Source organism: Kitasatospora sp. NPDC048715 (genome assembly GCF_043198905.1).
GTDB classification, from domain to species: Bacteria; Actinomycetota; Actinomycetes; order Streptomycetales; family Streptomycetaceae; genus Kitasatospora; species Kitasatospora lactacystinica.
The window spans coordinates 1-114,081 of record NZ_JBICVH010000014.1; the positions used below are offsets into that span (position 1 = coordinate 1).

Consider the following 114,081-nt stretch of genomic DNA (forward strand, 5'->3'; position numbering starts at 1 on the left):
CCGTCGTCGCCTTGGTAGGCCATTACCCCACCAACAAGCTGATAGGCCGCGGGCTCATCCTGCACCGCCGGAGCTTTCCACCAACCCCCATGCAGAGGAAGGTCGTATCCGGTATTAGACCCCGTTTCCAGGGCTTGTCCCAGAGTGCAGGGCAGATTGCCCACGTGTTACTCACCCGTTCGCCACTGATCCACCCCGAAGGGCTTCACCGTTCGACTTGCATGTGTTAAGCACGCCGCCAGCGTTCGTCCTGAGCCAGGATCAAACTCTCCGTGAATGTTTACCCGTAATCGGGTCGACACCCGCGTTGAGCGGCACGGCAACCACCGGAATAGGGCGGCCCCGCGCACTGCGTCCTCGCTAGTGTTTGTTTCAAAAGGAATCTCCAACCCCAGGAAACCTGAGGCCGGGGATGTCAACATATCTGGCGTTGACTTTTGGCACGCTGTTGAGTTCTCAAGGAACGGACGCTTCCTTCGGACCGCCTTCCAGCGGACCCTCCGGGCTTCGTTCTTTCGTGTTTCCAGCTTATCAGATGTTTTCCGCTCCGTTTTCCGGAGTTTCATTCATCCAATTTCCCGAACTGGCCGGTTCCGCTTTTCGCGACGTCCCCCACATTAGCTCATTCCGAGTGCTACCCGAAATTCACGCTCACTCGGTCGGCGGGAATGCCAAGAAGCCCATTTTCATGGGGATCAGAGTGAGAGTGGGTCTCGCTGAGTGGGATGGCCGCTCCAGCGACTCGTTCAACACTAGGCCACCTGGAGGACATCGTCAAACGTCGAGGGCCGGATCTGTCCAGATCCGGCCCTCGGGGCTCAAAGACGCAGCTCAGAGCAGGTGTGTTTTCAGCCAAGCTTCAACCGGCCGGTCTGTCGACCAGTCCGTCGGCCGGTCAGCCGGCAGCGACCAGCTCCGCCGCCGCCAGGTTGCGCTTTCCGCGCCGCAGCACGAGCCAGCGGCCGTGCAGCAGGTCGGCCTCGGTCGGCACGGCCTCCTCATCCGTCACCTTGACGTTGTTGAGGTAGGCACCGCCTTCCTTGATCGTCCGGCGGGCGGCCGAGCGGCTCGGCGACAGACCGACGGCGACCAGCAGGTCGACCACCGTCTGCAGCTCGGACACCTCGGCCTTCGGGACCTCGGCCAGGGCGGCGGCCAGGGTCGGGGCCTCCAGATCAGCGAGGTCGCCCTGGCCGAACAGCGCCTTGGACGCGGCGACCGCGCGCTCGTACTGCTCTGCGCCGTGCACCAGCGTGGTGAGCTCCTCGGCGAGGGCGCGCTGGGCGAGACGGGCGGCGGGGCGCTCGGTGGTCTCGCGCTCCAGTTCCTCGATCTCCTCCTTCGAGCGGAAGCTGAAGATCCGCAGGAAGTTGGGGACGTCCCGATCGTCCGCGTTCAGCCAGAACTGGTAGAAGGCGTACGGGGTGGTCAGCTCGGGGTCGAGCCAGACCGTACCGGACTCGGTCTTGCCGAACTTGGTGCCGTCGGCCTTGACGATCAGCGGCGTGGCCAGCGCGTGGACGGACTTGCCGTCGGCCTTGCGGATCAGATCCGTGCCGGCGGTCAGGTTGCCCCACTGGTCGCTGCCGCCGGTCTGCAGGGCGCAGCCGTAGCGGCGGTTCAGCTCCAGGTAGTCCATGCCCTGGAGGATCTGGTAGCTGAACTCGGTGTAGCTGATGCCCGCGTCGGAGTTGAGCCGCCGGGCGACGGCCTCCTTGGCGATCATGTTGTTGACCCGGAAGTACTTGCCCACGTCGCGCAGCAGGCTGATCGCCGACATCCCGGACGTCCAGTCCAGGTTGTTGACCATGCGCGCCGCGTAGGGGCCCTCGAAGTCGAGGAAGCGCGAGATCTGGCCGCGCAGGCGCTCGACCCAGCCGGCCACCGTCTCGGGGTCGTTGAGCACGCGCTCGGCGGTGGGCTTCGGGTCGCCGATCAGGCCCGTGGCACCGCCGACCAGGCCGAGCGGGAGGTTCCCCGCCTGCTGGATGCGGCGCATGGTGAGGATCTGCACCAGGTTGCCGAGGTGCAGGCTGGGGGCCGTCGGATCGAAGCCGCAATAGAACGTGACCGGGCCGTCCGCGAACGCCTTGCGCAGTGCGTCCTCGTCAGTGGACAGGGCGATCAGCCCACGCCACTGCAGCTCGTCGACGATGTCCGTCACGGTCACGCTTCTCCTTCGATCGGGCGTCCGCCCAGTGCTGGCCCGGTTCGGTCGGGCTCCGGGTCGGTACGACTCCAGCCTGATAGAGCCTACGCGGTTCCGGCCAGCGAGTTTCCCCGAGGCACCCCATCGAGCTGGGCGGCCCGCTCTCCCGGTCCCTCCCCCGATACCGGAAATTCCGTTGTTCGACGGCTGTGGGCCCATTCAGAGTGGTTCCACCGCCGTGCGGCGGCAGTGACGTGTGTGGAGACGGTCGTGCCGCCGTGGCACGCCCGCGGGAAGGGTGTGCCGAGTGCGCAACACGCTGGTTCTGAACGCGAGCTACGAGCCCCTGACGACGGTGTCGCTCCAGCGCGCCGTCGTCCTGGTGCTCCAGGACAAGGCGGTGGTGGAGCAGGCGCATCCGCTGCGCTCGATCCGGGGGACGGGCGTGGCCGTCCCGGTGCCACGGGTGATCAGACTGCAACGGTACGTACGGGTGCCGTTCCGACAACAGGCTCCGTGGTCACGGCGGGGTGTCCTGGCCCGGGACCAGCACCTCTGCGCGTACTGCGGCCGGCGGGCCACCACGGTGGACCACCTCCAGCCCAGGTCGCGCGGTGGTGCCGACAGCTGGATGAACACCGTCGCCGCGTGCGCGGAGGACAACCAGCACAAGGCGGACCGCACACCGGAGCAGGCCGGGATGAAGCTGCTGCGGCGGCCGTTCGAGCCGACGCCGCAGGCCAGTCTGATGCTGGCGCTCGGTCTGCGCAGCTCGGAGGTCCGGGACCTCGCCGACTGGCTGCCGGCCGTACCGGGCCGGCCCGTCTCCGCGGCGTGAGGCGATTGCCGGGAGACGGTTCGCGGGAGACTGCTCGCGAGAGGCGGTTCCGGGGAACGGGAGCACTCTCGACGTTCTCGACCTGAGGACACCCTCAGTGCTCGGACGGCGGCGGGTGGGGCGGCGCGCCGGCGTGGTGCGGGGCGGAAGGCCTCAGTCCTTCGCCTGGTACCCCGCCGCCGTGCCGTAGTTGGTCGAGTGCTCGGGCACCACGACCACCTGTCCGCCGCCGATCAGCACTCGTCCGGAGATCAGCAGTGAACCGGTGCCGGCCGGGAAGTTACCGCCGGTCGCCTCCTGACCGCCCGCCAGCGGGAACCTGCTGAGACGGGCGGGCTGGTCACGGCGTTCGTCGGCGGCGAGCACCAGCGATCCGCCGTCGATGCCGACCGCCCGGACGGCGCCCTTCGCGGCGCTCGGCACCTTCCAGCGCTGCTTGCCGGTGTCCAGGTCGTAGCCGACCGCGGCCACCGGCCCGCCACCGTTCGGCGGTTCCAGGGTGGTGACCATCGTCCGGCCCTCGAAGTAGACGCCAGGAGTGGCCGAAAACGTACCGTGGGCGACGTCCAGCCGACCGCCGTCGACGGCCACCGGGATCTCGGCGGCCGGGTCGCCGCCCGCGCCCCAGGCGAACACCCGGTCGTCCTCGGGCTTCCCGCCGGTCGTGAGGACCACGGACGGCTCGGCGGACAGCACCGTCACCGTCTTCGGCTGGTTGTTCAGGCCCCGCCACCAGCCGACCTTGCCGTCCGCGATGTTCAGCGCGACGGCCTGGTCGGCGGGGGTCGAATCGGCGCAGGAGGAGGCGACGAGCACGGTCCTTCCGCTGACGCCGCCGGACAGGGTGCAGAACTTGCCCTGGCCGGTGTACTGCCAGACGTCCTTCCCGTCGGCCGACTCCCAGGCCAGCGCCCGGTCGTCGCCGACGGCCACCACCTTGTCCTCGGTGACACCGACCCGCGCCGAGTAGGCGCCCTTCGTGTCCGAGAGGGTCTTGGTCCACGCGGTCCTGCCGGTCTTGGTGTCCACGGCGGACACCAGCGTGCAGGGACTCTTCGGATCGGCCTGCGGACGGAACAGCGCCGCGCCCAGGCCTGCCTGGTTCACTCCCGCCGACAGCCCGCACGGGACGGCCCCGGCGGCCGGCGGCTCCACCGACCAGGTCGGCTTGCCGCCCGCCCGGTCGTACGCGCGGACACCGGAGCCGTCGGCCCGGACCACCGCGTCGGCCAGCAGCCAGCTGCCGATCAGCGTGTCGTCGCCCCCGGCCGGACCGGCCACGGCAGGCTGCGCGGCCCAGGCCCTGGTGTGCGCCACCGCGAAGCCCGGCTCACCGCCGCTGCTCGCCGCCGCGCTGCCACCTCCCTCGGTCCCGACCATCAGCCCCGCCGCCACCAGTACTCCCAGCGCGGCCACCCCGGCACCGGTCCGCACCAGCAGGGCCTTGCGGCTGGGCACGTGATCCCCTGCCAGCACCGCGTCGGCGGCCTTCCGTGCCTTGGCGGAGAGCGAAGAGGCCGCGCCGGTGCCCGCGCCGGCACGGGCACCGGAGCCCCGGCCGGCACCTCGGCGCGCGGAGGCCCGCGACGGCGAGGCGGGCTCGGCCTGCGACTCGGGGGCCTGCGTCGTAGAAGTCTCCGCGGGCTGTTCCGGGACGGTCACGGGCACCTGCCCGGCCTCTTCGAGGTGCACGTAGCCGTCCGCCGAGTACTCCGCCCCGGCCGGGACGTACAAGCCCTCCCCGGCGGGCTGCCGCGGGGCGGCGTACGGTGTGGCGGCCTGATGCGGCTGCGCGTGGTCCGGGTACTGCGGATACGGCTGGTACTGCTCCTGAACGCCGTAGTGGCCCTGATCCTGGCCCTGGACGTAGCCGCCCTCGACATAGCCGGTCCGACCGTATCCACTGTGGTCGTAACCGCTCTGGTCATAGCCGGCCTGGTCATGACCGGCCTGGCCGTAGCCGGTGTCGTAGCTGGTCTCGTAGCCGGTGTGCCCGTAGCCGCCTTGGCCGAGCTGCGGCTGCTGCCCGTACTCGGCCGAGCCGTAACCCGCCTGCTGCTGCGGCTGCCACTGCGATGGCTGCTCCGGCGTCTGCTCCTGCTCGGCATACCCGCCGTGCCCGCTGTGCCCGCCGTTCTGCCAGTCCGAGTGGCCCTCGGACGGCCACGGCTGTTGGGGGTGGGCGTCTCCGAAGGGCTCCTGCGCCATCCGTTCCGTCCCTCCCGAGCCATCTGCCTGCCGATGCGGCAGTCAGCATCTCACGCCTGCCCGGAGAGGCGGCCCGGGCCCTCGGTCGGACGGGCCCGGGCTCCTCGGCCGTGCCGCGTCAGGCCGCCGACTCGACGCGCAGGGCCTCGTCGATCCGGGCGGCGAGGGTGAAGTCCAGCCCGGTGAGGCCGCCGGCGCTGTGGGTGGACAGGAGGAAGCGCAGGGTTCGCCAGCGGATGTCGATGTCGGGGTGGTGGTCGAGCGCCTCTGCCTGCTCGGCGACGGAGACGACCACCCGGATCGCCGCCGGGAAATCCGGCGCGTCGGCGGTACGGGCGATGCTGTCGCCCTCCCGCTTCCATTGGGGCAGCGCCGCCAGGGCTGCCGTGATCTCGTCCTCGTTCAGCCGCGCCCTGCTGCTCATCGCCGCACTCCTGGTGGGTCGTCCGGTGGGTCGTCGCTCCGGGGCCGGGGAGCTCCGGAACCGGGATTCCGGGCCGTTCAGGCGCCCGGGAACCGGTGTCAGGCGGCCTTCCGGCGCGGACGGGCCACCAGCTCGCCGCCGCAGTTGGGGCAGGTGGCGGCCATGGACTCGGTGCAGTCCGGGCAGAAGGTGCACTCGTAGGAACATATCGAGGCGCGGCCGTCCGCGGTCAGCGACACCGCGCAGCGCTCGCAGCTCTCACGCATCTCCAGGGCCATGGCGTACTCCTCCGACCTGCATACGGTCTGACGGTCGTTCAACTCAACAACAGCTTGGTGACGGCCACGAGGCCGACCACCACGATGACAACGCGCAGCGCGGTCGGCGGGAGACGACGGCCGACCTTGGCCCCGAGCAGGCCTCCGACCAGCGAACCCGCCGCGATCAGACCAGCGGCGGCCCAGTTCACGGTCGAGGTGAAGAGGAAGAAGAGCGCGGCGACCGCGTTCACGATCAGCGCCAGGGCGTTCTTCACCGCGTTGATCCGCTGGAGGTCCTCCTGGAGCAGCATGCCCATCAGCGCCATCAGCAGCACGCCCTGCGCGGCACCGAAGTAGCCGCCGTAGATGCCGGTCAGGAACACCCCGACCAGCAGTACCGGGCTGCCGTCCGGATCGCCGCCGGGGCGGCGGCGGGCGGCGACGGCCTTGGCCACCCGGGGCTGGATCACCACCAGGACGAGCGCCAGCAGGATCAGCGCCGGGACGATCGCGTCGAAGGCCCCGCTCGGAAGCTTGATCAGCAGCAGCGCGCCGAGCAGCCCGCCGAGCAGGGAGGCGGTGCCCATGCGCAGCACGCGGCGCCCCTGGTCGGCCAGCTCGCGGCGGTACCCGATCACCCCGCTGAGCGAGCCGGGGACCAGGCCGAAGGAGTTGGAGACATTGGCGGTGACCGGTGGGATGCCCACGGCGAGCAGGACCGGGAAGGTGATCAGCGTGCCGGAGCCGACGATCACGTTGATCATCCCGGCGCCGACGCCGGCCACCAGGACGGCGATCGACTCCCAGAGCGTCATGGGTCACCTCTCCTCTCGGTCCTGTCCGAGGGGATCATGCCGGACGGCCCTGCGGGCCGACCAGACCCGCCCACGATTCGGGACGCACGCCACAGTGCCCGGTACGTACGCTTCGGCACCGTGAAAGGCCGAGGGCCCGCCACCTCTCGGCAGCGGGCCCTCGGCGAAGCACGGTTCGACCGATCACTCCGGGTCGATCTTCGGGTACTCCCGGACCGGGTCCACCCGGGGACGGGCGGCGCCCTTCTCGGTGTCCACCGGCCGCGGGCCGGACGCCGGGTCCAACGGCACCTGGGTGGCGGCCGGGATCGTCTGCGGGACACTGGGCGCCGCGACCGCGCCGCCGTTCACCCCGCCGTTGCCGGTCAGGCCGGTGAAGGCCCCGCCGAGGCCCTTGAGTGCGTCGCCGACCTCGCTGGGGATGATCCAGAGCTTGTTGGAGTCGCCCTTGGCCAGCTCGGGCAGGGTCTGGAGGTACTGGTAGGCCAGCAGCTTCTGGTCGGCGTCGCCGTCGTGGATGGCCTCGAAGACCGTCCGGATCGCGGCCGCCTCACCGTCCGCGCGCAGGACCGCGGCCTGCGCCTCACCCTCCGCCTTGAGCACCTCGGCCTGCTTCTCACCCTCGGCCTTGAGGATCTGGGCCTGGCGCTGGCCCTCGGCGGTGAGGATCGCGGCGCGCTTGTCCCGGTCGGCGCGCATTTGCTTCTCCATCGAGTCCTGGATGGAGGTCGGCGGCTCGATCGCCTTCAGCTCGACACGGTTGACCCGGATGCCCCACTTGCCGGTGGCCTCGTCCAGGACACCGCGCAGGCCAGCGTTGATGACCTCTCGCGAGGTCAGCGTGGACTCCAGGTCCATCGAGCCGATGATGTTGCGCAGCGTGGTGACGGTCAGCTGCTCGATCGCCTGGATGTAGCTGGCGACCTCGTACGTCGCGGCGCGGGGGTCGGTCACCTGGTAGTAGATGACGGTGTCGATGTTGACGACCAGGTTGTCCTGGGTGATCACCGGCTGCGGCGGGAACGGCACGACCTGTTCGCGCAGGTCGATCCGGTTGCGGACGCGGTCGATGAACGGGACGACGATGTTCAGCCCTGCGTTGAGCGTCCGGGTGTAGCGGCCGAAGCGCTCCACGATCGCGGCGCTGGCCTGCGGGATGACCTGGATCGTCTTGATCAGCGCGATGAAGGCCACCACGACCAGGACGACCAAAACGATAAGGACGGGTTCCACGGACTCTCCCCTAGACGACCAGGGCGGTCGCGCCCTGGATTTCGACGACGTCGACCTGCTGTCCAGGCTGGTACACCTGGCCCGGGTGAAGCGCACGGGCCGACCAGATCTCACCGTTCAACTTGATCCGCCCGCCCTCCCCGTCGACGGTTTCCGCGACGACCGCGGTGGCGCCCTGGAGCGCCTCGATGCCCATCTTGACCTGCGGGCCCTTCTGAAGCTGCCGGTAGGCGATCGGGCGGACGAAGACCACCAGTGCGACCGAGACGACGACGAAGGTCAGGGTCTCGGCGACCACTCCCCCGCCCAGCGCGGCCACGACGGCGGCGGCCAGCGCCCCGACCGCGAACATGGCGAACTCCGGCATCGCGGTGAGCACCAACGGTATGCCGAGCCCTGCGGCGGCCAGGAGCCACCAGATCCAGCTGTCCACACGTCCATCCTAGGGAGCGAAGGCCTTCGAAGCGGACAGTTCCCGCAGGTCGAGGGGCGGAAACCGGTCGCGCGTGCGACCGGTTTCCGACGGCCTTCCGGATGAGCGGACGAAGGGGCCTCAGCCCAGCGGCAGACCCTGGGCCGACCAGCGGTCTCCGTGCCGCTCCAGGGTGAGCGGCAGGCCGAAGCACTTGGAGAGATTACGGGCGGTCAGCTCGGTGTCGATCGGGCCGGCCGTGAGCACCTTCCCCTGTCGGATCATCAGGACGTGGGTGAAGCCCGGCGCGATCTCCTCGACGTGGTGGGTGACCATCGCCATGGCCGGGGCGAACTCGTCCTGGGCGAGCGCGCCGAGCCGGCGGACCAGGTCCTCGCGGCCACCGAGGTCGAGGCCCGCGGCAGGCTCGTCGAGCAGCAGCAGCTCGGGGTCGGTCATCAGGGCGCGGGCGATCAGGGTGCGCTTGCGCTCGCCCTCGGAGAGGGTGCCGAACTTGCGGTCGGTGAGATTGGCCATGCCGAGGCGGTCGAGCAGGGCGAGGGCGCGGACCTCGTCCGACTGCTCGTAGGTCTCCTGCCAGCTGACCGTCATGCCGTACGCGGCGGTGAGGACGGTCTGGAGCACGGTCTGCTCGGCCGGCAGCTTGTCGAACATGGCGGCGCCGGCCAGGCCGATCCGGGAACGCAGCTCGAAGACGTCGATCTCGCCGAGCTTCTCACCCAGCACCGTGACCTTGCCCGAGGTCGGGAACAGGTACGAGGAGGCGATCTGCAACAGCGTGGTCTTGCCGGCGCCGTTCGGGCCCAGGATGACCCAACGCTCGCCCTCGGAGATGGACCACGAGACCTGGTCGACCAGCGCGCGCCCCTCCCGGACCACGGATACGTCCACCAGCTCCAGCACGTCGCTCATGCCTACGCCTTCCCCAAAAAACAAGATTCTCGGCCGTCGGTGCGGGCGGCGAGCCTACTCCGGCAGCCGGTGGGCACGGGGTGGGTGCGCCGCACACGCATGGGCAAACCTACGCCACGCGGATGACCGCCGATTCCGTAGGCTGGCCGGATGCTCGTGACTCCTGCCGACAATCCGTACGAAGAGCCCCGTTCGGGGCGGCTCACCGCATGGGGCAACGCCTTGCTGGCGGGCCTGGTGCCGCCGGACGACGCCGCCACGGCCGTCCTGGGCCGGGACGAGATCCACCGGGTCACCGGGCTGCCCGGCGACGAGCCCGGCGAGCAGCACGGGCTGACCTGGGCGCTGGGGCGGCTGCGGGTGCTCGGCGTGAAGGGTCTGCGTCTCGCGCTACCCTCAGCCGGGCATCCGCTCGGGCTGACCGGTCCGAAGGCCTTCAACGAGCAGGCCATGAGTGCGGGCGAGGCCGTCCTGGCCGTCGGTGCACCACTCGGGCTGGTGCCGGAGGTGGAGGTGTACGGCCCGGCCGGCGACCGCTCGGCCACCGTGCTGTGGCGTTGTTCCGAGGTCAACGACACACCTCCGGCGGACGTGCCGTCGCTCCACGAGGCCGAACGTGAACTGGCCGACGGGCTGCGGGAGGCGACCGTCATGCTCGCCCGCCTCGACGTGGCCGGCGCCGGACCTGAGGCCTTGCGCGCCCTGGATGCCTACCGCCGCCGTGGCCACAGCGAGCTGCTCGCTCCCGGGTACCCGCCCCGGGCTGTCCGTGTCCTGGAGTCGGCCCGCCAGGTGTCCGCCCTGCTCTCCATCGCCTCCGGCGGCCACGGCGCTGCCGTCAGCGCCTCCGAGATGGCGGCCCGCCAATCCGCCCTGGCCCCGCTGCGGCGCACCGCCCGGCGCGCCCAGGTCGCCGCCTACAACGCCCTCGTGGACGAGCGAGACGATCGCTGAGAGGTACTGGGCCCCGGAGTCGGCGGTGGCGAGCGCGATCACCTCGGCGCGCTGGTATCTGCCGTCGGGCCCGGCGGCCAGGCCTCCCTGCGCCGTCGTGGCCACCAGCCGGCACCGGGGCCACCCCAGGACTTCGGCTGCCTCCTCCGCCGAGTAGCTCTCCGCGAGTCTCCGTTCCAGCGCCTCGGCCGCGGCCCGTGCCGTGGCCGCAGCCTTGTGCATGCGCTCCGTGACAGCCTGCTGCACCACGGCATACGGGACGGCGGCCAAGGCCTCCCGGCTGTAGGTCGGCCAGCCCCGGTATCCGCCGCAGGGGCGTAGCTCTCCTGCGGCGGCGAGCCGCCTGATGTCCTCGGCGATCACCAGCAGACCTGTGGTGTGGCCCAACACCGTGGCCGCCTTGGCCGCCCCCACGGGCGGCACGGCGCCGAGCGCGAGGATGATGTCCTCGGTGCGGGCCTTCAGCTGTACCTCGACGAGCGCCGACCAGGTGCCGTTGTCGAGGTCCGGCTCGGGGATCAGTTCACGTTCCCGTGCCAGGTTGAACTGCCAACGCCGCATCTGCAGTCGACGTCTCAGCAGCTCCGGCCCGTAGGCCTCCCGGTCTCGGGCTGTCTCCTGGGCCAACCTCGCTCTGCGCTCGACGTCCTCTGCTGCACGATTCCCTGCCCTCGCCACCTGACACCCGGACAAGGGGCGTCCTGGCGCCCGCCCTCGGCCACCGTCCTCGACAGTTGACTGTGACCCAGGCCCGGGCATCGGAGGCTCGTCGAACAGGTGGCATGTCACCTCAAGCTCATGGGCCAGCACGACAGGCCCGCACTGATTGCGCATCGCGTTCATCCGGCCCTCCCTCGGGATCGGTGTCGGCGATCAGCCTGGCACAGCCGAATGGCGATGGATCACCTGAATTCGGGCCAACCCTGCCGAACGGCACATGCTGGACCACCGTTTGACGCCCTGCCTGGCCGAAAACCTGCCAATCGGCACGGCGCCTGCGCCACTACGTCGCGCCCCCGGCGCGCTACCCCTCTCGGGCCTCGCCGTGACGAACGGCCCAGAGTGCCGCCTGGGTGCGGTCGCTCAGGTCCAACTTCATCAGGATGTTGGACACATGGGTCTTCACCGTCTTCTCCGAGAGGTGCAGACTGCGGGCGATCTCCCGGTTGGAGCGGCCATCGGCGATGTGTCCGAGCACTTCGCGCTCGCGCTCGGTGAGCGTGCCACCTCGACCCTGCGGAACGCGCGGGCCGTCGTCGGTGAGCAGGGCCTCGGCCAGTTCGGGCTGGAGCAGAACGTGACCGGCGTGCACCGACCGAATCGCCCCGGCCAGCGCCTCCGGGTCCACGTCCTTGTACACGTAACCGGCCGCACCGGCCCGCAGCGCGGGAACCATCGTGCGGTGCTCGGTGAAGCTGGTGACGATCAGGATCCGGGCGCGGCTGCCCTCGCCCTTGAGCGTGCGCAGCGCCTCGATGCCGTCGACGCCGGGCATCTTGAGGTCCATCAGGACGACATCGGGGTCGAGCTCACGGGCCCGGTCAATACCCTCCGCCCCATCGGCGGCCTCCCCGACCACCTCGATGTCGTCCTGGACCTCCAGGAAAGTGCGCAGCCCGCGCCGAACCACCTGGTGGTCGTCGACCAACAGGACTCGGATCGACGGTGTGCTCTCAGGCACCGGGGACCTCCATCTCTACGAGCGTCCCCCGACCGGGGGCCGATTCCAGGGTGAGTGTTCCGCCGACGGCGGCCGCGCGGTCGCGCATAGAGGCCAGGCCGAGGTGACGGCCTGCTCGCCTGACGGACTCCGGATCGAAGCCGCGCCCGTCGTCGTGCACGCGCAGCACCGCACCGCGCGCAGGCGTCCCTGCCAGGGTGACGGTGACCCTGCGGGCGCCGGAGTGGCGCAGCGCGTTGTGCAGCGCCTCCTGGGCGACTCTCAGCAGTGCGGCCTCCTGGGCAGGCGGCAGCGCCCGGACCCCGTCGGCGGCGAAGGCGACGTCGGCGGTGTGCGCCCGGTCCAGGACCTGCACCTGGGAGGCGAGAGTGGCGCTGAGCCCGTCCTCCTCCAGGGCTGCGGGACGCAGCTCCACGACGACCGCGCGCAGCTCGTCGGCTGCCTCGGCGGCGAGACGGGCGACCTCGGCGAGCTCGGCACGTGCCCGGACGGGGTCGCGGTCGACGAGCTTGGCGGCCGCCTTGGCCGTGAGCCGGAGCGAGAAGAGCTTCTGCGAGACGGCGTCGTGCAGGTCGTGGGCGATCCGGGCACGCTCGCCGGCCAGCGTGAGCTCGCGGCTGCGCTCGTACAGTCGGGCGTTGGACAGTGCGAGGGCCGCGTGCGCGGCGAGGATCCGCAGGAGTTCCTCGTCGTGATCGGTGAAGAGGCCACCGCCACGCTTGTTGGCGAGGAAGATGACGCCCATCACCTGCGGCTCGTCCTCGGCCGCTTCGGTGTCCAGGATCGGCATGCCCAGAAAGGCGTCCATATCGGGGTGGGCTGCGGGCCATCCTTCGAAGGTGGGTGCTTTGCGGACGTCCGCCAGCCGGGTGGGGCCGGTCTCGTGCAGCATCACGGCGAGTACACCGTGCTGTCGGGGCAGCGGGCCGATCGCCCGCCACTGCTCGTCGGTGACACCGTCGACCACGAACTGGGCGAAGCCCCCGTGGTCGTCGGGCACGCCCAGGGCCGCGTACTCGGCGCCGAGCAGTCCCCTGGCGGAGGCGGTGATGCGGCGCAGCACCTCACGGACCTCCAGGTGCCGGCTCATGGCGAGCAGTGCCTGGCTGACGGCCTCGATCCCGGACAGGCAGGGTTCGCAGGCGGGCAGCGGGCCCCGGTGGGTCCGGTGGTCTCCGGTGGTGCTGGACATACCGCCAAACTACCGCCGCCCCGGCGACCGCCGCGTCCGTCCGCGGCCGCCCCGGGCCCGGGTCCGGGGACCTAGGCCGCAGGGCCCGCCCGGAGCCTCATGAAAGCGCCCGGAACGCCGAGAGGCGGCCCTCCCTGCTGGGAGAGCCGCCCCTCGGCCTGCCGCCGGAGAGTCGGAGAAGGGGTCAGCCCTTCTGCATGACCTCGGGCTCGTGCCGACGCTGGAGCCGCGTCACGAGGACGCCGATGGCGACGGAGATGACGATCAGCACACCCGCGTCGATCGCCCACTGGGCGACGCTGTGCTTCCAGAGCGGGTCGTAGTTGGGGTTCTGGAAGTCCTTGTTCCAGGGGCCCATGAGCACGGACAGGTCGAGCGTGGTGGACACGATGCCGGTGCCCCAGCGGGCCGGCATCAGCCAGGCGACCTGCTCCAGTCCGGGCTTGCTGAAGATCTGGAAGAGGCAGCCGGTGAAGACGACCTGGACGATGGCGAACATGACCAGCAGCGGCATGGTCTTCTCGGCGGTCTTCACCAGCGCGGAGATCATCAGGCCGAACATCATCGCGGCGAAGCTCAGCAGGATCATGCCGATGGTCATCTCGATGATCGGCAGGTTCTTGACGATCAGGCCGTGCTCGGGGAGCTTGCGCGGCAGGAAGCCGACGGCGGAGATGATGGCGCCCTGGATCACGCTGAAGAAGCCCAGCACGATGATCTTGGACATCATGTACGCCGAGCGGGAGAGCCCGGTGGCTCGTTCCCGCTCGTAGATCGCCCGCTCCTTGATCAACTCGCGGACCGAGTTGGCCGCCCCGGAGAAGCAGGCGCCGATCGCCAGGATCAGCATGATCGTCGCGGCGCCGCTGTTGAGGTGGAGCTGTGTCTTGGGGTTGGGTGCGAGCCCCGGTTCGTTGGGGATCAGCACGCTGACCGCGCCGATGACGGCGGGCAGCAGCACGGACAGCGCGAGGAAGCCGCGGTCCGAGGCGAGCACCGACATGTAGCGGCGCATCAGCGTCCACAGCTGCGAGCCCCAGCTCTGCGGCTTCGGCGGCTTGACGGCCTCCTGGGCGACCTGGACGTGCTGCACCTCGCCCGCCTCCACGGTGGGCGCGGAGTACTGCTGGTAGTGCACCGAGCCGCGGTAGCGGCCGGCCCAGTCGTGGTCCGGGTAGTTCTCGAAGGCCTGGAAGACGTCCGCCCAGGTCTCGTACCCGAAGAAGTGCAGCGCCTCGTCCGGCGGGCCGAAGTAGGCCACCGAGCCGCCCGGCGCCATCACGAGCAGCCGGTCGCAGAGTGCGAGTTCGGCCACCGAGTGGGTGACGACCAGGATGGTGCGGCCGTCGTCGGCGAGGCCGCGCAGCATCTGCATGACCTCGCGGTCCATGCCCGGGTCGAGGCCCGAGGTGGGCTCGTCCAGGAAGATCAGCGAGGGCTTGGTGAGCAGTTCCAGGGCGACCGAGACACGCTTCTGCTGGCCGCCGGAGAGCGCGGTGATCTTGTTGTCGGCACGCTTGTCCAGGCGCAGCTCGTACAGCACCTCGTCGATCCGGGCGTCGCGCTCGCGCGCCTCGGTGTCGCCGGGGAAGCGCAGCTGGGCGGCGTACTTGAGGCCCTTCCGGACGGTGAGCTCGCGGTGCAGGATCTCGGACTGCGGCACCAGGCCGATGCGCGAGCGGAGCTCGGCGAACTGCTTGTAGAGGTTGCGGCCGTCGTACAGGACCTCGCCGCGGTCGGCCGGGCGGTAGCCGGTGAGGGCGCGCAGCAGCGTGGACTTGCCGGAGCCGGACGGGCCGATGACCGCGACCAGGGACTTCTCCGGGACGCCGAAGCTGACGTCGTCGAGCAGGACCTTCTTGCCGCCCTTGTGGTCGACCTCGACGGTCAGGTGGCGGGCGGAGAAGGAGACCGCGCCGGTGTCGACGAACTCCTGCAGCTGGTCGCCGACCAGGACGAAGCTGGAGTGGCCGACGGTCAGCCGGTCCTGCGGGCCCATCAGCTGACGCTGCACCCGCTGGCCGTTGAGGAAGATGCCGTTGTGGCTGCCGAGGTCGACGATCTCGTAGCGGCCGTCCGGGAGCTGACGCAGCTCGGCGTGGTGGCGGGAGACCTGGAGGTCGGACACCACGATGTCGTTGTCGAGCGCACGACCGATCCGGGCGGTGCGCATCGAGGACGTCAGGTTGCGGATGATGGTCGGCTGCGGCCCGCCGCCACCGTGCTGCGGCGGGGCCGGGAAGTCCTGCTGCTGCGGGAAGCCACCGTGCTGGGGCTGGGGCTGCTGCGGGGCCGACTGGGCCTGCGGCGGCGCGTACTGCTGCTGCGGGAACGGCGGCTGGGCCTGCGGCTGCCCGGGCCAGGCCTGCTGCTGCGGCTGCTGGTACGGGTCCTGCTGCGGCCAGCCCTGCTGCGGGGCGGGCTGCTGGGGCGTGGGCACCGGGCCTCGGCTGGTGGCGGCCTCGTGCATCGGGGCGGCCTGTGGAGCCGCCGCCTGCGGAGCGGCGGCGTGCACGGGTGCGGAGAAGCCGAGCCGGGGGCCGTTCTCCGGGTTGCCCAGGTTGACCACGGCACCGGGGAACAGCTGGGCCTGCAGGGTGCGGGCCCCGGCCACGTACGTTCCGTTGGTGCTGCCGTGGTCGTCCAGCTGCCAACCGCTGCCGTTGAAGCTCATGGTCCCGTGCTGCCAGGAGACCCTGGCGTCCTCGAACGGGAAGTCCGACTGAGGGTTGCGCCCGATGGTGTAGGACCGCCCGGGCTCCAGAGTCCGCTGCTGTCCGTTGATCTCAATGACGAGTTGCGGCACTGCTCGCCTGCCCCGCTCTCTCGGTTCCCCCGAATTGTGGCCCCCGGCCGGGGCTGCGATGTTTCTCTGACTGACGGGGGGAATCATTCCAGCCCGCCGACCGCCGGTGAAAGTCGGCCCGGGCGACTGTGACCAGGCTGCTACCGACCCCGGACCGCGCCGTCCCGCGAGGTGGGACGGGTGCCCCCGGGCCGTCGGGCGCCCGGTAGCGTGGGAGGCACCATGAACGCATCGCCCCTGGCCGCTGAGCCCCTCCCCGCCGCCCAGCACCGGACCGCGGACGAGCGCACCCTGCTCGTCAAGGTGTTCGGCAAGGACCGCCCCGGCATCACTGCCGGCCTCTTCGCGACGCTGGCCGGCTTCGGCGTCGACGTCATCGACATCGAGCAGGTCGTGACCCGTGGCCGCATCACGCTCTGCGCGCTGGTCACCCCGCCCCCCGTACCCGCCGCCGAGGGTGGGCTGCGGGCCACCGTCCACCGCTGGGCCGACGAGCAGAAGCTCCAGGCCGAGATCCTCTCCGGCATCGGTGACAACCGGCCGCGCCGTGAGGGCCGTTCGCACGTCACGGTGCTCGGCAATCCGCTGACCGCCGCCGCCGTCTCCGCGCTCACCTCCCGGATCACCGCCTCGGGGGGCAACATCGACCGTGTCTTCCGGCTCGCCAAGTATCCGGTGACGGCGGTCGAGCTGGCCGTCTCCGGTGTGGCCACCGACGAGCTGCGGGCCGCGCTGGCCCAGGAGGCGGCCACCCAGCGGGTGGACGTCGCGGTGGTCGCCGCCGGGCTGGAGCGCCGGGCGAAGCGCCTGGTGGTCATGGACGTCGACTCCACGCTCATCCAGGACGAGGTGATCGAGCTGTTCGCCGCCCACGCGGGCTGCGAGGAGGAGGTCGCCGAGGTGACGGCGGCGGCGATGCGCGGCGAGCTGGATTTCGCCGAGTCGCTGCGGGCCCGGGTGGCGCTGCTGGCCGGACTGGACGCCTCGGTGACCGAGAAGGTCCGCGCCGAGGTCCGTTTCACACCGGGGGCGCGCACCCTGATCCGTACGCTCCAGCGCCTCGGCTACCAGGTCGCGGTGGTGTCCGGCGGCTTCACCCAGGTCACCGACCACCTGGTGGAGCAGCTGGGCCTGGACTTCGCGGCCGCGAACACCCTGGAGGTGGTGGACGGCAGGTTCACCGGCCGGGTGGTCGGCGAGATCGTGGACCGGGCGGGCAAGGCCCGTTGGCTGGCCCGCTTCGCCGAGCAGGCGAAGGTGCCGCTGGAGCAGACGGTGGCGATCGGCGACGGCGCCAACGACCTGGACATGCTGAACGCGGCCGGCCTCGGGGTGGCGTTCAACGCCAAGCCGGTGGTGCGCGAGGCCGCCGACACCGCGGTGAACGTGCCGTTCCTGGACACCGTGCTGTACCTGCTGGGCATCACCCGTGAGGAGGTCGAGGCGGCCGACGCGCTGCACGGCACCCCGACCGAGACCGAGTAGGAGCCGGCCCGGCAACGGCCGGTGGAGTGAGGCCCGAGGAACAGCCCGAGGAGGGCGCCCGGCCCGCGGACACGGACCGGTACGGCCTGCGGACACAGGTGAGGGGCGCGCGGATCGCATCCGCGCGCCCCTCACCTGTGTTCCCGGGGTCAGTCCTGCGGCGTGTGGTACGAGACCAGCTCGGCCACGCCCGGCTCGACGCCCTTCCAGGAGCCGCTGAAACTGAGCACCGCGATCGCCGCCGTCGGGAAGCCACCGAGCCGCAGCCGCTCCAGCGCGTCCCGGTCGCCCGCGTCCCCGGCCAGCACCTGGGTCAGACCCAGCACACCCGGGTTGTGACCGACCAGCACCACGTCCGAGTACTCCTCCGGGGTCTCCTGGAGCACGGCGATGATCTCGCCGGGGCTCGCCTCGTAGACCCGTTCCTCGTAGACGGTCTTGAGGGGCCGCTGCGGCAGCTCGTGCACCGCCAGCTTCCAGGTCTCTCGGGTGCGCAGCGCGGTGGAGCAGACCACGTAGTCGGGGTTGATGCCGGAGTCGACCAGCCAGCGGCCGGCGTCCGGGGCCTGGTGACGGCCCCGGTCGGCCAGCGGCCGGTCGTGGTCGTCCACGCCGTTCGGCCAGTCGGCCTTGGCATGGCGGAGAACGATGATCCTGCGGGGCGTGTCGGCGCTCATACCCAGCAAGCTTGGCAGAAAAGCGGCCCGGCGGCGCGATGCTCCCGGACGCCGCCACTCCGAGGGACGACGAGTGTCACCGTGTCCCGTTCACCGGAGCGTCGGGTGGAGTACGGACGCAGGGGCGCAGAGGCGTCCGTCAGCCGATCGAGGCCGCGACGGTGGCGATGAGCGCCACCAGCACCACGATGGCGGAGAAGGCGAGGGCGATGCGGCCGAGCTGCTTGCGGCCGTCGGTGGGATTGGGATCGAGAACGGGCATGTCCGGAATTCTCCCATCCCGAACACGCCCGCCGTCAGCTGGCCCCACCCCCTTGGCCGGGCCTTGACCTTCGCCGTCGGGCCCTGGGCCCGGGCCCCACCGCCGCGTCCGGCCGCCGCGTGCGGCCGCTCGGTGTCAGGCTGTCAGGCCTCGGCCCGCTCCGCCGGGCGCACCGCCTCGTCCTCGATGTGCCGGGCCCGCGCGGCGCGCAGGCCGAACAGCATCTGCGGAACCAGCAGCAGCGACAGGAAGCCCAGCGGCCAGTACCACTCACCGGTGGCCCCGTAGAGCCAGCCGACCAGGATCGGGCCCGGGATGGACACCAGGTATCCGATGCCCTGGGCGAAGGCGGAGAGTTGCGCGACCCCGCCCGCCGACCGGGCCCGCAGTCCGATCATGGTCAGCACCAGCGGGAAGGCGCAGTTGGACAGGCCCAGCAGGACCGCCCAGAGCCAGGCGCCCCCGGCCGGGGCGAGTGCCAGCCCCGCGTACCCGGCGATGCCGCAGCAGGCCAGCACGACCACGAACAGCCGCTGGTCGCCGCGCCGTGCGGCCAGGTTGGGCAGCACGAAGGAGACCGGCACGCCGATCACCATGGTGACCGCGAGCAGCACCCCGGTGGTGCCCTCGCCGATGCCGGCGTCCTGGAAGATCTGCGACATCCAGCCCATGACCACGTACGCGCCGGTGGCCTGGAGGCCGAAGTACCCGGCCAGTGCCCAGGCGGTCCGGCTGCGGGTGATCGGCAGCCGGACGGGGGCGGCTGCGCCGGCGGCCCGCTCGCCGCGCTCCCGCTTGGCGATCAGCACCAGCAGCCAGAGCCCCAGGGCGAGCGCTCCCAGGACGGCCCAGACACCCAGGCCGTAGCGCCAGTCGCCGCCGAGCGACTTGGTCAGCGGCACGGTGACGGCCGCGGCCAGCGCGGTGCCGGCGGACAGCGCCATCGAGTAGAGGCCGATCATCGGCCCGACCTTGTCCGGGAAGTACCGCTTGATCACCACCGGCAGCAGCACGTTGGAGACCGCCACCCCGGCCAGGGCGAGGGCGGTGAGCAGCAGGAACACGGCAGTGCCCCCGGCGAACGAGCGGGCCAGCACGCCCGCCGTGATGGCGCCCATGCCCGCCGTGACGACCGCGATCGGACCGATCCGACGGGCCGCCGCGGGCGCGGCGAAGCCGAACAGCCCGAAGCACAGCGACGGGACGGCGGTGAGCAGCCCGGCGAGCGTCGGGTTCATCCCGAGGTCGTCGCGGACCTGCTTGAGCAGCGGCCCGAGGCTGGTGACCACGGGGCGCAGGTTGAAGGCGGCGGCGGCGATCGCGACGGCGAACAGCCAGCCCAGGTACTTGGCCGAGCCGGAGGCGGCGGGCTGCTCGGCGGTCGGTGTCCGGCTCTCGGTCCGGGCGGAAGCGGTGGTGTCTGCTGCGGGCATGGACAGCATCATAGAATGATGGGATGAATTGATGCACCTTGGAATTGGCATGATGTGCCGACCGTTCATCGTCCGGCCACTTCCCACCCAGGCCCCATCCGAGCCGTAGCCGTCAAGGAGTCCCCCGTGGCGCTGTCCTCGCCGAGGCGCACCCCGCTGTCCGACCAGGTGATCGCACAGCTGCGTGCCCAGATCACGTCCGGGGAGTGGCCGGTCGGCTCGCGCATCCCCACCGAGGCCGCCCTGGTCGAGCAGCTCGGCGTCGCCCGCAACACCGTCCGCGAGGCCGTCCGCGCCCTCGCCCACAACGGACTGCTCGACATCAGGCAGGGCTCCGGCACGTACGTGCTGGCCACCAGCGAGCTGGCCGGAGTGATGCACCGCCGCTTCGCCGACGCCGACCAGGGCCAGGTCGCCGAGCTCCGTTCGGCGCTGGAGACCTCGGCGGCGGCCCTCGCCGCCCGCCGCCGCACCGCGCACGACCTGGAGCTGCTGGACGGCGCGCTGGCCCGCCGGGAGGCCGCCTGGCACTCCGGCGGCGCCGAGGACTTCGTCCAGGCCGACGCCGCCTTCCACCAGGCCGTGGTGGCCGCCGCCCACAACGACGTCCTGCTCGCCGTCTACGCCGACCTCGGCGAGGCCACCCGCGAGCTCCTGCGGCACGACGTCGGCCCCGAGCTGATCGCGGAGCGCTACATCGGCCACCAGGCCATCCTGGAGGCGATCCGGGCCGGTGACGTCGAGCGCGCCGCCGTCGAGGCCGGCCGCGCCGCCCCCGGTGGCTGCACCCCGACCGAGGCCTGACCGCCCACCGGCCCGACACCCCGGCCGCCCCGTCCCAGGAGGCCCCTCCCGGAAGGCCACGCTCAGGAGGCCCCTCCCGAAAGCCCCCTTCCCGAGAACCCCGGCCGGACCGAGAAGCCCGGCCGAACGAAGCACGAGACGCCGCTGCCCGGCACCCCCGCGAGGGAGGGCCGGGCAGCGGCGTACGGGCGGAGCGTCAGGCGCCGATGGCGTGCAGACCGCCGTCGACGTGGATGATCTCGCCGGTGGTCTTCGGGAACCAGTCCGACAGCAGCGCGACGATGCCGCGGCCGGCCGGCTCCGGGTCGCTCAGGTCCCACTTCAGCGGGGAGCGGTGGTTCCAGGTGTCGGCCAGGTCGCCGAAGCCCGGGATGGACTTGGCGGCCATCGAGCCGATCGGACCGGCCGAGATCAGGTTGCAGCGGATGTCCCGCTCGCCCAGGTAGCGCGCCAGGTAGCGGTTGGTCGACTCCAGGGCGGCCTTGGCCGGGCCCATCCAGTCGTACTGCGGCCAGGCGAACTGCGCGTCGAAGGTCAGGCCGACCACCGAGCCGCCGTCCTGCATCAGCGGCAGCAGCGCCGTGGTCAGCGACTTCAGCGAGTACGCGGAGACGTGCATCGCGGTGGCCACGGACTCCCACGGGGTGTCCAGGAAGCTGCCGCCCAGCGCGTCCTGCGGCGCGAAGCCGATCGAGTGGACGATGCCGTCCAGGGTCGGCAGGTGCTCGCGGACCTGGTCGGCGATGCCGGCCAGCTGCTCCGGGTTGGAGACGTCCAGCTCCAGCACCTTGACCGGGTGCGGCAGCTTCTTGGCGATCCGCTCGGTCAGGCTCGGGCGCGGGAAGGCGGTGAGGATGATCTCCGCGCCCTGCTCCTGCGCGAGCCTGGCGGTGTGGAAGGCGATGGAGGACTCCATCAGCACACCGGTGATCAGGATCCGCTTGCCTTCGAGGATTCCGCTCATGATCAGTGACCCATGCCCAATCCGCCGTCGACGGGAATGACGGCTCCAGTGATGTACGCGGCCTCGTCCGACCCGAGGAACCGCACGGTGGAGGCGACCTCGGCGGGCGCCGCGTAGCGGCCCAGCGGCACGCCCGAGACGATCTCCGCGCGGCGCTCGTCACTGAGCACGGCGGTCATGTCGGTGTCGACGAAGCCGGGGGCGACCACGTTGACGGTGATGTTGCGCGGGCCGAGCTCGCGCGCCAGCGACCGGGCGAAGCCGACCAGGCCGGCCTTGGAGGCGGCGTAGTTGGCCTGGCCCGGGGAGCCGGACAGGCCCACCACGGACGAGATCAGCACGACACGGCCCTTCCGGGCACGCATCATCAGCTTGGAGGCGCGCTTGACCACCCGGAAGGTGCCGGTCAGGTTGGTGTCGACGACGGAGGTGAAGTCCTCCTCGGACATGCGCAGCAGCAGGGTGTCGTTGGTGATGCCCGCGTTGGCGACCAGCACCTCGACCGCGCCGTGCTTCTGCTCGATCTCGGTGAAGGCGGCGTCGACCTGCGCGGCGTCCGTGATGTCGCAGCGGACCGCGAGGACGTCGTACTTGGCCAGCGCTTCGGGCACCTCGCCCGAGCGGCTGGTGATGGCCACCTTGTCGCCCGCTTCGGCGAAGGCCTGGGCGATCGCGAGGCCGATGCCCCGGTTTCCTCCGGTGACGAGAACCGAGCGGCTCAACGATCCACCTCTCTCCGTGTGTGAGCACGTACGTCGGAATGCGTACGCAGTGTGACGCTATCGGGCGGTCGGCGGCGGCGGCGCATCGGGCTCCCACAGCGCCTCCCCGGCGGATCTGTCGCAATCCGACAATCCGTGCCCGCTCGTACCGTCCCGGCGGCGGACATCTCCCAGGCCCCGGCGCTGCCCGGATCGGGGCGACTGTACGGGAACAACACGGACGGGCGCACCCGTTGCCCCCGTGGTGCGGTCCGGCCCGGGAGCGGCCGTACCGATCCCCGACCATCCCGGCGAGCGACGAAGGCAGAGCGGATGACCATGGCACGGCCCGGGAGCACCCACCGACGCGGACGACTGCTGGCCCTCACCGCCCTGGCGGCCGGCCTGGGCACGGCCGCCTGGGCGCTGCGCGACCTGCCGGCCGCGTTCGGGCGACGGCCGGACGGCGAGCGCGAGGAACGGGTGCGCAACTCCCCGCAGTACCGCGACGGCGTCTTCCACAACGCGCCCTCCACCCTCGCCCGCACGGCCGGCGCCCCCGGCTTCGACGGCGCCGCCGCCCGCCGGATGCTGTTCGAGCGGGCCGGCCGCGTCCCCGCCCGTCCGGTGCCGACCGTCCGCCCCGTCTCCCCGCCCGGGCCGGCCGCCGAGGGCGTGGAGGTCACCTGGTACGGGCACGCCTCCGCCCTGGTGGAGATCGAGGGCTTCCGGGTGCTGCTCGACCCGATCTGGAGCGACCGCTGCTCCCCCGCCGCGCACGTCGGCCCCAAGCGGCTGCACCCGGTGCCGGTGGAGCTGGAGGAGCTGCCGCAGGTCGACGCGGTGCTGATCTCGCACGACCACTACGACCACCTGGACATGGCGACGGTCAAGCGCCTGGTGCGCAGCCAGTCCGCGCCCTTCGCGGTGCCGCTCGGCATCGGTGCCCACCTGCGCCGCTGGGGCGTCCCCGAGCACCGGATCATCGAACTGGACTGGGACGAGACCTGCACCCTGGGCGACCTGGTGCTCACCCTCACCGCGGCGCACCACTTCTCCGGCCGCGGGCTGACCCGCAACACCACCCTGTGGGGCTCCTGGGTGGTCGCCGGCCCGAACCGCAAGGTCTTCTACACCGGCGACTCCGGCTACTTCGAGGGCTACGCCCGGATCGGCGGCCAGCACGGCCCGTTCGACGCCGCACTGGTCCAGATCGGCGCCTACGACGCCGCCTGGGCGGACATCCACATGACCCCCGAGGACGCCGTCCTCGCGCACCGGGACCTGGCCGCCGGCCTGCTGGTGCCCGTCCACTGGTGCACCTTCAACCTGGGCCTGCACCCGTGGGCGGAGCCGATCGAGCGACTGGTGAAGGCCGCCAAGGAGCAGGCCGTCCCGCTGGTCGTGCCGCGCCCCGGCGAGCGGGTCGACGTCGACAACCCGCCGGAGCTGGACGGCTGGTGGGAGACCGTCGGCTGACGGCTCGCGCGGGCGCGCCGGGAGGGCACGCCGGAAGGGCGCGCCGGAAGGGCGGACGGGCGCGCCGGGAGGACGGGCCCCGGCGGCCGGACCGTCCCGGCCGAACCGCGGCGCACCGGTGGAAATGCGCTGGCCGGAAACCCTGTGGACGGGAAATGATGCGGTGCGGGCGCCCCTGTGGCGCCCCACCGCCACCCTCCGCGACCTGGGAGCACGATTGCCTCCGATCCCTCCGGCCGATCGCTCCGGCGCCCCGCACGGGCGCGCCGTCGACCCGCTGTTCCTCGCCCTGCCGCTGCGGACGCTCGCGGACGCCGCCCTCGCCCGGGCCCGCGAACTGGGCTCGAGCCACGCCGACTTCCGCCTGGAGCGGATCCGCAGTGCCTCCTGGCGGCTGCGCGACGCGCGTCCGGCCGGCACCTCCGACAGCGTGCAGCTCGGTTTCGCCGTCCGGGTGGTGCTGGACGGCGCCTGGGGCTTCGCCGCCGGCGTCGACCTCACCCCCGACGCGGCGGCCCGGGTCGCCGAGCAGGCCGTCGCGGTGGCCCGGCTCTCCGGCGGGATCAGCCGGGCGGCCGGCTCCACCGAGCGGGTCGAGCTGGCCGACGAGCCGGTCCACCGGGACGTCACCTGGGTCTCCGCGTACGAGGTCAACCCCTTCGAGGTGCCGGACGCCGAGAAGACCGCCCTGCTCGCCGAGCGCAGCTCCCGGCTGCTGGCCGCCGAGGGCGTCTCGCACGTCCAGGCGGCCCTGCGGACCGTCCAGGAGAACAAGTTCTACGCGGACACCGCGGGCACGGTGACCACCCAGCAGCGGATCCGGGTGCACTCCGACCTGGAGGCCACCTCGGTCGACGAGCGCACCGGCGCCTTCGACTCGATGACGACCCTGGCCCCGCCGGTCGGCCGCGGCTACGAGTTCATCGTGGGGGCCCGGGGGTCGTCCCCCGACGGACGCGGCCTCACCGGCTCCGGCGCCGGAGCCGGCACCGGCACCGGCTGGGACTGGGACGCCGAGCTCGCCGAACTGCCCGTCCTGCTGGCCGAGAAGATGCGGGCCCCGAGCGTCGAGGCGGGCCGCTACGACCTGGTCATCGACCCGACGAACCTCTGGCTGACCATCCACGAGTCGATCGGCCACGCCACCGAGCTGGACCGCGCGCTCGGCTACGAGGCCGCCTACGCCGGCACCTCCTTCGCCACCTTCGACCAGCTCGGCTCGCTCAAGTACGGCTCCGAGCTGATGCACGTCACCGGCGACCGCACCGTCGAGCACGGGCTGTCCACCATCGGCTACGACGACGAGGGCGTGGCCACCCAGTCCTGGGACCTCATCAAGGACGGTGTCCTGGTCGGCTACCAGCTCGACCGCCGCATCGCCGAGCTGAAGGGCTTCGAGCGCTCCAACGGCTGCGCCTTCGCCGATTCCCCGGCGCACGTCCCGGTGCAGCGGATGGCCAACGTCTCGCTGCAGCCGGCCGCCGACGGCCCGGACACCGAGGGCCTGTTCGCCGGGGTGGAGAACGGCCTGTACATCGTGGGCGACCGCTCGTGGTCGATCGACCAGCAGCGGTACAACTTCCAGTTCACCGGGCAACGCGCCTACGCCATCAAGAACGGCGAACTCGCGGGCCAGGTGAAGGACTTCGCCTACCAGGCCACCACCACCGACTTCTGGGGCTCGATGGCGGCGGTCGGCGGCCCGCAGACCTACTTCCTCGGCGGCGCCTTCAACTGCGGCAAGGCGCAGCCCGGTCAGATCGCGGCGGTCAGCCACGGCTGCCCGTCGGCGCTGTTCCGCAACGTCAACGTGCTCAACACCCAGCAGGAGGCGGGTCACTGATGACCGCGAAGCAGCCCCACGAACTCGTCGAGCTGGCGCTCGGCTTCTCCCGCGCCGACGGCTGCGTGGTGATCGCCGACGAGGAGTCCACTGCCAATCTCCGCTGGGCGGGCAACGCGCTGACCACCAACGGCGTCACTCGCGGCCGCCGCCTCACCGTGATCGCCACCGTGGCCGGCGCCGAGGGCACCGCCTCCGGCGTGGTCTCCCGCGAGGCCGTCACCGAGCAGGAGGTGGAGGAGCTGGTGCGGGCCGCCGAGGAGGCCGCCCGCGCGGCCGGACCGGCCGAGGACGCGCAGCCGCTGATCGCCGACCGGCCGTCCTCGCCGGACTTCACCGAGCCGCCCGCGCTGACCTCCGTCGAGGTGTTCGACACCTTCGGCCCGGCCCTCGGCGAGGCCTTCGCCCGCGCCGCCGCCCGGGGCGAACTGCTGTACGGCTTCGCCCGGCACGAGATGACCTCCAGCTACCTGGGCAGCTCCACCGGCCTGCGGCTGCGCCACGACCAGCCCACCGGCATGGTCGAGATCAACGCCAAGACCGCCGACCTGTCCAGCTCCGCCTGGGTGGGCGCGTCCACCCGGGACTTCGCCGACATCGACGTCGCCGCCCTCCACGCCGAGCTGACCAGGCGGCTCGGCTGGGGCGCCCGCAAGGTGGACCTGCCGGCCGGGCGGTACGAGGCGCTGCTGCCGCCCTCGGCCGTGGCCGACCTGCTGATCGTCCTCAACTGGTCCTCCGGCGGCCGGGACGCCCAGGAGGGCCGGACGGTCTTCTCCAAGCCCGGCGGGGGCACCCGGATCGGCGACAAGCTCAGCGGCCTGCCGCTGACGCTGCGCTCCGACCCGCACGAGCCCCACCTGGAGGCCGCGCCGTTCGTGCTCACCCACTCCACCGGCGGGGACTACTCGGTCTTCGACAACGGCCAGCCGGTCGCCGCCACCGAGTGGATCCGCGACGGCGTGCTGAACGACCTGATCACCAGCCGTCACGCGGCGGCCCTCACCGGCCTGCCGCTGCGCCCGGCGATCGACAACCTCGTCCTGGAGACGGCCGACCAGGAGTCGGCGCCGACCCTGGACGAGATGATCGCCCGCACCGAGCGCGGCCTGCTGCTCACCTGCCTCTGGTACATCCGCGAGGTGGACCCGGCGACGCTGCTGCTCACCGGGCTCACCCGGGACGGCGTCTACCTGGTGGAGAACGGCGAGGTCGTCGGCGAGGTCAACAACTTCCGGTTCAACGAGTCCCCGGTGGACCTGCTGAACCGGATCACCGAGGTGGGCCGCACCGAACGCTGCCTGCCCCGCGAGTGGAGTGACAACGTCACCCGCACCGCGATGCCACCCGTGCGTGTCACGGACTTCAACATGAGTTCGGTCAGCCGGGCGTCCTAGCCGCTGACCAACGGGGGATACGAGAGACATGATGGACGAGAAGCGCCTGGTCAGATCGAGCAAGATGCTGTCGCGCATCCTGCGGCACGAACCCGGGCTGGTGGGGGTCACGCTGGACGGGGCCGGCTGGGTCCGGGTCGACGAGCTGCTCGACGCGCTCGCCGCCCGGGGCAGGCCGCTCACGCGGGCCGAGCTGGACCACGTCGTGGCGACCAACAACAAGCGCCGCTTCGGCTACTCGCCGGACGGTCTCTCGATCCGCGCCAATCAGGGCCACACGGTGGCGGTCGACCTCGGTCTGGCCGCCGCCGTGCCACCGCCGGTGCTCTACCACGGCACCGCCGACCGGCACCTGGCGGCGATCTTCCGCGAGGGCCTGCGCCCGATGGCCCGCCAGGACGTCCACCTCTCGGCGGACACCGGGACGGCGACCGGGGTCGGCGCCCGGCACGGCCGTCCGGTGGTGCTGACCGTGAACGCGGCGGCGATGACGGCGGCCGGCCACGAGTTCCGGCTCAGTGAGAACGGCGTCTGGCTCACCGACGCCGTGCCCCCGCGGTACCTCTCCCGACGCTCGTAGCCCGCCGGGCCGCGCCCCGCGCCGACGACCGCGACCGTTGGGCCTGTCCGCTCCGCCGGACAGGCCCTTCGCGTACCCGACCGGGTGGGTCCGGCCCACCCGGTCTCGTCCCCACCCGTGCCCGGGCGTACCGTGAGGAGGCCGCGCGGCAAGGCGCGCGGGTGCGCGACGAGGGCGGTAGGACACATGGGCAAGAGCGCCGACGACGGGCAGGTCTTCCGGATCACGGGGGCGCGCAGCAGCCTCACCGAGGACGTCCGGGGACGCCAGCGCCGCTACGTCATCTCGATGCTGGTCCGCACGGCCTGCGTGCTGCTCGCCGTGGTGCTGTGGGACGTCCAGCGGGTGCTGGCGTTCGCCGCCCTGGCGGGGGCCGTCCTGCTGCCGTACTTCGCGGTGCTGATCGCCAACGCGGGCCGGGAGCGGGCCCCGGGGCTGCCGAGCACCTTCGACTTCCCGCTCGACACCCCGCTGATGCTCGGCCCCGGTGGGGCGGGTGGGGCTGGTGCGAAGGCCGGTACAGGTGAGGCAAAGGCCGCTCCCACCGATCCTTCACAGGACGTGGACTGACCGTCCGTTTCACGCCACTTCGCCCTCGTTCAGCTCGTCGAAAGCTCAAAAGAAGCTCAGATTAATCATGCAAGACCTCCCCATCCGAGGGTGGTGGCGTGACATACTGCGTACGCGCTCCGCATCCCCCGTCGGAGCGACGGACCGACGCCGGGCGGCTCCCCCCGTGGCTGCCCGGCGTCGCCATGCCCGGATCCGGTCGGCCCGAGCGGGCGTGACAGACTGGCGGTGCAGACGTCACCCGCCAATCGTTGAGGACGGCCCGATGGACACCCCGCAGACGCCGATCTGCTCCGCCAAGGGCTGCCGGGCGGACGCCGGCTGGGTGCTGGTGTGGAACAACCCCAAGCTGCACACCCCCGACCGCCGCAAGACCTGGCTCGCCTGCGACGAGCACCGCGAGCACCTCTCCCAGTTCCTCGGGGTGCGCGGCTTCCTCAAGGAGGTCGTCGCCTTCGCCGACTGGACCCCCGAGGCCGTCGAGAGTTCCGGCGGGGCTGCCTAGCAACCCGTCCGGGGGCTCCGGCGAGTCGGCCCGGAGGGCGGACCGGTCCGGAAAGCGGTCCGCCGCCGAGGGACCGCCTAGCCGCCGATCGCGGACATCGGCCGCTCGGGCTGGAGGAACTCCGGGTCGTCGATCCCGGCCCCGGCCTTCTTGCCCCACATCGCCGCCCGCCACAGCGCGGCCAGTTCGGCGTCGTCCGCGCCCGAGCGCAGCGCGGTGCGCAGGTCGGTCTCGCCGGTCGCGAACAGGCAGTTGCGCACCTGGCCGTCGGCGGTCAGCCGGGTGCGGTCGCAGGCCCGGCAGAACGGACGGGTGACCGAGGCGATCACGCCCACCCGGCCGGGGCCGCCGTCCACCAGCCAGCGCTCGGCGGGTGCCGCGCCCCGGCGCTCGGACGGCTCCGGGGTGAGCGCGAAGCGGGCCCGCAGCAGGTCGAGGATCTCCGTCGCGGTGACCATCGACGCGCGGTCCCAGCCGTGCTGGGCGTCCAGCGGCATCTGCTCGATGAAGCGCAGCTCGTAGCCCCGCTCCAGGCACCAGGCCAGCAGGTCGGCCGCCTCGTGGTCGTTGACCCCGCGCATCAGTACCGCGTTCAGCTTCACCGGCGCGAGCCCGGCGGCCTCGGCGGCGGCCAGCCCGTCCAGCACGTCCTGGTGGCGGTGGCGGCGGGTGAGGGTGTGGAAGACCTCGGGGTCGAGGGTGTCCAGCGAGACGTTGACCCGGTCGAGGCCGGCCTCGCGCAGCGCCGTCGCGGTGCGGGCCAGCCCGATGCCGTTGGTGGTCAGTGAGAGTTCCGGGCGCGGTTCCAGCTCCGAGCAGGCGGCGACGACGGCGACCAGCCCGGGGCGCAGCAGCGGCTCGCCGCCGGTGAAGCGGACCTCGCGCACGCCCAGGTCGCGCACGGCGACGGTGACGAGCCGCACGATCTCCTCGTCGGTGAGCAGGTCCGGCTTGGCGAGCCACTGCAGGCCCTCCTCCGGCATGCAGTAGGTGCAGCGCAGGTTGCACCGGTCCGTGAGGGAGACCCGCAGGTCGACGGCCTGTCGTCCGAAGGTGTCGAGCAGCACGTGCGTCCTTCCCCGAGATGTGGCCGGCCCGGCCACCGTCACGGCGGGCCGGGCCAGCATAGTCATCGCGGAACGATCAGTGGGCGCCCAGCCCGGTCAGCGAGCGCACCTCCAGTTCAGCGTACTTCGCCGGGTCGGACCGTTCCCTGGACAGCAGCGTGCCGAGCCAGCCGGCCAGGAAGCCGACCGGGATGGAGACCAGGCCGGGGTTCTCCAGCGGGAACCAGTGGAAGTCGGAGTGCGGGAAGAGCGAGGTCTTCGCGCCGGAGACCACCGGGGAGAAGACCACCAGCGTCACCGAGGTGATCAGTCCGGCGTAGACCGAGCTGACCGCGCCGACGGTGGTGAAGCGCTTCCAGAACAGCGAGTAGAGCAGGGTGGGCAGGTTCGCCGAGGCGGCGACCGCGAAGGCCAGGGCGACCAGGGCGGCGGTGTTGAGCTTGTCCGCGAAGAGGCTGAGCACGATCGCGACGGCCCCGATCGCGACCGCGGCCCACTTCGCCGAGCGCACCTCCTCCTTCTCGCTCGCCTTCCCGCGCCGGATCACGTTGGCGTAGAGGTCGTGCGCGAAGGAGGCCGAGGAGGCGAGCGTGAGCCCGGCGACCACGGCCAGGATGGTGGCGAAGGCGACCGCGGAGATCACCGCGAGCAGGATCGCGCCGCCGGTGGTCCCGGCGCCTCCGCCGAGCGCCTCGGCCAGCTGGGGCGCCGCGGTGTTGCCCGCCGCGTTCGCCGCCTTGATCGCCTTGGATCCGACCAGCGCGGCGGCGCCGAAGCCGAGCGCCAGGGTCATCAGGTAGAAGACGCCGATGATGCCGATCGCCCAGAGCACCGACTTCCGGGCCGCCTTGGCGGTGGGCACGGTGTAGAAGCGGACCAGGATGTGCGGCAGGCCGGCGGTGCCGAGCACCAGCGCGATGCCCAGGCTGATGAAGTCGAGCTTGGCGGTGCCGCTGCCGTACTTCTGCCCTGGCTGGAGGAAGGCCTCGCCCTTGCCGCTCGCGCTCGCCGCCGCGCCGAGCAGTTCGGAGGGGTTGAAGTGGTACTTGGCCAGTACCAGGACGGTCATCAGCGCGGCGCCGGCGATCAGCAGCACCGCCTTGACGATCTGCACCCAGGTGGTGCCCTTCATCCCTCCGATCACCACATAGATGATCATCAGCGCGCCGACCCCGACGATGGTCCAGCGCTTGGCGGCGTTCCCCTCCGCGCCCAGGAGCAGCGCGACCAGGGTGCCGGCGCCGACCATCTGGGCGAGCAGGTAGAAGATCGACACCACGATGGTGGAGACGCCCGCCGCGGTGCGCACCGGTCGCTGGCGCATCCGGAACGCGAGGACGTCCGCCATCGTGAAGCGACCGGAGTTGCGCAGCGGTTCGGCGATCAGCAGCAGCGCGACCAGCCAGGCGACCAGGAAGCCGATCGAGTAGAGGAAGCCGTCGTAGCCGGTGAGCGCGATGGTCCCGGCGATGCCGAGGAAGGACGCGGCGGACATGTAGTCGCCGGAGATGGCCAGGCCGTTCTGGAAGCCGGTGAAGCCGCGGCCGCCGGCGTAGAAGTCTGAGGCGCTCCTGGTCTGCCGCCCGGCCCAGACGGTGATGCCGAGGGTGGCCAGGACGAAGACGCCGAACAGGGCCATCGTCAGACCGCGGTGCTCGGTGGCGGAGCTGGCGAGCGAAGTCATTCGGCGGGCTCCCGGGGTGCGTGGACGACGGCGCCGTGCGCCTCGCGGATCGCCGCGGCGGACGGGTCGATCCGCCGGTCCGCGTAGCGGGCGTACCAGGCGGCGATCGCGAAGGTGGTCACGAACTGGAGCAGCCCGAGCACCAGGGCCACGTTGACGTGCCCGAGGACCTTGGTGCGCATCAGTCCCGGCGCGTAGCAGGAGAGCAGGACGTAGAGCAGGTACCAGAGCACGAAACCGATGGTGACCGGGAAGGCGAAGCTCCGGAACGAGCGCCGCAGGGTTCGGAACTCCTCGCTGTCGTCGATGAGTTGGGCTTCCGTGGCGGCGGTGGTGAGCGGCGGCGAATCCACGCTGTCTCCTCACTCCTTCGGCGTATTTGTCACACGGGGGGAACGATCGAACGTGAGGGGCGTCACATGTCTGGCGCCGCGCAATGCTAGGAGCGTCCTGCCCGCCCCGGAAGGGGTTGACCGCGATCAGTCGAGCGTTCACCCCCTCGCACCATCCGATTGGCCGAAAAGCAGTCCATCTCAGCGACTGCGCCGCACCGGACCGACCCCCGGCCCCCGACACCCGGCCGCCGCCCGCGCCCTCCCCCGGGAACGACACCGGGAGCGGCCCCGGGAAACGACACCGGCCCGTGCCGCACCCCGAAGGGGGCGGCACGGGCCGGGTGCCGGGAGGCCGAGGCCTCAGAACGCGATCCGCACCTTCAGGGCCGAGCGGTCGTCCATCGCGCGGTAGCCGTCCGGAACGCCGTCCAGGCCGACGGTGCGGTCGAAGACCAGGCCCGGCTCGATGGCGCCCGAGAGCACGTCCGGCAGCAGCTCGGGGATGTACGCGCGGGCCGGGGCGACACCGCCGTTCAGCGAGACGTTTCGGCCGAACATCTGACCGATGTCGACGCCCGCGCTGCCGCCGTGCGGCACCCCGACGTAGCCCACCGCGCCGCCGTCCCGGGTGATCGAGATGGCCGTCCGCATCGACTCCTCGGTACCGACCGCCTCCAGCACCGCGTGCGCGCCCTGGCCGCCGGTCAGCTCCTTCACCGCCTCGACCGCGGCCTCGCCGCGCTCCGCCACCACGTCCGTCGCACCGAAGCGACGGGCCAGTTCGGTACGGGCCGCGTGCCGGCCCAGCGCGATGATCCGGCCCGCGCCCAGCCGGTGCGCCGCCAGCACCCCGCACAGGCCCACCGCGCCGTCGCCGACCACCGCGACCGTCGCACCCGGCCGCACCCGCGCGGAGACCGCCGCGTGGTGCCCGGTCGACATCACGTCGGACAGCGCCAGCAGCCCGGGCAGCAGCTTCTCGTCGCCCGCCGCCTCCTTCGGCAGCTTCACCAGCGTCCCGTCCGCGAACGGCACCCGCACCGCCTCGCCCTGGCCGCCGTCCGAACCGACCTGCCCCCAGAACCCGCCGTGCGGACAGGAGGTCTGCAGCCCTTCGAGACAGAAGTCACACGTCCCGTCCGACCAGACGAACGGCGCCACCACCAGGTCGCCCCTGGCGAAGCCGCGCACCTCGGCGCCGACCTCCTCGACCACGCCCAGGAACTCGTGCCCGATCCGCTGCCCGGCCACCCGCTGCGCCACGCCGCGGTAGGCCCACAGGTCACTGCCGCAGATGCAGGCGTTCACCACCCGGAGCAGCACGTCCGCCGGATGCTGGATCACCGGGTCCGGGACCTCTTCGATCCGGATGTCGTTGGGGCCGTGAATCACGGTGGCACGCATGCGCTGTTCCTTAGCTGAAAGATCTCGACCAGGTGTACGACACCCCCGTCGACCACTCTATTCCGGCCGGTCGGTCGCAACATTCCGGCCGGAGCCCCCCGCCCCGCCCCTTATCCTGTTGGACCATGCAACCGATCCAGCCCGAGACCTACGGAGTGCCGCGGACCGCGCCGGTCCCCGCGCAGCGCTCCGCCGTCCCCACCGGGGGCTTCGCGGTCGTCGACGTCGAGACCACCGGTCTCGGCCGCTCGGACCGCGTCATCTCGGCGGGCGTCTACCAGCTGGACGCGGACGGCGACGTCGTCGACCACTGGTACACCCTGGTCAACCCCCAGCGGGACCCGGGCCCGGTCTGGATCCACGGCCTCACCGCCGAGCTGCTCGCCACCGCCCCGACCTTCCCGCAGATCGCCGACGAGCTCGCCGCCCGTCTGCGGGACCGCGTCCTGGTCGCGCACAACGCGCTCTTCGACTGGAACATGATCTCCCGCGAGTTCTCCCGGGCCGGCCTGCGCGCCCCGGTCGAGCAGCGGCTGTGCACCATGGTCCTCTCCCGCGACCTGCGCCTGCCGCTGCCCAACGGCAAGCTGTCCTCGCTCGCCGCCCACTTCGGCGTCCAGCAGCGCCACGCCCACAACGCCCTGGACGACGCCCGGGTGCTCGCCGAGGCCTTCCGCCCCAGCCTGCGCCTCGCCCGCGACGGCGGCGTGCCGCTGCCGCTCCAGAACTGCGTCGCGGTCACCGACCTCGGCGAGGAGGAGCCGGCCGCCCCGGGCCGCAGCACCTGGACCGGCGCCACGTACCGCCAGGCCAAGAAGCGCCCGCCCTGCCCGTACCCCAACCCGGGGCGCTGGGAGGACGGCAAGCCCCTGGTCCAGGGCATGCGGGTGGCCGTCACCGGCGACACCGCCACCGACCGCGAGGTCCTGGAGGACCGCGCGGTCGAGGCCGGTCTGCACATCGCCACCTCGGTGAGCCGCCTCACCAGCCTGCTGGTCACCAACGAGCCGGACAGCTGGAGCGGCAAGGCCCGCCGGGCCCGCGAGCTCGGCACCCCCGTCGTCGGCGAGGACGCCTTCCTCCAGCTGCTGCGCGAGGTCGCCCCGCACCCCGGTGCGTGAGCCGTTTGTGAGGTCGGCGTACCGTTCCCATGTGTACCGTTTTCTGCTGACCCGACAGTGGCTGATCACCATGCTGGTCGCGCTGCTGCTGATCCCCGCGACGATCAAGCTGGGCTTCTGGCAGCTGCACCGCCACGAGGCACGGGTGGCCCGGAACGAGCTGATCGGTCAGGCCCTCACCGCCGCGCCGGTCCCCTTCGACACCCTGTCGCCGACCCCCGGCTTCGCGGTCCCCAAGGACCTCACCTGGCGCGCGGCGACCGCCACCGGACAGTACGACCCGGCACACGAGTTCGTGGTCCGCAAGCGGACCGACTCCAACGGCAGCATCGGCTACTTCGTGGTGACCCCGTTCCGGCTCGCCGACGGCAAGGGCACCGTCCTGGTCAACCGCGGCTGGGTCGCCTCCGGCGACGGCGCCACCGAGTACCCGCCCGTCCCGGCCGCCCCCACCGGCGATGTCTCCCTCACCGGCCGCCTGCGCGCCGAGGAGACGTACGGCGCCAGCGGCATCAAGGACCGCACCGGCCTGCCCGACCGCCAGTTCAACCTGATCAACACCGACGAGCAGGCCAAGCGGACCGGCGCCCCGCTCCTCGGCGGCTACCTCGAACTCACCGGCACCACCCCCGCCCCGGCCGACCAGCCCCAGCTGATCCCCGAGCCCAACCACTCCGACATCGGCCCGCACATGGCCTACGCCATCCAGTGGTGGCTGTTCACCGCGATGATCCCGGTCGGCGTCTGGGTCCTCGCCCGCCGCGAGGCCAAGGACCGCGCCAAGCAGGCCGCCGAAGCCGAGGTCCCGCTCGACGCCGTCCCCGCCTAGAGCACGTCGCCTGGCGCACATCGCCCAGAGCAGGTCGCCCAGAGCAGGTCGCCCAGAGCCGCCTAGAGCACGTCGTCCAGCTCCCGCAGCAGCCGCGCCTTCGCCCGCGCCCCCACCACCGACCGCACCGGCTGCCCGCCCCGGAACACCATCAGCGTCGGCATCGACAGCACCCCGTACGCCGCCTGCGTCCGCGGATTGTGGTCCACGTCCACGCTCACCACCCGCAGCCGGTGCCCCTCCTCCCGCGCGATGTCCGCCAGCACCGGCGCCATCATCCGGCACGGCGGGCACCAGTCCGCCGTGAAGTCCACCAGCACCGGCCCCTCGGCCCCCAGCACCTCAGCGGCGAACGTCTCGTCCGTCACCGCCGGCACACCCGTGATCTCCACCGTCTACTCCTTCACCAGTTCGCAAACAGGCGGCTCCTGAACGGCGGCCAGCTCGTCCCGCGCCCTCACGGCCCGATCGAACTGCCCCGCCACCTGAGCCCGCACGTCCTGGAGCCGGGCGATGCACTCGTCCAGCTCCCCCAACTTCCGCCGGTACACCTCCAGAGAGGCCGGACAGGAGTCCCCCTCCGGGTGCCCCGCCCGCAGGCACTCCACGAACGGCCTGGTCTCCTCCAGCCCAAACCCGAAGTCCTGCAACATCCGGATCTCCCGCAGCAACCGCAGATCCCCCTCGTCGTACGCCCGGTACCCGTTGCCCGCCCGCCGGGCCGGCAACAACCCCAACTGCTCGTAGTACCGCAACGCCCGCGTGGTCGTCCCCGCCCGCTCCGCCAACTCCCCGATCCGCACGCCGAACCACTCCTCCCGCACTTCCGGCAACGACCGTAAACCTTCCCCCCGGCGTCAACGCCAGCCCCGACCCGTCCCCACTCCCCGACCGGGCAAGATGTCCCCCATGGATCTCGGACTGAAGGACAAGGCCTACATCGTCACCGGCGCCACCCGGGGCCTCGGCCTCGCCGGCGCCCGCGAACTCGCCGCCGACGGCGCCCGGGTGCTCATCAGCGGCCGCACCCGGCAAGCCGTCGACAACGCCGTCGCCGAACTCGAAACTCTCGGAACCGCCCGGGGCCTCGTCGCCGACAACGCCTCCCCCGACACCCCCGAGCGCCTCATCGCCGAGGCCCGGCACCACTTCGGTCGTCTCGACGGCATCCTGATCAGCGTCGGCGGCCCCCAGGCCGGCCCCGTCGAGACCACCCCCGAGGACGCGTGGCGCGACGCCTTCGAGTCCGTCTTCCTCGGTGCCCTCCGGCTCGCCCGCGCCACCGCCGCCGCGCTCACCGACGGCGGTGTGATCGCCTTCGTGCTATCCAGCTCGGTCCGCCAGCCGATTCCCGGTCTGGGCATCTCCAACGGCCTGCGTCCGGGTCTCGCCATGGCCGCCAAGGCCCTCGCCGACGAGCTCGGCCCCCGCGGCATCCGCGTGGTCGGTCTGCTCCCGGCCCGGATCGACACCGACCGGGTCCGCGAGCTCGACGGCCTCGCCGACGACCCCGCCGCCGCCCGCGCCCGGGCCAGCGCCGCCATCCCGCTGGGCCGCTACGGCACCCCCGAGGAGTTCGGCAAGGTCGCCGCGTTCCTGCTCTCCCCCGCCGCCTCCTACCTGACCGGCGTCATGATCCCCGTCGACGGCGGCGCCCTCCGCACCCTCTGACTCCCGCCTCCACTCTCGATCGCTCGGCCCTGACCGTTCCTGGACTACTCCACCCGCGACCGGCTCCGCCCCCGCCGCCCCCGTCGGCCACGTCCGTGCCGCGGCTCGGCGGGGGCCGCCTGCAGGACCCTGATCCGCAGATCGGCCGGCAGCGCCGCCAGCCGCAGGCTCCCGCAGGCGTCCGTCCGAGGCCCGTCCTCGAAGTGCTCCACCAGCGCGGCCGGATCCCCGCCCGGCCGCAACCGCACCGCACCGCGCAGCTGCGGATGCCTCGGCGCCCGCACCAACCGCACCCCGGCCCGCTCGACCTGCGGCAGCACCACCGTCCGGTTCTCCAACGCCTCCTCCAGTGCCCGCGCACCGACCCGCAGTCGAAGCCCGCCCGCCCCCGGCGTCGGCACCTCGATGCTCGACAGCCCTGTACGCCTCAGCTGCGCCACCAGCCACCACACCATCCCCGCCACCAGCACGGTCAGTCCGCCGATCACCGTCGGCCACCACCACGCCGACGCCACCCACTGCCCCCGCGAACGCGCGCTGACCACCGGCTGGTCGGGCGAGGTGAGCGGCCACCAGTCCGGTGGATGCACGCCCAGCCTCCGGTACAGGTCGAGCCCGCCCGCCAGCACCAGCACCCCGACCCCCAGCAGTACCGCCCCCACCACCCCCAGCAGCACCCGGTTGACGACCGTCCGCCTCACCCCGCCACCCCCGCACCGCCGGCCGTTCCGGCCCCCGTACCGGCACCGGGGTCACCGGCACCCGGGTCCGACCCTCCGGCCGGTTCCTCCCCCACCACACGCGCGGTCCCCCGCGCCGCCCGCACGTCCAGCCGCATCGGCCGTCCCAGCCCCACCCGTCCCAGCTCGTCCCGCAACTGCCGCTGCACCAACGCCGGCTCCGCCGTCCCCGCCAACGAGATCCGGATCCGCCGCCGCCCGACCCGGATCCGCAGGTGGTCGATCCCGTCCAGTCCGGCCGCCCGGTCCGTCAGCAGGTGCCCGACCCCGGCCCGGTCGATGGCCGCGCTCGTCCCCCCGTACGGCCGCAGTACGAGCCAGCGCCGCAATCCGGGCGCGACGGCCAGCCACAGCAGCCACCCGCCGAGCAGGGTCGCCGCTCCGGCCCCCACCAGGACCGCCAGGTCGTCGAGGTGCCGCGTCGCCAGCTCGTCCGCGATCTGCGCCCGCCACCGCCGGGCCGGCTGCCCGACCCGCACCGCGATCACGTCGTACAGCAGCGCCCCCGCCACCACCAGCACCGCCGTCGCCACCAGCGCCGCCGCAGCCGTACGGGGCGCCCGCGGCCGTCGCACCTTGTCCGCCCGAAGCTCCGATGCCGCCCCCTGCGTCTCCTCCGGCCCCTGCGCCCCCTCCGCCTCAGGAGCCTGCGCGCTCACGAAGCGCCCCCCGTCACCAACTTCTCGACCACGACGACCACTTCCGAGACCCTGACCCCGGTCAGCCCCGCCACCCGCTCGGCGATCCGCGCCCGCACCGCCCCGGCCAGCGTCGCGACGTCCGAGGGGAACGGCAGCTCAAGAGCCACCCGGACCCGCACCGTGCTCCCCGGTACGGTCACCGAGACGTGCGGCGGCGCCCCCTTCGCCCGCCCGGCGGGCCAGGCCTCGGCCAGCACCTCCCGGGTGGCCCGAGCCGCGATCCCGGCGTACACCCGGTCGGCGATCCGGAGCCGCCCCCGACGCCCCGGCACGGACCCGGCCCCCGAAGCCGACCCCGACCCCGACCCCGAAACAGAACCCGAACCCGAACCGTGACCGGGCCCCGAGCCCGACCCGGAACGGGAGACCACGACCGGAACCGACACGGGGCCCGTCATCAGCGGCGCCGGTCGCGGCCGCGGAGCAGGTCCCCGAGGTCGCCCAGCTCGATGTCGCCCTCCAGCAGGCGTCCGATCACGAAGCCGACCAGCCCGAGCACGGCCACCAGCAGGAAGGCCGCGAACCCGCCGAAGTACCCGGCGAAGCCGAGGGCCATGCCCACCACCAGGCCGACGATGGCCAGGTTCATCCGCTACTCCCTCGTTTCCCGCTACTCCGTCGGGCCCGACGCCCCCGGCCTGCCGCCGAACGCGCTATTTGAGCTTCGGCCGCTGCCCGGACGGCGCCACCGGTTCCTCTTCCTCCTCGAACTCCGGTTCGTCCGGGAGGTGGACGTCGTTGACCGCGATGTTGACCTCGACGACCTCCAGGCCGGTCATCCGTTCGACCGCGTTGACGATGTTCTCCCGCACCTGGCGGGCGAGTTCGGGAATGACCACGCCGTACTCGACCACCAGGGCGATGTCGATCGCGGTCTGCTTCTCGCCGACCTCGGCCTTGATGCCCCGCCCGACGCTGGGCTTGCCGCCGGGCACCCGGTCCCGCATCGCGCCGAAGGTGCGGGCCAGGCCGGACCCGAGCGCGTGGATTCCGGCGACCTCGCGGGCCGCCATGCCGGCGATCTTCTCCACCACGCCGACGGCCAGCGCGGTGCGGCCGCGCTCCCCCACCGGCTTGGCACCGCCGCCGGCACCCGGCGGACCGGGGTTCGGGGCGCTGCCACCACCGGTGTGCTTGTGCATGGTCGCGGGCGTCGGAGTGTCAGGCATGGGCGCTTCTCCCGTCGTACGGCACCAGCTATATCGCAAACCTCCCCAACTCTGGCATTTCGCCACGGTCCCCGCCCCCCGAGCGTCGGCAGCCCACCCCGACGCCCGCCCCTGCGCGAGAGATTCCGTCCCCCACGCGGGAGGCCCACCGGGAGACCCACCCGGGAGACCCGCGCGAAAGACCCCGCACAGGAGAAGAGGGCCCGGCCCCGGGGAAGTCCCCCGGGGCCGGGCCCTGCGCCGTCGCCGTGCGGTCAGTCGCCGATCCCGGCGAGCTCCCGCAGCCGGCGGGCCTGCGCCGCCCGTTCGGCCGAACGCTGCTCGTCGAAGGAGCGCCCGGCGGCCCCCTGCAGCAGGGCCTTGGTCTCGATCACCGCCCCGCGCGGAGCGGCCAGCAGGGCCGCCGCGAGGTCGCGGGCGGCCGCCTCCAGGTCCTCGCCCGACACGGCGAGGTTGGCCAGCCCGATCGCGGCGGCCTCCTCGGCACCCACCCAGCGGCCGGTCGCGCAGATCTCCAGTGCCCGCGCGTAGCCGACGAGCTCGGTGAGCGGCTTGGTGCCGGCCAGGTCCGGAACGAGGCCCAGCGAGGTCTCCTTCATCGCGAACTGGACGTCCTCGGCGACCACCCGCAGGTCGCAGCCGAGGGCCAGCTGGAAGCCCGCGCCGACGGCGTGGCCCTGGACCGCCGCGATGGAGATCAGGTCCGGACGGCGCCACCAGGTGAAGGCCTCCTGGTACGAGGCGATGGCGTCGTCCAGCTCCCGGTCGGTGGAGGCGGCGAGCTGGAGGAAGGTGGGCTCGCCCGGGATGCCCTCGGGGGTGAACATGGCCCGGTCCAGCCCGGCGGAGAAGGAGACCCCCTCCGCGCGCAGCAGCACCACCCGGACGTTGCCGGGCAGCTCGCGGCCGGCCTCGGTGAGGGCGCGCCAGAGCGCGGGCGACTGGGCGTTGCGCCGCTTGGGTCGGCACAGGGTGACGACGGCGAGTTCGCCCTCGATCTCCAGGCGGACGCCGTCCCGCTCCCAGCTCGGGGCCTGCGGGTCGATGGCGGGAGCGGTCATGCGGGGACCTCCGGTGGCGAGGGACTTGGCTACCGGAGAGTAACAAAACTCGACGCGCCTGGGCAGGGGCCCCGACTCGGAGAGATCGACGGGGCCTGCGGCACTCCACGACGCCCCGCGAGGCGCGAATGCGGGACGAGGCGAGGCGAAGGGCGAAAGGGAAATGAACGGTATTGAAGAATGGGGGAAGGACCTCACCCCGGACATGACGATCGGCGGCCGGCCCGCACGGCTCGAGGGCGGACGCCCAGCTGACGGTCAGCTGTCGTCTCCTCGGCCGGCACCCTGCCGCCGCGCCATCCAGCCACTGGCTGACGAACCGTCAGGAACCGGCCCCGGCAGTCGCCTTGTTCTTGCCCCGCGTGGCACCGCCGCGGCCCCGGAGAATCACTCCGGACTCGCTCAGCATCCGGTGCACAAAGCCGTACGAACGACCGGTCTCCTCCGCGAGAGCGCGAATGCTCGCCCCGGAGTCGTACTTCTTCTTGAGATCGGCCGCGAGCTTCTCACGCGCGGCACCGGTCACCCGGCTGCCCTTTTTCAGAGTCTCGGCCACCCGTGCCTCCTCGTAGCGTTGCTCGGTCAGATTCCCATGATCACCCATCCACCGCGTCCTGGCCACCCATTCGACAAGGTCGATGTCGGAAATGCGTGGTCCTTCGGTGGTGATCCGAGCGCATCAGGGCGCTCACGCAGAGTGCACGCCCCCTGGCGGATCCGGCCGTTCGCCGAGAAAGGGCTGATCAGCAACGTCGGCCCGACCACGATCGAGTGGCGGGCCGACGGAAAGTCCTTAAACGGAATCCGGGTCTACTTCATTCCCGGACACGCCGAAAGGACTAGATATTCTCATCCGAAAAGCGGATCTCGCGTCTACTTCCGGTCAGGCCAAGGAGACCAGATCGGCGTAGGACGGGTTCCAGAGGTCCTCCACGCCGTCCGGCAGCAGGATGATCCGCTCCGGGTCGAGCGCCTCGACCGCGCCCTCGTCGTGGGTGACCAGCACGACCGCGCCGGAGAACTCGCGCAGCGCGCCCAGGATCTCCTCGCGGCTGGCCGGGTCGAGGTTGTTGGTGGGCTCGTCGAGCAGCAGCACGTTGGCGGAGGAGACCACCAGGGTGGCCAGCGCCAGACGGGTCTTCTCACCGCCGGAGAGCACCCCGGCCGGCTTGTCGACGTCGTCGCCGGAGAACAGGAAGGAACCGAGGATCTTGCGGATCTGCACCAGGTCGGTGTCGGGCGCGGCCGAGCGCATGTTCTCCAGCACGCTGCGGTCCGGGTCGAGCGTCTCGTGCTCCTGGGCGTAGTAGCCGATCTTCAGGCCGTGGCCCGGGATCACCTCGCCGGTGTCCGGCTGCTCCACCCCGGCCAGCATCCGCAGCAGGGTGGTCTTGCCGGCGCCGTTGAAGCCCAGCACGACGACCCGGGAACCGCGGTCGATCGCCAGGTCGACGTCGGTGAAGATCTCCAGCGAGCCGTAGGACTTGGACAGGCCGCTGGCGGTCAGCGGGGTCTTGCCGCAGGGGGCCGGCTCCGGGAAGCGCAGCTTGGCGACCTTGTCGTTCACCCGGACCTGCTCCAGCCCGGAGAGCAGCTTGTCGGCGCGGCGGGCCATGTTCTGCGCGGCCACCGTCTTGGTCGCCTTGGCCCGCATCTTGTCGGCCTGGGCGTTGAGGGTCGCGGCCTTCTTCTCGGCGTTGGCCCGCTCGCGCTTGCGGCGCTTCTCGTCGTCCTCGCGCTGCTGCTGGTACTGCTTCCAGCCCATGTTGTAGACGTCGATGCAGGAGCGGTTGGCGTCCAGGTAGAAGACCTTGTTGACGACCGTCTCGACCAGGTCGACATCGTGCGAGATGACGATGAAGCCGCCCTTGTAGGTCTTCAGGAAGTCCCGCAGCCAGACGATCGAGTCCGCGTCCAGGTGGTTGGTGGGCTCGTCGAGGAGCAGCACGTCGGAGTCCGAGAAGAGGATCCGGGCCAGCTCGACCCGGCGGCGCTGACCACCGGAGAGGGTGTGCAGCGGCTGGCCGAGGATGCGGTCCGGCAGGCCCAGCGCGGCGGCGATGGTGGCGGCCTCGGCCTCGGCGGCGTACCCGCCCTTGGTGAGGAACTCGGTCTCCAGCCGGGCGTACTTCTTCATCGCGTTGTCCCGGGTGGCGCCCTTGCCGTTGGCCATCCGCTCCTCGTTCTCGCGCATCTTCTTCAGCACGGTGTCGAGGCCGCGGGCGGAGAGGATGCGGTCCTTGGCGAGGACCTCCAGGTCACCGGTGCGCGGGTCCTGCGGGAGGTAGCCGACCTCGCCCGAACGGGTGACGGTACCGGCGGCGGGCAGGCCCTCGCCCGCCAGCACCTTGGTGAGCGTGGTCTTGCCGGCGCCGTTGCGGCCGACCAGACCGATCCGGTCGCCGGCGGCGACCTTGAAGTTCGCGGACTCGATCAGGATCCGGGCACCGGCACGCAGTTCGAGGGCGTTGGCGGAAATCATGGCTGGGAGCTGCTCCTGGGACGTGGGCGGGCGGCCGGGCAGGACTGACCCGGGGCCGGGTTGGCGTGAGGGGGACTTCATCGGCGGTCGGCGCGGCCCTCCTGGCGCCGCCGCCCGCTATTGCCCGGAGAAAATAGCCATGGCGGCAAGTCTACCGGGCCCCGTGTCACCCTCGGAGGCGTACCGGCCCGGGGTATCCGGCGGCCTGCCGCCCGCCGGTTCCGGGGCCGAAGGCCGTCGTCCGCGGGTCGTCCCCGCTACTGCGGCTGGGCGTCCGGCGCGGTACCGGTGGCCGACGGGTCGCCGGCGGCCGGGTTGGCCGGCAGGTCGCCCACGGCCGGGTTCACCGACGGGTCCGCCGCGCAGCCGCCCTGCGGACGGACCGCCGCGAACGGCGCGTCCACGCTGCCGCAGGCCGTCTCGGGCGCGGCCGCCTTGGTGTCGAACACCTTGGGCGGGACGATCGGGCCGTCGGTGATCTCCACCCGGCTGCGGTCCAGCACCTTGACCGTGGCGGTCGGACCGGCGTTCATCGACCAGCCGTTGCTGTCCAGCCGGTAGCCGGTGATGCCGCCGGAGACGGCCTGCCCGCTGCTGTTGCTGCAGGTGCGCGGGATGAGCACGGCGTAGTCGGTGTGGACGGCGCGCAGCGGGTCGTAGACGCAGTTGCCGGAGGGCTTGTCGTTGTAGCGCAGGTCGCCGTCGGCGTCGCGCAGGCCCATGGTCAGGTTCGGGGTGACCAGGGCCAGCCAGGGCGAGCCGTCCCGCTGGACGGTGTGCAGCGCGGCCGCGGCCCGCTGCTTGGCGAGCGCCTTGCGCTGGGCGTCGGTCCGCTTGTCGGCGCCGGGCTCGCCGTCGCCGTGCAGCCAGTCGGCCAGGCCCGGCACCGCGCGGTGCCAGCGCACCTCGTGGTCGCCCGGGCGCACCGAGGTGACCATGCCGTCGTCCCAGACCACGATCGCGTTGTCGCCGGCCATCGCCAGGTAGAGCGCCTCGGCGCCCTCGCGGCGGTAGGACCAGGCCTGCTCGCCGGTCCGCTTGTGGAAGGCCTCCAGGCCGGGGCCCACCCGCAGGTCGAGGTCGGCCGAGCTGAGCGACTCGGAGTTCACCGGCGTCGCCCCCGCGTCGCCCGGTCCCGCGACCCGGTCGCCGAACGGCACCGGCTTGTTCGCGTGCGCCGCCGCTCCGGCCGCAAGGACCAGCACCACCGCCGAGGCAGGCAGGATCGAGCGGGGGGTCAGTACACGCAGCGGCTTCCAGGACACGGCCGGAGCGTACCTTTCACCGGGCACGCGAGTCAGCCCGGTTCCGCCGTCGCCGTGTCCCGCCGGGCGCCCGCCCGGCCCCGCGCGCCCTTCCCGCACGTCCACCCGCCCACCTGCGCCGTCGGCGTTCCGGCCGCCGCGCCGGGCGTTGCGGAGCGGGCCGCGGGGGCCCGACAGGACCGTTACCAAGCTGATACATGACCGCGGGTCGCCGGTCTTTGCGGCAGACGGCGTTCGATCGGCGCCCACTTTAGGGTGACATTCGGCTTTTTCGTCCCCCTTCGGGCCTACTGTCGGCGAGCGGGGCGCCACGGTCCGTCCACGCCGAGACCGTGCGCCCCGCCCACGCGACGTCCGGAGGAGAGCACCATGCGAATCGGCCGCCTGACGCTGGCCGCCGCCACCCTGCTGCTGATGGCCACGGCCAGCGTCCCGGCCGGGACGCCGTTCAGCCAGACCGAACGGCACACCCTCTCCTCGGACGCCATCGAGCCCCGCGGCGCGGCCCCCCGCCCGCCGGTCCAGCGGCCGAACCACGAGCCGCCGTTCGGTGCCTTCGTCGGTTCCTGGGACGACTACATCCCGCAGATCGGCCGGTACGCGCAGTGGCTGGGCGACGCGAACATGCAGGTCGGCCACACCTATCTGGCGGGCAACGGCTGGAGCGACATCGAGGGCGAGCCGATGGTGCTCGGGCTGTGGTCGCAGTGGCGGCAGGCCGATCCGTCCCGGCTGCTGGTGCTCGGGGTGCCGATGCTGGTGCCCAGCGAGGCGAAGGTGCCGGACGGCGAGGTCGCGGACCTGCTGGCCCAGGGGGCGCGCGGGGACTTCGACGGGCACTTCCTCAAGCTCGCGCGCCGGCTGGTCGCGCTGGGCGGCGCGGACACCGTGCTCACGCTCGGCTGGGAGATGAACGGCACCACCTACACCCACCGCTGCAAGCCCGACCCGGCCGCGTGGAAGACGTACTGGCGGCGGATCGTCGGGGTGATGCGCTCGGTGCCCGGGCAGCGGTTCCGCTTCGACTTCGCCCCCAGCCGGGGCCTGGACGCCGTCCCGTGGACCAAGTGCTACCCCGGTGACGACGTGGTCGACATCATCGGCATGGACAACTACGACCAGCCGGCGGGCGGCACCTTCGACGACTACGTGCGCGAGCCGTACGGCCTCCAGGACCAGGTGGAGTTCGCCGCCAAGCGCGGCAAGCCGGTCTCGTACCCGGAGTGGGGGCTGTTCCGCAACGGCGACAACCCCGAGTTCGTGCAGCGGATGGTCGACTGGATCCGCACCCACGACACCGCCTACCAGACCGTCACCGACTACTGTCCGCACGGCTTCTTCCAGTGCGAGCGCAATCCTCGCTCGGCGGCCACGTTCAAACAGCTGATGTCCGGTTCGAAGGGGGCGCCGACGCCGGCACCGGCGGAGGCACCGGCGCCGACGGCCACCCCGGCGACGGACGTGCCCGCGGCGCCGGGCCCGCCCGCCGTGCCGGCCGCGCCCGCCGTGCCCGGGGGCAGCACCGCGCCGAGCAGGACGGCGAGCCCGTCGGCCCGTCCGGCGAAGGGCAAGTCGACGGGACGGCCGACGGGCGCGCCGCACGCCCGGCACTGAGCGCTCAGCTGCGGCGGCGGGCCAGCAGCGCTTCCTTGAGCCGGGGGAAGCGGGTGCGCAGCTGGTGCGCCGCCGCCTGCCGGGCCCGCACCGCCCCGGCGCGGACGGCCGCTGCCGGCGCCGCCCCCGCCGGACCGAGCAGCAGCCGGTGGTTGGACAGCTGGTCCGGCCGCCAGCGCTGCTTGTACGGCTCCTGGCCGCGCAGCAGGCCGAGCACCGGGACGCCCGCGCCGACCGTCTCGTCCAACGCCGCGCTGAACAGCAGCCCGGCGATGTCCAGCCGCTCGCGCAGCACCGGGTGCGCCCCGTACATGTACAGGCCGCCGAAGGACGGACAGAGCAGCAGCAGGTTCACCGCGACCAGCTGGCCGTCCAGGTGGAACTGGTGGACGGTGGCCCTGCCGGAGGCGACCAGTCCGGTGGTGGACTCGGTCAGGTGGCTCGCGAACCGCTCGGTGCGGTGCTCGGGCGTGACGCCGCGCGCCTGCCACTGCATGAAGTGCAGCCGCAGCAGCCCGTCCAGCGCCTGCGGCACCTCGGCCGCCGGGGTGGAGCGGACCGTCACCCCGGCCTCGGCGATCTTGCGGAGCTTCACCCGGCTGCGCTGGGCGGTCTTGCCGGGCACCCGCTTGAGCAGCCGGTCCATCGGGACGGCCGGCAGGTACTGGCAGAGCGAGTCCCGGTAGCGGCGGCGGCTGCCGCTCCAGTGCGCGTACACCCGCTGCACCGCCGCCTCGGGGTGCACCTCGCGCAGTTCCAGCCAGTGCCAGGGGCGGGTGAGCGGGAGCGCGGCGGCGAACTCGGCGGCCGCCCGGTCCGCGCACTCGTCGTCGAGCAGGACGTCGGTGTAGTCGACCAGTCCGCCGCCGAGGCCGGTCAGGCCGCCGAACGGTCCGCCGCGGCGCACGAAGGCGCCCGCGCCGACCAGCCGGCCGTCCCGGCGGACCAGCACCACGAGCAGGCTGCCCGGGCGGCCGTAGTGGCGCCACCAGGAGCGCTGCCAGTCAGCGGCCTGGAAGAAGGTGGCGGTCCGGCAGCGGCCGGCCAGGTCGTCCCACTCCTCGGCGAGGAGGTCCAGGGCGTCGTCCTCGCCGAGGAGCTCGGTGGTCCAGGCCGGCGCCGTCGCCCGGGCGGGCAGGCTGCTCCTGCGGGTCTCGGTGCTCATCGTCCGCTCCCGGCCGGCGCCTTGGCCCGGGTGGCGGGCCGGTCCTCGACGGCGGGGGCCTGCTGCTCGACGGCGGAGGGCTGTTCCTCCACCGCGGGCGTCCGGTCCTCGGCCGGGGGCTGCTCCGCCGCCGCGGCCCCGGCGCCGGGCTTCCTGCCGGGCTTCCCGACGGTCTTCTTCTCGGCCTTCGTGCTCCCCTTCTTCACGCTCTCGGCCGTCACGCTCCCGGCCGTCACGTTCCCGGCCGTCACGTTCCCGGCCTTCACGTTCCCGGCCGCCACGCTCTCGGCCTTCACGCTCCCGGCCTTCACCCCTTCGGCCTCGGCACCGGCGTCGGCACCGGGCGCGGAGTCGCCACCGGACGCGGTCCTGGCCTTGGCCGGCTCCTCTCGGCGCGGGCGCGGCGTCGTCGGGACCGCCACCGGCGCGGAGGCGGCGGGGGTCTCCGATCCCTGCGCGGCCTGTGCGGCCTGCGCCGCCTGCGATGCCCGCGCGGCCCGCAGCACCCGCGGCATCTCGGGACTCCCGGCGGCCTCCGGCGTCCCCGCGCCGCCCCGGCGGCGGTTCATCATCACCAGGGCGCCCAGCAGCAGCCCGGCCGCGCCGCCGACCGCGACGTCCAGCTTCCCGGAGGGCGTGGTCGGCCTGTCCGGCGCGGCGGCCGGGGACAGCGTCACCAGCCGGACGTTGGTGTCCTTGCTGCTGGTGTTGGCGAAGGCGACCAGCGAGCGGGCCACCGCGTCGGCGGTCCGGGCGGCCTCCTGGGGGCGCCGCCCGGTGCCGGTGAGCTCGATCATCGGGGCGTCCGGCGAGGTCGTCCCGTGCACCAGGGACTCCAGCTCGGACCGGGTGTGGCCGGTCTCCGCGGCCGCGACCGCGAGCACCTGCGGCTGACCGGCCAGCCGGCCGTACGCCTGGGCGAAGTTGGTGGCGATCGCGGCTTCCCCGGGGTTCTGCGCGACCACGAGGACGTAGGCGTTGGCGGCGTACGACGGCGGCGAGACGACGGCGTACCCGGCGCCGGCCGCGGCGCCCAGCGGTACCGCCAGCACCACCGGCCACCAGCGGCGGACCAGGCGACGGGCGCTTCGGCGCGGTGTGGTCATGGGTCTTGCTCCTTGGGTCTGGTACGGCGGTTCCGGCGGTGGCGGGCGGTCAGACGCGGGCCAGCCGGTCGTAGAGGGCGCCCAGGTCGGCGGCGACCCGGGCGATGTCGTAGTGGCCGACGGCCGGGGGGTGCGGCAGCGGGTCGGCGATGTGCCCGCTGAGCGGCCGCAGGTCGCGCAGCGCGGCGGTGTAGGCGGCGGGCTCGGAGGGGATGCGGCGGGCCTGCGGGGCGGCGCTGGGCGGCAGTTCGTCGAGCGCCGGGCAGGCGCTGTGGCGCACCGGCAGTCCGGCCGCGAGGCCCTCCAGGACGCCGAGGCCGAAGGTCTCCGCGGTGGAGGGGGCGGCCAGCACGTCCAGGGCGGCCAGCAGTTCGGGCACGTCGTCGCGCTCGCCGGTGAGCACCAGTCGCTCCCGCACGCCGAGTTCCTCGGCCCGGCGCTCCAGCGCGGCGCGTTCCGGGCCCTCGCCGACCAGCACCAGCCGGGTGGCCGGGTCGAGCCCGGCAAGCGCCTCGACCAGCACCTCGAAGCGCTTGCCGGGCACCAGCCGGCCCACCCCGCCGACCGCCCAACTCCCCTGCGGCAGACCGATTTCGGCCCGCACCCGACGGCGGGCGGCGGCCCGTTCGGCGGGCGGGAGGCGGTAGCGGGAGGTGTCGATGCCGTTCGGGATCAGCTCGATCCGGGCCGGCGGGACGCCCCAGGAACGCAGTGTCTGGGCGACCTGCCGGGAGACCGCGACGGTGGTGCTGCCGAGCCGTTCGGCCGCCAGGTAGAGGCCCTTGACGCCCCGGGTGACCGGGCGGCCCTCGATCACCCCGGCGTGCAGCGAGTGCTCGGTGGAGACCACCGCGCGCACCCCGGCCAGCCGGGCGGCCAGCCGGCCGTACAGCTGCGCCCGGTAGAGGTGGGTGTGCACCAGGTCGTAGTGGCCGGCCCGGACCAGCCGGACCAGCCGGGGCAGCGCGCCGAGGTCCCGGTTGCCGCGCATGCCGAGGTGGTGGACGGTGACGCCGTCGGAGCGCAGCGCGGCGGCGACCGCGCCCGGGTTGGTCAGGGCGAGCACCTCGCACTGCTGGTGCGCCGGCAGGTGTCGCAGCAGCAGGTGGAGCTGGCGCTCGGCGCCGCCGGCGGCCAGTCCGGTGACGATGTGCAGCACCCTCATGGCCGCGGCTCCCGGCGGGCCTGGCGCAGTTCGGTGACGGCGTCGCGCAGCCGGTGCCGGCCCTGCTTGGCCCGCAGCCGCCAGGCGCCGTCGCGGTCGCCGACGTAGCAGCGGGGCAGGGCGAAGCGGCCGGTGAGCGGGGAGTGCGCGATGGCGCAGGCGTGGTCGTACCCGGCGTCGCGCACCGCCAGGGCGGCGGGCAGGTCGACGGCGCCGTACGGGTAGCAGAACCCGGTGACCGGGCCGCCGACGGCCTCCTCCAGCAGGCGTCGGCTCTCCCGGGCCTGGACGGCGAGGGCCTCGGCGGGCAGGCCGGGCAGCGCCCGGTGGCCGAGGCCGTGCGAGCCGATCTCCCAGCCCGCGGCGGCGAGTTCGGTGACCTCCTGGACGGTGAGCAGCTTCTTGCGCGGGCCCTCGGTGTCCCAGTCGTTGTCCCGGCCGAGCAGGTCGGCGACCACGTACGCGGTGGCGGTGAAGCCGTACGCCCGGAGGATCGGCACCGCGTACCGGGCGAAGTCGGCGTAGCCGTCGTCGAAGGTGAGGCCGACCAGCCTGTCGTCCCGGCCGAGGGCGCGGGCCCGCAGCAGCTCGCGGACGGAGACGCCGCGCCGGCCGCACCGGTGCAGCCAGGCGATCTGTTCGGCGAACCGCTCGGGGCTGACGGTGAGCCGGTAGGGGTCCTCCGTCTCGACCGCCACCGAGTGGTACATCAGGATCCACGGGGAGGCGGAGCCGGGGATCGGCGGTTCGCCGACCGGGTGGCGGCTCCTGGGCAGTCGTGCCCGGTGCGGCGGTGTGCTGCTGACGCCCGCCCGGGCGGAACGGACGGTGCCCCGTTCATTGTCCATCGGGACGCTTCCCTTCTTCGGCGGCGGTTGGCGGGTTCCGGACGGGCCCCAGCGCCCGGGCGACGGCGAGGACCGGGCCGCGCACCTCGCGGGCGCCGAGCCCGGTGCCGAGGGCCGCGAAGGCCAGCACGACGGTGAGGCCCCCGAGGAGGGTCGAGAGCAGGGGGTCGGCGGTCGGTCCGGCGACGGCGGCGCCGAGCACGGCGGCCCCGGCGGCGGCGGCCACCAGCCGGCCGTGGCCGCCGAGCACCCGGCGCAGCCGCAGCGGGATGCCCCGCAGCACCAGTCCGTGCAGCAGCAGGGCGGCAACGGCGGTGATGCCGGCCGCGTTGCCGGCGGCCAGTCCCAGGGCGCCGAAGCGGGGCGTGGCGAGCAGCCCGGTGGCGACGGTGACGCCGAGGCCGAGGACCATCGCGGCGGCCGGGTACCAGTCCAGCAGCCGGCGGCGGCCGTCCTCGCTGCCCGGGTCGTCGGCCCGGCGGACCACCGGGCGCAGCGAGAAGTAGGGGCGGATCATCACGCCGGTCAGCGCCTGGGCGGGCAGGCCGAAGCTGTACACCCGGATGACGTCGGCGGTGGCGGCGGTGTCGTGCGGGCCGAAGGCGCCGCATTCGAACAGCAGCGAGACCACCGAGGGGGCGCAGGCCATCAGGAAGGCGGTGCCGAGCAGGACGACGGCCGCCGCCTGGCCGAGGTCCTTCTCCACCCGGTCGCGGGCGGCGGTGAGGTCCCCGGCGGCGAGCGCCCGGGCGACCAGCGGGAAGGTGACGGTGCAGATCAGGAGACCCGCCGTCATGGCGAGCTGGGAGACCTTGGCGGCGTAGTTGAGGTGCGAGATGGTGCCGGGCGGCAGCGCCGAGCCGAGGTAGCGCTCGACGAAGACCTGCGACTGGCGGGTGAGGGTGAAGGCGGCCACCGGCAGCAGGGCCAGCGGCATCAGCACCAGGGCCCGGCGCGAGCGGCGGCCGCGGCCGGTGTCGGGCGGGCCCTGGCGCAGCCGGCGCAGGAAGGGGCCGACCAGCAGACCGGCCATCAGCAGGCTGCCGGCCGCGACGCCGAGGGCGGCGGAGCGCACCCCGAGGTAGGCGTGGAGGCAGAGCAGGACGGCGAGGATGCCGAGGTTGTAGGCGACGTAGATGCCGGCCGGGGCGGGGAAGCGGTGGTGGGCGCGCAGCGCGGCGGCCAGGTAGCCGGCCACGCCGAAGGGCAGCACGGTGATCGCGGTGATCCGGGTGCAGGTGACGGCCAGGGCGGGGTCGGTGAGGCCGGGGGCGAGCAGGTCGACCAGTTCCGGGGCGCCCAGGACGACGGCCAGGGCGAGGCCGCCGAGCGCGATCAGCAGCCAGGGCAGGGTGGCGCGGACCAGTTGGCGGACCGGGTCGGGGGCGTCCGGGTCCTCCTCGCGCAGCACCAGGGCGAGGGCGAAGGCGGGCACCATGAGGAAGGACATGGCGTCCTCGATCAGCAGCGGTGCGGCGGTCTCGGGGACGGTCCAGGCGACCAGGAAGGCGTCGGTGCCCTGGTTGGCGCCGAAGTAGCGGGCCAGCAGGAGGTCGCGCAGCAGGCCGAGGCCGGAGCCGGCGGCGCTGAGGACGGCGGTGATGCCGAAGGCCTTGGCGAGGAAGCCGCGCCGGGGGGCCGGGTGGGGCTCTGCGGGCGGGTCCTCGCCGGTGGCGCCGCGGGGGGCCGGGAGGGAGGGGACGACGGCGGCGGGCGGGTCGGTGGTCACCGGGCCGCTCCGGTGGCCACCGGGCCGGTGGCGGGACTTTCGGGTCGGTGGGCGGCCGCGCGGGCGGCGAGGCCGAGGACGACGGAGGTCAGCACGGTGGTGGCGCCGCCGATGTCCGCGTACAGGAAGTCGACCAGCACCCAGGTGAGCAGGGCGAGTGCGGCGAGCCCGGGGCCGCGGCGGTGGCGCAGGCAGCCGGTCAGCAGGGCGAGGAAGAGCGCGGCGTAGGCGGTGATGCCGATCAGGCCCTGCTCGCTGAGCACCAGGAGGTACATGTTGTGCGGGGAGAGCAGCGGTTCGCGCTGGAAGCCGATGGTGGCGTCGGCGGCGTCGCTGCCGGAGGACAGCCGCAGCGGGGCGTGGCTGTCGCGCAGTTGCTGGAAGGCCTTGGGTCCGGCGCCGTGCACGGGGTGGTCCTGCCAGATCCGTCCGGCGGTGGACCACAGGTCGTACCGGTCGGATACGGACTGGTCGGGGGCGGCGGAGACGGAGCCGATCGAGCTGAGCCGCTTGGTGACGCCGGAGCCGCCGAGGCCGAGGCCGCCGACCAGGACGACCGCGGCGGCCAGGCCGAGGACCGCGGCGCGCACCAGCAGCCGGGCGTCGACGCGCAGCAGCAGCACGGTGGCGGCGAGGCCGGTGGCGATCCAGCTGCCGCGGCTGAAGGAGACGGCGAGCGGGAGGGCGAGGAATGCGGCGGCGGCGAACATGGCGCGGCGCAGCCGGGCGTTGCCGTCGGGGCCGCGCTCGGCGAGGCCGAGCGCGAGGGCGGCGAGCAGCCCGTAGCTGACCACGCTGGACATCGCCATGATGTCGAGGGCGCCGAAGGTGCCGACGGCCCGGATCGGCTGGCCGGTGTAGGAGGCGCCGGTGTGGGTGAGGTACTGCTTGGCGCCGACCGCGCCCTGGATCAGTGCGGCGAGCACGAAGGAGCCGAGGACCAGGCGCTGGTCGGTGCGGTCGCGCAGGGAGCAGAGGACGGCGGCGGGGACCAGGACGAACACCTGGGTGAGGCGGACGAAGCCGGTGGCGCTCGCGGCGGGGTCGATCGAGCCGACGGTGGCGACGGCGGCGGCGACCACGACCGCGCCGAACAGGGCGCAGGCGGTGCGGCTGATCGCGGGCAGGCGTCCGCGCAGCAGGTCGAGCGCGGTGAGGGCGACCAGGGCCAGCGAGGCGAGGTCGGCGGCGGTGATGTGGAAGGCGGCGGCGACGTCCTTCTGCCCGGTGGGCACGCAGACCAGCAGGACGGTGGCGGCGGCCAGCGGGCTGGTGCGCTGCGCGAGCGCGGGCAGGGCCCCGCGTAAGACCGGGCGGTGGAGGGCGGGGAGGGTCAGGGCCACGCGGGGTCAGCTCCCGTCCGGGTGGAGCATCAGGGCCGCCGTGCGGCACAGGATCTTGACGTCCTGCCAGAGGCTCCAGCTCTCGATGTAGCGGTTGTCGAAGCGGGCCCGGTCCTCGATGGAGGTGTCCCCGCGCAGACCGTTGACCTGGGCCAGGCCGGTGAGGCCGACCGGGACCCGGTGGCGGTCGGCGTACTCGGGGTAGGCCTGGCCGAACCTCATGACGAAGTACGGCCGTTCGGGACGCGGGCCGACCAGGCTCATGTCGCCGCGCAGGACGTTCCACAGCTGGGGCAGCTCGTCCAGCGAGCTCTTGCGCAGCAGCCGGCCGACGGTGCCCATCCGGTGGTCCTGGGAGATGTTCCAGCGGGTGGCGGACTCGTGCTCGTTGCTCGGGCGCAGGGTGCGGAACTTGAGGACGGTGAAGACCCTGCCGTCCAGGCCGGTGCGCTGCTGGCGGAAGAGCACGCCGGGGCCGGTGTCGAAGCGGACGGCGAGCGCGCAGAGCACCAGGACGGGGGCGAGCAGCAGCAGGCCGACGGTGGCGGCGGTGACGTCCAGGGCGCGCTTGACGGCCCAGCCGGGGCGGCGGCGCGCGGGGCGGCCGACCCGCAGACAGGGGAAGCCCCACAGGTGGTCGCCGCCGGTGACCGGGGTGGCGGGCAGCGATCCGTACTCGCGCAGCGCGGGCACCAGCCAGACCTGGCAGCCGAGCCGGGCGGCGTCGCGCAGGGTGGCGGCGGTCTCGGCCTCGTCGGCGGCGCCGGCGGTGGCGACCACCTGCTGGACGCCGTGCCGGCGCACTTCGCGTTCCAGTGCCTCGCGGCCGCCGAGGACGGGCAGGTCGGTGCCGCCGGGCAGCAGCGGCGGGTCGGCGTCGAGGAAGCCGACCGGGCGCATCCCGTACTCGCCGTGCTCGCGCAGGGCGGTGGCGACCCGGCGGCCGAGCCGGCCGGCGCCGAGCACCAGGACGGGGCTGGGGCGGCTGCGGCGGATCCGCCGGACCAGGTGGTAGAGGACGGCGCGGCCGAGCGCGGCGATCAGCAGCTGGGCGCCGAGCAGGACGGTGAGCCGGGCGGGGCTGGCCGGGCCGCAGTCGGGCCAGCGGCCGTCGAGGCAGCCGGACAGGGTGACGGCGAAGGCGGTGGCGACCACGGCCCGCGCGGTGAGGGCGGGCAGTTCGTCCAGGACGGAGAGGGTGAGCCGGGAGCGGTAGAGGCCGCCGGCCAGGTTGAGCAGGAGCAGCAGGGGCAGGACGGCGGGGACGCCGAGCAGGGGGTCGAGCGGGGCGGCGGGGTCGACGGCGTGGTTGGCGATGCCGCCGGCGGAGCACAGCGCGATGATGTCGGCCTGGACCAGGGCGAGCGACAGGGCCAGCCGGGAGCGGACCGCCCCGCGGGGCCGGCGCGGCGACGTGACCACCCCAGGGCGCGCCGCTCCCGCCGGCCGGTCGAGCAGCCCGGTACCGGGCCGGCGGGGACCGGAGAGGGGCCCTCCCGAGCGCGGCACACTGTCGTGGTCAATGGTCATCAGCGCACGATCTCCCCTGCTGTGTGCCCGGGGTGACGGTGCCCCGGCACCGGCTGGCGCGGGGCTGCCGTCCCGGCCCGGTGGGCGCGGTCCTGACAGCGCCTGCTGCCGCTGGCGGCTTCCGGATGTCCGGTGGCGGGGCCGATTGCGAAGGAACCGGTCACGAAGGAGTCGGTCGCACGGAGCTCAGCCGTGAATTCCCGGCATGAAATCTGAACGAAGCAGGCAAAATCCGACAATACAGAACCGGGCGGTACGGAGCGGAAGTTGACTTGCCGATTCATTCCAGCCGCCCATTAATAGGTATTTCGGATTTAATGCCTCGCCTCCGCATCCAATCGAGGGTGCGAATACGACAACACCGGAAACGGCGGGCATTCACGGCATGTGAAACGATCAGATCCGCTCCGGGACACGGGCCCGGCGCCGCCCCGACGCCGGTCCCGCACCCAGCAGGTGACGGTAGAGAACGTCCACCTGTTCGACCACGGTGCGCACGTCGTGCCGACCGATCACGTGATCGCGCAACCGGACACCGCGTCGCTCGCATTCGATCGAATCGGACAGTGCGTCCCCCATTCGGGCGGCGAGGGCCCGCGCGTCCTCGGGCGGGACCACCGCCCGCGCGAGCTCGGACGGCGGCAGGCACTCCCGGGCACCGGGCACATCGGTCAGCAGCACCGGACGGGCGGCCGCCATCGCCTCCAGCGGGGCCAGCGCCATCCCCTCCCAGCGCGAGGGCAGCACCACCAAGTCGGCCGCCGCCAGCCACGGACGCGGATCCGGCACGTCCCCGACCAGCCGGATCCGGGCGGGCTCGGCGGTCTGCCGGACCAGCTCCGCCACCCGCTGCTCCTCCGGCCCGCCGCCGACCAGCGCCAGCCGGGCCCGCGGCACCCGGCGCAGCACCTCCGGCCAGGCGGCCAGCAGCACGTCCTGGCCCTTCTGCCGGCACAGCCGCCCGACGCACACCGCGAGCGGGGCGTCCAGGTCCAGACCGAGCGCGATCCGGGCGGCGCGGCGGTCGGCGGGCGCGTAGTGGCGCACGTCCACGCCGTTGGGCACCACCGCCCAGTCGGCGTGCACCCCCGCCGCCACACCGTCGGCCCGCTCCTGGACGCTGACGCACAGCACCCGGTGCGCCCAGCGGGTCGCGAACCGCTCCCAGCGCAGGGTGGCGGCGCCCAGCGCGCCGTCGACGGCGGCGAACGACCAGGCGTGCGGCTGGAAGACGGTCGGCACCGCGCCGCGCACCGCGAGCCGGCCCGCCAGCCCGGCCTTGGCGCTGTGCAGGTGGACCACGTCGGGCGCCGCCGCCCGGACGATCCGGCGCAGCCGCCAGGCCTCGGCGGGGGTGCCCGGGCCGGGCGAGCGCCGCGCGGGCCAGTCCTGGACCAGCGCGCCCACCGCGGCGGCCTCCCCGGCCAGCCGCCCGCCGCGCGGGCAGGCGACCATGACCCGGTGACCGGCCTCCCGCTGGCCCCTGACCAGATCGGCGACGACGCGGGCGACCCCGCCGTCCACCGGCTGTGAAATGTGAAGGATCGTCATATGCACGGCGGCGAGCCTAGGGTGGCCCGCCGGTTCCGGGCGGCCCTCGTCACCCGCAGGTGGCGGTTCGGCCACCCGTACGGCTTTCGGCTCGTACGGGAGACCGAAGCGCTCGAATCGGCAGGCGATTCGAGCGCTTCGATGGATCCACGCGCGCGAATCGCGCGGTTGGCGATTCCGGCGGGGCCCGGCGGCTGCGGCGGCCCTCGGCGGACATCAGCGGGCCTCGGCGGCCGCAGTGGTTCTCGGAGGTTCCGGTGGACCCTGAGCGGGCTCAGGGTCAGCGGACCTCGGCGGCCAGGTTGGCCAGCACCTGGTCGTGGATCCGGTTCAGGCCCTTCGGGGCGAAGGTGCGCTCGAAGAAGCCGCCGATGCCGGTCGCGCCCTGCCAGGTGGCGGTCACGGTGACCTTGGAGCGGCCCTCGCCGACGGCCGAGACCGTCCAGGTGATCACCATGCTGGAGTTGGCGTCCTTCTCCACCAGCTGGTCGGGCTCGGGCGCGGAGACGGTGAAGAGGCAGTCGCGCACCCGCTTCTCGGTGGCCTGCAGCCGCCAGTGCACCTGGGTGCCGGCACCGGTGCCGCCGACCCGCACCTCGTACTCGCTGTACTGCGCGGGCAGCAGCTTCGGGCGGGTCACCTGGTAGTCGGCCAGCGCCTCGTACACCCGCTCGGGGGCCGCGTCGTAGACCCGCTCCGTGGTGGCCTGCACCTGTCCCATGACCTTGCTCTCCTCATCCGGTGGGAACCGCTCTGTCCGGCAAGCCAATCACAGGCTCACGCCCGCGACGCGGCGGGATAGGGTGGCCGGTGTGCTCGATCTGGTGACTGCCGTGCGCTACGTCGATCCACTGCGGGCCGGCGGCTCCGTCCCCGGCGTGGTGGAGACCGACGACCTGGGAACGTACGTGGTCAAGTTCACCGGGGCCGCGCAGGGCCGCAAGGCGCTGATCGCCGAGGTGATCGTGGGCGAGCTGGCCCGGCGGCTGGGCCTGCGGGTGCCGGAACTGCGGCTGGTGGACTTCGACCCGGCCGTCGCCGCCGAGGAGCCGGACACCGAGATCCAGGACATGCTCAAGGCCAGCGCCGGCCTCAACCTCGGGATGGACCTGCTGCCCGGCGCGCGGGACTTCACGCCGGGGATGATCGCGGTGGACTCCGCCGAGGCCGGCCGCGTGGTCTGGCTGGACGCCCTGACCGGCAACGTCGACCGCACCGTGCACAACCCCAACCTGGTGGTCTGGCACGGGCGGCTCTGGCTGATCGACAACGGCGCCGCACTGATCTTCCACCACCGCTGGGCGGGGGCCGGGGCGGCGGTCGGCAAGCGGTACGACCTCAGCGCCCACGCGCTCGGCGGCTCGGCCCCGGACGTCCGGCTGGCCGACGAGGAGCTCGGGCCGCTGGTCACCGTGCCGCTGCTGGAGGAGGTCGTGGCGCTGGTCCCGGACGAGTGGCTGGCCGGCGAGCCCGGCTTCGACTCGGTGGACGCCGTGCGGCACGCCTACGTCACGCACCTCGCCGCCCGGGTGGTGCTCTCCGAGGAGTGGCTGCCGGAGGGCTTCGCCACGCCCGAGCAGCTGCGCGAGGCGGAGCGGCGGCGGGCGGCCCGGACCAGGGCGGGGCGGCCGGCCTGGCTCCAGGAGGTGCCGGACCTGCACGGCAAGCCGTCGGTGGAGACGGTCTGGGAGCACCACTTCGACGAGGAGCGGTAGTTCTTCGTCGGGTCGGGCGCGGGACGACCTCGGCCGGTGCTCCGGCACTCCGGCGCCGCGGTGCCCCGGTGCTCGAATGCGACCGAACGGCGACCTAACGGCGATCACCCGCGACCGGCCGGTGCGCGAACGCGGCCGGGGAGCGGGACCCAGTGGTCCCGCTCCCCGGCTCTACTGTTCAGTGCTGTCCGCGGTCAGCGCGTCAGCGCCACCACTGGACCGCCTTCTCGGCGTTGACCAGGCCCGCGCCGTAGAAGCCGTTGTCGTCCGCGCCGCCCTCGCAGGTGGCCTTCCAGGTGCCGGCGCCGCCCGGGTTGAACTCGCCCTTCGGGCACGGGACGGACTCGGCGTGGGTGGTCAGCAGCTCGGTCAGCTCGTCCGGGCTGGCCCACGGGAAGGTGCTGGCGAGCAGCGCGGCCACGCCGGCGACGTGCGGGGTGGCCATCGAGGTGCCCTGCATGTAGCCGTACTTGCCACCGGGGATGGTGGACCGGATGCGGCCGTCCTTGTCCGGGGTGTTCGGGAACTGGAAGCGGCGGTCGCCACCCGGCGCGGTGACGGTCACGACGCCCTTGCCGTAGCTGGAGTAGTACGCCTTGACGCCGTCGGAGCCGACCGCGGAGACGGCCACGACGCCGGGCAGCTCGGTCGGCAGCGACAGGCAGTCGTTGGTGACCGGGCGGGTGCCGGGGGTGGTGTCGTCCGGGCTGGCCACGTCGACGGTCTTGTGCGCCAGGTCGATGTTCTCGTTGCCGGCGGCGGCGATGTTGAGCACGCCCTTGCGCTGCGAGAAGGCGACGGCCTTGCGGACGGCGTCCGAGATGGCCGCCTGGTCCTTGTCCGTCTTGCAGTTGAACATCCACGGGTCGACGAAGTAGCTGTTGTTCGTGACCTTGAAGCCGTGCTCGCCGGCCCAGACGAAGCCGCAGACCGCGTTCTCCGGGTAGATGAACCCGCCGTCGTCGACGACCTTGACGGCGGCCAGCTTCACGTTCGGCGCGACGCCGACGATGCCCTTGCCGTTCTTGGCGGCGCCGATGGTGCCGGCCACGTGGGTGCCGTGGTCGCTGGTGGTCGGCTGCCAGGCCTTCCAGTCGGTGTTCGTCTTGCCGTCGATGCAGGAGACCGACTGCGAGGCGTCCACGTTGGCGGCAAGGTCCTCGTGGGTGGCGTCGATGCCGGAGTCCAGCACGCCGACGGTCACGTTGCGGCTGCCGAGCGAGATCTTGTGGGCCTTGTCGGCACCGATCTGACGCATGTCCCACTGGTAGGCCTCGTCGGGGTCCTCACCCGGGGCGGCCGCCACGGCGGCCGACTCGGTGGCGACCTCGGCCTTGCCCTGGTCGGAGGCCTGGATGCCCTTGGTGCGGCTGGCGCCGACCGAGTCGACGCCCTTGGCCAGGCGCAGCTTCTCGGCGAACTTGGTGTCGTTCGAGCGGGCGACGACGACGCCGACCTGCTCGTAGGACTGGACGACGGTGCCGCCGAGGCCGGTGATGGCCTTCTCGACCTTCTGCACCTGGCCGTGGTTGGCCTTGGTGTTGACGACGTAGCTCATCAGCGGACCGGTCGTCGAGTCGGCCGCGGGAGCCGCGACGGCGGTGCCGGCCGGCAGCGCGAGGGCACCGGCGGTGGCGAGCACGACGCCCACGGCCGCGTACCGGGTACGGCTGATCCGAGGAACACGCATGAGGGTTGGCCTCCCGAGGCGTCAGGCGGCAGCTGCGGTGGGCAGGTGCGCTTGGGAATGACCGGGACGCTAATGAATATTTGGTTATAAGCGCAAGGGGTAGTCATCTAATCGTCACATCTTGACCAGGAGCAGGGGTTACCGCCGCCCGGCGGTCAACAAGGAAACAGAGGTCAAGAGTGTTAAAAAGTGATGGTTCGTCGACGTGCTGCCACACCCGCCACGGCATCCACCACCAGGACGGATCGCACCCCTACAACGCGTACAGCCGACGCGCGTTGTCGGCCGCGAGCAGCCGCGCCACCCGCCCGGCATCGGCCGCGGAGCAGGCGCCGTCGGCTCGCCAGTCGGCGAGCACCGCACCCAGTCCGTACCGGAACTGACAGGTGCCCACCAAATAAAGTTCGGGCAGCCCGTAGGCATCGGTGGAGAACAACAATTTGCCGAACGGGGCCAGCTCCAGCATCTCGCCCAGCACCGCGGCCACCCGCGGCCCGGTGTAGGAGGCGGTCAGCCCGAGGTCGGTGTACACCGTCGGGAAGGCCTGGGCCAGCCAGGCGGCCTGCCGGTGGTACGGGTACCCGTGCAGCAGCACCAGCGGGACGCCGCTGGGCTCGGCGGCCCGCACGAAGTCCGTCAGCAGCGACGGGTCGGCCCGGTGCAGGGTGAGGTCCGGATCGCCGAAGCCGGTGTGGAGTTGGAGCGGCAGGCCGAGCCCGGCGCAGACGTCCACCGCCGTCCAGAGCAGGTGGTGCAGCAGCACCGGGTCGGTCAGCCGGCCCCGCCCGCCGCGCAGGTGGGCGCCGGCCGCGGCCACCACGGCCGCGGCGGAGGGGCGTTCGGCGGGCGCGGCCAGACCGTGCCGGTAGGCGAGCACCGACTTGACCGCGACGGCCCCGGCCGCGGCCGACGCGAGCGCCTGTGCGACGGCCCGCGGCCAGTCCCCGGCGCCGGCCGTCACCGTCTCGGCGACCGACTCCAGCCGGACCACCTCGCGCACCGACGCCCCGGTGGCCGCGGCGAGTTCGGCCAGCGGCAGCAGTTCGTGGCCGGCGGCGGTGGCCAGCCCGGTGTCCACCAGGCAGGTGTCCAGGCCGGCCGCCGCCAGCAGTCGCCCGGTGGACTCGGCCGCGCCCAACTCCCGCCGCCGGGCCAGGTAGTCGGCGGCCGGGGCGTGCGCCGGCAGGCCGAGCACGGGCGGGCACCAGCGCCGCACCGCGAGGCCCAGCGCGCTGTCGAAGGGCGAACAGCTGGGAGCGGGCGGCCGGTCGGACTCGGTGAGCAGCCCGGCCAGGGCCTCGTCGGCGAGCTCGGCCGCCACCACGCTGTGGCAGTGGTGGTCGACCAGCGCGGGCTCCCCCGGCCGGGCCACCGTTCAGTACCGCCAGCGGGTGGCCATGACCAACTCCTCCGGAGTGACGGCCGCGTACTGCTCCTGCTCCGCCCGTCGCACCGCCAGCACCGCCTGGTAGAGCGGCTCGCCGAGCGCCTCGCGCAGCACCGCGGAGCGCTCGTACGCGGCGATCGCCTCGGCCGGGCCCGCCGGCAGCCGGGGCACCGTGCCGGGCTCGGCGGCCGCCGGATCCCCGGTGAACTCCGGTGGCAGCGCGCGGCGCTGGTCCAGCCCGGCGAGACCGGCGGCGATCACCCCGCCGACCGCCAGGTACGGGTTGGCGCTGGCGTCGAAGCACTTGACCTCGGCGTTGGCCGCGGCGGCCCGCTCCCCGGTGGAGCCGGTCACCAGGCGCAGCGCGGCCTCGCGGTTCTCCAGGCCCCAGCACTGGTAGGCGCCGGCCCAGTGCGAGGGCACCAGCCGCAGGTACCCGGCCGGGCTGGAGCAGCCCAGCACCAGCAGTTCGGGCAGCGCGTCCAGCACCCCGGCGAGGAATCCCTCGGCCTCGGCCGTCAGGCCGTGCGGACCGGGGCCGCCGTGGCCGAGGTTGCGCCCGTCGCGCCAGAGGCTGAGGTGCAGGTGCGCGCCGTTGCCGACGCCGCCGGTCTCGACCACCGGGGCGAAGGAGACCCGCAGGCCGTGCCGGGCGGAGACGGCCCGGACGGTGTGCCGGACCAGGACGGAGGTGTCGGCGGCGGCGACCGGGCCCTCGGGGGCGACCGAGACCTCGAACTGGCCCGGGGAGTACTCGGGGTGGATCTGCAGGACGGTCAGCCCCTGCCGGCCGAGGGCGCGCAGGACGTCGCGCAGGTAGTCGGAGAGGTCGGTGACCCGGTGCATCCCGTACGCCGGGCCGTGCGTCGGGTACTGCGGGTCCTCCTTCGGGGCGCCGGCCAGGGCGACCGTCCACTCGACCTCGATGCCGGCCTTGAGGCCCAGGCCGCGCGCGGCCGCCGTGGCTTCGGCCCGGCGGGCGAACAGCCGCTGGCAGCCGGGGTGCGGGGCGCCGGCCTGGGTGTACCTGTCCCCCGGGGCCCAGGCCCAGCCGGGCTGGGCGGCCAGCGGGACGACCCGGTCGAGGTCCGGGTAGAGCCTGAGGTCCCCGGTGGGGCCGCCGATGATCGCGCTGGTGGTGATCGCGTCGTCGGCGAGGAACACGTCGAAGCAGGGCGCGGTGCCGACGCCCCACTGCGCGGCGTGCACCAGACCGCCGAGCGGCACGGCCTTGGCCCGGGTGATGCCGGCGTTGTCCACCCAGGTGACGGCCACCGCCTCGACGGCCTCGGTGCGCAGCCGGTCGACGGCCTCCTCGGCGCGCTCGGCCCGGTCGGCGCGCGATGGCAGCGCGACGGCCGCCGCGGCGGCGGCGGCGAGCCGTTCGGCGGTGACGGGCGGCTCGTCGGGACCGGGCGCGGTGGGGCCGGCGGTGGCGGTTCCGGTGGTCATGTCCCCATGCTGCCCCGCCGGTCGGGGTCGGATAACTCCCCTATCGGGTGGTCCGCTTGGCAGCCGCGTTCACCCGTTCACCCGTTCGGGGCGAACCTGGCCGTCCACTCCCCCGCGGTGATCCGCTCCAGGGTGTCCGGGGCGGCGTCGGTCGGGCCCGGGTAGAGCCGGTAGAGCGTCCCGCGCGCCTGCGCCGGCGCGGGCACGTCGGCGTGCACCAGGGCGGCGAACGCCCGGGCGCCGTCGAGGCGTTCGGCGATCAGCCGGGCGGTGTCGTCCGGCGGCAGCTCGGTGCGCCGGTCGCTCTCGTGGCGGGCGCGCAGCCGTTCGGCGAAGGCGCTCACCGGCTCGTCCGCGCCCCGCCGGTAGACGTCGAGCCCGCGGCCGGTCCGGTCGCGGACCAGCACCTCGTCGCTGCCCGCCGCGGCGGTGGCGCAGGCGAGGTCCCAGAGGGTGGCCCGGGAGCCGGGGGCGAAGTGCGTCAGGACGTCGGCGGCCAGCGAGCCGATCCTGGCGTGGTGCCGGTCGAGGTTGTGGAACCCGCTGCCGGCGCCCGCGTTGAGGTCGGTCCAGGTGTAGTCGCGGCGCTGCAGGTCGACGATCATCGGCACGCAGATCCTGGCGTCCCCGGCGAGGTCGAGGCGCTGGCGGACGCCCTTGGGGTGGAAGCCGCTCTTGCGCTGCCGGGCCGCCTCGGACGGGGTCAGGGCCATGAAACCGGCGAAGGCGTCGGTGAGGTCCTCGAACGGGACGTCGTTGTAGCTGAACACCACCACCACCGCGTACCGGGCGCCGGCCTCGCCCAGCGCCGGCAGGTCGAGGTCGACGAACTCGGTGGCGCCGTGCGGCGGCGGGGCGCTGGTGTAGTCCCCGGAGTGGACGGCGGCCCGCGGCCCGGTGACCAGCCGGGTGTAGTCGCACAGGCCGACGAACTGCCACTCCTCGTCGTAGAAGGCGACCGACAGGTCGAGGTCCACCCGCTGGTGCGGGCGCTGCGTCCAGTGCAGGAACAGCCGCAGCCGCTGCCCGTCCGGGATCCGCTGCACGCTGCCGCGCGGCACGGCGACCAGGGTCCTGGCGCTGGCGCGCTCGGCGAAGGGGACGACCAGGTCGGCCAGCGCGGCGTCCAGCACGGCCACCTCGTAGCGCTCCGGCCCGTGGGCCGACCGCCCGGCCCGGCGCAGCAGTTCGGCCTCGATCAGGGCGCAGACGGGCGCGCTGAGAGCGGCCGGGACGGGCGTGCCCCGGTCGGCCCTGGCGTGCGCCGAGGCGACCCGGCCGCGCGGGAAGTACAGCCGCCGCTCGCCGTACTCGCGCGGCGCGCGCAGCCGTCCGTACGCGCCGAGCAGCGGGCCGGGGGCGACGGCGCGCAGGGCGCCGGGCAGCGCCTCGGCGAGTTCGGCGGGCAGCGGTTCGCCGGGCAGCCAGGCGGCGTGGACCCGCAGCAGGTGGTGCAGTCGGCGCACCAGTTCGCCCGGACGGCCGGCCAGCAGCCGGACGGCGGCGGGCAGGTCGCCCTGCCCGAGGGCGCGCTCGACCCGGGCGGCGAAGGTCTCCACGGTCAGCCGGGTGTGGCCGCCGGGCGTCTCGCTCACGCGCAGGGGGGCGGGCGCCTCGCGCAGCAGCGGGCCGAGGCCGTGGAGGTCGAGATCGCTCTGCCGGACCACCGCGAACGCGGCCGCCGCGTACGGGAAGCGGGCGCGGTGCTCGTACGGGTGCAGCAGTTCGCCGGCCCGCAGCCAGGGCTCGCGGTGGCGGCGCAGGTCCTCGGCGAGGGTGCCGACCGGGAACGCGTCCAGGACGGCGAGCAGGTCGCGGCGCAGCGGGCGGGGCAGGTTGCGCAGGCGCAGTGTGCGGGCGGTCTCGGGCAGCAGGTCGGGCTCGGCGCCGGACCACGCCCAGATCAGCCGCAGGACGTCGGTGGCGGTGGTGAGGTGGGCGGCCAGCAGCGGCCGGGCGGCCTCCCGGTCGCGGTGCAGCAGGGCGGCCAGCACGGTGGCGCGGGTCTCCCGGACGGGGATCTCGGCGGGCAGCCAGCCGGCCGGGTCGTCCGGGGCGTGGTGGAGCAGCAGGGCGAGGTCCTCGCGGTCCTGCGGGCTCAGCGGGGTCTGCCGGGCGAGCAGCGCGGCCAGCCCGGTGGCGGCGAGGAGGCCCACGTCCTCGGGGTCGGCCCGGCGCAGCGGCTTGAGCTGCGGGCCGGCCCGCAGCTCGCGGGCGGCGTTGCGGGCGGCCCTGGTGTCGTTGGACAGGCGGCGCCCGCGCGCCAACGGGGTGCGGCAGAGCGGGCAGTGGGGGTCGCCGCCGTTCTCGACCAGTTCCAGGTAGCAGTCGCCGCACAGCAGGTGGGCGCAGGGGGCGAGGGCGCCGATCCCGGCCTCCAGGCTGTCGCGCTCGCAGACCAGGCAGATCTGGCTCGCCTGGCAGAGGAGGTAGCCGCGGACGAGTGCGGAGTAGTCGGCGTGGGCGTGGGAGGGCACGCCCTCGGGGAAGCGGCGGAACAGCGGGGTGTGGCCGCGGTCGGCGCCGAGCATCGCGTCGATGCCGCGCAGCAGCCGGGTGCCGGCCGCGGCGAGGTCGAGCGGGCGCAGCCGGCCGAGCGCGGCGCGCAGCGGGGCGGTGAGCACGTGGCCGCGCCGGACGAGGTCGGCCTCCAGGGCGACCAGCCCCCGGGCGGACCACGGCAGGGGCTCGTCGGGCCCGGCTCCGGGCTCGACCCGGACCATCCCGTGGCGGTGCAGCAGGTAGGCGTCCAGTGCGGCCTCGGGCGCCACGGCGTTCTGCTTCTTCACTGCTCTTCCCCCGGTGGACACGACGAAGCGGGGGCGGAGAGTGGGCGCACTCGGGTTCATTTTGCAGATGAGTGAGAAGGAAGCACGCCGCGGAGCCGCCCCCGCGTCGATCACCCTAGCGAACGCCCGCCCGCGGCCCCGAACGGTTTTCCGCCCACGCCCCCTTCCTACTCACCAGTAGCTTCGCTACAGTGGCCGGACACGCACCTCCGCCGGGCTTCGGGAGCCGCACCGGCGGCAGGCCGCGGTCGCCGCTTCTCCGGCGCCCGCGCGGTGCGCTTTCACCGGCAGGTGCCGCGGACCGCGGCGGGCCGGGTTCCTCCTCGTATCAGAGCCGCTTCCTTCACCTTCGAGCGCCTGAGCACCACGGCACATCCGCAGTTCGGCCGGAGCGGACCGGCCCCTGCCCGGATGCGCCGCACCCCGTCATCTCCCCAGCCCCCGCGCGTGGACCCTCCTCCGGCGGCGGCCGCCCCCGGCGCGCGTCCGGGCGCGGCGGCGCGCCCGCCGGAGCACGCGCGGGCCCTTCATGACTAGGAGTCAGGACAGATGGAGCGTCCCTTCCCCACTGTCGCCGTCGTCGGCCTCGGCACGATGGGTGCCGGCGTCGCGGTGGCGGTCGCCAAGAGCGGCCGCCGGGTGATCGGCATCGAGGCCACCGAGGACTCGGCCGCCCGGGCACTGGCCCGGATCGAGGAGGCCACCGCGCACGCGGTCGACCGGGAGCGGCTGACCGCCGAGGAGCGCACCGGGCTGCTGGCCCGGATCTCCGTCGGCCACGACCTGACGGCCGCCGCCGGGGCGGACCTGGTGATCGAGGAGGTGCCCGAGCAGCTGGAGCTGAAGCGGGAGGTCTTCGCCGAGCTGGACCGGATCTGCCCGGAGGCCACCGTGCTGGCCACCGGCACCACCGCGCTGTCGGTGACCCGGATCGCCGCCGCGACCTCCCGTCCGGAGCGGGTGCTCGGCCTGCACTTCTTCAACCCGGTGCACGGCATGAAGCTGGTCGAGGTGGTCCGCACCGTGCTGACCTCCCCGCGGACCGCCGAGGACGCCGCCGCCTTCGCCCGCGACCTCGGCAAGGAGCCGGTGGCGGCCGGCGACCGGGCCGGCTTCGTGGTGAACGGCCTGCTGTTCGCCTACCTGAACCAGGCCGCCGCGATGTTCGAGTCCAAGTACGCGTCGCGGGAGGACATCGACGCCGCGATGCGGCTCGGCTGCGGCCTGCCGATGGGCCCGCTGGCGCTGCTCGACCTGATCGGCATCGACACCGCCCGCACCGTCCTGGAGGCGATGTACGAGCAGTCCCGGGACCGCCTGCACGCGCCCGCCCCGATCCTCGGCCAGCTGGTCGCCGCCGGGCTGCTGGGCCGCAAGACCGGCCGCGGCTTCTACACCTACGAGGCGCCGGGCTCCTCCCGGGCCGTGGACGCGGCCACCGGGCCGGCCCGGCCGAAGGTGCCGGGCCGGCCGGTGCGCACCGTCGGCGTCTGCGGCTCGGGGACGATGGCCACCGGCATCGCCGAGGTGTTCGCCAAGGCCGGGCACCCGGTGCTGCTGGCCGCCCGCAGCCAGGAGAAGGCCGAGAAGGCCAAGGCGCAGCTGGCGAAGTCGCTGGAGCGCTCGGTGGCCAAGGGCCGGCTGTCCGCCGGGGCGCGGGACGCCGCGCTGGCGCTGGTCACTCCGGTCGGCCAGTACGCCGAGCTGGCCGAGGTGGACCTGGTGGTCGAGGCGGTCGCCGAGGACCTGGCGGTCAAGCGGGAGCTGTTCGCCACCCTGGACAAGATCGTCAGGCCGGGCGCGGTGCTCGCCACCACCACCTCCTCGCTGCCGGTGATCAGCTGCGCGACCGCCACCTCGCGGCCGCAGGACGTGATCGGCATGCACTTCTTCAACCCGGCCCCGGCGATGAAGCTGGTCGAGGTGGTCTCCACCGTGCTGACCGCGCCGGACGTCACCGCCACCGTGCTGGAGCTGACCGCCGGGGTCCGCAAGCACCCGGTGGAGTGCGGCGACCGGGCCGGCTTCATCGTCAACGCGCTGCTCTTCCCCTACCTGAACGACGCGGTGCGGATGCTCCAGGAGCACTACGCGACGGTGGACGACATCGACACCGCGATGAAGCTCGGCTGCGGCTACCCGATGGGCCCGTTCGAACTGCTGGACGTGGTCGGCCTGGACGTCTCGCTGACGATCGAGCAGGTGCTGCACCAGGAGTTCCGCGAGCCCGGCCTGGCCGCCGCGCCGCTGCTGGAGCACCTGGTCGCGGCGGGCTGCCTGGGCCGCAAGACCGGCCGCGGCTTCCGCGACCACGCGCGCCGATGACCACGCCGCAGGCCGGGGGCGGCCCGTACGAGACGCCGTACGGGCCGCCGCCGGCCGGACCGCACGCGGCACAGCCGTACGGATCCCCGCCGCACGGGGCGCCACCGCACGGGGCGCAGCCCCACGGCGGCGCGGCTTCCGGCAACGGCGCCCCGCCGCAGGGATCCGCGCCCTCCGCGGCCTCCGCGCGCCCCGGTTGGAGCCCCGGGACGGTGTCCTCCCGCTGGCCCCGCCCGGCCGTGACCGGTCCGGTCGCACCGGTGCGGCGGGGAAGGGCCGTGGCCGCGCCGTCCGGGCCGTGTAGCGTTCCGGACATGGATCGGGTTCAGTCAAGCTCCCCGCAGCACCCCGCCGGGCCGCACGGCGGCGACGGCCGGACCGCCCCCTCGACCGGGGGCACCGGGCCGGACGGCGGGCCGGGCAGCCGCCGGGCGGCGGCGCAGCGCCAGCAGATGCGCCAGGACCTGGCCACGGCCGCGATGGAGCTGTTCGCGTCGCAGGGCTACGAGGAGACCACGGTCGACCAGATCGCGGCCGCCGCCGGGGTGGCCCGGCGCACCTTCTTCCGGTACTTCCGGTCCAAGGAGGAGGCGATCTTCCCGGACCACGACGACACCCTGGTGCGGGTGGCCGACCTGCTGGCCAGCGCGGAGCCGGAGGAGCACCCGCTGGACGTGGTCTGCCGCGGCATCAAGGAGGTGCTGCGGATGTACGCCTCCACCCCGGGGGTGTCGGTCGCGCGGTACCAGCTGATCCGTCAGGTCCCGGCGCTGCGCGAGCGGGAGATCGCCGTGGTGGCCCGCTACGAGCGGCTGTTCACCCGCTACCTGCTGGGGCGCTTCGACACCGGCGAGTCCATCCCGTCCGGCTGGCAGCGCGGCGGCGAGGACGACTCGATGCTGGCCGAGGTCTCGGCGGCGGCGGTGGTCGCGGCGCACAACCACGTGCTGCGGCGCTGGCTGCGGGCCGGCGGCCGGGGCGACGTGGAGGCGCAGCTGGACCACTCCTTCGAGGTGATCCGGCGGACCTTCTGGGCCGCCAGCGCGCCGGGTGCCAGGCGTCGGGGATCACTGGTGGCACCGGGTGCCAATGTGACCCCCGGGGACACCGGGGCGGAGAGCGCACTGAGTGCCAGTCCCGGAGGTGAGGTGCTCATCACAGTCGCCCGGACGGACGCTCCACTGGAGGTCGTGGTGGACAGCATCCGGGCCGCACTGAGCGGCGCCCGGGAGTCATAAGCGCAGTATTCACGCAGGTCAGAGCGGTATCGAGGGCCCGCGCCGAGAAGTCGGCGCGGGCCTTTCGCATGCCCGCGCAACGCGCGTCACGCCGCCCCCGAGGCCGCCGGAATTCGTGACACCCGGTGTCTTTACGAGTGGCACAGGGTGCCACTACCTTGTTACTCACCAGTCGCGGCGCCGCGGCTCCCCACCTCGGCGCGCCGTCGTCCGGCGTTCCCACACCCCGGGAGCAGAGCCAGAACGGCCCGGTCCACCCCGGGTGCCCAGTCTGACCCGCCCACCACCCACCTCAGCGAAGCCGGTGTCCGCTCCCGGCTCCCCCAGACGCCCTGTGCCCTCACACAGGTACGCCTTCGGAGGCAGCCATGCAGGAAATCCTCGACGCGATCATCAGCACCGACACCACGTCGGCGGACTTCGCGGCGATCAAGCTCCCCGAGTCCTACCGCGCGGTGACGCTCCACAAGGACGAGGAGCAGATGTTCGCGGGCCTCGACAGCCGCGACAAGGACCCCCGCAAGTCCCTTCACCTCGACGAGGTCGCCCTGCCCGAGCTGGGCCCCGGCGAGGCCCTGGTCGCCGTCATGGCGAGCGCGGTGAACTACAACACCGTCTGGAGCTCGATCTTCGAGCCGGTCTCCACCTTCGGCTTCCTGGAGCGCTACGGCCGGCTGTCGCCGCTCACCAAGCGCCACGACCTGCCGTACCACGTGGTCGGCTCCGACCTCGCCGGCGTGGTGCTGCGCACCGGCGCCGGGGTCAACGCCTGGAAGCCGGGCGACGAGGTCGTCGCGCACTGTCTCTCGGTCGAACTGGAGTCCGCGGACGGCCACAACGACACGATGATGGACCCGGAGCAGCGCATCTGGGGCTTCGAGACCAACTTCGGCGGCCTGGCCCAGCTGGCCCTGGTGAAGACCAACCAGCTGCTGCCCAAGCCCAAGCACCTCACCTGGGAGGAGGCCGCCTCCCCCGGTCTGGTCAACTCCACCGCCTACCGCCAGCTGGTCTCGCGCAACGGCGCCGGCATGAAGCAGGGCGACAACGTGCTGATCTGGGGCGCCAGCGGCGGCCTCGGCTCGTACGCCACCCAGTACGCGCTGGCCGGCGGCGCCACCCCGATCTGCGTGGTCTCCAACGACCAGAAGGCCGAGATCTGCCGCGCCATGGGCGCCGAGGCGATCATCGACCGCTCCGCCGAGGGCTACCGGTTCTGGAAGGACGAGCACACCCAGGACCCGCGCGAGTGGAAGCGCCTGGGCGCGAAGATCCGCGAGTTCACCGGCGGCGAGGACGTGGACATCGTCTTCGAGCACCCGGGCCGGGAGACCTTCGGCGCCTCGGTGTACGTCACCCGCAAGGGCGGAACCATCGTCACCTGCGCCTCCACCTCCGGCTACATGCACCAGTACGACAACCGGTACCTGTGGATGTCGCTCAAGCGGATCGTCGGCTCGCACTTCGCCAACTACCGCGAGGCCTTCGAGGCCAACCGCCTGATCGCCAAGGGCAAGATCCACCCGACGCTGTCCAAGGTCTACTCCATGGAGGAGACCGGCCAGGCCGCCCTGGACGTGCACCACAACAAGCACCAGGGCAAGGTCGGCGTGCTCTGCCTGGCCCCCGAGGCGGGCCTGGGCGTCACCGACCCCGAGCTGCGCGAGAAGCACCTGCCGGCCATCAACCGCTTCAGGAACGTGTGAGACCCGCCGATGACTGAGCCCCAGAAGCGCGACCGGCCCTGGCTGATGCGCACCTACGCCGGCCACTCCACCGCGAGCGACTCCAACGCGCTCTACCGGCGGAACCTGGCGAAGGGCCAGACCGGCCTGTCCGTCGCCTTCGACCTGCCGACCCAGACCGGCTACGACTCCGACCACGTCCTCGCCCGCGGCGAGGTCGGCCGGGTCGGCGTCCCGGTCGGCCACGTCGGCGACATGCGCACCCTGTTCGACGGCATCCCGCTCGAACGGACCAACACCTCCATGACGATCAACGCCACCGCGATGTGGCTGCTGGCGCTCTACCAGGTGGTCGCCGAGGAGCAGGGCGCGGACGTCGCCACGCTCACCGGCACCACCCAGAACGACATCGTCAAGGAGTACCTGTCGCGCGGGACGCACGTCTTCCCGCCCGGCCCGTCGGTGCGGCTGATCACCGACATGATCGCCTACACGGTCGGCAACATCCCCAAGTGGAACCCGATCAACATCTGCAGCTACCACCTGCAGGAGGCCGGGGCCACGCCCGTCCAGGAGATCGCCTACGCGATGTGCACCGCCATCTCGGTGCTCGACGCCGTGCGCGACTCCGGCCAGGTGCCGGCCGAGCGGATGGGCGAGGTGGTCGCCCGGATCTCCTTCTTCGTCAACGCCGGCGTGCGCTTCGTCGAGGAGATGTGCAAGATGCGCGCCTTCGCCCGGCTGTGGGAGAAGGTCACCCTGGAGCGCTACGGCGTCACCGACCCCAAGCAGCGCCGCTTCCGCTACGGCGTCCAGGTCAACTCGCTCGGCCTGACCGAGGCCCAGCCGGAGAACAACGTCCAGCGGATCGTCCTGGAGATGCTGGCCGTCACCCTCTCCAAGGACGCCCGCGCGCGTGCCGTCCAGCTGCCCGCCTGGAACGAGGCGCTCGGCCTGCCCCGGCCCTGGGACCAGCAGTGGTCGCTGCGCATCCAGCAGGTGCTGGCGTACGAGTCGGACCTGCTGGAGTACGGCGACATCTTCAACGGCTCCGAGGTGATCGAGGCCAAGACCGACGCGCTGCTGGCCGGCGCCGAGGCGGAGATCGCCAAGGTGCTGGAGATGGGCGGGGTGATCCCGGCCGTCGAGTCCGGCTACCTGAAGTCCAACCTGGTCGCCTCGCACGCCGCCCGCCGGGCCCGGATCGAGTCCGGCGAGGACAAGATCATCGGGGTGAACTGCTTCGACACCACCGAGCCGAGCCCGCTCACCGCCGACCTCGACACCGCGATCATGGTGGTCGACCCGGCCTCCGAGCGGTCCGTGCTCGCCGCCCTGGAGGCCTGGCGCGCCGAGCGCGACGAGGCCGCCGCCCAGGCGTCGCTGGCCGAGCTCAAGGCCGTCGCCGCCACCGGGGCCAACCTGATGCCGGCCACGCTCGCCTGCGCCCGGGCCGGCGTCACCACCGGCGAGTGGTCCTTCGCCCTGCGCGAGGTCTTCGGCGAGTACCGCGCGCCCACCGGCGTCGGCGGCGCGCCCGTCGCCGTGGCCGCCGAGCCCGGCGGCGAGCTGGAGCAGGTCCGTGCCGCGGTCGCCGCCACCGCCGCGGAGCTGGGCGCCGGCAAGCTGCGCCTGCTGGTCGGCAAGCCCGGCCTGGACGGGCACTCCAACGGCGCCGAGCAGATCGCCGTCCGGGCCCGCGACGCCGGCTTCGAGGTGGTCTACCAGGGCATCCGGCTGACCCCGGAGCAGATCGTCTCCGCCGCCGTCGCGGAGGACGTGCACTGCGTGGGCCTGTCCATCCTCTCCGGCGCGCACAGCGAGCTGGTGCCCGACGTCCTGAAGCGGCTGCGCCGCGCCGGGGTGGAGGATGTCCCGGTGATCGTGGGTGGCATCATCCCGGCAGCGGACGGCGAGGCCCTCAAGGCCGCCGGCGTCGCAGCCGTGTTCACCCCGAAGGACTTCGGCATCACCACCATCATCGGCCGGATCGTGGACGAGATCCGGCTGGCCAACAAGCTCCAGCCGTGGACGCCCGCACCGACCGCGACCACGAACTGAACAGCTGACCAGCTGACCACTGGGAAGGAACCCTCGATTCTTATGACTGCTGTGAACCGTCTGCGCCCGCGCCGCTCCTGTCTCGCCGTGCCGGGCAGCAACCCGCGCTTCCTGGAGAAGGCCCAGGGCCTGCCGGCCGACCAGGTCTTCCTCGACCTGGAGGACGCCTGCGCCCCGCTGGTCAAGGAGAGCGCGCGCCACAACATCGTCGACGCGCTCAACAACGGCGACTGGGGCGGCAAGACCCGCGTCGTGCGCGTCAACGACTGGACCACGCACTGGACCTACCGCGACGTGATCACCGTGGTCGAGGGCGCCGGCCCCAACCTCGACTGCATCATGCTGCCCAAGGTGCAGGACGCCGAGCAGGTCAGGGCGCTCGACCTGCTGCTCACCCAGATCGAGAAGACCATGGACTTCGAGGTCGGCCGGATCGGCATCGAGGCGCAGATCGAGAACGCCAAGGGCCTGATCAACGTCGACGCCATCGCCGAGGCCTCGCCCCGGCTGGAGACCATCATCTTCGGCCCCGCCGACTTCATGGCCTCCATCAACATGAAGTCGCTGGTCGTCGGCGAGCAGCCGGCCGGCTACAACGCCGACGCCTACCACTACATCCTGATGCGCATCCTGATGGCCGCCCGCGCCAACGACCTCCAGGCGATCGACGGCCCGTACCTCCAGATCCGCAACCAGGAGGGCTACCGCGAGGTCGCCCGCCGCTCGGCCGCCCTCGGCTTCGACGGCAAGTGGGTGCTCCACCCGGACCAGGTCGCCGCCGCGAACGAGATCTACTCGCCCTCGCAGGAGGACTACGACCACGCCGAGCTGATCCTCGACGCGTACGACTACTGCACCTCCGAGGCGGGCGGCGCCAAGGGCTCCGCCATGCTCGGCGACGAGATGATCGACGAGGCCAGCCGCAAGATGGCGCTGGTCGTCGCCGGCAAGGGCCGGGCCGCGGGCATGCAGCGCACCACCAAGTTCGAGATCCCGGAAAGCTGAGGGCCCACGGCATGCAGTTCGGACGCACCTACGAGGAGTTCGAGGTCGGCGCGGTCTACAAGCACTGGCCCGGCAAGACGGTCACCGAGTACGACGACCACCTCTTCTGCCTGCTCACCATGAACCACCACCCGCTCCACATGGACACCAACTATGCGGAGAAGACGACGGACTTCGGCAAGAACGTCGTGGTGGGCAACTACATCTACTCGCTGCTGCTCGGCATGTCCGTCCCGGACGTCTCCGGCAAGGCGATCGCCAACCTGGAGATCGAGTCGCTGCGGCACGTCGCACCGACCTTCCACGGCGACACCCTCTACGGCGAGACCACCGTGCTCGACAAGTGGCCGTCCAAGTCCAAGGACGACCGCGGCATCGTGTACGTCGAGACCAAGGGGTACAAGCAGGACGGCACGGTCGTCTGCGTCTTCCGCCGCAAGGTGATGGTGCCGACCGAGACGTACATCAAGGAGCGCGGCGGCGAGCAGCCCGGTCGTCCGACCCCGCTCTCCTGAGCCCCTCCCTCCCCGCCTTCTCGGCCTCTCCCCTCTATAGGGGGCCTCCTTCCACGGACGGAGAGCCCCCTCGAGAGACCCCGGACGGGCAGGCCGCCGTCATCGGCCGCGCCCCACCCGGTACCGGGGGCCCTGCTGCCGCAGCCACGCCGGCAGGGCCCCCGCAATCCCCCCCCCGGGGGGAATCCCCGACTTTCCGTAGCCCCTCAGACCTTTCCGGAGCCGCACGATGGGACGCCTCGCACAGACCGACGGCCTCACCGAGATCCAGCGGGACATCCTCGCCACCGTGCGGGATTTCGTCGACAAGGAGATCATTCCGGTCGCGACCGAGCTGGAGCACAAGGACGAGTACCCGACCGCCATCGTCGAGGGCATGAAGCAGCTCGGCCTGTTCGGCCTCACCATCCCCGAGGAGTACGGCGGCCTCGGCGAGTCGCTGCTCACCTACGCCCTGGTGGTCGAGGAGATCGCCCGCGGCTGGATGTCGGTCTCCGGCATCGTCAACACCCACTTCATCGTGGCGCACATGATCAACGCCCACGGCACCCAGGAGCAGAAGGACCACTTCCTGCCGAGGATGGCCGCCGGCGAGATCCGCGGCGCCTTCTCGATGTCCGAGCCGGGCCTCGGGTCCGACGTTTCGGCCATCTCCACCAAGGGCGTCAAGGACGGGGAGTTCTACGTCCTCAACGGCCAGAAGATGTGGCTCACCAACGGCGGCACCTCCACCCTGGTCGCGGTCCTCTGCAAGACCGACGAGGGCGGCAGCACGCCGTACAAGAACATGACCACCTTCCTGATCGAGAAGGAGGCCGGTTTCGGCCCGAACCCCACGGTTCCCGGCCTGACCGTGCCCGGCAAGATCGAGAAGATGGGCTACAAGGGCGTCGACACCACCGAGCTGGTCCTCCAGGACGTCCGCATCCCGGCCGACCGCATCCTCGGCGGCATCCCGGGCCGCGGCTTCTACCAGATGATGGACGGCGTCGAGGTCGGCCGCGTCAACGTCGCCGCCCGCGGCTGCGGCGTCGCCCGCCGCGCCTTCGAGCTCGGCATCTCCTACGCCCAGCAGCGCTCCACCTTCGGCAAGAAGATCGCCGAGCACCAGGCGATCCAGTTCAAGCTCGCCGAGATGGCCACCAAGGTCGAGGCCGCCCACCAGATGATGGTCATGGCCGCCCGCAAGAAGGACAGCGGCGAGCGCAACGACCTCGAGGCCGGCATGGCCAAGTACCTCGCCTCCGAGTACTGCAAGGAGGTCGTCGAGGACGCCTTCCGCATCCACGGCGGCTACGGCTTCTCCAAGGAGTACGAGATCGAGCGCCTCTACCGCGAGGCCCCGATGCTGCTCATCGGTGAAGGTACTGCGGAGATCCAGAAGATGATCGTCGGGCGCCGGCTCCTGGAGGAGTACCGGATCGCCGACTGATCCCCGGGCCGCCCGCCGACGGACCACGTCGCCGGGCGGCCCCCTCGAACCGCCGGTCGACGGGCGTGCGGGCCCGCGCCGGCGGAGCGCCGTGCCCCGTCACGGGCCCGGCCTGGTCCGCCTGGGTCCGGCACGGCCCTCCGGAAGCGGCCGCAGGGCGTACAGCTGCAACGACGCGCCCGGCGGCCGCTTCCGCACACCCGCTTGCGGCCGCTACGGCCGTTTCGCCCCACCGGGTTCCGTCGGCGTACCCGTTGAGACAAGAGTCACCAGCCCTGTCGGGTCCCTTGGGAACCGGACCGGGTCGAGCTACGGTCGTAGGAGTGGACGCGCACACGCGCCGCCACCGGACACATGAACGAGCAGGCGGGTTGCCCACCCACCGTGTGCTCCCGATAGCATCCACCGGGACAGCAAGCCGTCCCTCTATTACCGATCCCGCGGTGGCCCCCGTCCAGCGGCCATGATCCCCCGCGACAAAGGTCTTCGATGCCCATCAGCCCGTCCCCTCACACCTCCGTCACGGACCGCGATGCCCTCGCAGCCCCGACGGCCGGTCGGCGACCCCGCGTGACCATCGCGCGCGGAGCCACCCCCTGGTTCGTCCCCACTCTCGCCACGGCCGCCGTGACCACCGCCCTCACCCGGCGCAGCGGCAAGTGGGCCCTGGCTGCGGTACCCGCCTGCGTGCTCAGCGCGGGCATGCTGTGGTTCTTCCGCGACCCCGAGCGTGAGATCGGCACGGGCAGAGTGATCTCCCCCGCCGACGGCGTGGTGCAGAGCATCGACGCCTGGCCGGACGGCCGCACCCGGGTCGCGATCTTCATGAGCCCGCTCAACGTCCACGTCAACCGCGCGCCCCTGCCGGGCACGGTGACGTCGGTCGAGCACGTCGCGGGCGGCTTCGTCCCCGCGTTCAACAAGGACAGCGACCAGAACGAGCGGGTCGTCTGGCACTTCGACACCGAGCTCGGCGACATCGAGATGGTGCAGATCGCGGGGGCCGTGGCCCGACGCATCGTGCCGTACGTGGACGCCGGAACCAAGGTCGAGCAGGGCGACCGGATCGGTCTGATCCGGTTCGGGTCCCGGGTCGACACCTACCTGCCGGCCGGCGTCGAGGTCGGCGTCGAGGTCGGCCAGAAGACCACAGCCGGGGTGACGCGCCTTGACCGTGACTGATCCTGAGACAATCGTCGGCCTGGACGACGAGGAGACGGCCCTGCGCCGCCGCCGCTGGGCGCGCGACCGCGAGCTGCGCGCCCCGCGCTCTCCTCAGCACCTGTCCACCGCCGACTTCCTGACCCTGGGGAACGCCGTCTGCGGCTTCCTGGCGATCTACTCGATCACCACCGGGGTCCTGGTCCCGCACATCACCAACCCGGACGCCGCTCCGGACCGGCACAGCGCCGCCACCGCGGTCACGCTGCTGCTGATCGGCTCGATGTGCGACCTCTTCGACGGCCTGGTGGCGCGCAAGCTGCGCTCCTCCGCCCTCGGAGCGGAACTGGACAACCTGGCGGACCTGATCAGCTTCGGCATCGCGCCGGCCTACTTCGTCGCGGTCTGGGGCATGGTCTCCCAGGGCTCCAACAGCAAGCTGTCGGCGCTCATCGCCATCACGGTGCTGCTCGCGGTGGTCCTGCGGCTGGCCCGCTTCTCGGCCGTCAAGATGCGGCCCGGGGTGTTCCAGGGCATGCCCTGCCCGATGGGCGCGATGACGGTGATCGCCATCGTGCTGCTCGACCCGCCGTTCCTGCCCGGTCTGCTCGCCATCTTCGGCGCCGCGTACCTGATGGTCAGCCGGATCGAGTACCCGAAGCCGCAGGGGCTGCTGGCCACCGCGACGCTCTGCTGGATCGTGGTCTCCATCGGCTGCCTGGCCGCCTGGGCCACCGGCCTGCCCGGTGGCAACCAGCTGATGCACGTCGGCGCGTTCGCCCAGATCACGCTCGCGGCGATGGCACCGCTGCTGGTCATCCGCCGCAAGGTGGGGCAGAAGGTCGGCGACGTCCGCGCCCGACGGGCGGAGTCCCGGCTCGGCTGAGTCCCCGCAAAAGTCATAAGAGTCAGGGCCCGGAACCTGTTGGTTCCGGGCCCTTCTCGTATGTCATGACAATCGAGCGCCGCGGGTGCGGGGCTCAGGCACCGTCCGAGCGGAGACCCGAGCAGGGACCGGAGCGGACCTCGACGCGGACGCCGGAGCCGCCGTCGCGGTCGCCGTGGACCCCGAACGTCCCCACAAAAGTCATAAGACTCAGGCGCCACCGGTGTGCACGCTGAACGCCGAGCGGCGGGCCGCCCGGGCCACGCCCGGGTCCGGGTGCACGCCCGAGACCGCCGTCAGCACCGAGGCCGCCCGCGGGTGACCGGACTGCCGGGCCCGCGCGAACAGCCGGACCGGGTCGCCCGCCGAGGCGCCCTCGACATGGCCCACCAGCAGCTCGGTCTCGCCGTGGTCGAGCACCGCAGCCGCGGTGTCCACCCAGAGCCAGGCCGCGTCCTCAGCGCCCAGCACGTCCGCCGGGGAGACGCCCTCGTCCGCGCGCTCCGCCAGCCACAGCAGCGCGTAGGGGCGCAGCACCGGCGCGTCCACCGCCGCGCGCACCGCCTGCTCGGCCGGGCCGCCGGCCACCCGCAGCGCCTCGAAGGCCAGTCCGCGCACCAGCGCGTCGTCGCCCCGGGCGGCCTCCAGCAGCTCGCCCACGGCCCGGTCCGCCGGACGGGCCGCGACCCATGCCCGGAACTCGGCGCGGGCCGGGCCCGGCGAGTAGTCCGCACACGCGTTCAGCAGCTCGAAGGCGCTCTGCTCGATGTGCCCGGCCGCGGTCTGCGCGACCGTGCAGATCTCCTCCAGCTTGGCCCGCACCGCCCAGTGGCCGAGCGGCGACAGCTCCGCGGCATCGTTCCTGCGCACCAGGGCGCCGACGGCCTCCAGGCCGTCGAGCATCCAGTCCAGGACGGCGGCCACGTCGGCCGGCGCGGCCGGGGTGTCGATCTGCGGCGCGCGGCAGGTGCCGCGGACGGCGGAGACGGCCGAGGCCGCGTGCGGCACCGGCGACAGCCCCGGTCCGCCGAGGCCGGTGCCGACCCGGCGCTCGTCCAGGCCCCGGCGCAGCAGCTCCAGCAGTTCGCTCTCGGCGACGGGGCCGTCCACCAGGTGCAGGAAGGAGAGCAGCTGCGGGGCCTGGTCCACGGCCTGCCCGGCCAGCACGGCGAACACGCCGCGCAGCGCGGCGGGCGGCACCGGGGCGAGCAGGGTCCAGGCGTCGAACATCGCCGACCATCCGCGCACCACGGCCTCGTCGTCGTGCTCCCAGGCGTGCAGGCGCCAGCCGGGGCCGGCTCCGCCGTCCCGGGGCTCCACGAGGCCCACCAGCAGCGCCTGCCCCCATGCCTTGGCGGCGGCGCCGACCGTCATGGCCAGCGCCCGGCCGGCCTCGCGGGCGTCCTCGGTGAGCAGTTCGCCGCGCTTGTCGACCTCGGCCAGCTCACCGGCCCAGCGGGCGACGCGGACGGCGTCCACCAGCATCCGGCGGGCCAGCGGCGCCAGCTCGGCGGGTGCCGGGAAGCCCTCGGGCACGGGAACCCTGCCCCGCCCGGGAGCCGGAGCGGGCCCTCGCCGCCGGGGTACTCCGTTACGGGGGACACCCGCCCCGCCCGGCCTGCCACCGGCGGGCCGTTGGGCCGTTCCGGGGAGACGGGTCACCGTCGCACCGGTACCGATCGTCGGCGGGAGCGGGGCATCACGGTCGCGCGGGTTCCGAGACGTCACGTCGAGCAGTCTTCCCCTTGCACCGGCCTTCTGTCACATCCGGTTGTCCGTACGACCGGGCGACCGGTGGCGGCACCTCCGCAAGATCGGGCAACAGCGGCAAACCGCCTGGCCGGAAACGTGTGACCTGCCCATGCCACTCGCATCATCCTGGTTGCCGGGAATGCTCGGGCGGTTACCGTGCGTACGGGTGGGGGGTCAGTGGCCGGGCAAATTGTTGTCCCTGACATCGGGGTGGTTTTCGCGCCGGTCGCACGGGGAATCCCCTTCCGCCGACTTCCGGCGGAGCTGTCCAGTCCGAATCCGGACGGATGGCGGGCGGGGCGGGGGGATCGTGCCGCGCGAGAAGTCGGACCGGCCGACTTCTCGCGCGCCTACGGCGGAATGGGGGAAACGTTCATTCGTGGGCAGGGGGGAAGCGCGCCGGAAAAGCCGGCGCGGCCCAGCCGGAAACGCCCGCACGCGGAGGGGGGCGAGGGCGCGGCCCGTGGGTCTTGCGGGCCTCGCGGACCCTGTCGGACGGATCGGACGGATCGGGTCGACGGGTCGACGGGTCGACGGGTCGAACCAACGGGCCGGCTCGGACCTCGGCGGTGGGGCCGCGTTCCGATCCGCACGGGCGGAAGCGGAGCACCGACCGCGGCACGTCCGGGAGACGTTCCGGCGAGGACCCGCCGGCGGCGCCCTACAGCAGCGGCGTGAGCCAGCGGCGGAGCAGTTCGGTGTACCGGTCGGGAGCGGTGTTCCAGAGGGCGGCGTGGTCGGCACCGGGGAAGGCCTGGAGGCTGACCACGTCGCGACGGGCGGCGGCCAGCTTCTCGGCGCTGCCGAAGGGCGCGATCCGGTCCTCGGGGCTGTGCAGGAGAAGGGTGGGCACCCGCAGGTCGGTGCCGTCGGCGATGCGGGCGAAGTCGGCGAGGTCGACGCCGGTGCGGCCCTCCGCGGCCAGGGCCCCGAGCTCGGCGGCGACGCCCTGGAACCCGGCCCGGGCGGCGTCCCGGCGGGCGGAGACCGGGAGGTCGAGCACCGGCGAGTCGAGGATGAGGCCGCTGACGGCGTGCGGCCACGCGGTGCGGGCCGCGGTCTGGAGGGCCGTGGTCGCGCCGACCGACCAGCCGTAGAGGATCATCTTGCCCGCGCCGCTGTCGAGCGCCAGCCGTACCGCCGCCTCGATGTCGCGCCACTCGGTCTCGCCGAAGTGGCTGAGCCCGTCCGGGGAGGCGGGGGCGCCCTGGTCGCCGCGGTAGGTGACGGCGAGGGCGGGCAGGCCGAGCCGGTCGAGGACGGGGAGCACCGGGAGGGTCTGCTGGCGGTCGGCCTCGGGGCCGTGCACCAGGATCACCCAGGTGCCGCGCTTGCCGTCGAGCCGCCAGGCGGGAAGGGCGCCGAGCTCGCCGTCGGCGGTGGTGTCGGTGAAGGGGAGGCCGAGTGCCTCGGTGGGGTCGCCGAGGTGGACCCGGGGGGTGAAGCGGACCTCGGTGCCGGGGGTGAGCGTGCCCCGGTCGGCGCGGAGCAGCCGGCGGGTGACGCCCCGCTCGTCGCTGTGCAGGACCTCCTCGACGACCGCGTGCCCGCCGTCCGCCCACTCGACCGCCCAGCGGCCGGGGCGCAGGCTCTCGGGGCCGCGGGTGAAGGTGACCCGGCCGGGGGCGAGGCCGCGGACCAGGACCGGCCCGGACTTCGGGACGGCGGCCACCGGACGGACCGTCCGCTCGGAGGCCCGACGGCCGATCACCAGCACGGCGGCCCCGACCGCGGCGGCCGCCACGACGGCGGCGGTTCCCCAACGCATTTCGCTCCCCGCTCTGTTGCTCACGGACCGGACGGTGTTCGGGCACCAGTTCACCGGCGCTCCGTCCGCCCGGCCACCGGGCTGGGCCGTCCGGGTCACCCGGGCGGCGGCCCGGCGGCGCCGAGGAGGTGCCGGGAGCGGGCGGCAGGGGTGTCGGTGGTGAGGGCGGGGCGGCGGAGCCGGCGGTGCCCCGGTGGGAGGGGACGTGGTGTTCCCGGTGGAGGGCGGCCCCGCGCCGGGCGATCCCGGCGCGTCGGCGGCGTCCGCGTGTGACCAACCCCTCCGTGACCTCGGTTGACTCCCGGTTCGGGCCCGTGATGGGATCCTGGGGCCAAACGGAGGCATGGAGAGGAAGCCGGTGGAATTCCGGCGCGGTCCCGCCACTGTCACCGGGGAGCACGCTCGGAACATCGCCACGGCGGCCGTCGACGGCCGCTGGAAGGCTCCGGGGGTGCGTTCGACCCGGAAGCCAGGAGACTCTCGCCCCCGTCACGTCGATCCAGGGCGCGGACCCTGAGTGAGGACACGCACGCGATGCAGGCTGCCCCGCCCCACCGGACTCCGAGCTGCCTTCCGCCGTGCCCCCGATGACCCCGCTCGGGCCCTCCTCCTCGCCGCGCCCGCTGGCCCGCGCCGCCGCGTTCGCGCTCGGCGCCGTCGCGGGCCATGTCGCCGACGCCCGCTTCGCCGACCCCCGCCGGGGCCATCCGGTGGCCGTCTTCGGCAGCGCCGCGACCCGGCTGGAGCGTCGGCTGTGGCGCGACGACCGCGGCGCGGGGGCCGGGTACACGGCACTGTGCGTGGGCGCGGTCGCGGCGGGCGCGCTCGCCCTGGACCGTACGGTGGGCCGGCGTCCGCTGGGCCGGGCGGTGCTGGCGGCGGCCGCGACCTGGACGGTGCTCGGCGGCACCTCGCTGACCCGGGAGGCGCGCACCATCGGCCGCTCGCTGGCCGCGGGCGACCTCGCGGCCGCCCGGGAGCGGCTGCCGCACCTGTGCGGGCGGGACCCGAGCGCGCTGGACGGGCAGCAGATCGCCCGGGCGGTGGTCGAGTCGGTGGCCGAGAACACCGCCGACGCCGTGGTGAACGCGCTGACCTGGGGCGCCCTGGCCGGCACGCCCGGCCTGCTGGCCTTCCGCGCCGTGAACACCCTGGACGCGATGGTGGGTCACCGCTCGCCGCGCCACGCCCGGTTCGGCTGGGCCTCGGCCCGGCTGGACGACCTGGCGGGCTGGCCGGGCGCCCGGCTGACGGCGCTGCTGACGGTGGCCGCCGCGCCCGAGCCCCGTACGGCCTGGCGGGTCTGGCGGCGCGACGGCTCCGCGCACCCGAGCCCGAACGCGGGCCAGGCCGAGGCGGCGTTCGCCGGCGCGGTGGGCGTACGGCTGGGCGGGGCGCTGCGGTACGGCGAGCGGGTGGAGCACCGGCCCGTGCTGGGTGCGGAGCTGCGGCCGGTGACGGTGGACGACATCGAGCGCGCCTGTGCGCTCTCCCGGCGGGTGGGCGCACTGGCGCTGGGTACGACGGTCGCGGGGCACGTCCTGCTGCGGATGCTGCTGAGGAAGAGGGGACGGGCATGAGCAAGGCGCTGCTGGTCGCGGGGACGACCTCGGACGCGGGCAAGAGCGTGGTGACGGCCGGGATCTGCCGTTGGCTCGTCCGCCAGGGCGTGCGGGTCGCGCCGTTCAAGGCGCAGAACATGTCGCTCAACTCCTTCGTCACCGCCGACGGCGCCGAGATCGGCCGCGCCCAGGCGATGCAGGCGCAGGCCGCCCGGGTGGAGCCGGAGGCGGCGATGAACCCGGTGCTGCTCAAGCCGGGCGCGGACGGCCGCAGCCAGGTGGTGCTGCTCGGCAGGCCGGTGGCGGAGGTGGGCGCGCTGGACTACCGCGAGCGCAAGCCCGTCCTGCTGGAACGTGCCCTGGAGTGCCTGGCGGACCTGCGCGGCCGCTACGACGTGGTGGTCTGCGAGGGCGCGGGCTCGCCCGCCGAGATCAACCTGCGCGACCGCGACATCGCCAACATGGGCCTGGCGACGGCCGCCGCCCTGCCGGTGGTGGTGGTCGGGGACATCGACCGCGGCGGGGTCTTCGCGGCGATGTACGGGACGCTGGCGCTGCTGTCGACGGAGGACCAGCGGCACGTGGCCGGCTGGTTCGTCAACAAGTTCCGCGGTGACGCGCGGCTGCTCGCGCCCGGGCTGGAGATGCTGCACGGGCTGACCGGCCGTCCGGTGCTGGGCACGCTGCCGATGCTGCCCGGGCTCTGGCTGGACGCCGAGGACTCGCTGGACCTGTCGACGGTGGTGGACCGGGCGGACGGGCCCGGGCCGTACGGCGCGGACGTGCTGCGGGTGGCCGTGGTGCGCTTCCCGCGGCTGTCCAACTTCACCGACATGGACGCGCTCGCGCAGGAGCCGGGCGTGCTGGTGCGCTGGGCGACCCGCCCGGAGGAGCTGGCCGACGCCGACCTGGTGGTGCTGCCCGGGACCCGGGCCACCGTCGCCGACCTCGCCTGGCTGCGCGAGCGCGGCCTGGAGCCGGCGCTGCGGGCGCGGGCGGCGGCCGGGCTGCCGGTCCTCGGGGTCTGCGGCGGCTACCAGATGCTGGCGCGCTCGATCGTGGACGAGGTCGAGTCGAAGGCGGGGGCCGTCGAGGGCCTCGGCCTGCTGCCGACGCAGGTGCGGTTCGGCGCCGAGAAGGTGCTGGCGCGGCCGGTCGGCGAGGCGTTCGGGCAGCGGGTGGAGGGCTACGAGATCCACCACGGGGTGGTCACCGTCGAGGGCGGGGACCCGTTCGTCTCCGACGGCCGGGGACGGAGTCTGGACGGCTGCCGGGTGGGCCCGGTCTGGGGCACGACCTGGCACGGCGCGCTGGAGAACGACGGGTTCCGCCGCGAACTCCTGCGCGAGGTCGCCGCGTTGTCGGGCCGGGCGTTCGTCCCGGCCCCGGACACCTCCTTCGCCGCGGCGCGCGAGGCCCGGCTGGACCGGCTGGGCGACCTGATCGAGGAGCACGCCGACACCGACGCGCTGTGGAAGCTGATCGAGGGCGGGGTGCCGGCGGCCGGATCGCTGCCGTTCGTCCCGCCCGGGGCCCCTGGGAGTGACGCATGAGCCGGGTACGGCGGCAGTGCCGGCTACGGCAGCAGAGCCGGGCAGGATCACGGGACCAGGCAGGATCACGAAGCCGGGCAGGATCACGGAACCGGACAGGATCACAGGACCGGACGGTGCCGCGGAACCGGGCACGACAGGAGTGGGGTACGGCATGAGTGACGTCCGCTATCCGTTCACCGCGATCGTCGGCATGGCCGACCTGCGGCTCGGGCTGCTGCTGAACGCGGTCTCCCCGGCCGTGGGCGGCGTGCTGGTGCGCGGTGAGAAGGGCACCGCGAAGTCGACCATGGTGCGCGCGCTGGCCGGCCTGCTGCCGTCCATCGCCACCGTGGACGGCTGCCGCTTCGCCTGCGACCCGGCCGCGCCCGACCCGCAGTGCCCGGACGGGCCGCACGTCTCCCCGCCCGCTTCCGAACGGCCGGCCCAGCTGGTCGAGTTGCCGGTCGGCGTGGCCGAGGACCGGATCGTCGGCTCGCTCGACCTGGAGCGGGCGCTGGCCGAGGGCGTCAAGGCGTACGAGCCCGGGCTGCTCGCCAGGGCGCACCGCGGCGTGCTCTACATCGACGAGGTGAACCTGCTCCAGGACCACGTGGTGGACCTGCTGCTGGACGCCGCCGCGATGGGCCGCTCCTACGTCGAGCGCGAGGGCGTGTCGGTGCGCCACGCGGCCCGGTTCCTGCTGGTGGGCACGATGAACCCGGAGGAGGGGGAGCTGCGGCCGCAGCTGCTCGACCGGTTCGGCCTGACCGTCGAGATCGCCGCCACCCGGGATCCGGCCGAGCGCGCCGAGGTGGTCCGCCGCCGGCTCGCCTACGACGCGGACCCGGCCGGCTTCGCCGAGCGGTTCGCCGAGGAGGAGCGGGCTCTCGCCGAACGCATCGTCGCGGCGCGGGAGTTGCTGCCCAAGGTCGAGCTGACCGATGTGGCGCTGCGTCAGATCACCGCCGTGTGCGCCGCGTTCGAGGTGGACGGGCTGCGCGCCGACATCGTGATGGCCCGCACGGCCGTCGCACTGGCGGCCTGGGACGGGCGCACCGAGGTGCAGGAGGAGGACGTCCGCAAGGCGGCGCGGCTGGCGCTGCCGCACCGGCGCCGCCGCAACCCCTTCGACGCGCCGGGGCTGGACGAGGAGCAGCTGGACCGGACGCTGGAGGAGCACGCGCAGCAGGAGGAGCCGGAGCCCGAGGGCGACGGATCCGGCCCGGACGGCGACGGGCCGGACGGCGACGGCGACAGGCCGGAGGGCGGTCCGGACGGGGGCGGCCCCGACGGCGGCGGCGCGCCCGAGCCGTCCGACGGCGGCCCCGAGGGGTCCGCTCCCGAGCCGCCAGCCCCCGAGGCACCCTCCCCCGAGGGCCCCGAGGAGCCGGCGCAGCAGCCCGTGCCCGCCCAACACCCCTCCCCCGCACGGGAGTCGGCGCCGGTTGCGGCCGGGGACCCGTACCGGACCCAGCTGTTCACCGTCAAGGGCACCGGGCACGGCGCCCAGGGCCGCCGCTCCCCCGCCGAGACCACCGGCGGGCACACCATCCGCGCCCGCCGCCCGCAGGGCGCGCTCGGCCGGCTGCACCTGACCGCGACCCTCCAGGCCGCCGCGCCGCACCAGGCGGCGCGCGGGCGCAGCGGGCGGGCGCTGGTGGTGCACAAGGACGACTTCCGCGAACAGGTGCGTCAGGGGCGGGAGTCCAACCTGGTGCTGTTCGTGGTGGACGCCTCCGGGTCGATGGCCGCCCGGCAGCGGATGACCACCGTCAAGGGCGCGGTGCTGTCGCTGCTGATGGACGCCTACCAGCGCCGCGACAAGATCGGCATGATCACCTTCCGGGGCGCGGGTGCCGAGCTGGCGCTGCCGCCCACCTCCTCGGTGGAGGTCGGCGCGGCCCGGCTGGAGTCGCTGCCCACCGGCGGGCGGACCCCGCTGGCCGCCGGCCTGCTGCGCGCGCACGAGGTGCTGCGGGTGGAGCGGCTGCGCGACCCGAGCCGGCGCCCGCTGCTGGTCGTGGTGACCGACGGCCGGGCCACCGGCGGGCGGGACGCGCTCGCCCGCTCGCACCGCGCGGCCGCGCTGTTCGCGGCGCAGGGCACGGCGAGCGTGGTGCTGGACTGCGAGTCCGGCCCGGTCCGCCTGGGCCTGGCCCGCACCCTGGCCGGGCTGCTCGGCGGCACCGCCGTCGGCCTGGACGAGCTGCGCGCCGAGGGCGTGGCCTCGCTCGTCCGCGAGAGCCGGTCCGACAACCGTTCTGCGAACCGTGCAACCACCGCGATGCGAAAGGCGGCCTGAGCCGACATGCCCAAGGGTGTCCCCGAGAGCGTCCCCGACGACGGCCTGACGACCCGTCAGCGCCGCACACTGCCGATCACCGCCGTGCACACCGGCCCCGGCAAGGGCAAGTCCACGGCCGCGTTCGGCATGGCGCTGCGGGCCTGGAACCAGGGCTGGCCGGTCGGGGTGTTCCAGTTCGTGAAGTCCGCCAAGTGGAAGGTCGGCGAGGAGAACGCGCTGCGCGTGCTCGGCGCCTCCGGCGAGGGCGGCACCGTCGACTGGCACAAGATGGGCTCCGGCTGGTCCTGGATCCAGCGCTCCGCCGAGCAGGAGATGTCCAGCGAGGAGGCGGCCAAGGAGGGCTGGGAGCAGGTCAAGCGGGACCTCGCGGCCGAGACCTACCGCTTCTACGTGCTGGACGAGTTCACCTACCCGATGCACTGGGGGTGGGTCGACCCGGACGAGGTGGTGGCCGTGCTCAAGGACCGTCCGGGCAGTCAGCACGTCGTCATCACCGGCCGGTACGCGCCCGAGGCGCTGACCGGATTCGCCGACCTGGTCACCGAGATGACCAAGGTCAAGCACCCCATGGACGCCGGCCGCAAGGGCCAGCGCGGTATCGAGTGGTAGGCCGTTGAGCACCGTCCCCCGCCTCGTCGTCGCCGCGCCCTCCTCGGGCGCCGGCAAGACCACCGTCGCCACCGGCCTGATCGCGGCGCTCGCCGCGCGCGGGCTGGCGGTGTCGCCGCACAAGGTCGGCCCCGACTACATCGACCCGGGCTACCACGCGCTCGCCGCCGGGCGCCCGGGCCGCAACCTGGACGCCTTCCTGTGCGGGCCGGAGCGGATCGCACCGCTGTTCCTGCACGGCGCGGCGGGGGCGGACGTCGCGGTGGTCGAGGGGGTCATGGGCCTGTTCGACGGGGCCTCCGGGCGCGGGGAGCTGGCCTCCACCGCGCACGTCTCCAAGCTGCTGCGGGCGCCGGTGGTGCTGGTGGTGGACGGCTCCTCGCAGTCCCGCTCGGTGGCCGCGCTGGTGCACGGCTTCGCCTCCTGGGACCCGCAGGTGCGGCTCGCCGGAGTGATCCTCAACCGGGTCGCCTCCGACCGGCACGAGCAGCTCCTGCGCGAGGCCCTGGAGGAGGGCTCCGGCGTGCCGGTGCTGGGCGCGCTGCGCCGCTCCGCGGCGGTCGCCACGCCGTCCCGCCACCTCGGGCTGATCCCGGCGGTGGAGCGCTCGGCGCAGGCCCTGCGGGCGGTCGCCGACATGGGTGAACTGGTGGCCTCCTCGGTCGACCTGGACGCCCTGCTCGAACTCGCCCGGACGGCACCGGACCTGGACGCCGAACCGTGGGACCCGTCGGCCGAGGTCACCCCGGTGGCCGGCCGGCCGCGGATCGCGGTGGCGGGCGGCGCGGCCTTCTCCTTCTCGTACGCCGAGAACGCCGAACTGCTCGGCGCGGCGGGCGCGGAGGTGGTCCCGTTCGACCCGCTGCACGCCTCGTCGCTGCCCGAGAACACGGCCGGCCTGGTGATCGGCGGCGGCTTCCCGGAGCTGTACGTGCGCGAGTTGAGCGGCAACGCCGAACTTCGCGCCGCCATCGCCGGGTTCGCCGCCGCGGGCGGGCCGATCGCCGCCGAGTGCGCCGGACTGCTCTACCTGGGGCGGGAGTTGGACGGCCTGCCGATGTGCGGCGTGCTGGCCACCGACGCCCGGATGACCGAGCGGCTCACCCTCGGCTACCGGGAGGCGGTCGCCCTGCACGACTCCCCGCTGGGCCCGGCCGGCACCAGGCTGCGCGGCCACGAGTTCCACCGCACGGTCTGCGAACCCGGGGCGGGCGAACTCCCGGCCTGGGGCTGGCGCCTTCCCACCGGCCCCCGCACCGAGGGCTTCGCGGGCGGCAACGTGCACGCCTCCTACCTGCACCTGCACTGGGCGGGCGCACCGGCGCTGGCGTCCTCCTTCACGGCCGCGGCGGCGGACTTCGCGGCCAGGGCGGGCTTCGCGGCGGGAGCGGGCTTCGCGGCGGGAGCGGCCGGAGGCGTGCAGTCCGCGGCTCGTCCCGCCCCCTGGGGCACCCCCGGATAACGCGGCGACGCCGCGGGGTGTGCGGCCATAGGCTCCGCCCATGCATGTGATCGTTCTCAACGGCGGGTCCAGCTCCGGCAAGTCGAGCATCGCCCGGCGCCTGCAGGAAGTTCTGCCGGACCCGTGGCTGCACCTCGGCGCGGACACCATGGTCGACGCACTGCCGGCGTCGTTGCGCGACGGCGGCGAGGGGATCGGCGGGCTGGAGGGCGGGAACGGGACGGTCGAGGTCGGCCCGGTCTTCGCCGCGCTGGACGCCGCCTGGACGCTCGGGGTGGCGGCGATGGCCCGGGCCGGGGCGCGGATCGTGGTGGACGAGGTGTTCCTCGGCGGCGCCGCTTCGCAGGCCCGGTGGCGGGCGGCGCTGGAGGGTCTGGACGTGCTCTGGGTCGGGGTGCGCTGCGATCCTGCGGTGGCCGCGGCGCGAGAGGCCGCGCGCGGCGACCGGGCGGCCGGAATGGCCGCCGCGCAGGCCTCGGCGGTGCACCAGGGCGTCGCCTACGACCTGGTCGTCGACACCTCGCGGGCCTCGGTGGACGACTGCGCCCGGCTCGTCGCCGGGCGGGTGGCGTCCGACGGTTGAGCCGCCGCCGGCCGGGCGGTACCGTCCGCCGGGCGCTGCTCCGGGCCGATGGCCGGCGCGCGGGTGACGACGGCGGCGAGCGCCGGGTCGACGACCCGGACCGCCGCCGGCGCCGCCGGATCCCGGGCCTAACGGTCGAGCAGCACGGCGAGGTAGCGGTCGATCTCCTCGCGCAGCTCCTCGGGCATCGGCACGTGCCAGTGCCCGCTGCCGGCCGTCGCGTTGAACAGCACGCCGTCGCACCAGCGGATCAACCGGCGGGAGTCCCCCGTCGGGTCGCCCGAACCGGCGGCGGCGAGCAGCTCGGCGGCGCGCTGGGCGAAGCGCGCGCCCAGCCGGTCGTAGAGGGAGCGCAGCTCGGGCCTGCGGGTGGCCTCCAGGGCGAGCTCCAGGCGGGCCAAGGTGATCCGGCGGCCGCCTGTGAGCGCCTGGAAGAGCACCTCGGCGCCGACCTCGGCCAGCAGCTCGCGCGGCGGAACAGCAACCACCGGCAGCTCGCCCTCGACGAGGACCGGGTAGTCGGCGGTCTCCCGCTCGACGATCCGGGTGAGCACGAGCTCCAGCAGGGCGGCCCTGGTCCGGGCGAGGTTGGAGGTCGAGCCGGCGGGCAGGCCGGACGCGTCGTCCACGGCGCGGTGGGTGAGCCCGCGCAGGCCGGCGTCGGCGATCAGGTCGATGGCGGCGTCGGCGATCAGGGTCGGGCGCGGGGGTGTCATGGGTCCGATCATGGCCTTTCCGAAGAGGCTCCCCCAACTCACTACAGCCGTAGTTTACGACTCACTACACGTGTAGTACCGTTCGGTGCGCCGGACACTACACCTGTAGTGGCCAGAGCGCGCGAGAAGAGGAGCTCCCTCATGGGCCTGCACCAGGCGATCGTCATCGGCGGCGGCATCGGTGGCCTCGCCGCCGCCCTCGCCCTCCACCGACAGGGCGTCCCCGTCCGCGTCCACGAGCGCGCCGACTCCCTCGAACCCGTCGGCGCCGGACTCGCCCTGGCCCCCAACGCCCTGCGCTGCCTCGACCGGCTCGGCATCGGCGGGCACCTGCGCGCCCTCGCCACCCCGCACCCCGCCGTCGGCCTGCGCCACCCCTCCGGCCGCTGGCTCGTCCGCACCAGCACGTCCGCCTTCGAGGCCCGCTTCGGCGACACCATCGCCGCCGTCGCCCGCGCCGACGTCATCACCGCCCTGGTCGACGCGCTCCCGGAGGGCACCGTCCGCACCGGCTCGCCCGCCACCCTCGTCACCCCCGGCAGCACGACCGGGCCCGCCGTCGTCCGCACCGCCGACGGGGAGGAGACGGCCGACCTGGTCGTCGCCGCCGACGGCATCCACTCCGCGACCCGGAGCCTGCTCTTCCCCCGGCACCCCGGCCCCCGCTACAGCGGGTTCACCACCTGGCGCACCATCGTCACCCCCGGCCGCCTCCCGGCCGCCGCCGGCGAGGTGTGGGGCCGCGGGAAGCTCGCCGGAATCGTCCCGCTCGCCGACGGCCGGGTCTACGTGTACGGCGCCGCCCTCGCCCCGGCCGGTGAACGGGCCGCCGACGGGGACGAGCGGGCCGAACTCCTGCGCCGGTACGGCGACTGGTGCGCCCCCGTACCGCAACTGTTCGCCCTGGCCGAGCCCGAGCGGGTCCTGCGCCACGACGTCCGGGACCTCGCCGACCCGCTGCCCGCCCACCACCACGGCCGGGTCGCCCTCCTCGGCGACGCCGCCCACGCGATGTGCCCCTTCCAGGGCCAGGGCGCCTGCCAGGCCATCGAGGACGCCCTCGTCCTGGCCTCCCCGCTCACCCCCGGCACCGACCCCGCCGCCGCCCTGCCCGCCTACACCGCCGCCCGGCTCCCCCGCACCACCGCCGTCGTCGCCGGCTCCCGCCGCATCGGCGACCTCGTCGCCCTCCGCTCCCCCGCCGCCGCCTTCCTGCGCACCACCGCCCTCACCCTCGCCGGCCTGCTCCCCGCCCGCGCCCTGCTGAGCCGCGCGGCCCGGACGTACAACTGGCGGCCGCCGACCCCGGGCGGGGCGGCGTGAGGGGACCGCCCTCCGCCGCACACGTCCACCGAGCACGTCCGCCGCGGCTCTCGGAGCCGCGGCCGGGGCAGGCGCGGGGGCGGGGTCCGGGCGGCCGTCAGGCGAGCTTGCCGAAGGTGCCGTCGAGCGGGTCGGACCGGTGGCAGGCGACGCAGCGCAGCCGGGTGTAGATCGCCACCGCGCCCATGAAGACGTCCTCGCGCCCGTCGGCCGGGGACTCGGAGGAGGCCGGCTCCCCGCAGTCCAGGCAGACGCGGCGGGGGCGGGCGGCGACCGAGCAGGCGCGGCAGATCAGGTGGGTCGGGTGTTCCGCGTGCACGACGACGGGCTGGGGGCCGCCGTGCAGCAGGTGGTCGCACCACGTGCAGGACTCGTCCTGCTGGGCCGCCAGCATCCGGGCCCGGGTCTCCTGCTGCCACTTCGCCGCGTGCTGCAGCGGCACCCTGACGGGCGGCCCCCACCCGGAGGCGGTGAGCCACCGGGCGCCCTCCGCGCCGGCGGCCCGCAGCTGGTCGTCGACGGCGATGTCCCTGGGCGTCTTCTCGTTCATCGGGGTCTCTCCTCCGCTGGGCTTCCGCAGAGGACAACGCGGCCGGGACACGGCCGGACACGCGGCGCGGCGCACCCGGCCCCGGTTCAGAGGAGCGGCTCGGTGTCCCCGTGCGCGATGAGCAGCTTGCGCAGCAGGGCGTCGAGCCGGGTGCGCTCGTCCGCGTCGAGGGCCGAGAGGATGCGTTCCTCGTTGCCGACGTGGCCGGCCAGGGCGCCGTCGATCAGCTCCTTGCCGGCCGGGGTGAGGCGGACCAGGACGGCGCGGCGGTCGCTCGGGCACGGGTTGCGCTCGACCAGGCCCTTGGCGGACAGCCGGTCGACCCGGTTGGTGATGGCGCCGGAGGTGACCATCGCGGACTTGAGCAGCGCGCGGGCGTTGAGCTCGTACGGCTCCCCGGAGCGGCGCAGCGTGGCCAGCACGTCGAACTCGGAGGAGTCCAGGCCGCAGGCGGTGAAGTACTCGCGCAGGGCGTTGTCGACCCGGACGTTGAGCCGTCGGAGCCGGCCGATCAGGGCCATGGGCCCGGCGTCCAGGTCGGGGCGGGCCCGGGCCCACTGCTCGACGATGTCGTCCACGGTGTCGCGCTGCTGCATGTCCGCCGCCCTCCCGGGGCCGTCCGTTCCGAAGCCTTCCGTCCAACACAGATATCTTAACATTCACATACTTGACGTTCTCCGATCCTGGGCGTAGAAAGTATCTCAACGTTCAGATAATCAACGTTCAGGGGGACGTCATGGCCGTCATGGACCGCAAGCGCGCGGGGATCGCCGTCACCGCCGCACTCGCCCCGGCCGCGTGGGGCACCACCTACCTCGTCACCACCCAGCTGCTGCCCGAGGGCCGCCCGCTGCTGCTCGCCGCCCTCCGCGCCCTGCCGGCCGGACTGCTCCTGCTGCTGATCGGCCGCCGACTTCCCAAGGGGCGCTGGTGGGGGCGCGCGGCCGCACTCGGGATGCTCAACATCGGGCTGTTCTTCCCGCTGATGTTCGTCGGCGCGTACCGCCTGCCCGGCGGCGTCGCCGCCACCATCGGGGCGATCCAGCCGCTGCTCGTCGCCGGGTTCTCGATCGGCGTGCTGCGGGTGCGGCCCGGACGGCGGGCGGTGATCGCGGGACTGGTCGGGGTCGGCGGAGTGGCCCTGCTGGTGCTCAAGAGCGGCGCCCGGCTGGACGGCGTCGGGATCGCCTCGATGGTCGCCGGGATCTCCCTGATGGCCATGGGCACCGTCCTCACCCGCCGCTGGGGCCGCCCCGAGGGCGCCACCCTGCTCGACCTCACCGCCTGGCAGCTCCTGGCCGGCTCGGTCTTCCTCGTGCCGCTCGCCGCCGTGGTCGAGGGCGCGCCGCCCGCCCTCAGCGCCGCCAACCTGGCCGGCTTCGCCTACCTCGGCCTGTTCGGCACCGCGCTCGGCTACTTCCTCTGGTTCCGCGGCATCGAGCACCTCGGCGCCGGCCCGGCATCCTTCCTCGGCCTGATCAACCCGGTCGTCGCCACCCTCGGCGGCCTCGTCGTCCTCGGCCAGACCCTCACCCCCTGGCAGCTCCTCGGCCTTCTCCTCGCCCTCGCCGCCATGCTCGTCGGCCAGGCCCCCGCCCGCCGCACCCCGGCACCGGCACCGGCACCGGCACCGGCACCGACCACCGCGCCCACCCCCCGGCCCGAACCGGCCACCGCCCGCTGACCGGGCTCCTCCCCCAGGCCGGCATCTCCCTGAACGCCTGCGCCCCGCCGTCCCGGCGGGGCGCAGGCGTGTTCGGCGGGCGGCGAGCGACGACGGACGGGCCGCGCGGACGGCGGAACCCGGCCCCCGGGCGGCGGGTCAGCCGGTGGCGCGGATGTAGATGTCGGCGGCGCCGGGCAGGCCGCCGGGGATGGTGGCGACGTAGATGCGGCGGGCGGTGGGGGCGTGGGTGGGGAGGTCGGTGGGGGTCGGGGTGGGGGTGGGGGTCCAGGTCGGGGTGGGGAGCGGGGCGGGGGCGGGGTCGTCGGGGGTGGGCTCGTCCGGGGCGGCCGCGGGGGCCGGTTCGACGGTGGGGTCCTCGGGGTCGGCATCGGGGTCGCCGGGGTCCGGGGCGGCGGCGGTCGGGTCGGAGGGCCCGGCCGGGCCGGTGGGCTCGGCGTCCGGGGACGGGCTCTCGGTGGGCACGGCGGCGGGGTCGGCGGTGGCGGACGGGCCGGGCGCGGGCGTCGGAGCGGACTCGGGGAGCTCCGGGGCCTCGGCCGGCTCGTCGCCGCCGAGGGCGGCGAGCAGGTCGGCCGGGAGCGGGGCGGCCGGCCCGGGCGAGGGGAGGTCGTAGGCACTGAGGAAGTCACCGAGGCCGGGGGCCCTGCCGCCGCCGAGGCGGTAGTGCAGGTAGGCGACCGGGGCGCCGCCGGAGGTGTGGGTGTAGACGGCGCCGACCGGGACGTAGAAGCGGCCGACGCCGGGATGCTGGGACGGGTGCAGGCCGGCCAGGCGTTCGGCGCGGTCGCGGTCGGTCTCGCGGCCGGTGCCGCCGGCGGTGAGCGCGTTGACGCCGCGCACCACGAGGGCGGCGGCGACGGACACGCAGAGCACCAGCCCGACGGCGACGGTGCGCCGCAGGACCGGGCGGCCGTGCAGCGCGGGCCAGGAGTCGGTCACCGTGCGCTCGGGTGGAATGCCGTCCACGGTTGTCTCGCTCCCCCGTTCGTTCAGGACGCCTGATCAGGACGTCGCACTCTGCTCGACGTGGGACCGTAGCCGAGAGTTCCTCAGCCCAGGTAGGCGGGGGCGACCGCAGCCCTGGTGACCGGCTGCGCGCTGCCCGAACCGTCCGCCGGGACGGTCCACAGGTCGGCGCCGTAGTCGCCGGGCAGGGCGTAGACCAGGGTGCCCCCGCCGGACCAGAGCGCCTGGTCGTCGATGTTGCGCTGCTCGGCGGTGGCGGTCTCGGTCATGGTGGCGAGGTCGAGCACGTACAGCCGCCACGGGGCGTCGGCGGGCAGGCCGGGAGCGCGCTTCTTGTACGCGACGCGGGTGCCGTCCGGGGAGAGCGAGGGGCACTCGACGTTGTCGTGCAGGGTGGTGAGGGTGCGGGCGGCGAGGTCGCCGCGGACGAGGTGGGTCCGCCCGGCGCTGGCGAGGGTGGCGTAGAAGGTGGTGTCGTCGGCGAAGGTGACGCCCCAGATGTTGATGTCGTGCGCCTGGTACGGGTGGCCGTCCAGGACGACCGAGAAGTCCTCCAGGTTCTCCCGCAGGTTCCAGTCCCGGACGTCCACGATCGAGGTGCGGGTGGAGAAGTCGCTGCCCGCGTACGAGTCGCCGCTGACGAAGACCGTCCAGGCGGCGAGGTGCCCGGACGGGGAGACCCGGGAGCGGGTGGGGATGCCGGCCGCCGGGAACGAGCGGAGCTCGCGCAGGTGGTCGTCCAGGACGACGGCGCGGTAGGTGTCCTCCAGCGCGCCGTGCTGGGCCTGGAGGCAGATGCCGGTGCCGGCGGCGGCGTGGAAGCGCAGGCACTGGACGCCGGAGGCGGTGCGCGGGCCGTCGGGCCGATCAGCGGCGACGGAGGTGATCTCGTCCCGGTGCGGGCCCCAGGCCATGTTGCGGAACAACAGCTGTCGTCCGCCGGACTGCACCTGTAGTGACACCGGGCCGGGCGTGACGGACGGCCCGCCGGGCTGGGCCTGGTCCCGGCGGGCGGTGCGGTCGGCGGCGTTGAGCACGGCCCCGGTGCCGACCGCGCCGAGCAGCACGACGGCGACCAGCAGGATGATCATCCTGGTGCGGTTCCGCAGGTTCATCGGGTCTCCTCCGGGGTCTTCGCGGCGACGGGTCCGGGCTGCTCCGCAACGGGGACGGGCTGACCGGCGGCGGGCCCGGGCCGCCCCGTGACGGGCCCGGCCGGCCCCGCGGCGGGTCCGGACGGGCGCAGCACCGCCGCCGCGCCGAGCACGCACAGCCCCAGCGCCCCCGCCGACCAGCCCAGCGCCGCCGGGCCGCCGACCACCCCCCACAGCGCGCCGAACAGCAGCGAGCAGGCGAACCGGGCCAGCGCCTGTCCGGTGCCGACCAGGGCGAGCCCGGCGCCGCGCTGCTCGGCGGGTACGGCGTCGGCGGCCGCGGCGGCGAGCACGCCGTCGGTGGCCGCGTAGAAGGTCCCGTGCAGCACCAGCACGCAGAGCACCGCCGGCAGCCCGCGCAGCGGTGACAGCAGCAGCCCGTACGCGAGCAGCAGCACCCCGTGCCCGGCGAGGAAGAGCCGGTGGCGGCCGATCCGGTCGGCGAGCGCGCCGAGCGGGACGGCGAGCAGCAGGAAGGCGGCGGCGGTGCCCAGCGGCAGCAGCGGGAAGAGGCCGACGGGCAGGTCCAGCCGGCGCTGGACGAGCAGGTAGAGGAAGGAGTCGCTGACGGTGGTGAGGCCGAGCAGGACGGCGCAGAGCGTCAGCCGGCGCAGCCCCGGCAGCCGCAGCAGGGTGAGGCTGTCGCGCAGCGAGGGGGCGGAAGTCGACAAGTCGTCACCCTGCTGCCGGTTCGGCACGAACAGCAGCAGGATCAGCACCCCGAGCGCCGCGACGCACGCGCTGACCGCGAACACCGCGTCGTAGCCGTGCCGCTCGCCGCCATCGGCGAGCAGCGGGCCGCCGGCCAGCCGCAGCACCAGGAACGCGGTGAGCGGCCCGAGCAGGGCGCCGGCCGTGTCCATCGCCCGGTGCACCCCGAACGCCCGGCCGCGGTGGGCGGGTTCGGTGGCGAGCGAGATCATCGCATCCCGGGGGGCGGTGCGCAGGCCCTTGCCGGTGCGGTCGACGGCGATCACGGCGCCGATCAGCGGCACGGTGTGGACGAACAGCAGCAGCGGCCGGCACAGCGCGGACAGCCCGTACCCGACGGCCGCGACGGTCTTGTGGCGGGCCGCGCCGTCGCGGCCGCGGCGGTCGGAGAGGTGGCCGCCGACCAGCCGGACCAGTGCGCTGAAGCCGTTCTGGATGCCGTCGAGCAGACCGAAGCCGAGCGGGGAGAGGCCGAGACCGGTGAGCAGGTAGAGCGGGAGGACGGCGGTGACCATCTCCGAGGAGATGTCGGTGACCAGGCTGACCGCACCGAGGGCGACCACCGCCCCGGGCACGGCGGCCCGCCGCACCGGGCCCGCGGCCGGCCCGGCGGTGGCCGGCGCGGCGGGGGACGGGCCGTCGGGGGTCGGCGCGGCGGGGGCCTTCGAGCTGCGCGAGTCCGCGACGTACACGGCCGTCAGTTCCGGATTCCGGTGCGGCCGACGGCGCCCGCGGAGCGCGGCCGGGGACGGGGCCGGGGGCGGCCGCCGGGGGCGAGGGTTCCGGGGGCGCGCAGTCGTGCGAAGGCCATGGGGTCCTCCGGAGGTCGGGGATTCCTGGGCGGGAGCGCCGAGAACAGTAGGAGCGCCGTGGTGTCGTGTACCGCACAACGCAGATGAAGAACAGGCGAACAGCTGCCGCGCCGCGGCGGACCCGGGGCGGACGGCGCGGACGGCGGACCCGGCACCGACGGAGGACCGGCGTCGGACGTCACACCCACCGCGATTGACCCGTTCCGGCCGGGCGTGGTGGGATCACCGGAGTTCGGGACGAAAGGTGCGGCACGTGAGCGAACCGGTCGCCGGCGCCCCCCGCACTCTGGTGGTGGGGATCGGCGCGAGCAGCGGCGCCGAACGGACCGAGGTCCTGCGACTGCTCACGGACACCCTCCGGGAGACCGGCCTGACGCCATCCGCCGTGGCCCGGCTGGCCACCGTGACGGGCAGGGCGGACCACCCGGCGGTGCGCTGGGCGGCCGACCACCTCGCCGGGGTGCCCGTGGACGAGCACCCGCCCGAGGTACTGGCGGGCGTGCCGGTGCCGAACCCCTCCGCCACCGTCGGTACGGCTGTCGGCACCGCAAGCGTGGCCGAGGCGGCGGCACTGGCGAGCGCGCCGGGCGGCCGGCTCGTGGTCACCAAGCGGAAGTCGGCGCGGGCCACGGTCGCGATCGCCCGGACGGCGGCGCGCGGACACCTCGCGCCGCTCGACGTGGACGCGGACCCGCCGCCACCGACCCCGGCACCGACCCCGACGCCGGCACCGACACCGACACCGGCCGCACAGCCGGCACCACCAGCCCCGACCGGCACCGGCCGAACCACCTGAGCCACCCGAGCCGCCCGAAACCCGAAGCACCCGCAAGGAGACCCCGCGTGACCGCCCCCGAACCCGACCTGCGCCACCACGGCGACGCCGAGGTGCGCGCCGACGGGCTCGGCCTGGTCGACCTCGCCGTCAACGTCCGCACCGGCACTCCCCCGGCATGGCTGCGCGAGCACCTCGCGGCCACCCTCGGCGACCTCGCCGCCTACCCCGACCAGAGCGCCGCTCGCGCCGCGGTGGCCGCCCGGCACGCCCGCCCGGTCGAGGAGGTGCTGCTCACCTCGGGGGCAGCGGAGGCCTTCGTCCTGCTGGCAAGGGTTCTGACTTCACGTCACATCGTCGTGGTGCACCCGCAGTTCACCGAACCGGAGGCGGCCCTGCGGGACGCCGGGCACCGGGTGCACCGGGTGCTGCTCTCCCCCGAGGACGGGTTCCGGCTGGGCGCCGTCCCCGAGGAGGCGGACCTGGTCGTCCTCGGCAATCCGACCAACCCGACCTCCGTGCTGCACCCCGCCGAGGCCGTCGCCGCACTGGCCCGACCCGGGCGCACCCTGGTGGTGGACGAGGCGTTCATGGACACCGTGCCGGGCGAGCGGGAGTCCCTCGCCTCCGTCCGGGATCTGCCCGGCCGGGTCGTCGTGCTGCGCAGCCTCACCAAGACCTGGGGGCTGGCCGGACTGCGGATCGGCTATGTGCTCGGGCCCGCCCCGCTGATCGCCGACCTCGGCGCCGCCCAGCCGCTCTGGCCGGTCTCCACCCCGGCACTGGCCGCCGCCGAGGTGTGCAGTGGCCCGGCGGCGCTCGCCGAGGCCGAGCTGGCCGCGGCCGAACTGGCGCTCCGGCGCGAGCACTTGGTGAAGGGCCTGGCCGCCTTCCCGTCGGTGCGGCTGCACGGCGAGCCGGCCGCTTCCTTCGTCCTGGTCCGGTTGCCGGATGCGGCGACCGTCCGGCAGCGGTTGCGCGAGCACGGCTTCGCCGTCCGGCGCGGGGACACCTTCCCGGGGCTGGGCGAGGAGTGGCTGCGGATCGCCGTCCGGGACGAGGAGACCATCGACCGATTCCTCAACGCCCTTGAGGCAGTGCTCGGTTCGGCCTGACCGGCGCGACACCGGCGCCCTCCGGCCGCCCGCCGCCTGCCCGTCCGCCGCGCCCGTCCGCCCATCAGGCCGGACGGGCGGACGGGCGGACGGGCAGCCGAACTGACGAACGGACGGCCAGGCGGCCGGCCGGCCCGACGCGCAAACAGCTCAGCCCGCACCGACGCGACGAGCGCTACTGGAGCCCGAGCGCCTCCGCCGCCATGGCGGTGCCCTTCACCCGCGCCGCGATCTTGGCGAAAGCGGTGTCCCGCGAGGTGGAGGCGTCGTCGGCGAACGGCGAGAATCCGCAGTCGTCGGTCGTGCCGAGCTGGTCGACCGGGATGTGCCGGGCCGCGGCCAGCACCCGGTCGCGCACCTCCTCCGGGCTCTCCACCCTGGGGTCGATCGGGTCGGTCACCCCGACGAACACCCGGATTCCGGGGCGGAGTTGATCCGCGATGACGGCGAGCACGCGGTCGGGGTCGGCCTCGCTCGCCAGCTGCACGTAGAAGTTGCCGACCTTGAGCCGGAAGAGCTTCGGCAGCAGCTCGGCGTAGTCGACGTCCAGGCTGTGGGTGGAGTCCTGGTCCCCGCCCGGGCAGGTGTGCACGCCGAGGCGGGCCCGCTCCTCCTCGGTGAACCGGTCGAGCACCTGGTTGTTGAGGGCCACGAAGTCGTCCAGCAGGCTGCCCGACGGGTCCAGCTTGAGCGACAACCGGGCCTCGGTGAAGTCGAGTTGGACGACGTGGGCGCCCGCGTCCAGGCAGCCGCGGATGTCGGCCTCGGCCTCGTCGGCCAGGTCCTTCAGGAAGTTCTCGCGCGAGTACCCGTCGATGCCGTCGGCCGGGTAGAGCAGGCTGAGCGCGGAGGGTGCGATGACGGCCTGCTTGACGGGCTGCGAGGTGTGGCGCAGGGCTTCGCGCAGATAGGTCTCGGCACGGACGCGGTACCGGAAGGGCCCGGCGGTCAGCCGCGGCAGCTGCCGGGTGTGCCCGTCGGCGAAGGGGATGACGGCGCCGTCCCCGGCGAGGGAGGTCAGCCCGGCGAGGGGGTACGTGACGAAGCTCGGCTTGGCCTGCTCGCCGTCCACCAGGACTGGGCAGCCGAGCTCCACCAGCCTGGCCAGGGTGTCGGCGGTGGCCTCGTCCTGGAGCTTCTTCAGGTCGGCGTCGGACAGCCGCCCTTCGGCGTGTTCGGTCAGGGCATTGAGCAGGGTGCTCGGCCGGGGGATGCTGCCGATGGGCTCCGTGAGAATGGTCATGACGGGACGGTAGAAAGGGCGGCGCCCCGAGCACAACGGGGCGCACGGCGCATTCCGCCCGAGCGTTCACACTCCGCGCGCCCCACCCTTCTGCGTTCACGCCCCCGGAACGGCACACCCCTCCGCCCAATCCCGTAGCGTGGCGAAGTCCTCGGCCAGCAGGCCGATCCGGGGGTTGACGTGCAGGGCCAGCGCCCGCCCGGGATGGTGGGCGGCGATCCACTCCTCGTCCTGCGGGCCGAGTTCGTCGTCCACCCAGACGAACGGGCGCCCGGCGGCCCAGGCGACCACGTCCCTGGTCTTCCAGTGCAGCCCGTCCGCGTTTACCCCGAACAGGTCGGACCAGCGGATGTACGGCAGTTCGGGCAGGCCGATGTGCGGGCCTATGTGGGTGTTCGCCTCGCCCATCCAGCCGGTGGCCCACACCAGTTCGTACGGCAGCGCCAGCAGCGCCTCGCCGTGGGAGGGGTTGAGCCAGACCCGCAGCGGCTTGACCCGGACGGCGGGCGGCTTGGCGTGCTTGGCGCGGGTCGCCTGCCGGGCCTGGACCGCCGCCAGGTGCTCCTGCTTCGCCACCCACCAGGAGGGGCGCAGCCGGTGGGTGGCGTAGCCCTCGGGCCTCCGCTTCGGCGCGGCGTAGGGATTGAGCGGTCCGTCCACGTCGAGCAGGAGCAGGGGCTGCTGGGTCATGCCATGAATTCTCGGTCCGGCGAGGGCGCTTGACCAGCGATTTGCCGGCCGCGATCGGTCGGGCGGAGCCCCTGGGTGTCCCGGCCGCGATCGGCCGGGCGGAGCCCCGGGGCGTCCCGGCCGCACCGCCCGGCCCGCGCCGGCCCCCGGCGTCACGGGCGGTCCCACAGGTTGCGGGCGGCGAGCAGCGGGAGCACGCCCTCCCCGAACCAGTACGCCTCCTCCAGGTGCGGCATTCCGCTCAGCACGAACTCGTCGATGCCCAGCGCGTGGTACTCGCAGATCAGGTCCGCGACCTCCCGGTGGCTGCCCACCAGTGCCGTCCCGGCGCCGCCGCGCAGCAGGCCGATGCCGGCCCAGAGGCCGGGGTACACCTCCAGCCGCTGTGCGGAGCCGCCGTGCAGCGCGAGCATCCGGCGCTGGCCCTCCGACTCGCTCTCGGCGAGCGCCCGTTGGGTCTGCCGCACCCGGGCCGGGTCCATCGCGGCGAGCAGCCGTTCGGTCTCCGCCCAGGCCTGCGCGGCGGTGTCCCGGGTGATCACGTGCAGGCGGATGCCGAACCGGACGGTCCGGCCCCGGGCGGCGGCCAGTTCGCGGATCCAGCGGATCTTCTCCCGGACCTGGGCGGGCGGCTCGCCCCAGGTCAGGTAGACGTCCGCGTACCGGGCCGCGACGTCGCCGGCGGCCGGGGAGGAGCCGCCGAAGTACACCGCCGGCACCGGGTCCGGCAGCCGGTTCAGCCGCGCGCCCTCGACCCGCAGGTGCGGCCCGTGGTGGTCGACCGCCTCCCCCGCCCAGAGCCGTCGGGTGATGTCCAGGAACTCCCCGGTCCGCGCGTACCGGGCGTCCTTGTCCAGGAAGTCCCCGAAGGCGCGCTGCTCGGCGGACTCCCCGCCGGTCACCACGTTGAGCAACAGCCGCCCGCCGGAGTGCCGTTGGTAGGTCGCGGCCATCTGCGCGGCCAGCGTCGGGCTGATCTGCCCGGGCCGGAACGCCACCAGGTACTTCAGCCGCTCGGTCACCTGGCTCAGCATCGCGGTGGTCAGCCAGGCGTCCTCGCACCAGGCCCCGGTCGGCGTGAGCACGCCCTCGAAGCCCAACTGCTCGGCGCTGCGGGCGATCTGGCCGAGGTAGCCGATGCCCGGTGGCCGGTCCGACCCGGCGGCGCCGGGCGTGGAGCCGTGCCCGCCGCCGACGATCAGCCGGCTGTCGCCGTTGGTGGGGAGGAACCAGTGGAAGGTGAGAGCCATGGACGGACACACTCCTGGGGCCGGTGCTGCCTGCGGTCGGTTGTCGGAACCCACTCGCGGCGACACCCGTCCGCCCACACCCGCCCCAGGTCCACGTGCAGCCTGCGCACGAGAAGGGGGCGGCCCGGAGCAGTCATGCCCCGATTCTCCGCGTCTCCCCCACCCCGATCAAGCCCCCGGACTCCCGGCCCCGCCCCCGGACACCCCGACGCCGCAACGCCCGCGGGCCCCCTCCTGCACCGGGAGGGGGCCTGCGGGCGTGACGTGGTACGGGTGGCCGGGTACGGCGGTGGATCAGACCTGGCCGGCCTTCTCCAGGGCCGCGCAGCAGGTGTTGATCAGGAGGCGGGTGACGACGTAGGGGTCGACGTTGGCGTTCGGGCGGCGGTCCTCGATGTAGCCCTTCTTGTCCACCTCGACCTGCCACGGGATGCGCACGGAGGCGCCGCGGTCGGAGACGCCGTAGCTGTAGACGTTCCACGGGGCGGTCTCGTGCTTGCCGGTGAGGCGGGACTGGATGTCGTCGCCGTACTGGCTGACGTGCTCCAACACCTTCTCCTGGGAGGCGCCGAGCGACTCGCAGGCGGTGATGATGGCGTCGTAGCCCTCGCGCATCGCCTTGGTGGAGAAGTTGGTGTGGGCGCCCGCACCGTTCCAGTCGCCCCGGGCCGGCTTGGCGTCCAGGGTGGCGTCGATGCCGAACTCCTCGGCGGTGCGGTACAGCAGGTAGCGGGCGATCCACATGTCGTCGGAGACGGTCAGCGCGTCGACCGGGCCGATCTGGAACTCCCACTGGCCGGGCATGACCTCGGCGTTGATGCCGCAGATGGCCAGGCCGGCGTCGATGCAGCGGTCCAGGTGCAGCTCGACGATCTCGCGGCCGAAGACCTCCTCGGCGCCGACGCCGCAGTAGTAGCCGCCCTGCGGGGCCGGGAAGCCGCCCTCCGGGAAGCCGAGCGGGCGGGAGCCCTTGAAGAAGGTGTACTCCTGCTCGATGCCGAAGATCGACTCCTGCGCGGCGTACTTCTCGGCGACCTCGCGCAGCAGGGCGCGGGTGTTGGAGACGTGCGGGGTGCCGTCCGTCTCCAGGACCTCGCAGAGGACCAGGATGTTGTCGCCGCCGCGGATCGGGTCCGGCACCACCCGCACCGGGTCCAGCACGCGGTCCGAGGCGTGGCCCTCGGCCTGGCTGGTCGAGGAACCGTCGAAGCCCCAGGTGGGGATCTTGTCGGCGTTGGGCAGGACGCGAGTCTTGGAACGGAGCTTCGCGGTCGGCTTGGTGCCGTCGATCCAGATGTACTCGGCCTTGATTGCCACGTCGTGTCCCTCGCATTGCTGGGTGGTGGGTGCCCGCGTAGCGTTGCAAGCCGCCGTTTCCCGGTTGTTCCTCTCGTGTAACGCGCATGTGAACCAACCGTCCGCATTGGCACGGTCACGGTGCGGGAGTGCCGGGGGTGGCACTCCCGCCGTTCCGGGTGCCGTCGGTGACGGCACGGACATGGTCAGTGACGACGGGCGTGCGCGGCGCGACGGCGCCGGGTGGCCCACAGCGCGGCCGCCCCGCCCGCGACCAGGGCGGCGGCCCCCGCGGCGAGCGGGCCGGTGGCACTGCTGCCGCCGGTGGCGGCCAGCTTCTCCGCCTTCTCCGACTTCTCCACCGCGGCCTGCGGACCGGCGGCCCGCGAGGTGGTGGTGTCGGCGACCGGCTGAGCGGCGGGCGCGGTGCCCGCGGTACCCGTGGTGGCCGGGCCGGTCGGGGTGGTCGGGGCGGTCGGGGCGGTCGGGGCGGTCGAGGGCGCGGAGGGCTTCTCACAGCTCACCGAGGCGACGGTGACCTTCCCGGTGACCTTGGCGACGTTCAGGTTGAGCGGGTTCACCTCCACCTGCACCTCCAGGGCGGAGGCGGCGGCGGTGGTCGTGGTGACGGTCTTCTTGGAGAACTCCACCGAGACGCTGCCGACCAGCGGCACGTCCACCTTGGTCGGGCCGTACACGCCGACGGTGACGGGCTTGCCGAGCACGCTGAGCTTGACCGGCGCGACCACGTCGGCGGTCGGCTGCCCGTCGACCGGACAGGTCGCCTCGGCACTCATCGCCTCCAGGCCGAGCAGCGCGGTGGTGGGCAGCCCGGGGGCGTGCACGTCGGCGTTGACCAGCTTGACGGAGGCGGTGGCGCCCCTGGCGTCGACCCTGGTCACCGACTTGCCGATGTCGGCCTTGACGAGCTCGACCGGGCCGGTCTGGTCGACCCCGGCCACCGTGGCCGTCAGGATCGATCCGTCGCGCTGCGCCGGCGACTCCACCTTGTTCAGCGCGATGTTCACCGGGACGTCCACCGCCTTGTTCAACAGGCTGACGTCCAGGTCGAGTTCGGCGGTGACGGCGCGCGCCTTGCCGGGTGACGGGGCGGGCTCGGCCGCGTGGACGGGCGCGGCGGTGAGCAGGGTGCTCGCCACCACGGCGGTGGCCGCGGCGGCGGAAACGATTCGGCGAGAAGACATGGCGATACCCCCACACAGATGAAACGATGAGCCGCCAGTCTTCTCGAACAATCCGTCACATGAGTAACACAGAAAGTCATTTCACTCGTTGGAGTGAGATTGGCGTTCTGCGCTGACCCAGTTCTGCTACGGCAGCCGCCAGTCCACCGGCTGCGCCCCCTGCCGCACCAGCAGCTCGTTCGCCCGGCTGAACGGCCGCGAACCGAAGAAGCCGCGGTCGGCCGACATCGGGCTGGGGTGGACCGACTCCACCGACGGGACGTTGCCCAGCAGCGGGCGCAGGTTGCGGGCGTCGCTCCCCCACAGGATCGCCACCAACGGGCCGCCGCGTGCCACCAGCGCCCGGATCGCCTGCTCGGTGACCGCCTCCCAGCCCTTGCCGCGGTGCTGGCCGCTCTTGCGCGGCTGCACGGTGAGCACGCGGTTGAGCAGCAGCACGCCCTGCTGCGTCCACGGGGTGAGGTCCCCGTTGGACGGCTGCGGCAGGCCCAGGTCGGTGCCGTACTCCCGGTAGATGTTGATCAGGCTCGCCGGGATCGGCCGCACCTCCGGCGCCACCGAGAAGCTGAGCCCGACGGCGTGGCCGGGCGTCGGGTAGGGGTCCTGCCCGACGATCAGCACCCGCACGTCGGCGAAGGGCTGTTGGAAGGCCCGCAGCACGTTCGGGCCGGAGGGCAGGTAGGTTCGGCCTGCGGCCAGTTCGGCGCGCAGGAAGTCGCCCATCGCGGCGACCCGTCCGGCGACGGGTTCCAGGGCGGTGGCCCAGCCGGGCTCGACGATCTCGTTCAGTGGACGCGGTGCCATGGTCGCCACCCTATCGGCCTACGCCGACAGCGCCTTCAGCGGATGATCATGGGATCGAGGCAGGTCGACGGGGTCCACGGGCGGTGTCCTCGGCCCGGCCGAGGACACCGCGGGCCTACCCGACCGGCCGCCCCCGCAGCACCACCAGCCGCGGGTCCGCGAGCACCCGGACGTCCGCCCGCGGATCCTGCGCGTACACCACGAAGTCCGCCGGCGCGCCCTCCTCCAGCCCCGGCCGCCCCAGCCACTCGCGCGCTCCCCAGCTCGCCGCCGACAGCGCCTGCGCCGGGCTCAGCCCCGCCTTCACCAGCTCCGCCACCTCGTCCGCGACCAGCCCGTGCGCCAGCGAGCCGCCCGCGTCCGTCCCGACGAACACCGGGATGCCGGCGTCGTGCGCGGCGCCCACGGTGTCGTACCGGCGCTCGTGCAGCCGCCGCATGTGCGCCGACCAGGCCGGGAACTTGGCCTCGCCGCCGGCCGCGAGGTCCGGGAAGGTGGCGATGTTGACCAGCGTCGGCACGATCGCCACCCCGCGCTCGGCGAAGGCCGGGATCAGCTCCTCGGTCAGCCCGGTGGCGTGCTCGACGCAGTCGATCCCGGCCGCCAGCAGGTCCGGCAGCGACTCGGCGGAGAAGCAGTGCGCGGTGACCCGGGCACCCTCCTCGTGCGCCGCCGCGATCGCCTCGGCCAGCGCGTCGCCGGGCCAGCAGGCGGCGAGGTCGCCGCGCTCGCGGTCGATCCAGTCGCCGACCAGCTTCACCCAGCCGTCCCCGCGCCGGGCCTCGGCCCGCACGTAGGCGGCCAGGTCGCCGGGTTCGATCTCGTGCGCGTAGTTGCGGATGTAGCGGCGGGTGCGGGCGATGTGCCGCCCGGCCCGGATGATCCGGGGCAGGTCCTCGCGCTCGTCGATCCACCGGGTGTCGGCGGCCGAGCCGGCGTCGCGGATCAGCAGGGTGCCGGCGTCCCGGTCGGTGAGCGCCTGCTTCTCGCTGGTCGCGGCGTCCACCGCGCCGTGCGCGTCCAGGCCGACGTGGCAGTGCGCGTCCACCAGGCCGGGCAGCACCCAGCCGTCCACCGTCCGCACGTCCCCGGCGGTCGGCGGGCGGGTGAGGCTCACCCGGCCGTCCACCACCCAGAGTTCGTCCCGGACGTCCTGCGGACCGACCAGCACCCGACCCCGCACGTGCAGCACCGCGCCATCGCTCATGGCCGCACTCTACCGACGGGCGGGTTCCGTGTAAGCAGTCATGATGCGGCAGACTCGTTTCCGCACCCCACCCCCGCGAAAGGCGATCAAGACGTGAGTCCCTTCCTCGACCTGCCCCCGCTCAGCGCCGCCGAGTTCGCGGCGATCGAGGACCGGGTGGCCGCGCTGCTGCACACCGAGGCCGATGTGATCGTCACCCAGGGCGAGGCGCTCCTCCCCCTGGAGGCCGCGATCCGCGGCGCCGCGCACCCCGGCTCGACCGCCCTCAACATCGTCACCGGCCCGTACGGGCAGACCTTCGGCAACTGGCTGCGCTCCTGCGGGGCGAAGGTCGTCGACCTGGCCGTGCCCTTCGACAGCGCGGTGAGCGCCGAGCAGGTGGCCGAGGCCCTCGACGCCCACCCGGAGATCGACTTCGTCTCCCTGGTGCACGCCGAGGCCGCGACCGGCAACACCAACCCGGTCGCCGGGATCGGTGCCGTGGTCCGCGAGCACGGCGCGCTGCTGATGCTCGACGCGGTCGCCTCCGTCGCCGCCGAGCCGCTGCTCACCGACGAGTGGGGCGTCGACCTGTGCGTCATCGGCGGCCAGAAGGCGATGGGCGGCCCGGCCGGGGTCTCCGCCGTCTCCGTCTCCGCGCGCGCCTGGGAGCGGATCGCCGCCAACCCGGCCGCCCCGCGCCGCTCCTACCTCTCGCTGCTCGACTGGAAGGAGCGCTGGACCGACGCCGGCCGCGCGGTGCTGCCGCACGCCCCGGCCCAGCTGGAGATGCTCGCGCTCGGCGCCTGCCTGGACCGGATCGCCGCCGACGGCCTGCCGGCCGTGATCGCCCGCCACCGGGCCGCCTCGGCCGCCACCCGGGCCGGCGTCCGCGCGCTCGGCACCCTGGCCCCGTACGTCGTCGAGGACGCCCACGCGGCCCCGGTCGCCACCACCCTGCGCACCCCGGACGGCGTCGACGCGACCGCCCTCGCCGCCCGCCTCGACCCGGCCCTGCCCGTCCAGCCGGGCGGCGGCGCCCTGGCCGGCTCGATGCTGCGGGTCAACCACTACGGGCGGGCGGCCGCGCTGGACACCGTCCGCGCCTGCCTGTCGGCCCTGGCCGGGGCGACGGACGCCGACCCGGCGCCCGCCCTGGCCGCCGCCGAGGCCGCCTGGAGCGCGACCGTCCGGGCCTGAGCGACCGGGCTCCCACGGCCGCGGCCCCCGCAGGACGTCCTGCGGGGGCCGCGGCCGTGCCCGGGCTCAGTGCCCGTTGACGTCCACCACCTCGACGCCGCGGATGTTCCGCTCGATCTCCTCCGTCGGCAGCGCGATCGCCAGCGCCCAGTAGTAGACGACCAGCGAGAACACCACCACGACCACGATGTCCCACCACAGCGGCAGGTTCCCCTTGGCGCCCGCGCCGAAGGTGCCCTGCCAGGAGATCAGGCCCATGCCGAGCAGGTAGACCGGCAGCCACTGCCCGGCCCGGAAGTCCATCCGGGGCGCGTTCGGCAGCCCCTTGGAGCGCGCGTACCAGGAGTACCCGCCGAGCAGCGCGTAGCCGATCACGATCGCCAGGCCCAGGCGCCACAGGGTGTCCCAACCGGACCAGTAGATGACCAGGCTCGCCACCACGAAGGCCAGCGGCGAGATCACCGAGCCGCCGGGCAGGTGGTACGAGCGCTCCATCTTCGGCAGCCGCTTGCGCAGCACCCCGAAGGCCAGCGGGGCGCCCGCGTACATCAGCACCACCGCCGAGGTGATGAAGCCGACCAGCCGCTGCCAGCTCGGGAAGGGCAGGAAGCAGATCACCCCGGCCACCCAGGCGATGAGCAGGCCCAGCCAGGGCACCGCGCGCTTGTCGGTGGACTGCAGCACCTGCGGCGCGTAGCCGTTGCGGCTCAGGCCGTAGGTGACCCGGGAGCTGGAGGTGATGTAGACCAGCCCGGTGCCGGCCGGCGAGATGACCGCGTCGATGAACAGCACGGTGGCCAGCCAGCCCAGGCCGATCAGGGTCGCCAGGCCGGCGAACGGTCCGCTGATCCCGGGGTAGTCGAGGGTGCTCCAGCCCTGGGCGAAGGTCTCCGGCGGCAGTGCGCCGATGAACACCACCTGGAGCATCACGTAGACGATGGTGCCGACCACCACCGAGCCGAGCACCGCGCGGGGGATGTCCCGGCGCGGGTTGCGGCTCTCCCCGGCCCACTGGATGGCCTGTTCGAAGCCGAGCAGCGCGAAGATCACCCCGCTGCTGCTGATCGCGGTGAGCACGCCCTTGGCGCCGTCCGGCGCGAAGCCGTGCACGTCGAAGTTGGAGCCGTGGAACTCGGTGAGGCCGAGCGCGAAGATGGTCAGCACCGGGATGGCGACCTTCCACACGGTGGCCGCGCTGTTGGTGTGGGCGAGCAGCCGCACGCCGAGGAAGTTGACCGCGACGAAGACTCCGAGCAGGGCGGCCGCGACGACGAATCCCCAGCCGGTCAGGGTCAGGTTCTTGTTCAGCAGGCCGTCCGCCCAGCTCCAGTGCTGGGCGTAGTTGATCATCGCCTGCACCTCGATCGGCGCGATGGTCGCGGCCTGCAGCCAGGTGAACCAGCCGAAGGACATCCCGGCGAACCCGCCGAAGGCGTAGTGCGGGTAGCGCGCCGTCCCGCCCGCCACCGGGAACAGCCCGCCCAGCTCGGCGTGGACCAGCGCCAGCAGGATGATCGCCACCGCGCCGATGCCCCAGGACAGCAGCGCCGCCGGCCCGGCGGCCACCGCCGCCTTCTGCGCCCCGAAGAGCCAGCCGGAGCCGATGATCGCCCCGACCGAGGCCCAGAGCAGTCCGATGACGCCGACCTCGCGCCGCAGCCCGGTGTGCCCCGAGCCGGGCGGATTGGATGAGGAATGGGCCATGGCCGATCGCCTCTCGAAGCAGGAGGAATTCCTCCGACAGTGCCCCAGCCCGGGCGCCTCCCCTCCCCGAAACGCCCCGCACCCCGCGCCCCTCACCCGAACAGCCCGCGGGAACCGCCCGCCGGCACAGTTTCCGAAGCGTTCACCCGCCCGGCACGTGGAACTCACCGGCGGCAGGCAGGCTCCCGGACAGTGCTTGAAGTTGGCTATACAACTTCAGCCCATACGACAGCCGTAGTGCCGCCGAGGAGAAGACCGATGACCGAACTGCCGCCGTACTGGCTGCGCGACAACTGCCCGTGCGCCGAGTGCCGGGACCCGTGCAACGGACAGAAGCTGTTCCAGATCGACGACCTGCCCGAGGACCTGGCGGTCGCCGGGAGCGCGGAGGCCGACGGACACCTGGAGGTGCGCTGGTCGGACGGCCACAGCTCCCGCTACCCGCTGGAGTGGCTCGACCGGGCCGACGAGGGCGACAGGCGCACTGAGCGGGGCAAGCGGCTCTGGACGGCGGCGGACTTCGCGTCCGGCCTCCCGCAGGCGCGGTGGGAGGCCTACCTGGCCGACCCGGCCGAGCGGGCCGCGGTGCTGGCCGCCGTACGGGACGACGGCTTCGCCGTGCTGCGCGGGGTGCCGGCCGTCGAGCGGCAGGTGCTGCGGGTGGCGGAGAGCTTCGGCCACGTACGGGTCACCAACTACGGGGAGCTGTTCGACGTCCGGGTCGAGCCGGACCCGAACAACCTCGCCTTCACCAGCGTCGCCATCGCCCCGCACACCGACAACCCGTACCGGGACCCGGTGCCGACGCTCCAGCTGCTGCACTGCCTGGAGAACTCGGCGACCGGCGGCGACTCCGGACTGGTGGACGGGTTCAAGGCCGCGGCGCTCCTCCGGGAGGAGGCGCCGGCCGCGTTCGAGGTCCTCACCCGTACGCCCGTCCCGTTCGTCTTCCGCGACCGGGGCACCGAACTGCGCGCCGACCGCCCGCTGATCGACGTGGACCCGCTGGGCCGGATCCGCGAGGTCAGGTTCAACAACCGCTCGATAGGCACCGTCCGGGCCGGCGCCCCGGACGGCCTGAACGCCTTCTACGCCGCCTACCGCCGCTTCGCCGCGATCACCCTGCGCCCCGGGCTCCGGCTCACCTTCCGCCTCGGCCCCGGCGACTGCCTGATCTTCGACAACACCCGCCTGATGCACGCCCGGACGGCCTTCCGGCAGGACGGCCACCGCCACCTCCAGGGCTGCTACGCCGACCTCGACTCCCTGCACAGCACCCTCGCGGTGCTGCGCCGCCGTGCCGCCGCGCTGGACGCGATCGCCGCCCTGTTCGCGGGCGAGGGCGCCGGGGAGTACCTGGGCGAGGAGGTCACCATGGCCGAGCACATGCTCCAGGCCGCCGCCGCCGCCGAGGCCGCCGGGGCGCCGGCGCACCTGGTCGCCGCCGCGCTGCTGCACGACGTCGGCCACTTCTTCGACGAGCACGGCCAGGGATCCGCGCACGGAAGGGATCTGATGAAGGGTCAGGACAATCGCCACAGCGACTCCGGGGCCGACTGGCTGGCCCGCTGGTTCGGCCCGGAGGTCACCGAGCCGGTCCGGCTGCACGTGGCCGCCAAGCGCTACCTGTGCGCGGTCGAGCCCGGGTACCGGGAGCGGCTCTCCGCGGCCTCCGAGTACACGCTGGGCGTCCAGGGCGGCCCGATGGACGAGCGCCGGGCCGCCGCCTTCGCCGAACTCCCGGGCGCGCGGGACGCGGTGGCGGTGCGGCGCTGGGACGAGCGGGCGAAGGTGGCGGGCGCCCCGACGCCCGGCTTCGAGCACTACCGCCCGCTGCTCGCCGCCCTCATGCGGTGAGGGCGCTCACGCGCTGAGGGCGCTCACGCCGTGCGGGCACTCACGCCGTGCGGGCGCTCACTGCTCACGCCGTCAGGACGCCCGCACGGTGACGCCCCCGCGCCGGGGACGCCCGGGCGGCACGCGCGAGGGGCTCAGTCCAGCTCCCGCGCGTGCCGCGAAAGCGCCGAGGTGGCCAGGGAGTTGTGCACGCTGAACGCCACCGTCCCCGGCAGGTAGCGGTCCTGGGACCACTCCACCGGCGTGCCCGTCGGGTCGGTCGTGCGCCGCCGCTCGCGCAGCAGCGGACCGCCCCGGCGGCAGCCGAGCAGCCGGGCGTCCTCGGCGTTGGCCGGGACGACGTCGATGGTGTGGTCGGCGTCGGTGAACAGGATGCCGTGCTCGCGCAGCACTTCGGTGTGCGAGACCACGTCCGGCGGCAGCTCGGCGACGATCTCGCCGACCCGCGGCGGGTACACGGTGCGCTCGACCATCACCGGCGTGCCGGACAGCGTCCGCAGCCGGACGATGACGTACACCTCGGCGCCCGGCTCCAGGCGCAGTTGCTCGCGCTCGGCGGCGTCGGCCGGGCGGCGCACCAGCGAGTCCAGGATGCCGCCGGGCTCCTCGCCCATCGAGTACGCCCAGTGCGTGAAGCTGAGGAGTTCGGAGAAGCTCTGCACCCGGGCGCCGCCGAGGACCACCCGGCGGGTGCCGCGCCGGGAGGTGACCAGTCCGTCGGAGCGCAGCACCGCGAGGGCCTGGCGGACGGTGCCGCGGGAGACGCCGTACTGCTCGGCCAGCGCGCCCTCGGCGGGCAGCCGGCCGGCCTCGCCGTAGGCGCCGGTGGTGATCGCCTCGCGCAGGTCGGCGGCGACCTTCCGGTACAGCGCGCCGGGGCGCTCGGCCGCGGGCTCCGCGGCGGCCGAGTGGTCCCCGGCGGCCGGGCGCCCCTCGGCCCCGGGGCGCTGGGGCTCAGTTGCCACGTCAGTCAATGTCCCTCCTGGGGCGGTGTCCTGCGCAGCCGTACCGGCGCGGACAGCCCGACCTTATCCCGCTGCGCCTTCGAAGCATCGCACCGAACGGTTCACGCTCCGATGGCCGGATTCCACCGTTCCCGCAGCCGACCCCGGTTCTGGGCCGTCCGTTCACCTTCCCGTCACCGGCCTCCGGCGTACTTACTGCTGTCAGCGAAGTTGGCTAGTCAACTCGGACGACGTCGATCGATCGCTCACCCGGCCGGTCCGCCGCCCTTCGCGAGACGCAGGCCCGCGGAACCCCCCGCGAACGCCCCTCGCAGTACGCCCCCTTAACAGGAGACTTCCCCGTGACCGTGCACCGCGCCCGCGCCGCCGCCTTCGCGGCCGTACTGACCGCCGCCGCGCTCTCCCTCACCGCCTGCGGCTCCGCCGGTTCGAGCGCCAAGTCCGGCGACGCCGCCAAGGACGGCGCCAAGGACGCCAAGACGGCCACCTCGGCCGCCGACTTCGGCGGCATGGACGGCCTGATCGCCGCGGCCAAGAAGGAGGGCAAGCTGCACGTCATCACGCTGCCCCGGGACTGGGCGAACTACGGCAAGATCATCGACGGCTTCAAGGCCAAGTACGGCATCGAGGTCGAGGAGGAGAACCCGGACGGCTCCAGCCAGGACGAGATCAACGCGGTCAACTCCCGCAAGGGCCAGGACCGCGCCCCCGACGTGGTCGACCTGGGCAGCGCCTTCGCCCTCCAGGCGGTCAAGGACGGCATCCTCGCCCCCTACAAGGTCGCCACCTTCGACAAGGTGCCGGACACCATGAAGGACGCGAACGGCGCCGCCGTCAACGACTACGGCGGCTACGTCTCCATCGGCTGCGACGCCAAGAAGATCGCCAACTGCCCGAAGACCTTCGCCGACCTGCTCAAGCCCGAGTACAAGGGCCAGGTCGCCCTCAACGGCAACCCGACCAAGTCCGGCTCCGCCTTCGGCGGCGTCTACGCGGCCGCGCTCGCCAACGGCGGTTCGCTGGACAACGTCCAGCCCGGCATCGACTTCTTCGGCAAGCTGAAGCAGTCCGGCAACTTCAACCCGGTCGAGTCGACCCCGGCCACCATCGAGAAGGGCGAGACCCCGATCTCGATCGACTGGTCCTACCTGAACGCCGGTTACACCGACGAGTTCAAGGACAAGGGCGTCGACTGGAAGGTCTCCATCCCGACCGACGGCTCCTACGCCCAGTTCTACAACCAGGCCGTCAACAAGTGGGCCCCGCACCCGGCGGCCGCCCGCCTGTGGCAGGAGTACCTGTTCAGCACCGAGGGCCAGAACCTCTTCCTCGGCGGCTACGCCACCCCGTCCACCTTCGAGGCCCTGAAGAAGGACGGCACCCTGGACGCCACCGCCGCCGCCAAGCTGCCGGCCGTCGAGAAGCCGTTCACCACCTTCCCGACCGTCGACCAGATCAACGCGGCCAAGAAGGTCGTCACCGAGAACTGGACCAAGGCCGTCGCCGGCTGACACCCGGCCACGTACCGCACTTCGGGCTGAGAAAAGGCACTCATGACCACGGCTCCCACCCCGGTGCCGACCACCCCCGCCGCCACCTCCCCCGGTGGCGGCGCGGGGGCGTCCGCCACCGCCACGACCACCTCCCCCACGAGCACCGCCCCCGCCCCGCGGCGCCGGCCGCTCGCCCGCCTCGGCGGCGCCTCCTGGCTGGCCACCGTGCCGCTGCTGCTGTTCTTCCTGATCGGCTTCGGACTTCCCTGCGTCGCCA

The 114,081-nt window shown here is 73.6% G+C and carries 99 protein-coding genes, 1 rRNA gene and 1 riboswitch (1 of these 101 only partly in view); of the genes, 38 read left to right on the forward strand and 62 right to left on the reverse strand.

All coding sequences use genetic code 11. The annotated features are described in order from the left end of the window. Together ACGFSC_RS24945 and tyrS are read right to left on the reverse strand one after the other, a co-directional pair. Positions 1-277 (reverse strand): 16S ribosomal RNA (locus ACGFSC_RS24945); the annotation flags it as partial. A gap of 618 nt (positions 278-895) precedes the next feature. Then, positions 896-2,164 carry a tyrosine--tRNA ligase gene (tyrS, locus tag ACGFSC_RS24950; protein ID WP_359911503.1) on the reverse strand — a complete coding sequence of 423 codons (1,269 nt, stop codon included), beginning with the start codon at positions 2,162-2,164 and terminating at the stop codon, positions 896-898. A gap of 292 nt (positions 2,165-2,456) precedes the next feature. Here tyrS and ACGFSC_RS24955 point away from each other — a divergent pair, with 292 nt between their 5' ends. Then, positions 2,457-2,987, forward strand: coding sequence for an HNH endonuclease (locus ACGFSC_RS24955; protein WP_359911434.1), 531 nt, complete (start codon positions 2,457-2,459; stop codon positions 2,985-2,987). A gap of 153 nt (positions 2,988-3,140) precedes the next feature. Here ACGFSC_RS24955 and ACGFSC_RS24960 read toward each other — a convergent pair whose 3' ends face one another. The 7 genes from ACGFSC_RS24960 to ACGFSC_RS24990 form a co-directional block, all read right to left on the reverse strand. Then, positions 3,141-5,195, reverse strand: a complete 2,055-nt coding sequence (locus tag ACGFSC_RS24960) for a PQQ-binding-like beta-propeller repeat protein (protein WP_359911437.1) — start codon at positions 5,193-5,195, stop codon at positions 3,141-3,143. Between the two features lie 118 nt (positions 5,196-5,313). Then, on the reverse strand, positions 5,314-5,619 hold the full coding sequence (locus ACGFSC_RS24965) for a 4a-hydroxytetrahydrobiopterin dehydratase (RefSeq protein ID WP_359911440.1): 306 nt from the start codon (positions 5,617-5,619) through the stop codon (positions 5,314-5,316). Between the two features lie 98 nt (positions 5,620-5,717). Then, positions 5,718-5,897, reverse strand: a complete 180-nt coding sequence (locus tag ACGFSC_RS24970; protein WP_359911443.1) for a DUF1272 domain-containing protein — start codon at positions 5,895-5,897, stop codon at positions 5,718-5,720. A 38-nt stretch (positions 5,898-5,935) separates the two neighbouring features. After that, entirely contained in the window at positions 5,936-6,694 is a 759-nt protein-coding gene (locus tag ACGFSC_RS24975; protein WP_359911446.1) for a sulfite exporter TauE/SafE family protein, read from the reverse strand. Between the two features lie 183 nt (positions 6,695-6,877). Then, positions 6,878-7,927, reverse strand: a complete 1,050-nt coding sequence (locus tag ACGFSC_RS24980) for an SPFH domain-containing protein (RefSeq protein WP_359911449.1) — start codon at positions 7,925-7,927, stop codon at positions 6,878-6,880. Positions 7,928-7,937: 10 nt separating this feature from the next. Further along, positions 7,938-8,360 carry an NfeD family protein gene (locus tag ACGFSC_RS24985; protein ID WP_359911452.1) on the reverse strand — a complete coding sequence of 141 codons (423 nt, stop codon included), beginning with the start codon at positions 8,358-8,360 and terminating at the stop codon, positions 7,938-7,940. Positions 8,361-8,480: 120 nt separating this feature from the next. Next, on the reverse strand, positions 8,481-9,272 hold the full coding sequence (locus tag ACGFSC_RS24990) for an ABC transporter ATP-binding protein (protein WP_359911455.1): 792 nt from the start codon (positions 9,270-9,272) through the stop codon (positions 8,481-8,483). A gap of 150 nt (positions 9,273-9,422) precedes the next feature. Between ACGFSC_RS24990 and ACGFSC_RS24995 the strand changes: the two genes are divergently transcribed. Further along, positions 9,423-10,226 (forward strand): hypothetical protein, encoded by an 804-nt coding sequence (locus ACGFSC_RS24995; protein ID WP_359911458.1) that lies wholly within the window; start codon positions 9,423-9,425, stop codon positions 10,224-10,226. Between the two features lie 1,024 nt (positions 10,227-11,250). On the opposite strand, the gene ACGFSC_RS25000 is transcribed toward ACGFSC_RS24995, so the two are convergent. The 3 genes from ACGFSC_RS25000 to ACGFSC_RS25010 all read right to left on the reverse strand — a co-directional run bounded on the left by ACGFSC_RS25000 (position 11,251) and on the right by ACGFSC_RS25010 (position 15,905). Continuing rightward, complete coding sequence (locus tag ACGFSC_RS25000) at positions 11,251-11,907, reverse strand: response regulator transcription factor (protein WP_359911461.1); 657 nt, start codon at positions 11,905-11,907, stop codon at positions 11,251-11,253. Then, a complete protein-coding gene (locus ACGFSC_RS25005; protein WP_359911506.1) occupies positions 11,900-12,997 on the reverse strand; it encodes a GAF domain-containing sensor histidine kinase in 1,098 nt (365 codons plus the stop codon). The genes ACGFSC_RS25000 and ACGFSC_RS25005 overlap by 8 nt, the downstream gene beginning before the upstream one ends. A gap of 286 nt (positions 12,998-13,283) precedes the next feature. Next, the gene (locus ACGFSC_RS25010; protein ID WP_359911464.1) at positions 13,284-15,905 is read right to left on the reverse strand and encodes an FHA domain-containing protein; all 2,622 of its coding nucleotides are present in this window, start codon (positions 15,903-15,905) and stop codon (positions 13,284-13,286) included. Positions 15,906-16,127: 222 nt separating this feature from the next. Here ACGFSC_RS25010 and serB point away from each other — a divergent pair, with 222 nt between their 5' ends. Next, positions 16,128-17,390, forward strand: coding sequence for a phosphoserine phosphatase SerB (serB, locus tag ACGFSC_RS25015; protein WP_359911467.1), 1,263 nt, complete (start codon positions 16,128-16,130; stop codon positions 17,388-17,390). 149 nt (positions 17,391-17,539) lie between these two features. Here serB and ACGFSC_RS25020 read toward each other — a convergent pair whose 3' ends face one another. From ACGFSC_RS25020 to ACGFSC_RS25030, 3 genes are all read right to left on the reverse strand, one after another. Then, positions 17,540-18,067, reverse strand: a complete 528-nt coding sequence (locus ACGFSC_RS25020) for a histidine phosphatase family protein (protein ID WP_359911470.1) — start codon at positions 18,065-18,067, stop codon at positions 17,540-17,542. A 139-nt stretch (positions 18,068-18,206) separates the two neighbouring features. Then, positions 18,207-18,329 carry an SGM_5486 family transporter-associated protein gene (locus ACGFSC_RS25025; protein WP_359911473.1) on the reverse strand — a complete coding sequence of 41 codons (123 nt, stop codon included), beginning with the start codon at positions 18,327-18,329 and terminating at the stop codon, positions 18,207-18,209. A 143-nt stretch (positions 18,330-18,472) separates the two neighbouring features. After that, positions 18,473-19,771, reverse strand: a complete 1,299-nt coding sequence (locus ACGFSC_RS25030) for a CynX/NimT family MFS transporter (RefSeq protein ID WP_380632188.1) — start codon at positions 19,769-19,771, stop codon at positions 18,473-18,475. Between the two features lie 117 nt (positions 19,772-19,888). On the opposite strand from ACGFSC_RS25030, the gene ACGFSC_RS25035 reads away from it, so the two are divergent. Then, entirely contained in the window at positions 19,889-20,566 is a 678-nt protein-coding gene (locus ACGFSC_RS25035) for an FCD domain-containing protein (RefSeq protein WP_359911479.1), read from the forward strand. 196 nt (positions 20,567-20,762) lie between these two features. Here ACGFSC_RS25035 and fabI read toward each other — a convergent pair whose 3' ends face one another. Both fabI and fabG read right to left on the reverse strand, forming a co-directional pair. Then, positions 20,763-21,530, reverse strand: coding sequence for an enoyl-ACP reductase FabI (gene fabI, locus ACGFSC_RS25040; RefSeq protein WP_359911482.1), 768 nt, complete (start codon positions 21,528-21,530; stop codon positions 20,763-20,765). A 2-nt stretch (positions 21,531-21,532) separates the two neighbouring features. Next, positions 21,533-22,252, reverse strand: a complete 720-nt coding sequence (gene fabG, locus ACGFSC_RS25045) for a 3-oxoacyl-[acyl-carrier-protein] reductase (RefSeq protein WP_359911485.1) — start codon at positions 22,250-22,252, stop codon at positions 21,533-21,535. A 312-nt stretch (positions 22,253-22,564) separates the two neighbouring features. Here fabG and ACGFSC_RS25050 point away from each other — a divergent pair, with 312 nt between their 5' ends. From ACGFSC_RS25050 to ACGFSC_RS25075, 6 genes are all read left to right on the forward strand, one after another. Next, on the forward strand, positions 22,565-23,710 hold the full coding sequence (locus tag ACGFSC_RS25050) for an MBL fold metallo-hydrolase (protein WP_359911486.1): 1,146 nt from the start codon (positions 22,565-22,567) through the stop codon (positions 23,708-23,710). A gap of 217 nt (positions 23,711-23,927) precedes the next feature. Next, a complete protein-coding gene (locus ACGFSC_RS25055; protein ID WP_392863950.1) occupies positions 23,928-25,553 on the forward strand; it encodes a TldD/PmbA family protein in 1,626 nt (541 codons plus the stop codon). Next, complete coding sequence (locus tag ACGFSC_RS25060) at positions 25,553-26,950, forward strand: metallopeptidase TldD-related protein (RefSeq protein WP_359911488.1); 1,398 nt, start codon at positions 25,553-25,555, stop codon at positions 26,948-26,950. Before ACGFSC_RS25055 ends, ACGFSC_RS25060 begins: the two co-directional genes overlap by 1 nt. Positions 26,951-26,981: 31 nt before the next feature. Continuing rightward, entirely contained in the window at positions 26,982-27,530 is a 549-nt protein-coding gene (locus tag ACGFSC_RS25065) for an RNA 2'-phosphotransferase (RefSeq protein WP_359911512.1), read from the forward strand. A gap of 186 nt (positions 27,531-27,716) precedes the next feature. Beyond that, positions 27,717-28,100 carry a DUF3099 domain-containing protein gene (locus ACGFSC_RS25070; protein WP_359911491.1) on the forward strand — a complete coding sequence of 128 codons (384 nt, stop codon included), beginning with the start codon at positions 27,717-27,719 and terminating at the stop codon, positions 28,098-28,100. 265 nt (positions 28,101-28,365) lie between these two features. Next, on the forward strand, positions 28,366-28,605 hold the full coding sequence (locus tag ACGFSC_RS25075; RefSeq protein ID WP_359911494.1) for a hypothetical protein: 240 nt from the start codon (positions 28,366-28,368) through the stop codon (positions 28,603-28,605). A 77-nt stretch (positions 28,606-28,682) separates the two neighbouring features. Here ACGFSC_RS25075 and moaA read toward each other — a convergent pair whose 3' ends face one another. The 4 genes from moaA to ACGFSC_RS25095 form a co-directional block, all read right to left on the reverse strand. Beyond that, complete coding sequence (gene moaA, locus ACGFSC_RS25080; protein WP_359911515.1) at positions 28,683-29,672, reverse strand: GTP 3',8-cyclase MoaA; 990 nt, start codon at positions 29,670-29,672, stop codon at positions 28,683-28,685. A 76-nt stretch (positions 29,673-29,748) separates the two neighbouring features. Beyond that, complete coding sequence (locus ACGFSC_RS25085) at positions 29,749-31,356, reverse strand: cation acetate symporter (RefSeq protein WP_359911497.1); 1,608 nt, start codon at positions 31,354-31,356, stop codon at positions 29,749-29,751. Beyond that, positions 31,353-31,709 carry a DUF485 domain-containing protein gene (locus ACGFSC_RS25090; protein WP_359911500.1) on the reverse strand — a complete coding sequence of 119 codons (357 nt, stop codon included), beginning with the start codon at positions 31,707-31,709 and terminating at the stop codon, positions 31,353-31,355. The genes ACGFSC_RS25085 and ACGFSC_RS25090 overlap by 4 nt, the downstream gene beginning before the upstream one ends. A gap of 342 nt (positions 31,710-32,051) precedes the next feature. Then, positions 32,052-33,095 carry a zinc-dependent alcohol dehydrogenase family protein gene (locus ACGFSC_RS25095; protein WP_359903293.1) on the reverse strand — a complete coding sequence of 348 codons (1,044 nt, stop codon included), beginning with the start codon at positions 33,093-33,095 and terminating at the stop codon, positions 32,052-32,054. A gap of 125 nt (positions 33,096-33,220) precedes the next feature. On the opposite strand from ACGFSC_RS25095, the gene ACGFSC_RS25100 reads away from it, so the two are divergent. Continuing rightward, positions 33,221-34,216 carry a DEDDh family exonuclease gene (locus tag ACGFSC_RS25100; protein ID WP_359903296.1) on the forward strand — a complete coding sequence of 332 codons (996 nt, stop codon included), beginning with the start codon at positions 33,221-33,223 and terminating at the stop codon, positions 34,214-34,216. Positions 34,217-34,247: 31 nt separating this feature from the next. Next, positions 34,248-35,045 (forward strand): SURF1 family protein, encoded by a 798-nt coding sequence (locus tag ACGFSC_RS25105; RefSeq protein ID WP_359903299.1) that lies wholly within the window; start codon positions 34,248-34,250, stop codon positions 35,043-35,045. 62 nt (positions 35,046-35,107) lie between these two features. Here the strand turns inward: ACGFSC_RS25105 and trxA are convergent, their stop codons facing one another. Both trxA and ACGFSC_RS25115 read right to left on the reverse strand, forming a co-directional pair. Further along, complete coding sequence (gene trxA, locus ACGFSC_RS25110; RefSeq protein ID WP_359903302.1) at positions 35,108-35,437, reverse strand: thioredoxin; 330 nt, start codon at positions 35,435-35,437, stop codon at positions 35,108-35,110. A gap of 3 nt (positions 35,438-35,440) precedes the next feature. Beyond that, the gene (locus ACGFSC_RS25115) at positions 35,441-35,848 is read right to left on the reverse strand and encodes a MerR family transcriptional regulator (RefSeq protein WP_359903456.1); all 408 of its coding nucleotides are present in this window, start codon (positions 35,846-35,848) and stop codon (positions 35,441-35,443) included. A gap of 106 nt (positions 35,849-35,954) precedes the next feature. On the opposite strand from ACGFSC_RS25115, the gene ACGFSC_RS25120 reads away from it, so the two are divergent. Then, positions 35,955-36,716 carry an SDR family oxidoreductase gene (locus tag ACGFSC_RS25120; protein ID WP_359903305.1) on the forward strand — a complete coding sequence of 254 codons (762 nt, stop codon included), beginning with the start codon at positions 35,955-35,957 and terminating at the stop codon, positions 36,714-36,716. A 44-nt stretch (positions 36,717-36,760) separates the two neighbouring features. Here ACGFSC_RS25120 and ACGFSC_RS25125 read toward each other — a convergent pair whose 3' ends face one another. The 9 genes from ACGFSC_RS25125 to ACGFSC_RS25165 form a co-directional block, all read right to left on the reverse strand. Further along, positions 36,761-37,417: an alkaline shock response membrane anchor protein AmaP gene (locus ACGFSC_RS25125; protein WP_359903308.1), complete on the reverse strand. Its 657-nt coding sequence runs from the start codon at positions 37,415-37,417 to the stop codon at positions 36,761-36,763. After that, positions 37,414-38,115, reverse strand: a complete 702-nt coding sequence (locus ACGFSC_RS25130; protein ID WP_359903311.1) for a DUF6286 domain-containing protein — start codon at positions 38,113-38,115, stop codon at positions 37,414-37,416. Before ACGFSC_RS25130 ends, ACGFSC_RS25125 begins: the two co-directional genes overlap by 4 nt. Further along, a complete protein-coding gene (locus ACGFSC_RS25135) occupies positions 38,112-38,429 on the reverse strand; it encodes a hypothetical protein (RefSeq protein ID WP_359903314.1) in 318 nt (105 codons plus the stop codon). Before ACGFSC_RS25135 ends, ACGFSC_RS25130 begins: the two co-directional genes overlap by 4 nt. Positions 38,430-38,554: 125 nt before the next feature. Further along, positions 38,555-38,746 (reverse strand): hypothetical protein, encoded by a 192-nt coding sequence (locus ACGFSC_RS25140; protein ID WP_359903317.1) that lies wholly within the window; start codon positions 38,744-38,746, stop codon positions 38,555-38,557. A gap of 64 nt (positions 38,747-38,810) precedes the next feature. Continuing rightward, positions 38,811-39,299 (reverse strand): Asp23/Gls24 family envelope stress response protein, encoded by a 489-nt coding sequence (locus tag ACGFSC_RS25145; protein ID WP_359903459.1) that lies wholly within the window; start codon positions 39,297-39,299, stop codon positions 38,811-38,813. A gap of 281 nt (positions 39,300-39,580) precedes the next feature. Next, a complete protein-coding gene (locus ACGFSC_RS25150) occupies positions 39,581-40,387 on the reverse strand; it encodes an enoyl-CoA hydratase/isomerase family protein (protein ID WP_359903320.1) in 807 nt (268 codons plus the stop codon). Positions 40,388-40,709: 322 nt separating this feature from the next. After that, complete coding sequence (locus ACGFSC_RS25155; RefSeq protein ID WP_030059940.1) at positions 40,710-40,943, reverse strand: helix-turn-helix domain-containing protein; 234 nt, start codon at positions 40,941-40,943, stop codon at positions 40,710-40,712. A gap of 327 nt (positions 40,944-41,270) precedes the next feature. Further along, the gene (locus tag ACGFSC_RS25160) at positions 41,271-42,869 is read right to left on the reverse strand and encodes an ABC-F family ATP-binding cassette domain-containing protein (RefSeq protein WP_359903323.1); all 1,599 of its coding nucleotides are present in this window, start codon (positions 42,867-42,869) and stop codon (positions 41,271-41,273) included. Between the two features lie 257 nt (positions 42,870-43,126). Beyond that, positions 43,127-44,134, reverse strand: a complete 1,008-nt coding sequence (locus ACGFSC_RS25165) for a hypothetical protein (RefSeq protein WP_359903326.1) — start codon at positions 44,132-44,134, stop codon at positions 43,127-43,129. Positions 44,135-44,503: 369 nt separating this feature from the next. Between ACGFSC_RS25165 and ACGFSC_RS25170 the strand changes: the two genes are divergently transcribed. Next, positions 44,504-45,748 carry a glycosyl hydrolase gene (locus ACGFSC_RS25170; RefSeq protein ID WP_359903329.1) on the forward strand — a complete coding sequence of 415 codons (1,245 nt, stop codon included), beginning with the start codon at positions 44,504-44,506 and terminating at the stop codon, positions 45,746-45,748. Between the two features lie 4 nt (positions 45,749-45,752). Here ACGFSC_RS25170 and ACGFSC_RS25175 read toward each other — a convergent pair whose 3' ends face one another. From ACGFSC_RS25175 to ACGFSC_RS25215, 9 genes are all read right to left on the reverse strand, one after another. Then, positions 45,753-46,913, reverse strand: coding sequence for a GNAT family N-acetyltransferase (locus tag ACGFSC_RS25175; RefSeq protein WP_359903332.1), 1,161 nt, complete (start codon positions 46,911-46,913; stop codon positions 45,753-45,755). Then, positions 46,910-48,019 carry a Wzz/FepE/Etk N-terminal domain-containing protein gene (locus ACGFSC_RS25180; protein WP_359903335.1) on the reverse strand — a complete coding sequence of 370 codons (1,110 nt, stop codon included), beginning with the start codon at positions 48,017-48,019 and terminating at the stop codon, positions 46,910-46,912. Before ACGFSC_RS25180 ends, ACGFSC_RS25175 begins: the two co-directional genes overlap by 4 nt. 49 nt (positions 48,020-48,068) lie before the next feature. Beyond that, positions 48,069-49,184, reverse strand: a complete 1,116-nt coding sequence (locus ACGFSC_RS25185) for a glycosyltransferase (RefSeq protein ID WP_359903338.1) — start codon at positions 49,182-49,184, stop codon at positions 48,069-48,071. After that, positions 49,181-50,032, reverse strand: a complete 852-nt coding sequence (locus tag ACGFSC_RS25190) for a polysaccharide deacetylase family protein (protein WP_359903341.1) — start codon at positions 50,030-50,032, stop codon at positions 49,181-49,183. The genes ACGFSC_RS25185 and ACGFSC_RS25190 overlap by 4 nt, the downstream gene beginning before the upstream one ends. Next, positions 50,022-51,761 carry a lipid II flippase MurJ gene (locus tag ACGFSC_RS25195; RefSeq protein ID WP_359903343.1) on the reverse strand — a complete coding sequence of 580 codons (1,740 nt, stop codon included), beginning with the start codon at positions 51,759-51,761 and terminating at the stop codon, positions 50,022-50,024. Before ACGFSC_RS25195 ends, ACGFSC_RS25190 begins: the two co-directional genes overlap by 11 nt. Then, on the reverse strand, positions 51,758-53,104 hold the full coding sequence (locus ACGFSC_RS25200) for an O-antigen ligase family protein (RefSeq protein ID WP_359903346.1): 1,347 nt from the start codon (positions 53,102-53,104) through the stop codon (positions 51,758-51,760). Before ACGFSC_RS25200 ends, ACGFSC_RS25195 begins: the two co-directional genes overlap by 4 nt. Before the next feature lie 6 nt (positions 53,105-53,110). After that, positions 53,111-54,634, reverse strand: a complete 1,524-nt coding sequence (locus tag ACGFSC_RS25205; RefSeq protein WP_359903348.1) for a sugar transferase — start codon at positions 54,632-54,634, stop codon at positions 53,111-53,113. A 396-nt stretch (positions 54,635-55,030) separates the two neighbouring features. After that, on the reverse strand, positions 55,031-56,185 hold the full coding sequence (locus ACGFSC_RS25210; protein ID WP_359903350.1) for a glycosyltransferase: 1,155 nt from the start codon (positions 56,183-56,185) through the stop codon (positions 55,031-55,033). Between the two features lie 280 nt (positions 56,186-56,465). After that, on the reverse strand, positions 56,466-56,906 hold the full coding sequence (locus tag ACGFSC_RS25215; RefSeq protein WP_359903353.1) for an SRPBCC family protein: 441 nt from the start codon (positions 56,904-56,906) through the stop codon (positions 56,466-56,468). Positions 56,907-56,997: 91 nt separating this feature from the next. Here ACGFSC_RS25215 and ACGFSC_RS25220 point away from each other — a divergent pair, with 91 nt between their 5' ends. Then, positions 56,998-57,900: a HipA family kinase gene (locus ACGFSC_RS25220; RefSeq protein WP_359903356.1), complete on the forward strand. Its 903-nt coding sequence runs from the start codon at positions 56,998-57,000 to the stop codon at positions 57,898-57,900. Between the two features lie 202 nt (positions 57,901-58,102). Here the strand turns inward: ACGFSC_RS25220 and ACGFSC_RS25225 are convergent, their stop codons facing one another. The 4 genes from ACGFSC_RS25225 to ACGFSC_RS25240 all read right to left on the reverse strand — a co-directional run bounded on the left by ACGFSC_RS25225 (position 58,103) and on the right by ACGFSC_RS25240 (position 65,218). Continuing rightward, positions 58,103-59,590, reverse strand: coding sequence for a S8 family serine peptidase (locus ACGFSC_RS25225; protein WP_359903359.1), 1,488 nt, complete (start codon positions 59,588-59,590; stop codon positions 58,103-58,105). Positions 59,591-59,843: 253 nt separating this feature from the next. Beyond that, complete coding sequence (locus tag ACGFSC_RS25230; protein WP_359903362.1) at positions 59,844-60,962, reverse strand: amidohydrolase family protein; 1,119 nt, start codon at positions 60,960-60,962, stop codon at positions 59,844-59,846. Between the two features lie 3 nt (positions 60,963-60,965). After that, the gene (locus ACGFSC_RS25235; RefSeq protein ID WP_359903364.1) at positions 60,966-62,429 is read right to left on the reverse strand and encodes a glutamine synthetase family protein; all 1,464 of its coding nucleotides are present in this window, start codon (positions 62,427-62,429) and stop codon (positions 60,966-60,968) included. A 77-nt stretch (positions 62,430-62,506) separates the two neighbouring features. Next, on the reverse strand, positions 62,507-65,218 hold the full coding sequence (locus ACGFSC_RS25240; protein ID WP_359903367.1) for an MXAN_6230/SCO0854 family RING domain-containing protein: 2,712 nt from the start codon (positions 65,216-65,218) through the stop codon (positions 62,507-62,509). A gap of 549 nt (positions 65,219-65,767) precedes the next feature. Here ACGFSC_RS25240 and ACGFSC_RS25245 point away from each other — a divergent pair. The 9 genes from ACGFSC_RS25245 to ACGFSC_RS25285 all read left to right on the forward strand — a co-directional run bounded on the left by ACGFSC_RS25245 (position 65,768) and on the right by ACGFSC_RS25285 (position 77,526). Beyond that, the gene (locus ACGFSC_RS25245) at positions 65,768-67,543 is read left to right on the forward strand and encodes a 3-hydroxybutyryl-CoA dehydrogenase (RefSeq protein WP_359903369.1); all 1,776 of its coding nucleotides are present in this window, start codon (positions 65,768-65,770) and stop codon (positions 67,541-67,543) included. Positions 67,544-67,857: 314 nt separating this feature from the next. Further along, positions 67,858-68,781, forward strand: coding sequence for a TetR family transcriptional regulator (locus ACGFSC_RS25250; RefSeq protein WP_359903372.1), 924 nt, complete (start codon positions 67,858-67,860; stop codon positions 68,779-68,781). Positions 68,782-69,149: 368 nt separating this feature from the next. Next, positions 69,150-70,487 carry a crotonyl-CoA carboxylase/reductase gene (gene ccrA, locus ACGFSC_RS25255; protein WP_359903375.1) on the forward strand — a complete coding sequence of 446 codons (1,338 nt, stop codon included), beginning with the start codon at positions 69,150-69,152 and terminating at the stop codon, positions 70,485-70,487. Positions 70,488-70,496: 9 nt separating this feature from the next. Continuing rightward, positions 70,497-72,527, forward strand: coding sequence for a protein meaA (locus ACGFSC_RS25260; protein WP_359903378.1), 2,031 nt, complete (start codon positions 70,497-70,499; stop codon positions 72,525-72,527). A 42-nt stretch (positions 72,528-72,569) separates the two neighbouring features. After that, the gene (locus tag ACGFSC_RS25265; protein WP_359903381.1) at positions 72,570-73,532 is read left to right on the forward strand and encodes a CoA ester lyase; all 963 of its coding nucleotides are present in this window, start codon (positions 72,570-72,572) and stop codon (positions 73,530-73,532) included. Positions 73,533-73,543: 11 nt separating this feature from the next. Further along, positions 73,544-74,047, forward strand: a complete 504-nt coding sequence (locus tag ACGFSC_RS25270) for a MaoC family dehydratase (protein WP_359903384.1) — start codon at positions 73,544-73,546, stop codon at positions 74,045-74,047. Positions 74,048-74,276: 229 nt separating this feature from the next. After that, a complete protein-coding gene (locus tag ACGFSC_RS25275) occupies positions 74,277-75,479 on the forward strand; it encodes an acyl-CoA dehydrogenase family protein (RefSeq protein ID WP_359903387.1) in 1,203 nt (400 codons plus the stop codon). A gap of 489 nt (positions 75,480-75,968) precedes the next feature. Further along, positions 75,969-76,661: a phosphatidylserine decarboxylase gene (locus ACGFSC_RS25280; RefSeq protein ID WP_359903390.1), complete on the forward strand. Its 693-nt coding sequence runs from the start codon at positions 75,969-75,971 to the stop codon at positions 76,659-76,661. Then, positions 76,648-77,526 carry a CDP-alcohol phosphatidyltransferase family protein gene (locus ACGFSC_RS25285; RefSeq protein ID WP_380354263.1) on the forward strand — a complete coding sequence of 293 codons (879 nt, stop codon included), beginning with the start codon at positions 76,648-76,650 and terminating at the stop codon, positions 77,524-77,526. The genes ACGFSC_RS25280 and ACGFSC_RS25285 overlap by 14 nt, the downstream gene beginning before the upstream one ends. A 210-nt stretch (positions 77,527-77,736) precedes the next feature. Here the strand turns inward: ACGFSC_RS25285 and ACGFSC_RS25290 are convergent, their stop codons facing one another. Next, positions 77,737-79,062 (reverse strand): hypothetical protein, encoded by a 1,326-nt coding sequence (locus ACGFSC_RS25290; RefSeq protein ID WP_359903393.1) that lies wholly within the window; start codon positions 79,060-79,062, stop codon positions 77,737-77,739. Between the two features lie 877 nt (positions 79,063-79,939). Continuing rightward, positions 79,940-81,046 (reverse strand): hypothetical protein, encoded by a 1,107-nt coding sequence (locus tag ACGFSC_RS25295; protein ID WP_359903396.1) that lies wholly within the window; start codon positions 81,044-81,046, stop codon positions 79,940-79,942. A gap of 347 nt (positions 81,047-81,393) precedes the next feature. Next, positions 81,394-81,526, forward strand: a riboswitch (cobalamin riboswitch). 107 nt (positions 81,527-81,633) lie between these two features. Here ACGFSC_RS25295 and ACGFSC_RS25300 point away from each other — a divergent pair. From ACGFSC_RS25300 to cpt, 6 genes are all read left to right on the forward strand, one after another. Next, a complete protein-coding gene (locus ACGFSC_RS25300; RefSeq protein ID WP_359903398.1) occupies positions 81,634-82,626 on the forward strand; it encodes a cobalamin biosynthesis protein in 993 nt (330 codons plus the stop codon). Next, on the forward strand, positions 82,623-84,161 hold the full coding sequence (locus ACGFSC_RS25305) for a cobyric acid synthase (RefSeq protein ID WP_359903401.1): 1,539 nt from the start codon (positions 82,623-82,625) through the stop codon (positions 84,159-84,161). Before ACGFSC_RS25300 ends, ACGFSC_RS25305 begins: the two co-directional genes overlap by 4 nt. Positions 84,162-84,315: 154 nt before the next feature. Further along, complete coding sequence (locus ACGFSC_RS25310; protein ID WP_359903404.1) at positions 84,316-86,445, forward strand: putative cobaltochelatase; 2,130 nt, start codon at positions 84,316-84,318, stop codon at positions 86,443-86,445. A gap of 6 nt (positions 86,446-86,451) precedes the next feature. Beyond that, positions 86,452-87,057 (forward strand): cob(I)yrinic acid a,c-diamide adenosyltransferase, encoded by a 606-nt coding sequence (gene cobO / locus ACGFSC_RS25315; protein ID WP_049655361.1) that lies wholly within the window; start codon positions 86,452-86,454, stop codon positions 87,055-87,057. Positions 87,058-87,061: 4 nt separating this feature from the next. Beyond that, complete coding sequence (locus ACGFSC_RS25320) at positions 87,062-88,519, forward strand: cobyrinate a,c-diamide synthase (protein WP_359903406.1); 1,458 nt, start codon at positions 87,062-87,064, stop codon at positions 88,517-88,519. A gap of 46 nt (positions 88,520-88,565) precedes the next feature. Then, positions 88,566-89,102: a chloramphenicol phosphotransferase CPT gene (gene cpt / locus ACGFSC_RS25325; protein WP_359903465.1), complete on the forward strand. Its 537-nt coding sequence runs from the start codon at positions 88,566-88,568 to the stop codon at positions 89,100-89,102. A gap of 128 nt (positions 89,103-89,230) precedes the next feature. On the opposite strand, the gene ACGFSC_RS25330 is transcribed toward cpt, so the two are convergent. After that, a complete protein-coding gene (locus ACGFSC_RS25330; RefSeq protein WP_359903409.1) occupies positions 89,231-89,818 on the reverse strand; it encodes a TetR/AcrR family transcriptional regulator in 588 nt (195 codons plus the stop codon). 141 nt (positions 89,819-89,959) lie between these two features. Between ACGFSC_RS25330 and ACGFSC_RS25335 the strand changes: the two genes are divergently transcribed. After that, complete coding sequence (locus ACGFSC_RS25335; protein ID WP_359903412.1) at positions 89,960-91,141, forward strand: FAD-dependent monooxygenase; 1,182 nt, start codon at positions 89,960-89,962, stop codon at positions 91,139-91,141. 97 nt (positions 91,142-91,238) lie between these two features. Here the strand turns inward: ACGFSC_RS25335 and ACGFSC_RS25340 are convergent, their stop codons facing one another. Then, the gene (locus ACGFSC_RS25340; RefSeq protein WP_359903415.1) at positions 91,239-91,691 is read right to left on the reverse strand and encodes a hypothetical protein; all 453 of its coding nucleotides are present in this window, start codon (positions 91,689-91,691) and stop codon (positions 91,239-91,241) included. An 86-nt stretch (positions 91,692-91,777) separates the two neighbouring features. Next, positions 91,778-92,287 (reverse strand): MarR family transcriptional regulator, encoded by a 510-nt coding sequence (locus ACGFSC_RS25345; RefSeq protein WP_359903417.1) that lies wholly within the window; start codon positions 92,285-92,287, stop codon positions 91,778-91,780. 140 nt (positions 92,288-92,427) lie between these two features. Between ACGFSC_RS25345 and ACGFSC_RS25350 the strand changes: the two genes are divergently transcribed. Beyond that, positions 92,428-93,375: an EamA family transporter gene (locus ACGFSC_RS25350; RefSeq protein WP_359903420.1), complete on the forward strand. Its 948-nt coding sequence runs from the start codon at positions 92,428-92,430 to the stop codon at positions 93,373-93,375. A 138-nt stretch (positions 93,376-93,513) separates the two neighbouring features. Here ACGFSC_RS25350 and ACGFSC_RS25355 read toward each other — a convergent pair whose 3' ends face one another. The 3 genes from ACGFSC_RS25355 to ACGFSC_RS25365 all read right to left on the reverse strand — a co-directional run bounded on the left by ACGFSC_RS25355 (position 93,514) and on the right by ACGFSC_RS25365 (position 96,901). Continuing rightward, positions 93,514-94,344, reverse strand: a complete 831-nt coding sequence (locus ACGFSC_RS25355) for a hypothetical protein (protein ID WP_359903423.1) — start codon at positions 94,342-94,344, stop codon at positions 93,514-93,516. A gap of 83 nt (positions 94,345-94,427) precedes the next feature. Next, positions 94,428-95,459, reverse strand: a complete 1,032-nt coding sequence (locus ACGFSC_RS25360) for a TolB family protein (RefSeq protein ID WP_380354291.1) — start codon at positions 95,457-95,459, stop codon at positions 94,428-94,430. After that, a complete protein-coding gene (locus ACGFSC_RS25365) occupies positions 95,456-96,901 on the reverse strand; it encodes an MFS transporter (RefSeq protein WP_359903425.1) in 1,446 nt (481 codons plus the stop codon). Before ACGFSC_RS25365 ends, ACGFSC_RS25360 begins: the two co-directional genes overlap by 4 nt. Before the next feature lie 373 nt (positions 96,902-97,274). On the opposite strand from ACGFSC_RS25365, the gene ACGFSC_RS25370 reads away from it, so the two are divergent. Next, a complete protein-coding gene (locus ACGFSC_RS25370) occupies positions 97,275-97,817 on the forward strand; it encodes a cobalamin biosynthesis protein (RefSeq protein ID WP_359903428.1) in 543 nt (180 codons plus the stop codon). Positions 97,818-97,864: 47 nt separating this feature from the next. After that, entirely contained in the window at positions 97,865-98,911 is a 1,047-nt protein-coding gene (gene cobC, locus ACGFSC_RS25375) for an Rv2231c family pyridoxal phosphate-dependent protein CobC (protein WP_359903430.1), read from the forward strand. 175 nt (positions 98,912-99,086) lie between these two features. Here cobC and ACGFSC_RS25380 read toward each other — a convergent pair whose 3' ends face one another. The 7 genes from ACGFSC_RS25380 to ACGFSC_RS25410 all read right to left on the reverse strand — a co-directional run bounded on the left by ACGFSC_RS25380 (position 99,087) and on the right by ACGFSC_RS25410 (position 106,606). Next, a complete protein-coding gene (locus ACGFSC_RS25380; RefSeq protein ID WP_359903432.1) occupies positions 99,087-100,154 on the reverse strand; it encodes a cobalamin-independent methionine synthase II family protein in 1,068 nt (355 codons plus the stop codon). A gap of 96 nt (positions 100,155-100,250) precedes the next feature. Continuing rightward, positions 100,251-100,844, reverse strand: a complete 594-nt coding sequence (locus ACGFSC_RS25385; protein WP_359903435.1) for a hypothetical protein — start codon at positions 100,842-100,844, stop codon at positions 100,251-100,253. 152 nt (positions 100,845-100,996) lie between these two features. Then, positions 100,997-102,094 (reverse strand): LLM class flavin-dependent oxidoreductase, encoded by a 1,098-nt coding sequence (locus ACGFSC_RS25390; RefSeq protein ID WP_359903438.1) that lies wholly within the window; start codon positions 102,092-102,094, stop codon positions 100,997-100,999. 294 nt (positions 102,095-102,388) lie between these two features. Further along, positions 102,389-103,411 (reverse strand): glutamine synthetase, encoded by a 1,023-nt coding sequence (glnII, locus tag ACGFSC_RS25395; RefSeq protein ID WP_359903441.1) that lies wholly within the window; start codon positions 103,409-103,411, stop codon positions 102,389-102,391. Between the two features lie 185 nt (positions 103,412-103,596). Beyond that, positions 103,597-104,595, reverse strand: coding sequence for an SCO1860 family LAETG-anchored protein (locus ACGFSC_RS25400; RefSeq protein ID WP_359903444.1), 999 nt, complete (start codon positions 104,593-104,595; stop codon positions 103,597-103,599). 126 nt (positions 104,596-104,721) lie between these two features. Continuing rightward, positions 104,722-105,399 carry a uracil-DNA glycosylase gene (locus ACGFSC_RS25405; protein WP_359903447.1) on the reverse strand — a complete coding sequence of 226 codons (678 nt, stop codon included), beginning with the start codon at positions 105,397-105,399 and terminating at the stop codon, positions 104,722-104,724. A gap of 115 nt (positions 105,400-105,514) precedes the next feature. Then, complete coding sequence (locus tag ACGFSC_RS25410; protein ID WP_359903450.1) at positions 105,515-106,606, reverse strand: amidohydrolase family protein; 1,092 nt, start codon at positions 106,604-106,606, stop codon at positions 105,515-105,517. 93 nt (positions 106,607-106,699) lie between these two features. On the opposite strand from ACGFSC_RS25410, the gene ACGFSC_RS25415 reads away from it, so the two are divergent. Beyond that, positions 106,700-107,785: an aminotransferase class V-fold PLP-dependent enzyme gene (locus ACGFSC_RS25415; RefSeq protein ID WP_359903453.1), complete on the forward strand. Its 1,086-nt coding sequence runs from the start codon at positions 106,700-106,702 to the stop codon at positions 107,783-107,785. A gap of 66 nt (positions 107,786-107,851) precedes the next feature. Here the strand turns inward: ACGFSC_RS25415 and ACGFSC_RS25420 are convergent, their stop codons facing one another. After that, positions 107,852-109,489 carry an APC family permease gene (locus tag ACGFSC_RS25420; RefSeq protein ID WP_359905447.1) on the reverse strand — a complete coding sequence of 546 codons (1,638 nt, stop codon included), beginning with the start codon at positions 109,487-109,489 and terminating at the stop codon, positions 107,852-107,854. A gap of 258 nt (positions 109,490-109,747) precedes the next feature. Here ACGFSC_RS25420 and ACGFSC_RS25425 point away from each other — a divergent pair, with 258 nt between their 5' ends. Continuing rightward, on the forward strand, positions 109,748-111,346 hold the full coding sequence (locus ACGFSC_RS25425) for a TauD/TfdA family dioxygenase (protein WP_359905444.1): 1,599 nt from the start codon (positions 109,748-109,750) through the stop codon (positions 111,344-111,346). A gap of 134 nt (positions 111,347-111,480) precedes the next feature. Here the strand turns inward: ACGFSC_RS25425 and ACGFSC_RS25430 are convergent, their stop codons facing one another. After that, positions 111,481-112,311 carry a GntR family transcriptional regulator gene (locus ACGFSC_RS25430; RefSeq protein WP_359905441.1) on the reverse strand — a complete coding sequence of 277 codons (831 nt, stop codon included), beginning with the start codon at positions 112,309-112,311 and terminating at the stop codon, positions 111,481-111,483. Positions 112,312-112,652: 341 nt separating this feature from the next. On the opposite strand from ACGFSC_RS25430, the gene ACGFSC_RS25435 reads away from it, so the two are divergent. Further along, positions 112,653-113,822 (forward strand): ABC transporter substrate-binding protein, encoded by a 1,170-nt coding sequence (locus ACGFSC_RS25435; protein ID WP_359905438.1) that lies wholly within the window; start codon positions 112,653-112,655, stop codon positions 113,820-113,822. Positions 113,823-113,864: 42 nt separating this feature from the next. Further along, a protein-coding gene (locus ACGFSC_RS25440) for an ABC transporter permease subunit (RefSeq protein WP_359905435.1) crosses the window boundary here: on the forward strand, positions 113,865-114,081 show its 5' portion. It continues 764 nt past the right edge of the window; the window shows 217 of its 981 coding nt (coding positions 1-217); the start codon lies at positions 113,865-113,867; its stop codon lies beyond the right edge, outside the window.

Coding starts and splice junctions, on each gene's coding strand:
- ACGFSC_RS25340 (WP_359903415.1), bottom strand. CDS start 91,691: ATGAACGAGAAGACGCCCAGGGACATCGCCGTCGACGACCAGCTGCGG.
- ACGFSC_RS24960 (WP_359911437.1), bottom strand. CDS start 5,195: ATGGCGCAGGAGCCCTTCGGAGACGCCCACCCCCAACAGCCGTGGCCG.
- serB (WP_359911467.1), top strand. CDS start 16,128: ATGAACGCATCGCCCCTGGCCGCTGAGCCCCTCCCCGCCGCCCAGCAC.
- ACGFSC_RS25380 (WP_359903432.1), bottom strand. CDS start 100,154: ATGACCATTCTCACGGAGCCCATCGGCAGCATCCCCCGGCCGAGCACC.
- ACGFSC_RS25065 (WP_359911512.1), top strand. CDS start 26,982: ATGGACGAGAAGCGCCTGGTCAGATCGAGCAAGATGCTGTCGCGCATC.
- ACGFSC_RS25120 (WP_359903305.1), top strand. CDS start 35,955: ATGGATCTCGGACTGAAGGACAAGGCCTACATCGTCACCGGCGCCACC.
- ACGFSC_RS24995 (WP_359911458.1), top strand. CDS start 9,423: ATGCTCGTGACTCCTGCCGACAATCCGTACGAAGAGCCCCGTTCGGGG.
- ACGFSC_RS25205 (WP_359903348.1), bottom strand. CDS start 54,634: ATGACCATTGACCACGACAGTGTGCCGCGCTCGGGAGGGCCCCTCTCC.
- ACGFSC_RS25390 (WP_359903438.1), bottom strand. CDS start 102,094: ATGGCTCTCACCTTCCACTGGTTCCTCCCCACCAACGGCGACAGCCGG.
- ACGFSC_RS25185 (WP_359903338.1), bottom strand. CDS start 49,184: ATGAGGGTGCTGCACATCGTCACCGGACTGGCCGCCGGCGGCGCCGAG.
- ACGFSC_RS25250 (WP_359903372.1), top strand. CDS start 67,858: ATGGATCGGGTTCAGTCAAGCTCCCCGCAGCACCCCGCCGGGCCGCAC.
- ACGFSC_RS25275 (WP_359903387.1), top strand. CDS start 74,277: ATGGGACGCCTCGCACAGACCGACGGCCTCACCGAGATCCAGCGGGAC.
- ACGFSC_RS25050 (WP_359911486.1), top strand. CDS start 22,565: ATGACCATGGCACGGCCCGGGAGCACCCACCGACGCGGACGACTGCTG.
- ACGFSC_RS25305 (WP_359903401.1), top strand. CDS start 82,623: ATGAGCAAGGCGCTGCTGGTCGCGGGGACGACCTCGGACGCGGGCAAG.
- ACGFSC_RS25330 (WP_359903409.1), bottom strand. CDS start 89,818: ATGACACCCCCGCGCCCGACCCTGATCGCCGACGCCGCCATCGACCTG.
- ACGFSC_RS25100 (WP_359903296.1), top strand. CDS start 33,221: ATGCAACCGATCCAGCCCGAGACCTACGGAGTGCCGCGGACCGCGCCG.
- ACGFSC_RS24965 (WP_359911440.1), bottom strand. CDS start 5,619: ATGAGCAGCAGGGCGCGGCTGAACGAGGACGAGATCACGGCAGCCCTG.
- ACGFSC_RS25245 (WP_359903369.1), top strand. CDS start 65,768: ATGGAGCGTCCCTTCCCCACTGTCGCCGTCGTCGGCCTCGGCACGATG.
- ACGFSC_RS25095 (WP_359903293.1), bottom strand. CDS start 33,095: ATGCGTGCCACCGTGATTCACGGCCCCAACGACATCCGGATCGAAGAG.
- ACGFSC_RS25360 (WP_380354291.1), bottom strand. CDS start 95,459: ATGAACCTGCGGAACCGCACCAGGATGATCATCCTGCTGGTCGCCGTC.
- ACGFSC_RS25420 (WP_359905447.1), bottom strand. CDS start 109,489: ATGGCCCATTCCTCATCCAATCCGCCCGGCTCGGGGCACACCGGGCTG.
- ACGFSC_RS24970 (WP_359911443.1), bottom strand. CDS start 5,897: ATGGCCCTGGAGATGCGTGAGAGCTGCGAGCGCTGCGCGGTGTCGCTG.
- ACGFSC_RS24990 (WP_359911455.1), bottom strand. CDS start 9,272: ATGAGCGACGTGCTGGAGCTGGTGGACGTATCCGTGGTCCGGGAGGGG.
- ACGFSC_RS25210 (WP_359903350.1), bottom strand. CDS start 56,185: ATGACGATCCTTCACATTTCACAGCCGGTGGACGGCGGGGTCGCCCGC.
- ACGFSC_RS25150 (WP_359903320.1), bottom strand. CDS start 40,387: ATGACCGCTCCCGCCATCGACCCGCAGGCCCCGAGCTGGGAGCGGGAC.
- ACGFSC_RS25300 (WP_359903398.1), top strand. CDS start 81,634: ATGACCCCGCTCGGGCCCTCCTCCTCGCCGCGCCCGCTGGCCCGCGCC.
- ACGFSC_RS25070 (WP_359911491.1), top strand. CDS start 27,717: ATGGGCAAGAGCGCCGACGACGGGCAGGTCTTCCGGATCACGGGGGCG.
- ACGFSC_RS25260 (WP_359903378.1), top strand. CDS start 70,497: ATGACTGAGCCCCAGAAGCGCGACCGGCCCTGGCTGATGCGCACCTAC.
- ACGFSC_RS25190 (WP_359903341.1), bottom strand. CDS start 50,032: ATGGACAATGAACGGGGCACCGTCCGTTCCGCCCGGGCGGGCGTCAGC.
- ACGFSC_RS25170 (WP_359903329.1), top strand. CDS start 44,504: ATGCGAATCGGCCGCCTGACGCTGGCCGCCGCCACCCTGCTGCTGATG.
- ACGFSC_RS25265 (WP_359903381.1), top strand. CDS start 72,570: ATGACTGCTGTGAACCGTCTGCGCCCGCGCCGCTCCTGTCTCGCCGTG.
- ACGFSC_RS25085 (WP_359911497.1), bottom strand. CDS start 31,356: ATGACTTCGCTCGCCAGCTCCGCCACCGAGCACCGCGGTCTGACGATG.
- ACGFSC_RS25145 (WP_359903459.1), bottom strand. CDS start 39,299: ATGCACAAGCACACCGGTGGTGGCAGCGCCCCGAACCCCGGTCCGCCG.
- ACGFSC_RS25350 (WP_359903420.1), top strand. CDS start 92,428: ATGGCCGTCATGGACCGCAAGCGCGCGGGGATCGCCGTCACCGCCGCA.
- ACGFSC_RS25160 (WP_359903323.1), bottom strand. CDS start 42,869: ATGATTTCCGCCAACGCCCTCGAACTGCGTGCCGGTGCCCGGATCCTG.
- ACGFSC_RS25410 (WP_359903450.1), bottom strand. CDS start 106,606: ATGAGCGATGGCGCGGTGCTGCACGTGCGGGGTCGGGTGCTGGTCGGT.
- ACGFSC_RS24975 (WP_359911446.1), bottom strand. CDS start 6,694: ATGACGCTCTGGGAGTCGATCGCCGTCCTGGTGGCCGGCGTCGGCGCC.
- ACGFSC_RS25400 (WP_359903444.1), bottom strand. CDS start 104,595: ATGTCTTCTCGCCGAATCGTTTCCGCCGCCGCGGCCACCGCCGTGGTG.
- cobO (WP_049655361.1), top strand. CDS start 86,452: ATGCCCAAGGGTGTCCCCGAGAGCGTCCCCGACGACGGCCTGACGACC.
- ACGFSC_RS25270 (WP_359903384.1), top strand. CDS start 73,544: ATGCAGTTCGGACGCACCTACGAGGAGTTCGAGGTCGGCGCGGTCTAC.
- ACGFSC_RS25310 (WP_359903404.1), top strand. CDS start 84,316: ATGAGTGACGTCCGCTATCCGTTCACCGCGATCGTCGGCATGGCCGAC.
- ACGFSC_RS25020 (WP_359911470.1), bottom strand. CDS start 18,067: ATGAGCGCCGACACGCCCCGCAGGATCATCGTTCTCCGCCATGCCAAG.
- ACGFSC_RS25175 (WP_359903332.1), bottom strand. CDS start 46,913: ATGAGCACCGAGACCCGCAGGAGCAGCCTGCCCGCCCGGGCGACGGCG.
- ACGFSC_RS25425 (WP_359905444.1), top strand. CDS start 109,748: ATGACCGAACTGCCGCCGTACTGGCTGCGCGACAACTGCCCGTGCGCC.
- ACGFSC_RS25295 (WP_359903396.1), bottom strand. CDS start 81,046: ATGCGTTGGGGAACCGCCGCCGTCGTGGCGGCCGCCGCGGTCGGGGCC.
- ACGFSC_RS25140 (WP_359903317.1), bottom strand. CDS start 38,746: ATGAACCTGGCCATCGTCGGCCTGGTGGTGGGCATGGCCCTCGGCTTC.
- fabI (WP_359911482.1), bottom strand. CDS start 21,530: ATGAGCGGAATCCTCGAAGGCAAGCGGATCCTGATCACCGGTGTGCTG.
- ACGFSC_RS25030 (WP_380632188.1), bottom strand. CDS start 19,771: ATGCTGTCCATGCCCGCAGCAGACACCACCGCTTCCGCCCGGACCGAG.
- ACGFSC_RS25005 (WP_359911506.1), bottom strand. CDS start 12,997: ATGAGCCGGCACCTGGAGGTCCGTGAGGTGCTGCGCCGCATCACCGCC.
- ACGFSC_RS25345 (WP_359903417.1), bottom strand. CDS start 92,287: ATGCAGCAGCGCGACACCGTGGACGACATCGTCGAGCAGTGGGCCCGG.
- ACGFSC_RS25060 (WP_359911488.1), top strand. CDS start 25,553: ATGACCGCGAAGCAGCCCCACGAACTCGTCGAGCTGGCGCTCGGCTTC.
- ACGFSC_RS25280 (WP_359903390.1), top strand. CDS start 75,969: ATGCCCATCAGCCCGTCCCCTCACACCTCCGTCACGGACCGCGATGCC.
- ACGFSC_RS25215 (WP_359903353.1), bottom strand. CDS start 56,906: ATGGGACAGGTGCAGGCCACCACGGAGCGGGTCTACGACGCGGCCCCC.
- ACGFSC_RS25180 (WP_359903335.1), bottom strand. CDS start 48,019: ATGACCACACCGCGCCGAAGCGCCCGTCGCCTGGTCCGCCGCTGGTGG.
- ACGFSC_RS25405 (WP_359903447.1), bottom strand. CDS start 105,399: ATGGCACCGCGTCCACTGAACGAGATCGTCGAGCCCGGCTGGGCCACC.
- ACGFSC_RS25335 (WP_359903412.1), top strand. CDS start 89,960: ATGGGCCTGCACCAGGCGATCGTCATCGGCGGCGGCATCGGTGGCCTC.
- ACGFSC_RS25235 (WP_359903364.1), bottom strand. CDS start 62,429: ATGACCACCGGAACCGCCACCGCCGGCCCCACCGCGCCCGGTCCCGAC.
- ACGFSC_RS25025 (WP_359911473.1), bottom strand. CDS start 18,329: ATGCCCGTTCTCGATCCCAATCCCACCGACGGCCGCAAGCAGCTCGGC.
- ccrA (WP_359903375.1), top strand. CDS start 69,150: ATGCAGGAAATCCTCGACGCGATCATCAGCACCGACACCACGTCGGCG.
- ACGFSC_RS25385 (WP_359903435.1), bottom strand. CDS start 100,844: ATGACCCAGCAGCCCCTGCTCCTGCTCGACGTGGACGGACCGCTCAAT.
- ACGFSC_RS25075 (WP_359911494.1), top strand. CDS start 28,366: ATGGACACCCCGCAGACGCCGATCTGCTCCGCCAAGGGCTGCCGGGCG.
- ACGFSC_RS25225 (WP_359903359.1), bottom strand. CDS start 59,590: ATGCGTGTTCCTCGGATCAGCCGTACCCGGTACGCGGCCGTGGGCGTC.